Below are 115,343 nucleotides of genomic sequence, written 5' to 3' on the forward strand. Positions count from 1 at the left end.
GACCGGAGTTTTGCCGCCGACTTCCTTCAGATTCGCCCTCACAGGCGACACCCTTGTCTTAGGCTAACGGTTGGCACTATCAACCCCCGTATTGGACTTTCACCAACAAGTAAGCGCCCATGCTGGGCGCACATGAAAAAGTACTCCAGGCATTCACCTGGAGTACTGCAAGACATTTCCTATTTGTCAGTTTTAACAGCTTCATCCTTCTTCTCGTGCAGATTTGCAGACAATGGGCGAAAAGGGGTTACTGTCGAAATAGCATGTTTATAAACCAACTGCTGTTTACCATCATTCTCGATTATTACGGTGAAATTGTCAAAGCCCCTTACGGCTCCTCGTAATTGGAATCCGTTAACCAGATATATAATTACCGGCACGTTTTCTTTTCGTACTTGATTTAAAAAACTGTCTTGCAGATTAATGACTTTGTTAGTCAAATGAAATCCCTCCGTCTTGATGTTCTACTCACATCTATTTTACCTTAGACAAAACTTTCCTGCAACATGATTGTAAATTGTTTCCAATGTTTTATTGTAATTATCGAAATCATCAACAGCAAACCATGTTATATAAGGCATACGCCGGTAAAAAGTCATTTGACGCTTAGCAAAATTGCGGGTAGCCTGTTTTACACTATTTATAGAGCTTAACAAATCCTTTCCCTCGGTAAGATACTCAACTATTTCCTTGTAACCAATCCCCTGCATAGCCTGACAGTTAGGCGTTACACCCTGCTGTAAGAGTCTTACTACTTCGTCTATCAATCCCTGTTCCATCATTATATCAACCCGCTTGTTGATCCGCTCATATAAGGTGGCACGTTCCATTGTTAGACCAATCACAACTGCGTCATACAGGAGTTTATTCGGTGCAGACTTATCCTGCGAGACAGTCTCACCGCTTAAATAATATACTTCAAGTGCCCTAATTACCCGTCGCTGGTCATTTGGATGCAGCCTAGCTGCGGTTTCCGGCTGGACTTGAGCTAACATGGTATGAAGATATTGATTTCCATATTGCTCTGCCATTCCAGTCAGTTTTTGTCGAAGTCCTTCATCACTTGGCGCCTGATTAAACTGGTAACCCTCAAGCAAAGCCCGAACATACAGGCCTGTGCCGCCAGCTAAGATTGGAATAAGTCCGTCATTATTAATCTGAGTAATCAGCTTTTGAGCATAGCGCTGAAAATCGACAACATTAAACTCTTCACAGGGGTCTAAGATGTCAATAAGCTGGTGTACGACGCCGCCACGCTCAGCAATATCAGGTTTAGCGGTACCGACATCCATCCCCCGGTATACTAACATAGAATCGCCTGAGATTATTTGTGTACTCAATCTTTTTGCCAAATCAATACTTATTTTAGTTTTTCCTACGGCGGTAGGTCCAACAATTACAATTAAGCGTTCCATGGTTGGCCTCCGCCCGCCATTTTTGGCCTACAATCAATAACACCGTATTTAATACTGCTGTACTTTCCTCCAACAACTGTAAATAACCCCAGTCGAGCAAACTCACTACTACCTACGGCTTCTTTAACTACAACTTTTTGTTTGGCTACCCGACAAGCTTGTCTAATAGCTTCAGGTGTAAGCGGGCTCATATTAGCAAGCGTCCTAATTGGATTTACGTTAGAACTTTTGTAAATAGGGTTACGAAACATGGGATCAAAGTAAACAATGTCAAAACTATTGTCAGGCAATTCTTCAAGGTATTGGCAGTATTCGGCATTTTCTACCTTAACCCGGCGCAGAGCACTTGTAATATCAGCTTCAGAATCAACCGTAAAATTTTGCAGGCCATATCCGGTTATCAAAGCAATTACCTGAGAACTTTCAAGCCCAGTAACTATACCGGTTTCACCTGCCACAAAACTGGCGACAATAGCATCTGTTGCCAGGCCTAATGTACAGTCAAGAACTGACATACCAGCCTCAAGCCCCATTGCGATCACCATATGGTCATGTTTTCCATTTATTAAGTTTTTTATTCGCAGCTCAGCCATACTTAAATGAAAAAAGTACTCACCGGCAGCTGTATGTATAATTGGTCCATTGCTTGCAACCACAATAAGATCACATACCTCGTATTTTTCCCTAATTGTAGCGAGAGAGTGACTGTTGCGCGGGATAAACTGCACACATAGCCTGGCAGCTATATCATTTGCCAGCCGGATAACATCTGGCGAAGGCTTTTGGGCAGTTGTGACAATTAAGTTCATATGAATCACCTATGTTCGTTTAAACATTTTGGCTAGCTCTTCTGGTCCAAATCTTACGATAGTCGGACGACCGTGTGGGCAGGTATATGGCAAGTCCGTTGTATATAGTTCGCTGATCAACGCCTGAATCTGCCGCATATTAAGCGTATCCCCCGCTTTAATGGCACTACGGCATGCTGCCATCTGAAGATAGGCGTGGCGCAATTCCTGCGCAGTAGGTTGATGCATTTCATGAATTAATTTCAAAATTTGTCGTAATACCGATTCAGCGTCAGCTAGCGGAATATCAATAGGCATTTCTATCAGCCGCATCGTATCTGCCCCAACTTGTTCAAGCGTAAATCCCAATTGGTAAAAGGTATCCTGACTTCCGACAATGATGTCGCAATCATCTGAGGTGAATTCCAGATATTGAGCTACTAACAGCTGCTGTACTGGTACACGCCCCTTGGAGCGGCTCATACGGTCATATAGTATTCGCTCATGAGCGGCATGCTGGTCGACAATATAAAGGCCATCCGGCCCCTGTGCTACAATATAACAGGACTCAATCTGTCCCAGGGGATATAGCTGGCAGGCTGCTGTTGTATCCCCTGAAGCGGGCTCGGTACTTTCAATTAGCTGCTCTTCTTGTCTAATTGCCTGTCTGACATCCGAAAAATTAATACTTTCTTCCCGCCATAAAGTGGGTACCCACTGACGAGAACTCTCGGTTATATTAGCGGCAAACTCATTAGACCTAATTTGCTTATTATTGCTGTTATACTGCTCACTACCAGCAGTATTAGCATCCATCAGTTGATGGCTATGTGTTGGTCCAAGCTGAATAGTTGCAGCAGCTTGAGCATGTGATACGGGCATCGCTAGGCTAGAAGATACTGCTTTGTACACTGCCTTATATATCTTTTGGTCATCACTAAACTTAACTTCTTTTTTTTGCGGGTGAACATTAACGTCAATTGAATCAACAGGGATATGGATATCAAGTACAGCCAGCGGATAGCCATTTTTAGGCAATAAGGAGAAATACGCATTATCCAGTGCCTTTGCCAGCATTCTGCTGTTTACTACCCGCTGATTAACCATAAACGTCTGCCACTGACGACTGCTTTTGAGCAATGCTGGCTTAGCAACATAGCCAGATACAACAATACCTTCGTTGCTGTATTCTACCGGTAAAAGCTCTGGAACGACCTTATGCCCATAGATATCGGCAATTGTGTCAGTTAACTTCCCACTGCCGCTAGTGGACAGTACCAGACGTTGATTACTGAGTAATTTAAAAGCGATCTGAGGATGAGACATGGATAGTTTTGTGACTATATCGCTTATATGGCCGCTTTCAGCAGATGGTGTTTTCAAAAATTTGCGGCGAGCTGGAGTATTGAAGAATAAATCAGCGATGATAACGGTAGTACCACATCCCGCCCCAGCCTCACGCACATCGGCAAGTATGCCACCGTGAATTTCTACATAACTTGCCAGCGGTTCATCTAGCAAACGGGTAGTCAGTGTAAAATTAGATACTGCGGCAATACTAGGCAAGGCTTCACCGCGAAATCCTAGTGAATTTATTGCGGCTAGATCTTCAGCAGTACGGATTTTACTGGTTGCATGTCGTTTTACAGCAAGTTGCGCATCTTCATGACTCATACCTTTTCCATCATCGGTAACGCGAATAAATTTCGTACCACCATCAACGATTTCAATCTCAATATTCTTACTGCCCGCATCTATTGAATTTTCAACAAGCTCTTTAACCACAGCAGCTGGTCGTTCAACAACCTCACCTGCAGCGATCTTATTGGCTGTATTTTCATCTAATATATGAATTACCTGCTCGCTCATAAGCTTCCGCTTTCCTCTCTAGCTTTGTTTTGTAGCTTGTACAATGTATTGAGCGCTTCTAACGGAGTAAGTGTCATCACGTCAATAGCCAATAATTCATCCGCAATGCTTGAGCTAAACAGGGATACTGTAGCGACCGCATTCTGCTTAGAGCCTTGATGTTTAGCAGTTAGAGGAATGTGATCAATATTTGCCTTACACTGTTCCAATTCTTGTAAAACTTGTTGCGCCCGTTCAATAATTCGTTTAGGTAATCCGGCAAGCTGGGCAACATGGATACCATAGCTTTTATCAGCACCGCCTGGTATTATCCGGCGTAAAAATACAATATCATTGCCGCGTTCTTTAACAGCTACAGAATAATTTTTTATTACCTTGCTATATTCAGCTAACTCAGTAAGTTCGTGATAATGAGTAGCAAATAAAGTTTTGGCCTTAACCTTGTCTTTTATATATTCGACGACAGCCCGTGCAATGCTCATTCCATCAAATGTACTGGTACCGCGGCCAATTTCATCTAAGATAATTAAGCTGTTGGCGGTAGCAAATTTGATGATTTGAGCAGCCTCTGTCATTTCAACCATGAAAGTGCTTTGGCCAGTTGCTAAATCATCACTGGCACCTACCCTGGTAAAGATCCGGTCAACAGGACAGATCGACGCTTCTCTCGCAGGAATAAAGCTGCCTGTCTGAGCCATAATTGTAAGGAGCGCCACCTGTCTCATATAAGTCGATTTACCAGCCATGTTGGGGCCCGTAATTATCATTATTTCACTGTCACGGTGGTTTAATTCTGTATCGTTAGGCACAAACATCTCGCCAATTAAGAGCCGCTCAACTACCGGGTGGCGGCCATCTTTAATGACAAGCTCCTTATTATGGTTCAAATTCGGCCGGATATAACTATAGCGTATGGCCGCTTCGCTCAACGACATAATTACATCCAAATGGGCTATTTGTCTTGCAGTCTGTTGAATTTCACTAATGCGTTCCTTTATGTAATCCCTGATGCCTGAAAATAGCTGGTATTCAATGTTTACAATTTTTTCTTGAGCACCGAGTACTTTGGTTTCAAAGTCCTTGAGTTCTGGCATGATATAGCGTTCAGCATTAACCAGTGTCTGCTTGCGGATATAATTGGGCGGTACAGATCCGGTATTGGCATGAGTTACTTCAATATAATAGCCGAAAACCTTATTATACCCTATTTTGAGCGACTTAATGCCTGTCGCTTCCCGTTCACGCAATTCCAATTCCTGAATCCATTGTTTACTATCTCTGGCAATATTCCTGAGCTCGTCTAACTCTAAGTCATAACCAACTCTGATAATACCCCCATCACGGACTCCAAACGGCGGATTATCAGCAATAGCAGTTGCAATCATGTTGGCTACATCTACATGGGTTTTGACCTCCATACTAATACCAGTCAACTGTTCAGACTGACACTCTTGCAGTTTTACTTTTATCTCAGGCAACACTGACAGTGATGTTCTAAGCGCTGCCAAATCTCTGGCATTAGCACTGCCTACCTCAATTCTTGTTAGAATACGTTCAAAATCATATATATTACCGAGAAGCTCCTTTAGTCCATCGAGTACTGCCCGTTTATCCATCAAATCGGCAATTGCATTTTGGCGCTTAGAAATAGTAATAGGATTTATAAGCGGAAACTCCAACCATTTTTTTAGCAGCCTACTACCCATCGCGGTTTTAGTAAAATCCAGTACCGCCAGCAGTGTGCCTTTGCGTCCACCATCGCGCATATTGCGGGTAATCTCTAGATTACGCAATGTAGAAGCATCTAGCAGTAAATAATCCTGGGTATTAACTCTTGAAAGCTTGTTGATATGAGAAAGATCGCTCTTTAAGGTATAGTGCAAATAGTATAGCAGGTAACCGATTGCAGCTTGTGCCGCTGGACTGGCAGGGAGCTCTTCGCGGCCAAAGTGCTTGTCAGGCAATTCTGAAGCTAACGTAAGGTCTGCATTAGTTAGTGTGGTAATAGCGCAAGCAGACACTCTTTGCGATAAGAAGCTACTTATGGTGCTAAAGCCGTCTAGTTTACTTGCCAACACTAATTCTGCCGGGAGTAGGCGATATAATTGGTCACAAACAGTATTTGCCCGGGAACTGCCTGAAAACATCGCCCATACAAACTCACCAGTTGAAATATCGGCCGCTGCCAAACATAATTCATCTGCTTCCTCATATAGGAGCGCTAGGTAATTGTTAGCTTTGTCAGGCAGCGAAGTTTCGGCCAGAATCGTCCCTGGTGTAATAATCTTGACAACTTCCCGCCTGACAATACCCTTGGCCTGCTTTGGATCTTCAACCTGTTCACAAATAGCTACTTTATACCCTTTAGTTATTAGTTTAGCGATATAGTTATCAGCAGCATGATAGGGAACGCCGCACATAGGTACCCGATTACTTTGGCCCCCCTCACGTGAAGTCAAAGTAATCTCCAATTCACGTGATGCTACCTCAGCATCTTCAAAAAACATCTCATAAAAATCGCCTAACCGAAAAAATAGTATTTCGCTACTATGCCTGCTCTTTACTTCCCGATATTGTTCCAACATCGGGGTATAGCTTATTGCCATGCTGTAAATTTCTCCTCTACCATTAGAAGTTAAATCAAACGGCCTTTTAAAACCCAAGTCTGAGCAGTATCAATTTGGATATTGACTAAGCCGCCGATTATCTCTGTCCCGGTTTTCTCCCACAATACAATTTTATTGGTACGGGTTCGTCCCATTAACTTATTTTCATCATTTTTGCTTGGCCCTTCAACCAGCACTTCTACACTACTACCTACAAGTTGTTTATTAATTTGGAGACTAATTTCATTCTGAATAGCCATCAGTTGATTAAGCCGTGCTTTTTTCTCAGGCAATGACACTTGATCAGGATATTTAGCCGCCGGTGTTCCAGAGCGCTGCGAATATAAAAAGGTATAGGCCGCATCATACCTGATCGTTTTTATGAATTCCAAAGTTTCTATAACATGTTCTTCATTCTCTCCAGGAAATCCTACTATTAAGTCAGTTGTAAGACTGGCATTAGGAATAGCTTGACGAATTTTATCTACAAGCTGACGATAGTATTCTGTCGTGTAGCCGCGATTCATCCGTTCCAGGATATCATTATTTCCTGACTGAACAGGTAGGTGGAAATGCTCACAAATCTTTTTACTATTTTTGATAGTATCAATTACTTTATCGTTCATATCCCGCGGATGAGATGTCATATAGCGAATACGGGCAATTGTATCAATCTGATCAATAGCCTGCAGCAGATCAGCAAAGTCAGTCTGTAACTCACTATCCTTACCATAGGAGTTGACGTTTTGACCAAGTAGTGTTATTTCTTTAAAGCCATCTATCCCTAACTGTCGAATTTCAGCCACGATATCATCAAGAGGTCGACTCCGCTCGCGGCCTCTAACATAAGGAACAATACAATATGTACAAAAGTTATTGCAGCCATACATAATAGGCACCCAGGCCGATATTTGCCCTTTACGCACAGTTGGGACATCAGGTGCCAGACGTTCAGCCTGGTCCCATACAGCCAATACAGGTTCGCGGCTCTGTTCTACTTTTGCAATAAGTTCAACAAGCTGGTGGGTGTTGTGTGTCCCCATAACTAAATTGACATGAGGAAATTTTTTCATTATTTTATCTTTGTCCTTTTGTGCCATACAACCAACAACACCAATAATTATATTAGGATTGATAAGCTTACGCCGTTTCATCTCACCAATTCGACCGTGAATTTTCTTCTCAGCGCTTTCCCGGACACAACAGGTGTTTATCAAAATTAAGTCAGCCTTGTCAACATTCTCGGTTTCTTCATACCCAATAGTTCTTAGTTGACCGGCCAAACGCTCAGAGTCATTGAGGTTCATCTGACAACCGTAAGTCTCAGTATAAAAGAGTTTTTTCTGTTCTTGCATGGTCGAGCTCCTTCCTTGTTATCGCCTATATTATAACCAAGTTTTATCTACTATCACAACAATTATTTGGGTTAAACAAAAAACAGGGACCTCCGTAATCCCTGTTTGCTGAAACTATTTTTTACGTGTCCCTAGAAGCATTCTAAACCCAGAGTAAATTACAAACAAGCCAAAAATCCGTTTAAGTTCATTTGCCGGCAAATATTGAACTAAATTAGCACTAATGAGTGCTCCGACAACCGCCCCTGATGCTATATACAGCGCTGTCTGATAATTAATAAGTTTATCCTTATGGAAATGCCAGACACTAACAATGGCTGTAGGGATTATAACGAGCATTGAGATCCCTTGGGCAGTATGCTGTGTTATTCCTAATACAAACACCATCATAGGGATCAGCACTACACCGCCGCCGATACCCAGTATTCCACTTAAAATACCAGCACAAAGTCCCATTATAAAAATAATAAGTACGCTACTCATGCCAGCACCATCCTAAGGCCGACTAACATAAGCAACACACCGAATAATTGCTTTAAGCGAATCGCGGGTATTCTTTTCATTACCCGGGCGCCTAAACTGGCACCGCAAATACTTCCTAAAATCAAATTTAAGGCTAATAGCACATCAATGTTACCATGAAAACCGTATATTGCACTACTAACTAACGCGGTAGGAATAACGATAGCCATTGAAGTAGCCTGAGCTATATGTTGAGTAATATTAAAGTAGGTAACCATGATTGGCACAAGGAAGATCCCCCCACCAACACCTAGCAGGCCACTTAAAATACCAACTACAAATCCCAATCCGGTAAGCTTTGCCCGTTCAGACATACCATCCCCCCTATCAATCAATTGCGCTGGGGACCAAGCCTTCCTTATAGCTACGGAATTTGTCATAAATTATACGAATAGCTGTAATAATGGCTTTTTTAGCGCTTCCTTGATATGTTGCATCTACTATCCTAACTAAATTATCCGGATTTGTAATTAATTTGCCAACCAAAATTGAGGATACATGATTGCGAGCCACAGCTGTCGCCAAAGTACAATCCGCTTCTATGATTTTCCCGGTATCTTCATCAACAAGGAGAACAACGCCAATCACTTTGTAAATTTCGCTGGCAGTAATCCCAGTAGGCAACTTGGCATAACCTGAAAACAAAATGTGTTTACCTTGAGTTTTTTCCACGCTTTTCCCGCCCTTATTTTCTTAATTATTCAATGCTTAGACGTTTAACCGCAATATTTACTTCTCTAACCATCATGCCTGTCATATACTCTACAATTTGCTTTATACGTATTTGAGCCTCATGTACTACATTCCAAATAGATTGTCCGTATTTTATAGTTACGTCTAACGATATGGAAATCCCTTTTTCCCGGTCATGAGAATTTTTTATATTAATTTGACCGGTCTTGGTAATAGTATCATCACTTGTAGCCACGTAATCTACAAGTGATGCAATTGCGGCATCTGAAATAAGCAGTTTCCCATAGTAACTAAATGTTGGCCGAACAATAGATTTTTCGCCGAGCTTACGTCGTTGCTTGGAACGAGGCTTTTTAAAAAAAATATCGAGCGGGTCAATCAAATAACCGGAAAAATGGGGCTTGAGCTCAATAGTGGGTACAGGAATGATATGTTTGCCTTCTTTCAACCGACTCTCCCGGGCCTTGGCAATTTCGTTTTTTGTAGCAATATCCTCAATACGGATTATTTTGCTGATCGGCGGCAAATGGAGAACTTCAACAATTTTCTCTACCATATTTTTCGAAGTACCTAATATTAAAATACGTTTAGGCATTACCTCAGCAATAGCATCTCTAACTTCAGCAGCATGGTCAGGTTCCATAAAGATGGCACGTTTGACAGCTCGGATCTTGCTAGGCTCCTTTTTTGCTGAATGACCGGCAATAATCTTGCTGTCCTTAATTAGTAAGCCGTCGTCAATAATCGTATCAACATCGTGATCATGCGCAACAATTAACGCCCGATGGCTTTTGCCCGTTCCGCTTGAACCTACCAATGCGAAGATATCCATAGGCAGCCTCCTGGTAAAAGTATAATAGAATATAACATAAAAATAAACACCTTTGCAGGTGTTGTCAAGTAAAATTCAATTTACATTGACAAAGTATCAACCAGGGCGGCTGAAATAGTAAATTCACCAAGCTTCTCAGGATACCTGCCAGGTATAGCGTGAAAGTCAGAGCCACCTGTTATTTTTAAATTGTATTTATTAGCAATATCTAAATATCTGCTAGTCATTGCCTGATCATGCTCAGGATGAAAAACCTCCAATCCACGCATACCGGCTTTAACCATATTTAGAACTAAATTATCATCACCGATTAGGCCCGGGTGTGCCAATACTGCGATACCCCCGGCCTGTTCTATCAGTCTAATAGCCTGCTCTGGAGTTAATTTGTAATGGGGAACATACGCCGGGCCATTTTTAGCTAAAAGCACATCAAAAGCCTCTGATACAGTTTTAAAATAGCCATTTTCTACAAGCACTTTAGCTACATGTGGCCGCCCTACTGCCATAGCCTGGCCAGCAAACTCCAATACGCTGTCGTAATCAATGGAATAACCTAGTTGAATAAGTTTTTCAACCATTGTCCGGGAGCGCCGCAACCGATCATTGAGGATAACTTCTAACTGATCTCTAAGCTTCATATTGTCAATATCAATAAAATAGCCTAAAATATGAACTTCATGCCATGGCAAGTCGGTACTAAACTCAATTCCCGGAATAATTGACAGCTTAGACATACTGTTGTCAATTATTCCGGCCTCCCTTAATTCTAGATGCGCCGCAACAGTATCGTGATCAGTAATAGCAATGTGACTTAAGCCAGCATCCTCAGCCTGACGAACAATCTCCAAGGGGGATAGTCGACCGTCTGATGCGGTAGAATGAATATGCAGATCTGCAATCATATGGTACCGAGATTAGTGGCCAATTGAATTAAAGTTCGAACGCCAGCGCCTGTACCGCCTTTAAGGTTATAGCCTTTATCTTTATCCGCATCTGCTGTCCCAGCAATGTCGACATGAACCCATGGAGTGTTATCTGCAAACTGGCCGATAAACAATCCTGCTGTAATAGTGCCCCCAGCCCGTCCACCACTATTTTTAAGGTCGGCGATTGAGCTTTTAATTTGTTCAAGATATTCTTCATCATTAGGAAGTTCCCACATTTTTTCACCAGTCTGCTTAGCTACATCAATAATCTCCTGACACCATTGACGATTATTAGTAATAACACCAGAGTAAAAAGTACCAAGTCCAACCACACATGCTCCTGTTAAGGTTGCCAAATCAATAATCTTAGTGGCACCTAGCTTTATAGCATACGTGACAGCATCAGCCAAAATTAACCGGCCTTCAGCATCAGTATTTATTACTTCAATTGTTTTACCGCTCATAGAAGTAATAATATCCCCTGGCCTAAATGCACTCCCTGATGGCATATTTTCAGTGCAGGGCACAACAGCTAAAATATTTACCTTAGGCTTTAGTTGCCCGATGGCCATCATCGCTCCTAATACGGCACCGCCGCCAGCCATATCCCGCTTCATTTCATCCATGTTCTGACTAGGCTTTATTGATATACCACCACTATCAAAAGTAATTCCTTTACCAACATAGGCAATCGTTTCTGGGTTGGACGGGTCTCCAATGTATTTTAAAATAATAAGTTTCGGAGGTTCAATACTGCCTTGAGCTACCGCCAATAGCGCACCCATACCCTGTTGTTGCATATCTTCCTTTTCTAATAAGCTAATCTCTAAACCATACTGCTTAGCAATCTCCTCAGCATGCCAAGCGATCTTAGTCGGCGTCATATATTGTGCGGGATGGTTTATCAAATCACGGGCATAATTGACGCTTTCCGCAACTATTCTGCCAAGCTCAGCTCCTGTTTTGATTGCATCAAGGGTTTCGGCATCGTTTTCAACAATTAAAAGCTGCTCAATATTAGATATTTCCTTTTTACCTGATTTATAGTATTTAAACTGATACAAGCCCATTATTGCACCTTCGACCACTGCTTGGGCTGCTTGACGACAATTTAACCCACCACTGCCGGCACCGGGAAGACTGATCGCAATTGTTTTAGACCCCAGTCTACGGGCTGCCCGCATTGCTATAGCCATAAGCGCACGGGCTTTGTCCAATGAGAACTCTGCCTTCTTCCCTAACCCAAGAAGAATAATCCGTTTAGCGCTAATAGCGCCTAAGGTATGTATAACGGTGGTTTCTCCATACTTACCACACCCGGGCATATCTCGAATTATTTCATCTATATGACCATTTAAAGCCTCGTCAGCAGTTCCAAGTGCACCACCAGGAATTAAGCCGTCTTCAAACAGGTTAACAATTACGGTATCACTCAAAGATTCGGTTACCGTCCCATTAATCACTTCAATATTCATTTTTTCCCTCCTCGTATTTGATATTTACTAAGCATTATTATATTATGCCATAAAATGCTCTACTAAAACAGTAAAACCTGTTCAGTATGAACAGGTTTTGAGTATAGTTCAATTATTAGCGAGGCTCAACAATCAACTTGATGGCGGTACGTTCTTCTCCATCAATAAGAATATCAGTGAAGGCGGGGATGCAGATTAGGTCAACACCATGCGGCGCTACAAACCCTCTGGCGATTGCAACTGCTTTTACAGCCTGGTTGAGTGCGCCTGCGCCGATTGCCTGAATCTCGGCACCGCCACGTTCTCTCAGCACTCCGGCCAAGGCTCCTGCTACAGAATTAGGATTAGATTTTGCTGATACTTTCAAGACATCCATGTTTTATGTGCCCTCCTTTGATTAAAAAAAACGTTATTAGTCCTATGAATTAGATATATTCGTTGTACGGGAAAAAATTCCTTTTTCCATATCCAAAAAAATCTAATTATTACAACAAATACACCTACATATTCATTTACTTGTTAAACACAAAAACACGCCCGTCTTCGCGAATTCCAATAAGACTGTGGTCGTCATTATCTTTTTTGCGCATATTCTCCAGCATATCTTCGATTACTTCTTCTTGCAAAAGGAGGTCTTCTTCCAACATAGCGTCATTACGATCCGCAACTAACCGATCGGCAAACCTATCTCTGAGGAGTTTAATCGTCAGACCGATTTCCCCGCGTGACATGGTGCGGACGTCCCGCCGAACTGTCAAAATAGCTACTTGATCATATGAACTAAGTTCAACATCGATGCTGCTATCTGTTACGCCTTCAAGTAAATGATATGCAGCAATACTATTAATGAGAAGTCGCTTAGCGGCTTCGAAATCCTTAGTAGTAGGAATACCTGAGATCATAAATGTGAGTTTAAGTGAATTTGCCTCAGGTTCAAAATTAATTGTACCGATTTCCGGATAACGCACTAACATAGATATAAGAAGGTTTGCTCCATCCGAAACTTGTTGGTCATTTTGGGAAAGATCAGACATATGTTTTCACCGTCCAATAAGTTTGTAAAATATATAATAAAAAATAATTTGTAAAGTTTCTGATTTAATATTCTCTAGAAGATATATAAATCCTGCTTTTAAATTATTGGGAAAAAAACTAAAAAACGGCTTTTACCTGGAAAGGCAAAGCCGTTTTAAATAGCGTTCTAATTTCTATTTAGCATAATCAACAGCACGCGTCTCGCGAATAACTGTTACTTTAATTTGACCTGGGTATTCAAGTTCGCCTTCAATCTTCTTTACAATATCCCGTACTAGACGAACAGCCGTTAAGTCGTCAATCTTATCTGGCTTAACCATAATACGAATTTCGCGACCCGCTTGAATCGCAAAAGATTTCTCTACGCCATCAAATGATTCAGCAATTTCTTCCAATCGTGTTAATCGCTTAAGATAGCTTTCTAGAGTCTCTCTGCGAGCCCCTGGCCGAGCGGCTGAAACCGCATCAGCAGCTGCTACAAGCACAGCTTGGATAGTCTTAGGCTCTTCATCGCCATGGTGAGCAGCAATAGCATTAATAACCTCAGCTGATTCACGATATTTCTTGGCCAAGTCAGCGCCAATTGTTACGTGAGGGCCTTCAACTTCATGGTCTACAGCCTTTCCAATATCATGCAGTAAACCAGCTCGCTTGGCTAACATTACATCTACACCAAGTTCAGCTGCCATAACTCCAGCTAAGTGTGCTACTTCGATCGAATGTTTGAGGACATTTTGACCGTAGCTAGTACGGAACTTTAATCGTCCGAGAAGTTTTATCAGTTCTGGATGCAGGCCGTGAACTCCAGTTTCGAATGTAGCCTGTTCACCTGCTTCCTTAATTTTCTGTTCAACTTCTTTTTGTGCTTTTTCGACCATCTCTTCAATACGAGCAGGATGAATCCTACCGTCCACGATAAGTTTTTCCAACGCAATTCTGGCAACCTCTCGCCGGACAGGATCAAATCCAGATAAAATAACTGCCTCAGGTGTATCATCAATAATCAGATCAATACCGGTAAGTGTCTCCAGGGTTCGGATATTGCGGCCTTCCCGTCCAATAATCCGACCTTTCATTTCATCGTTAGGCAAAGCAACCACAGATACAGTTGTTTCTGCAACATGATCAGCGGCACAGCGCTGAATGGCTAACGATATAATCTCTCTGGCTTTCTTATCCGCATCTTCTTTAGCCTGTTGCTCTAGGTCCTTGATAAGCATTGCAGTCTCATGCTTAATTTCTTCTTCAACATTGGCAAGCAGCAAGCTACGAGCATCTTCTGAGGTCAAGCCGGATAGCCTTTCGAGTTCGGTTTGTTGCTTGGCATAAAGTTCGTTAATCTTTTCTTGACTTTTGTCCAGCTCAGCTTCTTTACGACTGAGAATCTCTTCTTTCTTTTCGAGAGAATCGATTTTTCGGTCAAGATTTTCTTCTTTTTGGACCAAGCGCCGCTCTAAGCGCTGAAGTTCTGTGCGGCGTTCTTTAATCTCCCGCTCAAGTTCACTTCTTAATTTGTGGATTTCCTCTTTGGCTTCTACCAATGCTTCTTTCTTCTTGGATTCACCAGATTTCTCAGCATCTTCTACGATTTTTCTTGCTGCATTCTCAGCAGAAGCGATTTTGGCTTCAGCTATATTCTTACGTACCCAATAGCCTGCACCCGCACCCAACAATCCGACTAAAATTGCAGTAATAATAATCTCTACTATAAGTTCCACCTCCTTTATAAAATACTGGTATTAAGGGTAAAGCCGATTTTAACTCGGCTTTTAAAAGTAGCTTTTCAATTGCTTCATCAGCATTCAAGCTCTCCTAAAAGTACCTAATTAGATGTGTTTACACGATTGGATAATTTTATTGTAAATGTTTTTCAAAGGGGTGTCAAGGCGACATATCCCTAAGGTGCTCTAAAACTTTACTAACAGTCGCTGCCTTGAATCCTTTGGCAGACATACGCCGTATAACCTTACTCATATCTTGACACTCATCACCACGTAAATGCTTTGTTACCAGTTTAAGGGCAGCTTGATATTCAAGATTTTCGTCCCAGTCTGCGAGCTTGGCATTAATCAAAGATGCCGGCAAACCTCTGCGTCTTAACCTTAGAAAAGATTCCTTCAAACTATATTTGTTTAATTCAGCATATTTAGCTAGAAGCATATCGCAAAGCGCGGCATCATTAAGATAGCCGCGCTCAGTAACATACTCGATAGCCTTGTTTACTGCCAGTTCGTCATAACCTTGTTTTAAAAGTTTTTGTCTAAGCTCATATTGACTATGAGATCTAAACTTTAAAAGTCTAATGGCAACTTCAGCTATATCCATATTCATCAGGCTTCAAAACCATCATCATCATCGTCGTCAGCATCATTACCAGATAGTATGTCGTCACTTAGCACATTATCAAGTTTTGCATCGCCAGCTAATAGAGTTCCGCGAATTTTACGGTCTATCTCGTCAGCAACTTGACGGTTCTCTTTTAAAAACTCTTTAACGTTTTCCCTACCTTGTCCTAGCCGCTGGTCATTATAGGAAAACCAAGCCCCGCTCTTATTTATAATCTCAAGCTTAACGCCAATATCGACTAAGCTTCCTTCACGAGAAATACCCTCGCCATACATTATGTCAAATTCTGCCTGTTTAAATGGAGGAGCCACTTTATTTTTAACAACCTTTACTTTGGTGCGGTTGCCAACAACATCATTACCTTGTTTTAAACTTTCCGATTTGCGAACATCTAAACGGATCGAGGCATAGAATTTCAAGGCGCGGCCACCAGTGGTCGTTTCTGGATTGCCAAACATGACACCGACTTTTTCACGAATCTGGTTAATAAAAATAACAGTAGTGCGCGATTTACTAATGATACCGGTCAGCTTACGTAATGCTTGTGACATTAAACGGGCATGTAGACCAACATGAGAGTCCCCCATATCACCGTCAATTTCGTTTTTGGGCACTAAGGCAGCTACCGAGTCAATAACAATAACGTCAATAGCTGCACTGCGCACCAGCGCCTCTGCAATCTCAAGGGCCTGTTCACCGTTATCAGGCTGGGAAATGAGAAGGTTCTCAATATCAACACCTAGCTTTTTGGCATAAACCGGATCAAGGGCATGTTCTGCATCGATAAATGCAGCAATTCCGTCCAATTTTTGGGCCTCAGCGATAATGTGTAAAGATACAGTCGTTTTACCTGATGATTCTGGTCCAAATATCTCTACAACCCGGCCACGCGGCACTCCGCCAACCCCAAGAGCAATATCAATTGGTAGTGAACCTGTAGGAATAACCTCAATATTCATTTTTGCGGCAGCTTCGCCAAGTTTCATAATCGCGCCTTTGCCAAAATCTTTTTCTATTTGGCGCATAGCGTTCTCAAGTGCTTTGAATTTATCCATTTCCCGGTTTTTTTCAAAGTCTTTTGTCTTATCCATACTAATTTTAGACCTCCCCCGACAACTATACCATCATTTTACAAACATTTGTTCGTTTTGTCAACGATAACATTACCGGTTGAGGTATATATAATTTGCTTACTTTTTTAACGTCCTTTGGCCGGTTCAATATTAACACGATGACCTTTGATCGTGTTCTTATTCATAACTGACAGCACTCGTTCGGCAACACCTTCGGGAACTTCAACAAAAGTAAACTTATCATAAATATTTATTAGGCCGATAATACTTCCCTGAATATCGGCTTCCTCAGCAATAGTGCGGACAATATCCTGGGGCTGAATTCTCTGAGCCCGTCCAGCATTAATAAATAAGCGCACCATACCCGGCTCGGCTCCAGTATTACCAAATTGCAATTCCGGTTTCTCAATAACGGCCTGTTCTTTGTAACCTTCTTGGAATAGTTTTAGCGCAGCCGCCGCAAGATCAATTGGATCATAATCGGTCGCCAAATCAGCAACTATGCTACCGTAAGCATCAAACCCACCTCTAGTAATGGTCTGGGTAAGCTGATTTTTAATAACCTCAGTCTGCCGCTCCAGGATATCTGCCGGGGATGGCAGCTGCCGCCGCAATATACGAGTCTTAACTTCTTTCTCAATAAGCTTTAGCTGCCTATATTCACGCGGCTGAATAAAAGTCATCGCTACGCCTTTTTTACCAGCACGGCCGGTACGGCCAATGCGGTGGACATATGACTCAGGATCTTGAGGGATATCATAGTTTATAACATGAGTAATGTGTTCAATATCTAGTCCTCTGGCGGCAACATCAGTGGCAATGAGGATATCTAGCTTGCCATCCCTGAATTTTTTCATGACTCTGTCACGCTGAGCCTGGCTTAGGTCACCATGCAATCCGTCCGAAATATAACCTCGCGCTGATAATGATGCAACTAAATCGTCAACACCTTTTTTGGTTCGGCAGAAAATAATAACCCGGCCAACTGTTTCTGAGTCAAGCACCCGGCACAAACCATCAAGTTTATCACGAGTTTCATAATATATTTGATCAATAAGCGGTACCGTTAGCTGTTCTTTACTGATAGTTACCGTTACCCGGTCTTTCATATATTTATTAGCCAGAGCCATTATCTCAGAAGGCATTGTAGCTGAAAACAGTAATGTTTGCCGTTCAGAAGAAATATGCTGAAGGATGTTTTCAATATCGTCAATAAAACCCATATCAAGCATTTCATCCGCTTCATCAATCACTAAGATCTTAACATTATCAAGCCTAATAGTATTTCTGCGAATATGATCCAATAGGCGGCCAGGAGTTCCTACTACTACCTGTACACCTAATTTAAGCGTTCTGATTTGCCGCTCGATTGCCTGCCCACCATAGATTGGCAAGGTCTTTATCCGTTTAAATTTCCCTATTTTAGCCAATTCTTCAGATACCTGAATAGCCAGTTCCCGGGTCGGTGTAAGAACAAGCGCCTGTATTTGTTTTGCTTCCGTTATCCGTTCCATAATAGGTATACCAAATGCCGCTGTTTTACCGGTACCGGTTTGAGCCTGTCCCAAGACATCGTTCCCTGCTAATACCAGCGGAATCGTTTGGCTTTGAATAGGTGATGGCTCCTCAAATCCCATCTCAGTGATGGCCGCTGCCGTTTTCTTACTTAAAGATATGTCACCAAATAAAGTTACCGTGTCTTTCATATAAAAACCTCCTAAATAGTAAGCAAATATTGACGTAAGTGATTAAGGGCGGCAAGAGCCGTCCGGTGCTTTACGTCAGTGCGATTTCCATTAAAATAATGTTGATACCCTACTCTTCCTGCTGGGCCGTCAATAGCAATATAGACAAGCCCTACCGGTTTGCCGGCAGTGGCTCCGTCTGGACCGGCAATTCCGGTAATACCGATACCTATATCGGTAAAATATTTTTCTTTAATTCCTTGGGCCATGCTTTCGGCCGTTTTTGGGCTTACAGCACCTTCTGTCGCAATTATATTCTCAGGAACACCAACATGGGTCACTTTAATTTCATTGCTGTAACAGACCACGGCTCCTGTTAAATAACGTGAGCTGCCAGGTACATCTGTAATACGGCTGGTTACAAGGCCGCCAGTACACGATTCTGCTAACGCTATTGTCAAATCTTTGGCCAAAAGTAAACTTCCCACAGACTTTTCCATGGTTTCATCATCAATACCAAAGATATATTCATTTATCAGCGGACGAATTTGCCCCTCAAGATTTACAATCAATTGCAACGCGTCGGTTTCGCTAGCAGCGCGTGCAGTAATGCGGACATGAATTTCACCATTCCTCGCCAGTAAGGCAAGTGTTGGATTAGATTGAGACAAAATATATTTCTTGATTCTTTCTTCTAGTGCCGATTCTCCTAAGCCATATGTACGCAACACTTTAGATACAATAGCGCCTTGAACACCATACTTTTCTTTAAGATATGGAGCAATTGAGGTTTCAAACATTGCGGATAATTCATGCGGCGGTCCTGGCAAATTGATTATTATTTTTCCTGCTGTTTGGTCTTCAACAATAACTCCCGGTGCTGTACCGCAAGTGTTTTCGACAATCTTCGCGCCTTCGGGCATCATAGCCTGCCGCAAATTATTATCTGACATACATATACGACGTTCGGCAAAATAACGTTTTATCCGCTCAGCACTATCTTCGTGGAAATACATTGATTTGTTTAACAGTGCAGCCGTTACTTCTTTAGTGATATCACCTTGAGTAGGGCCTAAGCCGCCACTTGTTATCACAATATCAGCCCGCTCTAAAGCCGTCCTCAACACATTTTTCATTCGCTCACGATTATCGCCAACACTAGTCTGATATAACACACTAAAACCCAGCTCATTTAGCCGAGCAGCCAAAAAAGGGGCATTAGTATTTATGATCTGACCTAAGAGCAGCTCAGTACCAGTACTCACTAATTCTACAATCATCTCATTCCCTCCTAACATTATGCATTCGCGGCATAATTAATAATTCCCTTTAATTAATGCACTTTGTCACAAAAATTACCTTTTAGCAACAAATATTTAACAAAAAATAGCAGAGCTTGGCAGTCTCTACTATTTTAAGCCTGCTTTATATTATTATGCAGCCAGTATCACTTTCTTTCAGCCAATAAATCATAAGTGAATCCCTGGACAATTTCCGCTTGCACCATCTCTCCCGGCGACAAGCCACCGGCATTCTCTACGTAAATTCGACCGTCGACATCAGGAGCTTCCCTATATGACCTGCCAAACGCTACATCAGGCTGCTCGGGGTTGTAACCTTCAATTAATACAGTAAGCACCTTGCCTTCCATGTCACGATTCAAGTCCTCAGATATCCGGCACTGTAGAGCCATCAGTTCATGATACCGTTCATCTTTAACATTGTCTGGTATCTGCTGTTCTAGGCTTCCTGCAGGAGTATCCTCCTCCTGGGAATAGGTGAATACCCCTACTCGCTCAAACTTTTGCTCAGACACAAACTCTTTGAGTGATTCAAAATGACTATCAGTCTCGCCAGGAAATCCGACAATAAAAGAAGTACGGATAACAACGCCAGGAATAGCAGCGCGAATTTTGCCTAACAATCTTTCAATCTCTATTCGTGTATCACGACGATTCATAGCCGCCAGTATTTCATCATGAGCATGTTGGAGTGGCAAATCAATGTAATTGCAAATTTTTGGCTCGTTGGCAATAAGCTCAATAAGCTCATCATTAAAGTATTTAGGATAACAATATAACAACCTAATCCAGGCAATACCTTCAATTTTTACCAGTTCTTTAAGCAACACTGTTAATTGTGGCTTATCATAACGATCACGACCATAACTTGTAGTGTCTTGAGCAATGAGATTTATTTCCTTTACGCCCTGCTCTGCAAGCTTTTTTACCTCGCTTACAACCGATTCTACCGGACGGCTTCGATAACTGCCTCGTACCAGGGGAATTACACAATACGAACAACAGTTGCTGCAGCCCTCAGCGATCTTTACATAGGCGCTATAAGATGGCGTAGTAGTGATACGCCGCATGGTTTCATCATAGATAGTATCTGTTTCGCCAATGAGTAATACACGTTCACCGGCAAGAACAGCCTGAACTGCTTCCATAATGCGATGCCACGCGCCGGTACCAACAATTGCTGATACTTCAGACAGCTCATCTAGCAATTCTTGTTGATAACGCTGCCCTAAGCAGCCAGCTACGATAACACCACGGCATTTTCCATCTCGCTTAAAATCAGCCATCTGAATAATTGTCGATATTGATTCTTCTTTAGCAGAATCGATAAAACCGCAGGTATTAACAATTAAGATCTCAGCATTATGAGGGTCGTCTGTAATGTGTATATCATTATCAGCCAAAATTCCTAACATTATTTCAGTATCTACAAGATTTTTGGCACATCCTAAACTAACAAATCCTGCTGTAAGCATAATTACGGCCCTCCTTATTGTATCCCCAGGCGCACTGCCTGTACCCATTTATCTAATAGTTTGCGCTGCTGTTCAGGCAAATACATATCATGATGGTCAATCAATTGTACATCTTTAACAACGTACTCCCTGTGCATGCGGGCTTCCGGGTTTGTCGGCACAAAGTAAAATTTATGCTGCGCCATGGCAGAAAGTGCCCCCTCCTGAGTCAACCAATCAATAAACTGTTTTGCTTCGGCACCATGGGTAGTTCCTCTAACCAAGCCTACGCCTGTCAGCAGATAGGCTGTTCCATCTTCAGGATAGATTATTTGTACAGGAAAACCATCCTTCACATACCTCATAGCTTCGCTATGAACAACAATAGCGATATCGACTTCACCCATACTAGCCATTCGCGCCGGGGTTGCTAAAAACTTAGCATATTGTACGATTTGCGGGTGCAGTTTTTTAAGAAAGCTCAATGTCTGCTCTTCGCCATTAGCCGCGACCAACGTATATAACAGATTAGCCGCAGCATCAGCTGCCAGAAAATCAGTCATACCAAATCGCACCTTAGAATCTAAAGGCAAATCAGACCACTTCAACGGTTTTTTAGCTGTTTTTTTCAGATAATCCTGATTAGCGGCAAAGATTATCGGGTCATACCAAACGCCAGTCCAATAACCATCAGTATCCTGGAATCTATCTGGTATTATATCGGTATATTCTGATTGATACGGTATCAGCAGAGCACTACTTCTGGCCTGTTTTAATGTTTTACGGTTAGCAAGGATTAGGTCAGCTTGCGGCTTTGACGATTCTTCAATTAGTTTAATGAACAATTCCTTTTCGGTAAGTGGTGCAACATTTACCCTGACTTTTGCTATCCTTTCGTACTCCTGCGCTAACACAGATACCTGTTCAATAGGCAGCGTAGTATAAACTGTAATTGCTGTCAGGCTATCTTTGTTTTCCTTACCGGCATAGCCTGCAAGGTAGGTCGTTCCGGTTATTGCTAATATGATTAAAAAAAACGATATCAACAATAATGGCAGATAACGTTTCATAAGTTACCTCCGCATTGTGGTTGTATATGGGATAAATAGTTAAGGCAAACATATATACTATACCCTTTATTTCTCCTTTATGCAAGTCCAAATTAGTTCAATACCTCAAAATAGCAAAATCGTTCTATTGGGTATTGCTTACTGTGGTATAACTGCGGAGACTAACATATTCAAAAAAACATGATAGTATGGTAGAATTAGATATCATGAAAGGAGTTGTTATTATGACAGAAAGGCCCTCATGGTGGTCTTTTCTTCATCCTGATTTAACTTTGCGCCTACTTTTTATTATAGGTTTTTTGTTGCTTGTCGCGATTGGATATGCTTTTGGTGTTTATGATGGGTTAGTGCAAAAAAACCTAACGGCGGCTTTTAATTCATTAGGCGCATTACTCTTATATGCCGTCCCTGCCGTTGGTTTGTTAAAGCTCAAACGCTGGGCCCGCTTGTTTGAACTGATTCTGTCTTTGATTTTTGTAGTCATTGGTTTCATTGTCATGTTTGGCTACAACATGACAATGGGTGTCATAACAATAGTCCCTCATGCCTTGATTGGCATGTACCTTTTATCAGACGATTGCCGACGCGCTTTTGGCCTTATAAGTAAAGCAGACTAGGATTTTCTAGTCTGCTTTTTTGCTGTTTTGTTTCTTGTTGCTGTTAGAGGTCGTTGTTTGCCTGGCTTTCCAGCCTGCCCTTTAATAGCGCCATATTGTTTGTTTTTTGGAGGCCTAATTAGACATTTTGGCTCATATCCGATTAAATCCTGGCGCCCTACACTTGTCAGTGCTTCATAAACTAGCTCATAGTTTTTAGGGTCACGATATTGCAATAAAGCCCGCTGGAGCCTCTTATCATGAGGAGTTTTAGCAACATACACTTTTTCCCCGGTAAGTGGATTTATCCCTGTATAATACATGCATGTTGACATACTGCCTGGAGTCGGAATAAAATCTTGCACTTGTTCGGGGTTATAACCGGTATCGCGCAGAAATTCTGCAAGTTCAACCGCTTCTTTCAGCCCTGCGCCTGGATGACTGGACATAAAGTATGGTACCAAGTATTGCTCTTTTCCCAAGTCTTTATTCGCTTGATCATAGGCTTTCTTAAATCTTAGGTATGTTTCTTTACCTGCCTTGCCCATTAATTTAGTAACCTTAGGAGAAATATGTTCAGGTGCTACCTTTAGTTGACCACTGACATGGTGCTCACATAGCTCCCGCAGAAACTCCTTATCATTAGCAGCCAATAGATAGTCATAGCGTAATCCTGACCGGACAAACACTTTTTTAATGCCCGGAATTTGGCGAATTGCCCTAAGTAATTCTAAATATTCATTATGGTTGGTATTTAAGCTTTTGCAAGCGGCAGGAAATAGACATTGCTTGCCCCGGCATGTCCCCCGATCTGCTTGGTGTTCGCAGGCTGGCTGACGGAAATTAGCTGTAGGACCGCCTACATCATGTATATAACCTTTAAAATCAGGTAACTTAGTAATCTGATTGGCTTCCTGTAATATTGATTCTTTACTGCGGCTTTGTATTATTCTTCCTTGATGTGCATACAAAGCACAAAATGAACAACTACCATAACATCCACGATGACTGACAATGCCGAACTTCACTTCCTGAATCGCTGGAATGCCACCGGCTGGTATATAAGAGGGATGAAAGGTACGTTGATACGGTAGATCATATATCTCATCCATTTCCTGCGTGGAAAGCGGCATGGCCGGTGGATTTTGTACTACATACTGTTCGCCATGATTCTGAACTATAGTTTTACCCCGAATAGGATCTTGTTCTAAATATTGGGTTCTAAATGCCTCCGCAAAATCTTGTTTACTATTAGATACATCTTGATAACTTGGTGTTTCAGTATATTCCCAAAGATGATCTAGTGATTCGGTGCGATAGCAGGTTCCTGGGATGTCCCGGATATTATCTACACTAATCCCGGCAGATAACTGAGCAGATAAATCTTTTATCTGCTTTTCACCCATACCGTAAATCAGCAGATCAGCCCGACTATCAACTAGGATGGAGCGGCGGACGCTGTCTGACCAATAATCGTAATGGGCAAACCGCCTTAGGCTGGCTTCAATCCCACCAATAATGAGGGGAATCGTCTTCCATAGCTCTCTTATCCGATTGCAATAAACAATTGTCGCCCGTTCAGGCCTGCGTCCTGCCTGGCCCCCGGGCGAATAATTGTCAGTACTGCGATATTTTTTTGCCGCGGTATATTTATTCAGCATCGAATCAAGGTTGCCGGCTGAAACTAATACCCCTATCCGGGGCTTTCCTAATCTTTTAAAATCACTTGTTGAACGCCAATCTGGCTGGGCGATTATCCCAACCTTATATCCATATTTCTCCAATAACCGTGAGATAATAGCCGGACCAAAACTGGGATGATCAACATACGCATCTCCGCTGATAAACAAAAAATCCAATTGATCCCAGCCACGTTTAGCCATATCCTCTCTGGTCATTGGCAAAAAATCAGTCATATTGATGTATTTACCTCACTTCTATTGTGTAATGCCGCTCAAAGTGAACGTTTTAGTAACTACTTCACCACTACCCCCAATTTTCCCCACAACACTGCCGTTATATACCAAGTCAACAGCACTGGCATTACCAAATTTAGCGGTAAGTTTATTTGTTGCTTCCCATGTAAACGATTCGCCATTTTTAGGAGTACCTTCATATATCTCTTTGCCATCTGCAATTATCTGTGTCCAGCACTGCGCATTATACTTAGCAGTTACAATAACTTTGGTAGCTGGTTTTACCGGTGACACAGACTGAATCGGCGAAGTTGACTGAGCAGCCTGCTGTTGAGTTGCTTGTTCTGGCTGTTGCTGAGCAGCCGGTGGAGGAGAAGCAGGAGCAGGAGCAGTTTTTTCGCTTCCAGATGACCACCAGACTAATCCAGCCACCACACCGGCCGCCACAACCGCTATTGTCAGCCATTTTGTTAATCCTCCTCCGCTTGATGAAGGAGGTACCGGTATCGTTTCTTCCTGATTTACATTTGGAACATTTTCAGTGACTTGGCCTTTATTTTGACGATATACCTCCATTACTTGCTGCGGATCAAGGCCTAAGAAAGTAGCATAATTACGAATAAAACCCTTCAAGTATACTTCACCGGGGATAATGCTATAGTTACCTTCCTCAATAGCGTCAAGATAAAGCGCTCTTATGCTTATAGCGCTTTCAATGTCTTTTATCGTCAGGCCTCTTTTTACACGTTCAGCGCGTAAGATTTCCCCTACTGTTTGCAAAACAACTACCTCCCCAACTCTTGTAAGTATTGGATTATATCATCTGTAGCTTGCTCCACGTCATCAGCCTTCACACACGTATCATAATCAGAAGGGTCTGTCTTTTCATAACCATACATCGGGTCATAGTAATCCATAAGCAATACTTTGACAACATCCCGTATATTACCGGATTTAAACCTTTCCAATAAATGGTCGGCTTTTTTATTACCAATACGTTTACGTAACGATTCAATACTTGCAATTATTGCCTCCTGATTGTTACTATATATATCCAGATATTCCTCAATTAGCCTATCTATTCTTATTTCAACATCAGTAGACAACAGCATTTTTTTACCTTGCCTCATCGCGTTAAACAAAGAGTCTGGTAAATAGACGTTACCAATACGTTTGCTTTCACACTCAACGACTATATAGGGTTGGTCGTTGAAAACTTCAAGTTCCTTTAGCAGCTCAGCATCAAAATTTTGGGCTGTTGCCGGCCTACCCAAACCTATTTGGCCAAAAACTGAACCACGATGATTAGCCAATTTTTCTAGATCAATTACAGGAATATTTCGCTTTGCCAACCGATTTAAGATTATGGTTTTCCCTGTCCCGGTTGAACCACAAAGAACTACTATTAAAGGCTTAATCTCAAAAGTTCTCAACCTGTCTAAAACATATTGACGATAAGCCTTATAGCCGCCCAAAAGCTGCGAAGTTGAAACTCCCATCATCTCAAGCACATTTACGATTGACTTAGAACGCATTCCTCCTCGCCAGCAGTACATCACGACCTTTTGTCCTGATTTATGGAGCTGACGAACTTGTCCAACGATGTCGGGCAACTTTGTCGAAACAATAGCCAAGCCTAGATGTTTGGCCTCTTCAACGCCTATTTGTTTATAAGTTGCTCCAACGTGAGCCCGCTCATCGTTATTAAATAAAGGAATATTCACTGCACCGGGGATGTGTCCCACGGAATATTCCTCAGGTGAGCGCACATCTATAAAAGTTGGTCTATCAAGTGTTACTGCTTCTTCTACTCTAATAACGTTATTCAATATTATCACCACTACTATTCTACCCTGCCACAAAATGCTGTAAGCATTGCAAAAAACTTATTTTTTAAAATATCTTGCATAAACTTGTTCCGAATTCATAATAATCTCCCGGGCTTTACTGCCTATATTGGGTCCAACAATTTTCATTTCTTCCATAGTATCAATCAGCCTAGCTGCCCGCGTATACCCAATGCGAAATTTACGCTGCAACATAGACACAGAAGCTTGTCCTGTTTCAAGCACCATGCGCACAGCTTCTTCCAAAAGATCATCCTCAAAATGTGTTGATTCTTCTTTACCTGCACTCCCAGTTTCTACATTAGTTATACCATCAGTATATTCAGGTTCAGCCTGCTCTTTAATGTAATTTACTAAATCTTCAACTTCAGTATCACCAATAAAAGCCCCTTGTACCCGGAGCGGTTTTGAAGCTCCAACAGGATAAAAAAGCATATCTCCCTTTCCTAAGAGTTTCTCAGCTCCAGCCATATCCAAGATAGTTCGCGAATCCACCTGTGACGAAACGGCAAAAGAAATTCGCGATGGTACATTAGCTTTTATAGTTCCAGTAATAACATCAACAGAAGGACGCTGCGTAGCGAGCACAAGATGCAATCCAGCAGCCCTTGCTTTTTGGGCCAGGCGACAAATGGCATCTTCAACGTCAACAGGAGCTACCATCATTAAGTCAGCAAGCTCGTCGATAATGATGAGGACTAGTGGCAACCGACTTTCAGGATGAAGTTCATTATAGCGCGAAATATCACGCACCCCAGCTGTTGCAAAAACTTCATATCGGCGTTCCATTTCTTGTACTGCCCAGTTTAAAGCAGATGCTGCCTTTTTAGCATCAGTCACGACAGGTGTTAACAAATGCGGTATACCATTATAATTCGACAATTCCACCATTTTAGGATCAATCAGCACCAATTTAACTTCGTCAGGTCGGGCTTTAAACAGCACACTTGTTATTAGAGTATTAATACAAACACTTTTGCCTGAGCCGGTAGCGCCAGCAACCAGCAAATGAGGCATTTTAGCTAAATCAGTAACAATAGGCTGCCCAGCAATATCCTTGCCTAAAGCAACTGTCAGACCAGAGGAAGAACGCTGGAATTCGTCAGCCTCCAACACTTCTCGCAAAGCAACACCAGATAATTCTTTATTAGGAACTTCAATACCAATGGCAGCTTTACCGGGAATAGGCGCTTCAATACGAACTCCCGAGGATGCAAGCTTAAGTGCCAAATCATCTGATAAATTCACTATTTTACTTACTTTTACGCCAGGAGCCGGTTCGAGTTCATAACGGGTAACAGTCGGTCCTTGACATGTATTTATGACTTTAGCACTCACACCAAAACTATCTAAGGTTTGTTCTAAAATACGAGCGTTGTCAGCGACTTCTTTTGGCACCTTGGTCAGCCGCGGACGATTCGGTTTCTTTAATAGAGATACTGGCGGCAAACCATATGCGGGATTAATATCGGTAGTTGCAGGTCTAACCATCGCAAGCGGAGCTGGTTCAGATAGCTCGGCTACTGAAGTAAAATCTGCTTTGGAAGAAACTGTCTCATTTTCTGGGACATGCACGGCAACGAACTCTTGTTTACCATCGCGCTGATGGTCATAAAACATCGGTTGTCGCTTGGTTTCATCAGATTCCTGAAACATTGTTTCTGTTGATGCCGCAATAGCTTCTCTAGCGGAAACCAAACTTTCTACAGCTTTATCTTTGGCACTTACTAATGTCTCAGCCAAAGACCACGTTGTTGCCATTAGCAGCGAGCAAAGCATCAAAGCTGACAGAACAATGATCGAGCCATGCACGCCCAATAGTTTACGCAATGAAAAAAGCATCATACCACCGGCAAAACCTCCGCCTGACACCAAACTTTCAGGCATTATCTCATGGCCGACGGGAATTTTAATATGATGATAAATTGCTAAAGCCATAAAATATAAGAGTAATAACCCCCAAAATTTCACGGAGTATGCAACTGAACTTTTTACCATAATATACTTCAAGCCAACGATTAGAAGTACTAACGGAACAACCACCGCGCCTATTCCAAAAGTGTACTTGAGCATTTTGGCAACAAACAAACCAAGCGGTCCAACGTTTAAACCAAGTAAGCTGATTAACGCTAACAGCCCCCCGGTCACCATTGTTATACCAAATAGTTCGTGTCTCAATTCGGGAGTTAAATGGGTTAACCATTTAGGCAAAACATACCACCTCTAACAGTATTGTATTCTACATAATGGAGAAAAAACCCTTTATTTTACGAAAGAAAAACGCTCCCTTTAAGAGAGCGTTTTTCAACGATATCTAGTGAAAGTAGTCATTTCTAAAAACCGTACCAGGCTGAATATCTTGTCGTAGATAATCCTGTGGGTTAGTTGACAATATTCGAACAACCCGATACTCATCAACGGAGGTTTTCTCAACCAACATTTTAGTACCTGCATATTCGATTTCATCATAGGTTGGGTTGTACGCTTGTGGAAAGACGGCTTCCATTGGCATTACAGTCCACAGTATCATTACTGTTTCAGCCCCTTAGTCTCTTTCTTAGCATGAATCATTTCCTGCAACTTAGCCATGGCTTGGGCAACGCCACCAATTTCGTCAATGAGACCATAGCGAACTGCGTCTTTACCGACCACAGAAGTACCAATATCTCGTGATAACTCTCCAGTTTTAAATAGCAACTCTTTCCACTTCTTCTCAGATATACTGGAATGCGAAGTGACAAAATTATTGACACGATCTTGCATCTTCTCAAGATAGTCAAATGAACTGGGTGCACCAATTACAAGGCCGGTTAGACGAATAGGGTGAATAGTCATGGTAGCACTTTCGACGATGAAAGAATATGTAGCCGATACAGCAACGGGAACGCCGATACTATGTCCACCACCTAAAACGATTGATACAGAAGGCTTTGACATGCTCGCAATCATTTCCGCAATAGCCAAACCGGCTTCCACATCGCCACCAACCGTATTCAATAATAGCATAAGCCCCTCTATCTCAGGACTCTGCTCTATCGCTACCAATTGCGGCATAATATGCTCATATTTGGTAGTTTTAGAATTTGGCGGAAGAACCATATGGCCTTCGATCTGTCCAATTATAGTCATTACGTGAATATTAGTTTTAGCTGTCGGTACTTCGGTTGAGCCTAATTCTTGAATGTTTTCAGTCGTCCCAGATTTTTTTGCTTGCCTGCTTCTCTTCGGTGCCTCTGCCGGGGCCGGGGCTATTTGTGGCTCTTCAGGATTAGTACCCGGAGGAGCAATTACCGGATTATCATTAACTATCATTTGAGTATCCCTCCAGCTAATGAGCTATCTTTATTTATCATATATAGTATTGGCGCTAGCGGGGATTTCATTCAATGATAACTTCTCATTATAATAAAAAGCTTTAATACACCGGCTTTGCAACAGGTATACCCAGGACCTGCCGTTAATTCAGGCATGAAAAAGCACTTGTAAAAATAACCGTCACGCTAGATAAACGTAACGGTATTATTATTGCCTTTCCTTTCACCTGATTTTAATCTAAAAGAATAGCCCGAAGGCTCTAAACTTTAACATCTATTAATCCATCTTTACGATTCAATTGGTCCACATTGTTCTTATTTAATTGCCGATTCTTCAGCCTGGTTTCGTTTTCGCAGCTCGCTTTGGTCTGGAAGCGGTTTAAAGAAACGAATCGGAAGAACAGGCGAGATTCTCCCCAGTCGTTCAACCGGCTGAATTGAAGTCGATTTTCGTTCCAACAAACACACCTCTTTAATAAATCTTTATACTGTTACATCGTAATAATATTTAGAATTGTTAAGCGTCCACAACTAATAAATGATAGATCAGATTTATTCTTAAATAAATCTCCGCCTCAACCGAAAGCGGCCTCTATGTTCAACTCCCACCACCACGCTACTACTGAGCCCATAGTGACTTCACTGTAGTATCTCAAAACTGAGACTTGTAGTTGATAGCATAGTTCCAATGCAACGTAGGCACATTTATCTCTACCAAACATAATATGTAATAAATAATTATGGGAGGGGTTGTTTTGATACTATGGTTAATTATCGGAGCTATCATACTATTTCTTCTATCTCACTTTTGGGTGCTGTTTCTTGCCGCGCTCCTAATCTGGTTTTTTATTTAGACTCTCAGTTTATCTCAATACCATAGTCACGCGACTTCCCGTTCTTGCGCTCGCTTACTTAGATTTATTATGGAGGTAGCCAACTTAGGCTGTTTTTAAGTTGGCTACCCTGTTATGTCGCACCTCCATTTATGTCGCACTTTCAAACCGATCTCTCCGCTGTTCTGAGGCAATTTCCATTTTTGATAAAAATTGCATAAGAGTCGTTAACTTCATTTAATACACTAATTCGGGAAAACTAATTTTAGGGAGGTGATTTAATGCGTAAAAAAACTGAAATGGAATCGTTCATGAGTGAATATGCTATGAGCGCTGGCGACAATGGGTTGTCCCGCGAACATATCAACAAATCCATTGTTACTGAAGCTATGACCAATGAACACAAACACAGAGAAGCATTTGAACAGTTTTTTAAAGATGAGGCGGCAGACTAGCCGCCCTTTCTCTTTTTCTATCTTAAAAACCGATAACTAGTAGACCACAACTAGTTTCATACTTCTTTCTCTTATACTATTGACTTGCTCACGGCTGCCAAAGAATTATTTCTAAAAAAACACTCCCATACCCCTAACGACATCCCACACACCGCAATAGTAACAATGTCCTAAAGTTTGGAATAGTCTATACTAGATAAATAAATAGTGGAGGGATGGCTATGGGGTTCGAATGGTTATCAGATAGGTACCCAATCGACTCCTTTACAAGAGACCCCTTTGTCCCGGACTGTATTTTGTTACCTGAAGGTATCTGTCTTGTAGTATTAATCATTATTACCCTCCTATATTCGATGCTCAGTGGAGAGTAAACAGGCAACAACCGCGCTCGACATTTGCCGGAACTGAGGCAGTGAAAAAAAGACGCCCAATGGGGCGTCTTTTGGCCAAATAGACGAAAAGCCTTGGCATACCTAGCTTGAAAGCTGGTAGGCTCAAGACTTTTGAGTCACACTTCCATGATTATTGGCAATATCATTGGACGCCGGCGTGTACGTTCATATAAATATTTACCCAAAGTATCACGAACATTGGACTTAATTGCGGCCCACTCAGTAACACCATTAAGCTCACACTTTTCCAATGCCTGCTTAACCCGTTCCCTGGCATCTTCCATCAATTGCTCAGACTCACGCACATATACAAAGCCGCGGGATACAATATCCGGACCGGCGGCTACTTGACCACGTTGTTTATCCATGGTTACAACAACAATTAGTATTCCATCTTGAGAAAGTTGGCGACGGTCCCGAAGCACGATATTGCCTACATCTCCGACTCCAAGACCGTCAACCAAAACATTTCCTGATGTCACCTTTCCAGTTACCGCTCCCTTTTCAGAGGTAAATTCCAGTACTTGGCCGTTTTCGGCAACAAAAATGTTTTCCTTAGCCATACCTAACGACTGAGCCAATTTAGAATGCTTAATCAAATGCCTGTATTCCCCATGTACAGGTATAAAAAACTTAGGACGCATAAGATTGTGCATAAGCTTAAGCTCTTCCTGACTAGCATGCCCAGAAACGTGGATTCCTGATGTTGACTCGTAAACAACTTCTGCTCCTTGCCGGAAAAGAAAGTCAATAGTACGCGATACCAGCTTTTCGTTACCGGGTATTGGCGTAGCTGAAATAATTACGGTATCGCCAGGGATAATTTCAACTTTTTTATGATCCGACATAGCCATCCGGGTTAAAGCTGACATGGGCTCACCCTGACTACCAGTTGTTAAGATAACTATTCCTGATGATGGATAGTTATTAATTTCATCAATATCGATGATCACGCCTTCCGGTACGTTCAAGTAGCCAAGCTCTAAGGCAATATTGACGACATTGACCATACTGCGCCCTAGGATAGCTACTCTGCGCCGGTATTTACATGCGGTATCAATAGCCTGCTGAATACGATGAATGTTAGATGAGAATGAAGCGATAATAATTCGCTCCCGCGCATTGCGAAAGGTGTCATCAAAAGTTATGCCGACCGATTTCTCACTCTGAGTGTAGCCAGGTCGCTCAGCGTTAGTACTATCAGCTAAAAGTACAAGCACCCCTTGATCGCCTAACTCAGCAAATCGATGGAAATCTGTGACTTTACCATCAACCGGAGTTTGATCAAGTTTAAAGTCTCCAGTATGGACAATCACACCCACAGGTGTTTTAATTGATAATGCTACTGAGTCAGCAATGCTGTGACTTACCCGAATAAAGCCAATTGTAAAGTTACCGATCTGAATTTGGTCACCTGATTTAACAGCATGTAAATTGCTGGCAGAAACATTGTTTTCTTTCAAACGCCCTTCTAAAATTCCAAGCGTCAAGCGAGTTCCATATACAGGCACGTTAAGTTGTTTTAATACATACGGCAAAGCGCCAATATGGTCTTCATGCCCATGTGTCAGGACAATAGCTTTCACTAAATCACGGTTGTCCAATAGATAGGTGATATCGGGAATGACCAGATCAATGCCCAGCATATCGTCTTCAGGAAACATTAAACCTGAGTCAACTACAATTATCTCATCACCATAACGGATTACCGTCATATTTTTACCGATTTCCCCCATCCCGCCCAGAGGAATAATTTGTACTTTGCTTGGTTGTCGTGCCAAAAAAACATACACCTCCAAAATAATTAATAAATTTAACCAAAATCAAGTTGTAACCGCCCGTTCATTAAAACACATAAATAAAAAACCGGCCGTCCTGTCCACTTGTGAATAATTATAACCTATTTAGTTTCCTCTGACAACAAGTGGTCTACTCGCTCTGCAATATTATATGCAAATCCAGTCTCTACATACAAAAAACCGATAGCTTTCGCTATCGGTTTTTAATAATTTATAACGCCCCTAAAGATTGCATCACCTTTTTAAGTTGCTCGGTTTCAACGGCAGTAGGCGGTACTAACGGCAACCTCACTGGACCGGCTTTTATACCGATAAGGTTAACTGCATCTTTGATAGGTATTGGGTTTGTTGTAATAAAAATAACTTTGAAGAAGGGCAGGAGTTCTAAATGCAGCGCCTGAGCTTTAGCCATATCCCCGGCATAAAAGGCAGCCACCATCTCCTGCATACGGTTCCCTACAATGTGAGCGGCTACACTAATAACCCCGTTTCCGCCCACAGCTAATATCGGCAATGTTAGTCCGTCATCACCGCTATACACCAAAAAGTCATTAGGGGTAATACGGATAATCTCGGAAATTTGATCTAGACTGCCGCTTGCTTCTTTAATAGCTACAATATTTTTAATTTCGGCCAACCGAGCAACTGTGGCCGGCAAGATATTCGAAGCCGTACGCCCTGGAACATTATACACGATGAGCGGTAGAGTTGTGGAATCGGCAATGGCCTTGAAATGCTGGTAAAATCCTTCCTGGGGCGGCTTATTATAATAAGGAGCAACTACCATTGCACCGTGCACTCCGATTTTCTCAGCTTCTTTAGTCAATTCAATAGAGTCTCTGGTATCATTTGAACCTGTACCTGCAATTATAGTAGCTCTATCGCCTACAGCTTCCAACACGGTTGCATAGAGTTTAACCTTCTCATTCTTAGTCAGTGTTGCCGCTTCGCCAGTGCTGCCAGTAACAACAATACCATCTGAGCCGTTGTTTACGAGGTATTGAGCCAATTTAGCAGCTTCACTATAGTTAACACTACAATCATCGTTAAACGGGGTTACCATTGCAGTTAAAATACGCCCGAAATTCCTCATTAAACTCTCCCCTTATTAATTTGATAAACCAAACTTCTCATGGAGTGATTTAACTGCTGCTCCAACATCGCTTTGCGGCACAAGCACCGAGATGGAAGTATGAGAGTCTACCGTCTGAAGGATAGCTATCTTGTTGCGTGACAATGCTTCAATAAAACTTGCCATCACGCCAGGAACTTCGCGCATTCCACCGCCAACAACTGATACTTTAGCACAGTTTTCTAAGATTTCAATTTCATATCCTTGCCGTTTGAGTTTAACTGCTGCCTTTTCAGCGTGGTCCGCACTAATTGTAAACATTATTTGTCCCGGATGAACGTTAATCAGATCAACACTGATATCACTGTCCGCGAGCGTTTTAAATACTTTGAAACTTGCGTCACTTGCCATAGTTTCATCAAGCTGAACTTTTATCTGAACAATATTTGTCAAATAAGTTACACCTGTAGCTACCCTATCTATTACCGCTGCACCGCCAGTATCCTCTCTTGCAATATTAGTAATTAGTGTACCAGGTGCATCAGAGAAAGTTGATTTTACTACAAGCGGAATATTCTTTTGCATAGCAATTTCCACAGCCCGGGGATGAATGACTTTAGCGCCTTGATGAGCCAATTGACATACCTCACCGTAGCTTATACAATCAAGGATCTTAGCATTGTCAACAATTCTGGGGTCAGCCGTCATGATTCCGTCAACATCAGTATATATTTCTACCATCTCAGCATCTAGCGATGCCCCCAAAGCTGAAGCAGTAGTATCACTGCCCCCCCGCCCCAGTGTGGTAAATTCACCGTCACTTGTCATCCCCTGGAAACCGCATATAACAGGTACTTTTCCCTGCTTTAAGAGACTAATTATACGTGTAGGATCACTTTTTAAAATCCGGGCGTTATTAAAGCTCGCATCAGTAATAATACCCGCGTTCCCTCCTGTTAGCATAACAGCATCCATACCAGCGGCCTGCAGTGTTCCTGCCATGACCACTGCGGAAATCATCTCACCGCAGTACATAATCTGATCAAGCTCACGGGCAGCAATATCTTTATAGGCTGCTCGCGCAATGCCAATCAAGGTGTCAGTCGCGTAAGGAGCGCCCTGGCGTCCCATTGCTGATACTACAACCACCGGGCTAAACCCTTGCTCTCGCGCTCGCTCAACCTTGTGCAATACCAGTTCCCTCACTTCAGGCGACGCTACTGACGTACCCCCGAACTTCTGGACAATTATTCGCATTTTTTTACACCTCAAATTAAATTATGCTCAACCATGTACTCGGCAATCTGCACAGCGTTAAGTGCCGCACCTTTCCGAATTTGATCGCCTACTACCCACATATTTAACCCGTGAGGCACAGTTTTGTCTGCGCGAATCCGACCGACATATACTTCGTTACGGTCAGAAGTATATAATGGCATAGGATATACCATTTCTGCCGGATTATCTTGGACGATAACGCCAGGAAATCTAGCCAATAACTGCTTTGCTTCTTCAGGAGACATTGGGCCATTGAGTTCTATATTTATTGATTCGGAATGACTGCGATATACCGGTACCCGTACTGTCGTTGCAGTTATCCCAATATTGTAGTCATTCAAAATCTTATGAGTTTCATGTACCATTTTCATTTCTTCTTTGGTGTAATCATCATCGACGAACACGTCAATCTGGGGTAACAGATTAAAGGCGATCTGGTAGTGCTTAGGTAAGCTCGCACTTGGCAGTATGTTCGCCTCAACCGGACGTTTCTCCATAATTGCTGTAACCTGATTTGATAATTCATCAATTGCTTCTTTGCCAGCGCCCGAAACAGCCTGATAAGTTGAAACAACAATCCGCTTTATTTTAACAGCATTATAGATAGGCTTGAGTGCCATAACCATAATAATTGTCGAGCAGTTCGGGTTAGCAATAATTCCTTTATGCTGCTTGATAGCCTCAGGATTAACCTCAGGTACTACCAGAGGTACTTCCGGATCCATCCGGAATGCACTAGAGTTATCGATAACAACAGCGCCACGCTTGACTGCTTCAGGCGCTAATGTTTTGCTAGTCGAACCACCAGCAAACAAGGCAATTTGCACGTCCTTGAATGAATCGGGTTTTGCTTCTTCAACTATGTAGTCCTTACCCATAAAATTGATAACTTTTCCGGCAGAGCGCTCAGAAGCTAAAAGCTTTAATTCATTAAACGGAAAATTCCGTTCTTCAATAAGTTTTAAAAATTCTTGTCCAACAGCCCCCGTTGCACCTAAAATTGCTACATTATATTTTTTCATTTAGACAACTCCCCCATACGTTTGACGTTATCTTGTGCTACTTTATAAAACTTTAGCCCATTATATCCTCAAGACCATAAATTAATCCGTCAACAGTTAGCACTTTCTTACATGCCAGTACTACTCCTGGCATGAAGGATTCCCGCGATATTGAGTCATGACGAATTGTAAGAGTTTGGCCTAAACCGCCAAAAATGACTTCCTGGTGAGCCACATAACCTGGCAGACGTACACTATGCAGCCTGATTCCCGCTAGATCACCACCACGAGAGCCTGTTAGTTTCTCTACCTCATCGGGGTGGCCTTGGCGCATTTCTCCCCTTACTTTTGTAATGAGTTCAGCAGTTCTAAGTGCTGTACCAGAAGGAGCGTCAAGTTTCTGATCATGGTGCATCTCAATAATTTCAACATGCGGTAGATATTTTGCAGCTTCTTGCGCCAGTTTCATCATTAAAATAGCACCTATTGAAAAATTAGGTGAAATAATTGCATTAACCTTAGTAGCCGCACAAAGCTCGCGAACTTCGTCTAAATCGGTTTCCGCTAGACCGGTAGTGCCAACTACGGGACATACCCCATTTTTTATTGCAATTCTGATATTCTTCATTACCGATTCCGGGTTGGTAAAATCAACCATTACCTGAGGTTTTGTTTCATTGATAACCGTAGTTAAATCATTGCCAACAGTTACCCCCGTCTTTCCTGCTCCGATTATATCCCCTACATCGGCGAAATCGGAGTTTGTGTCTACTGCACCAACTATACTCAAATGCTGATCTTTATGAACTGCCCGTAAGACTTCCCGTCCCATTTTACCATAAGCGCCACAAACCATTACTCTAATCAAGCGCTATCCACCTCCTGTTAATAAAAAAAGCAGCCGGTGAGCGCATTTCTCACCAGCTGCCTATTGGCAACGTTTTTCTGACCATAGAAAAATATAAATATATCTTCCCCTGATCAGATGAGATAGCGCTCCACCAAGTAATGGTGACAGTCTTAAACCTATTTGATGTAAGACCAATAAGAAGACCCGGCAGTCTATCTTACTTCGGCGGTCGCCCCTTTTCTTTCAGGTCATAGATGCCACTCTCTCTGAAAGTACTCTTGACTCCCGCACCTCTACTTCATCCTGTACAGGATGTTGCTTATTCATTTTATACACATTTTATACTAAAGGTTCCAGTATTGTCAATAAATATTGAAAACTGTAATACTCGCAAATAACAACCGGGGGTAAACCCCAGTTATTTTATCGCGTGAGTTTCGACATCTTTAGCACCATGTTGCCGAAGTATCTGAGCGGCTTGGTTAACCTTAGCAGCATCAGAGCGGATAATAGCAAGAATTCCACCTTGTGCAACCTGCTCTTCATAACGCTTGCCAGCTTCGGCCGGAATCCCCCAATCAATTAACCCACCTGCGATGCCGCCAGCTACTGCTCCACTTAAAGCGGCAGCAATCGGGCCTGCTGCGAGTATTGGCCCTACCCCAGGAATGGCCAAAGCGCCCGCACCTAAAAGCAGACCTCCAATACCGCCCAAAGTGCCGCCTGTCAGCGCACCGTCAGCAATATCATCCTCAAAATATTCGCTCCCCTCCTGGGTTCGATGATCTTTGTTCTTGGAAACAATATTGATTTCTTCAGTTGTAAACCCTTGTGATCTAAGTGCATTAACACCTTTCTCTGCATTATCGCGGGAATTAAATACACCAATTACACTCTTAACGCCTTGTCCACCCGCCTGCATTGCTCCAGACTGAGTCTTAGACGCAGAGCTTGGTTGTTGAGTCTGGGCATTGGTATAGCTATTGACCAAGGCGTTTCCGGCCTGACCTTCATTCTGAGCCATTGTCTGATTGACAGCATTTGCTTGATTGCTACTATTTGTTGTCGTCATCGATAAAGCCTCCTAACATTAGTCTGATATTCAGTCTACTGTTAGGTTTAACCAACACCTGATTTTTTATTCCCGACCAAATCTTGAATACATACGGTCATAAGCATTATTCAAATCGACAATAACAACTTCGTCACCAATACGTTTGATAGAGTGCCACGGTATCGTTGTTATCTGGCTGTCACTTAAAAATTGAAATACTGTTTTATGTTTTGGCAATATTAATCCACTAATAGCGCCGGTGTGACTATCGAAAGTCAAATCGCATTCGCCAATTGTACCTAGTCGAGTGCCATCGCCTAGATTGATAACTTCTTTACCAGTCATTTCGCTTATACGCATTAATTCACCTACTTATCCCCAAATAATTTACTAATAACCGGTTGAATAACCGCGACTCCAATAGCTGTCATTGCCAGAGGATCGAAAGAGAGTATGTTTATTGTTATCCGTTCGGGCAGTTCGAGCTTCAAGAATGAAACAATCATTACTAAAGAAAGATAGACGCCGCCAGCAGTAGCTACCAATTCCTGCACTGCAGTGGAAAACGGTGATGGTCGTGGTTCAACTTGCGGTAGGTTGTCTAGCGCGGCACGACAGCGGCAAACACGCAGCCAAATTGACCACATAATAGCCAGACTAATCGCAACTAATGCTGCCCAGGTATACACAGAACCACCCCTTAAGCTACTTCTACCAATGTATATGCAGCTTAAAACAAATTATGAAAAAACTTCAAGGGAAAATCCCTTGAAGTTTTATTGGCCAGTACTGCCCAAACCACCCAGACGCTCTCCGCCGGGGCGGTCATTGTCAACTATTAAATATTTATAGAAAATCCCCTGAGCTAATCGAGTACCTTTAGTTATTACCACCGGTTGATCGCCATGATTAAATACTGCAATTAAAATATGGCCTTCATTATCCGGATTGTTATAATAGTCAGCATCAATAATTCCCTGACCGTTAATTAAACTCAGACTTTGCTTAACTGCCAGCCCAGAGCGGATATGAATACCTAGATATTCATCGCTCCCCATATAGGCTTTAAGACCTGTAGGTACTAATGTAACCTTTCCCGGGGACAAAGTTGCATCTTGTCCTGCAGCAATATCATAACCAGCGCTTGACACTGTCTTACGAACAGGCAAGGTAATTCCACAGCCCACATACTGACTAACTATTTCAAAACCTCTAACCATAATATCTCCTTACTAAAATTTGAAATTAGTATTAATAGTGTTGGAATCAACAGGTCCAAGAGCAGTAAAACATAAGTTTTCAGTAGTAAACATGCGATCAATCATTTGGTTAATATCATTCAGCGTTACTTTATCTATTTTGCTAACAACTTCATCTAATGAAATAAATTTCCCTAAAGTGACTTCCATCTTACCAATTCGCGACATTCGGCTACTTGAACTCTCCAGGCCGAGTAGTAAGCTTCCTTTTATTTGCTCTTTAGACTTAACCAACTCCTGTTGACTTATGCCCTTGTTTTTCAATTCTCTTAAGTTTTCCATAATAAGATCCAACACCTGATTGACATTGCTGGGACGAGTTCCTGCATATACGGTGAGCAGGCCAGCATCCTTATAATTATTCTGATATGAATATACTGAGTAAGCCAATCCGCGTTCTTCACGAATAGACTGGAATAACCTGGAGCTTATCCCTCCGCCCAAAATATTATTCATGATATACACCGGATATATTTCCGGATAATTCTGCGGCACGCTCACCGTACCTAAACATACATGCACCTGCTCGATATCTTTACTTATAATAGTTCTGGCCGGAGTAAGCGTTGGCGCCGTTATTGCCAATTCTCGTCTTTCTCCTGTCATAGCAGTAAAGTAGTGTGAAGCTAACCCCACTAATTCTTCATGTGTTAGATTGCCGGATGCAGCAATAACTACGTTGTCAGCTGTATAGAAATTCTGACAGTACTCTGTTACCAGCTTACGATTGAACCGGCCAATTGACTCAGTTGTGCCTAAAATATTCCGCCCAAGTGGATGTCCAGGCCAGGTAGTGTCAAGATGAATATCATGCACCAATTCATCCGGTGAATCTTCATACATGTGAACTTCTTCAAGCACAACCTCGCGTTCCCGGTCAATATCTTCTTCTGCAAACTTCGACGAGAGCAGCATGTCACTTAAAACATCCATAGCTAAATCCGCGTGAGAATCTAAAACTTTTAAATAATAACAAGTATATTCTTTGGCAGTAAAAGCATTGAGCTGACCGCCGATAGCATCTACCGTTTCGGCTATGTCTTTTGCCGAGCGCTTGGCAGTGCCTTTAAACATTAGGTGCTCGATAAAATGGGAAATCCCATGATTATACTCTTCTTCAAACCTTGATCCTGTTCCAATCCATATACCCATCGTAACTGATTTAACATACGGAATTGTTTCGGAAACAATACGGATTCCGTTAGGCAATACTGACTTTTGATACATAAAATCTCCTTTTCATTAACGCCAAATAAGAAGGCCTTGCTTATTTTTATCACCAGTAAGGTCAGATAAAAATAACATGCCAGCTAATTATATTCCTTATTATACCTAAAATTGCTAAAGAAAAAAACAGAGATTTCGAATTAACGTTTTTCTCTGTTTTGAATAAGATTTAAGTTTTAGTTATTAAAGTATTTTACCATCCCGTTAAAAATACCCTGGGCTATTTTATTCCGGTAGCTATCATCCTGTAGCTTACGGGCTTCGCTTGAGTTGCTTACAAAACCCATCTCAACTAGAATGCTAGGCATTGTAGTATTACGCAGAACGTAGAAAGTAGCCGAGGAAGTTCCTTTGTCTACAGCGCCGGTTTCTCTAATAATATTGTCTTGAACTTCAAGTGCCAATTTAGATGACTTGCCGTCCGGGAAGAATGTCATAGTCCCATAAATTGATGGGTCGGGGTTAGAATTTGAGTGGACGCTAATAAACATATCCGCATTGTTAGCTTCAGCAATATCTACCCGCGCAGCTAATTCCTGACCTAATGAGCTGCCTTCAGGTGCCACTGTGCGGTCAGTTTCTCTAGTCATAACTACTTTGGCTCCGGCGTTAATCAGCTTGTCCCTCAGTTTTAAGCTGACAGCCAAGTTATTATCAGCTTCTCTGGTGTCATTAGCTACAGCACCGGGATTGCTGCCGCCATGACCGGGGTCAACAACAATAATTTTTCCCCGTAGTACACCGCTGTCTGCAATACCCGAATTTCCTCCTTTAGGTGGAAGCGGTGTTACTTTTACTGGATTACCCGGTGAAGTAGTCGTAGCTTTACCGCCACCAAAAATGTTCAATATTGGGCCAAGGATTTTATCGAATAGTAAGCTAAACAGCTTGTCGAATACATTAGACCCGCCATCAGTTGAAGGGACACTCGAAGCCGACAAAGTACCAATTACACTATCTAAAGCCGCAGCATGACTGACTTGTACTGGACCCACTACATTAATTACTAAGATAAAAAGCAACAAAATTGTTAATATTTTTTTGTTATACACAGCAAACCTCCTGTGTCGATATTTTTACTATTTGCGGAACTTGTCCCGCAATACCGGCCAAAAAGCCGGATCTTCTTCGCCAAGTTTCCACATGGCGGCACCAGCAATATCATATTTGGTAATCAGCGCCAGCTTATACTTCAAACTCTCGCTATTTTCAAACCAAACTGTATGGGCTGTACCGTCAGCTGCGGTATAGCTAAAATACGGAGATTTTGAAGTGTCATCCCATTGCACTTCTTTACTATTACGCTGAACCAGATCCATTACTGCCTTAAACTCTAAAGACTGAACACCTTGGGATGACCAGTCATATCCATAAGCCGCGATACCAAGGTAAAGCTTGTTTTTAGGAATAAACTTCAGCGCATATTTAAGGTTATTTTCTACCCATCGGATATCGGCAATTGGTCCTGGACCGCTCCATGTGCCATGATTGTCATAAGTCATAATCATAATTTTATCGGCATATTTGCCCAGTTCCGCATAATCATATGCAGCTGCCACATCATTGCTTTCATCCTGTTTTGGGAAAACATCAAGTGACACAATATATCCCTGGGGTTTTAGCCGGGCATAAAGCTCGCGCATAAATGCGGTCAAGTTGTCACGATCTTCGGCAGGCACCATTTCAAAGTCAATATTGATGCCATCAAGATCATACTTTTTAATATAAGCCTCAAAGTTCTCTATTGCTTTAGCCCGAAGTGCCGGATTCGACAGTACGGTATGAATAGGCGGGATGTCGCCATCCTGTTTAGCGTTATTAACCAAAAGCAATACTGATATATTTTTCTGGCGGGCATTTTTGGCCACTAAGGAGTGATCATTGCCGCCACGGTCAGTAACTGTACCATCAGCCTGCATTGTAGCCCAGAATGGTGCAATTGTTTTAATGGCATCAGCATTTTTCATCATGGAGTCATAAGAAGAAGTATCTGTTCCCCACCATTCGGCATAAAATCCGACCAATTCTTTCTGTGCAGCATTCATTAAGCCACTGGCAGAATTGCCTTTGGCACTCCCATCGGTAGAGGTGTTGAAAGCATTCCCCATGAACTTACCCATGATTAGCCCCAGCAGAATATTGAGCATACCTTGACCTGTACTCATACCGGTCGCACCGCCAGAATCACTGGAACCACTAGTTTGTCCCAATAAATCAGATACTGAAAATGCGTACGCCGGCGTAATCGGCAGCATGATAGTTATCATGAAAACCGCCATTACTAGCCAGGATATTAAATTCTTATACTTGCTCATTATATCAGCCTCCATTCCAGCAGATGAGCACGATAATTACATATTATGTTTTATGTAAACACTATACTATCACACTTACTGGAATTAAGCAATAAAAAAAGCAGGTTTTTACCTGCCTGTTTTTGTTATTTTAGTATATCAGATACTGTACCAATCGTATATCCGCGTTTTTTAATTTCCGCGATAAGGCCTGGTAGAGCCTGAGCCGTAGGCGCTGTTGGGTGCATTAGAATAATAGCGCCGTTATGAAGTTTTTTCAGCACTCGTTCTTTAAGAACTTCGGGTGGCGGCCGCTTCCAATCGACTGTGTCAATGCTCCACATAATAGTAGTATAATTTAGCTCCTGCGCAGCCAGTAGTACTGTATTATTATATTCGCCATAAGGCGGTGCGTATAAGTTAGTTTTTATTCCCGTAATATTAGTTACAAGTTCTTCGGCTTTTATAATCTGTTCTTTGTTTTTTTCTTTGCTCAAGTTATTGGGATGAGGGTGACTATACGTATGGTTGCCCAATTCGTGTCCTCTATTAGCTATGTCTTTAAGTATCTCAGGATATCTATTAGCCCAGCTTCCTCCAATAAAAAAAGTAATACGAACATTATTTTCATCAAGCGTTTTTAGCATATCTGGGAGATATTCCTCACCCCAGAAAACATTGCAAGCCAGAGCCACTTGAGGTTGAGATAGATTGCCCTGGAAAATCGGCGGCGGTACTGCCGGGAGCTCGCTAGTAGCTATCAGTGGCTGGAGATTGCCTGATAACATAGCTACTGTCATAAAAACACCAACAGCAAAATACACGTACCAATAGCGAATTTTTCCTACGACTACCATTTTACATTGCATATAAATCAACTCCTGCCAGCTACTTACATGTAGTACAGTGTATTAGTGTTTAAAGTTATTTATGAGCAAAATAAAAAGACTTGGCTTACGCCAAGTCCCCGCTATTGTTATTATTGTTCTGTGCCTTCAGGATTGTTTTCTCGTGGTTCTGCTTTTAACAGTTCTTTCCTCGATAAGTTAATGCGGCCCTGGCGGTCAATTTCCGTTACTTTAACCATAATTTCATCGCCTACTTTAACCACATCTTCCACTTTGGCGACACGTTCACGCGCCAGTTGAGAAATGTGTACAAGCCCCTCCTTACCAGGAAGGATTTCAACAAATGCGCCAAAATTCATTAACCGTGTGACCTTGCCATTGTAAGTAGTGCCAACTTCCACACTACGTACCAAAGTTTCGATGATACGTACTGCTTTCTGACCAGCCTCTACATCAACGGCGGCAATAAATACTTTACCATCATCCTCAATGTCGATGGTAACACCTGTTTCTTCAATAATCTTTTTAATTGTCTTGCCACCTGGTCCAATAACATCACGAATTTTATCCGGATCAATCTCCATGGTAATAATGCGTGGTGCAAAAGGTGATAGTTCTTTTCTAGGCTCGTTGATAGCCTCAAGCATTTTACCCATGATATGCATTCGACCACGTTTAGCCTGAGCCAACGCATCTACAAAAATTTCTTTGGTAATACCGGATATTTTCATGTCCATCTGCATAGCAGTCACGCCTTGAGCAGTACCCGCCACTTTGAAGTCCATATCGCCAAGCGCATCTTCCATACCCTGAATGTCAGTCAAGATTGTATAATAATCACCATCTTTGACCAAGCCCATAGCAACCCCAGATACCGGTGATTTAATCGGTACACCTGCATCCATTAGCGATAATGTGCTACCACATACACTGCCCATGGATGTTGAACCATTGGACTCAATTACTTCCGACACCAATCGAATAGTATATGGAAACTCAACTTCTGAAGGAATAACAGCCAACAACGCACGCTCAGCCAAAGCGCCATGGCCTATTTCACGGCGACCCGGACCACGTGAAGGTCTGGTTTCGCCTACGCTAAATGACGGGAAGTTGTAATGATGCATGTAACGTTTTGATTCCTCGACGCCAAGACCATCAAGAATCTGTTCGTCCCCGATTGCCCCTAAAGTGGTGATAGTAAAGACTTGAGTTTGACCGCGAGTAAACAAGCCAGAACCATGAGTACGCGCCAAAAGACCTACTTCGCAAGTAATTGGTCTTACTTCGTCAATCTTACGGCCGTCAGGACGGACTTTATCCACAGTAATCATTTTCCGGACAATTTCTTTGAGTATTTTTTGAAACATGTAATTAATATCTTTTTCCTTATCGGGATAAATTGAAAGGAAATGTGTGATAGCGTCACTCTTAACCTGTTTAATATTCTCCTCACGCTCGAGTTTATCTGAATTAGCTACAGCCACTTTTAAGTTACTAGTTACGTATTCACGCATAGCACTATCAATTTCGGTCGGAACTTCGTACAGCGGTTTTTCTTTCTTGGGTTTGCCAACTTTAGCAATAATATCTTCTTGGAAAGCCACTATTTCTTTAATAGCAGCATGCCCGAACATAATAGCTTCAAGCATGGTCTCTTCAGATAACTCATTAGCCCCTGCCTCAACCATCAAAATAGCGTCTTTGGTACCTGCCACTACTAAATTAAGATCACTTTTCTCTTGCTGGTCAATAGTAGGATTCAAAATAAACTGGTTGTTCAGTAATCCAACCCGTACGCCACCAATAGGTCCATTGAATACGATATCAGAAATCCCTAATGCACAAGATGCGCCAATCATGGCCGCAATATCCGGAGGATTATTCTGATCAACTGACATTACTGTGGCTACGACATGAACATCATTACGCAGACCATCAGCAAATAGCGGTCGAAGAGGCCGATCGATTAAACGACCAGCTAAAATAGCAGCCTCACTTGGGCGTCCTTCCCGCTTGATAAAGCCACCAGGAATTTTACCTACCGAATACAAACGTTCTTCATAATCAACTGTTAAGGGAAAAAAGTCAATACCTGGCCGCGGTTCCGCTGATTGGGTTGCAGCCACCAATACAGCCGTATCACCATAGCGTACCAGCACAGCACCGCTGGCTTGCTTGGCCATTTTACCTGATTCTATGACCAAGAGCCGGCCACCTAATTCCATTTGGAATTTTTCCATATTTTGTTTTCCTCCTCTGATAAACCCCTTTTCTTTTAGCAAAGATTAACTGTTCGACATTTTTCTTATTATTCCCTTTTTTATTTTTCTTTAACCTGGAAAATAAATAAAAAAAGCGGATAAACCGCTTTTTTATTATTTTCTCAGGTTAAGTTTTTCCAAGATTGTACGATAGCGCTCAATCTCGCTTTCACGCAGATAGTTCAAGAGACCTCTGCGTTGACCAACCATTTTCAATAGACCACGACGAGAATGATGGTCTTTTTTGTGTTCTCTTAAATGCTCAGTCAGATAATTTATCCGTTCAGTAAGAATAGCAATCTGAACTTCCGGAGATCCGGTGTCATTTAAGTGTACGCGATATTTTTCGATTAGTTTCTGTTTGTTTTCAGGTGTCAACACGATGGTTCACCTCCTTTTGCTTACTTATCCCCATTAGCCAAGACATCGCCGGAGACTCGATTATCCTCGCTACGGTTAATTTAGTGATCAAATCACTAAAATATATTTTACCATAAAATTTATGATGTGTAAACCTTGTTAACTATACAAAATAATATTTTCGAGCGAATTCAATATCAGCCTTCATTTGCTGTTTGAGTTGCTCAACACAAGTAAACGCAATCTCGCCCCGAATTCGGTCAAGAAATTGTACTTTTAACTGCTGCCCGTAAATAATACGGTCAAAATCCAAGATATGTACCTCTATTCGCCGAGTTTGCCTGGTGAAAGTAGGATTATTGCCGATATTAGCAACCCCATTGAATTTTCTACCTGTTTCGTCATTTACATAAACGGCATAAACCCCATCAGCAGGCACTAAGAGGCCTTGTTGAATAGCTAAATTTGCTGTAGGAAAACCTAGATTCCGACCCCGCTGATCACCTTCAATAATCTTTCCAGTAATAGTTGCTGGCCGGCCAAGTAGATCTGCAGCCTGCTTGACAGCACCATCAGCAACCAGTTGTCTAATGGTAGTGCTGCTTACAATAACCCCTTCCACATCCACCATACTTACTACATCGACAGTAAAGCCGTGTCTAGAGCCGAAAGATGTTAACAATGCTGGCGTTCCAGCACCACGGTATCCATAGGTAAAGTTTGCACCTACGATGACATGTCTAAGATTAATGTTATTTACTAATTTCTCTAGAAACTTTTCAGGAGATAACTGTAAAAGTTCCGTATTAAAAGGAACATTAAATAACATGTCCACACCCAAATCTGCAATTAGATTAACTTTCTCCTGATTAGTCACAATGAGCGGCGGACAGCGGTCAGCATCAAGCACATTAAGAGGATGATTGCTGAAGGTAAACACAGCACTAGAACAGTTTTTGCTTTTAGCCTGTTCAACAGTACGCGTGATGATTGCCTGATGACCAATATGAATACCGTCAAAAGTTCCTAATGCTATAAAGACTGGAGGATACTGACGTACGTTTTCTATCCGGGTAAAGACTTTCATACTGTTCTGTTTCTCCTCATTGACGCCTATGTAAGAATCCGGACCGTTACCGATCCGGACTTAAGATTTTTACTGGAGTCAGTGTTGCATGATCTTCACTCTGACATATTTCCCGACCGATTCCTATAAAATTTTTCTGATAATCATATATTTTTAGTAAATCAGCACCGCTTTTCACACAACAGATACTGCGTCCGTTTTTTAACGCCTGAGATTCTTGCTCAGATAAAAATATAGCAGGTATATGAGTAAGAACGTTGTCAGCATTTTGAACGGCCTGTTCCTTATTAGCGGCAATTTCTTCGAGTGTTAAGGACTGTTCTAAGCAGAAGCTCCCTACCCGTGTTCTGACCAGAAAGCTCATTACTGCCAGGCAGTTCAGCCGGTGGCCAATATCAGCACAAAGTGTGCGAATATATGTTCCCTTAGAACAAGTTACGTCAAAAACAATGCCCGTTTCGGATTCTGTCACAAGAGAGAGATCGTCAATTACAATTTTACGTGGTTTTCGTTCAACAACTTGGCCTGCGCGGGCCAGTTCATACAACTTTTTACCGCCAATTTTGATAGCTGAGTACATGGGCGGAATTTGCTCGCTAACACCAATAAAAGAAGCCAATACTTCCTCTATTTGGCGCAAATTTGGCCGGGTATACGGATGACTATTAATAATCTGCCCCGTATCATCACCAGTATCTGTTTCAAAACCAAAAGTAAGCTCCGCCCGGTAACTTTTATCTGCATCGGCCAGATATTCGACTAGTCTAGTGGCATTGCCGATGAATACCGGCAAAACCCCAGCTGCTGCCGGATCCAAAGTACCGGCATGCCCAACACGTTTTATGCCATAAAGCCTCCGCACAAACGCAACCACATCATGGGATGTCATGCCTGGAGGTTTAAGAACATTAATTAGACCACTTTTCATCATTCAATCTTAGACCCTTTAGCTAACTGTTTTTTCGATGCCTCTATAATCAGCCTCTTAGCCCTGTTAAGAGGCTCTGTCACAGTACAGCCAGCCGCCCGTGCATGACCGCCACCGCCAAAAGCGAGTGCGATCTTGCTAACATCGACCGTTTTAGAGCGCAAACTTACTCTTATACCATTATCCGCTTCCTTAAACATGATGGCGATTTCAACACCCTCAATGTTACGTGGATAATTAATAAATCCTTCAGTATCTTCCCTAAGATTGGCCAATATTTCTTGTCTTAACGTCAATGCCGCTATTTGCCCGCCTTGACCACAGTCAACTATCTCCAATGTTTCAAGCACTTTAGGCAATATTTCAATAACAGCCAACGGTTTAGTATCAAGATGTTCAGAAATAATATGGGGTTTGGCCCCCAAGGAAACCAACTCAGAGGCGTATTTAAGCGTTTCTGTAGAGGTATTGGCAAACCGAAAGAAACCGCAATCAGTCGCTATTGCCGTAAACAACGCTGTAGCCATACTAGCTGTAATATTGGCGTCCACTTCTTTAAGAAGCTTAAAGATTATTTCACCAGTAGCCGCTGCTTGACTATCTACATACCAGAAGTCAGCAAACTTAAGATTAGATATATGATGGTCCAGATTTAGTACAGGGGCTTTCACAGCATTGCGGACTTTGCCGATTCGCTCCAAATCGCTGGAATCAAGCACTACCAGCAAATCAGCTTCACTTTCTGAACTGTCTGGTTTCTCTATTTTCTCCCAATCTGAAAGAAATTTAAAGGTTCGGGGAATTTCATCATCAAGCAGCATCCTGACCTGCTTTCCCTTGGCTGATAGGTATGCATTCAGCGCAAGAAGCGATCCTAATGCATCACCATCAGGATGGATATGCGCAGTAAGTACAATATTATTAGCTTCGTTTAGCAGCTTGGCACTGTGTGCAATAGACACTTCCACTGTTACTGATTGCCTTCTTCCTGCTTAATTTTCAAGATTAGTTCCTGAATGCGCGCACTGTATTCTAGTGTTTCATCAAGGTGAAGCGACAATTCGGGAGCAAATCTCATGCGAATGCGTTTACCTATTTCAGCACGCATATAACCTAATGATTTCGTAAGCCCAGCCCAGGTCTCGGCTTTTTGGTCATCGCTGCCCATAAGGCTAATATATACCTTAGCACTGCGTAAATCGCCAGTAGCTTCCACTCTGGTAACAGTTACGAAACCAATACGAGGATCTTTAAGTTCAGTCAAAATCATTTTACTAATTTCCTGCTTGATAAATTCCTGAACCTTTTCTACCCGCAATTGTCCCATAGTAATTCCTCCGCTATATAAACATACGTTTAAGCCCGTGGTGCAACTTCTTCCATTGTGAATGCTTCAATAATGTCGCCTTCTTTAACATCACGGAACTTTTCAATAGTTATGCCGCACTCATAGTTCTGTGCAACTTCTTTAACATCATCTTTAAATCGGCGCAGTGATTCAAGCTTCCCTTCATGTACAACAATCCCATTTCGGATAAGCCGTACTTGGGCGGTGCTGGTTATTTTCCCTTCAAGGACATACGATCCTGCAACAACTGCTTTAGGAACAGAGATTACCTGGCGTACTTCTGCACGTCCTAAAATGACTTCTTTAAACTCGGGCGCCAGCATACCAGTAATCGCAGCTTCTACATCATTAATGGCATCATAGATAACCCGGTATAGTCGAATGTCAATCTTCTCACTGTCCGCGGCCTTGCGTGCATTACCGTCAGGACGAACATTGAAGCCAATGATAAGGGCATTTGAAGCAGCGGCTAACATTACATCAGATTCGTTGATAGCACCTACACCTGCATGAACAATGTTTACCCTAACTTCTCTATTTTTAATGTTAAGTAGTGATTGACGGAGAGCCTCAATAGAGCCCTGCACATCTGCCTTAACTACGATATTGAGATCCTTTAAGCTACCTTCCTGAATCTGCTTAAATAAATCATCTAAAGAGACTTTTTGTGATTGCTTGATTTCCTCTGTACGCTTTTTGGCAATACGTTTTTCAGCTACAGCTCTAGCCGTCCGTTCATCAACAGCTACCAGAGTGTCGCCAGCTTGCGGAACATCTGCCAAACCAAGTACTTCTACAGGTGTAGCCGGTTCGGCTTTTTTCACTTTCTCACCACGGTCATTTACCATTGCCCGAACCTTACCATAGGCTGTTCCGGCAATGATCGTATCACCAATTCTAAGCGTGCCTTTTTGCACCAGAACAGTGGATACAGGACCCCGGCTTTTATCAAGTTTGGCCTCAATAATGGTACCATAAGCAAGGCGATTCGGGTTTGCCTTGAGGTCAAGCATCTCAGCCACTAATAAAATCATTTCTAGTAGTTCGTTAATACCTGTTTTTTGATGGGCAGACACCGGCGCCATAATCGTGTCGCCGCCCCAATCTTCAGGTATTAACTGGTGCTCAGCTAACTGCTGCTTGACCCTGTCCGGATTTGCACCCGGGCGGTCCATTTTGTTAATTGCTACAATAATTGGAACTTTTGCAGATTTAGCGTGATTGATAGCTTCAATAGTCTGAGGCATAACACCGTCATCTGCGGCTACTACCAGAATAGCAATATCAGTCACTTGTGCGCCGCGTGCGCGCATGGCAGTAAATGCTTCGTGACCAGGGGTGTCTAAAAAGACAATTTTTTTGCCTTGACATATTACCTGATAAGCACCAATATGCTGAGTTATTCCGCCTGCTTCCTGAGAAGTAACATGAGTTTGCCTAATAGAATCTAAGAGTGAGGTTTTACCATGGTCAACATGACCCATGACGGTAACAACTGGTGGGCGATAAACCAAGTCTTTTTCATCATCTTCAATTTCAGGAATTTCTGTTGGATCTTCTTCCGGCGGAATTGCTTCTACAGCAACCCCGAATTCGCCGCCTAAGATAGTGGCAGTGTCAAAATCAACTTCCTGGTTAATGCTAACCATCGTACCCAACATCATTAGTTTCTTGATTACTTCGCCGGCTTCCCGGCCCATTTTGCCAGCAAGTTCTTTAACAGTAATCGATTCGCCAATTTTAATGCTCTTAGGTTTAGGCATCTCAGCCTTAACATGTGCGGACTGAGCTCTGCTAGGCTGGTGTCTGTGTTGATTAGAACGCTGTTGTGAGTTCCTGTTTCCCGGGCCTGAGCTGCCGCTATTCCGCGAATTATTAGGTGGTCGACGATTGTTATTCTGGAATTGCGAATTTTGCTGTCCGGCAGGTCTGTTTTCGGGACCTGCAGTGCCGTTTTGCTGCGGGCGCTGAGGTGGCCGCTGTTGCTGATTATTGTAGCTTGGCCGATTTTGCGGCTGTTGTTGCTGATTATTGTAATTTGGCCGATTTTGCGGCTGCTGTTGCTGATTATTGTAGCTTGGCCGATTCTGTGGTTGTTGTTGCTGATTATTGTAGGCCGGCCTATTTTGCGGTTGTTGTTGTTGATTATTGTAGTTTGGCCGATTTTGCGGCTGTTGTTGCTGATTATTGTAGGTCGGTCGATTTTGCGGCTGTTGCTGCTGATTATTGTAGGTCGGCCGATTTTGCGGCTGTTGCTGCTGATTATTGTAATTTGGCCGATTTTGCGGCTGTTGTTGCTGATTGTAATTCGGCCGATTTTGTGACTCCGGACTAGTAGTATGTACCTCTTTTGCAGGCGGCGGTGTTTCACGTTGTTCGTTTCTAGCTACCGGCTGAACAGGGTGTGTCGCGCGAGCAGTATTCGATTGCTCGGGCGCTCCTGTCTTCCGTGCAAAAGTCCTCTCAATTGCCACCTTTGCATCTTCGTCCACACTGCTCATATGATTCTTTGCAGCGATACTATGGCGTCCTAAAATATCTATAATAACTTTACTGGTAGTACTATATTCCTTGGCTAATTCATATACTCTGTATTTGGACATTGATCCACCCCCATTTTCTTTCTCTCCCACGGCAACATTTCGTTTACTCTTCGAGAGCTCGGACAACGAGTTTAACAAAACCTTCATCGGTTATAACTACAGCTGCCCGTAATGCTTTTCCTATAGAACCGCCTAACTGTTCTTTTGACAAAGCGCAGTAAACGGCAATATTCCTGTATTCGGCTTGATATTGATATTCTTTTTTGGTACTGTTAGATGCATCTTTGGCAATAATAAGCAGCCTAGCTTTACCTGATTTGATAGCACCCTGCACAGCAAAATCGCCAGATACTACTTTACCTGCTTTTTGAGCCAAGCCGAGAATTGACGTTAGCTTTTGCTCATTCATTCTATAATTCCAGCCCTGAGTGCATTATAAACATCTTCAGCAATCTGGTGTTTAAGAGCTCTTTCCAGCCGCTTTTCCTTAAAAGCTTTGGTTAAACACTGCTCACTACGACACATGTATGCACCCCTTCCGGCTCTTTTTCCGGTTGGGTCAAGCACAACTTCCCCTTCTGGCGTTCTGACAACTCTCAGCAATTCCTTTTTTGATTTCATTTCTTGACAACCAACGCACATTCTGAGAGGAATTTTTTTCGGCTTCACACCAATTCCTCCAGCACTGGACTTGGAGAAAAGGCTGGCGATTGAGCAGCCTGTGATTCGCTCTTGATATCAATTTTCCAGCCGGTTAACTTAGCAGCAAGACGGGCATTTTGTCCTTCTTTACCTATAGCCAGCGACAGCTGGTAGTCAGGCACAACTACCCGAGACATCTTTTCTGTTTCCTGAACCTCTACTGAAACTACCTTTGCGGGACTTAAAGCATTGGCTATATATTTTGCCGGATCGGCATTCCATTTGACAATATCAATTTTTTCCCCTTTTAACTCGTTAACAATCGTTTGTACCCGCATCCCTTTGTGGCCTACACACGAACCTACCGGATCAACTGTTTCATCACGGGAATAAACAGCAATTTTAGATCTTAGACCAGGCTCACGTGCTACTGATTTTATTTCAACAACACCATCGTGAATTTCAGGGACTTCCAGTTCAAACAAACGCTTCAAAAGTCCTGGATGGGTTCGAGACACCAGGATTTGTGGCCCTTTAGTTGTCTTTTTAACTTCAACAATGTAGCTCTTCAGTCGGTCACCATGTTTGTATATCTCATCCGGAATCTGCTCAGATGGCGCTAAAATAGCTTCAGCTTTACCCAAATCAATAAATACATTTTTCTGCTCAATGCGCTGGACAATACCTGTTACAATATCGCTTTCCCGATTGGAAAACTCTTCATAAATCATTCCCCGTTCAGCTTCCCGGATCCTCTGTACGACAACCTGCTTAGCCGTTTGAGCGGCAATACGTCCGAAATTCTTCGGTGTAACTTCAAGTTCAACCACATCATCAAGCTCATAGCGCGGATCAATTGCCTTAGCTTCACTAAGAGACAATTCAAGACGCGTATCACTAACATCTTGAACGACATTTTTTCGCGCATATACATGTATTTCACCAGTAGTTCTGTCTAACGATACTCGTACATTTTGAGCTGAGCCAAAATTGCGTTTATATGCCGAAATTAAAGCGGCTTCAATGGCATCAAACAGTACTTCAGGTGCAATCCCTTTTTCTTTTCCTAGCTGTTCAAATGCTTGCATAAATTCTGCATTCATTAAAATTCCCCCTATTCAATTTTCACTGCTTAAAATTCAATGTGAAGCCTGATTTGTGCAGCCTTTTCTTGAGGAACGTTCACAGCCTGCCCGTCAACCTCAACACGAACATCGCCATCAGCCAAACCAATTAGTTTTCCTATAAGTAACTTTTGACCATTGATCGGCTCATATGTCTTTATTTCCACTTTATCACCAGCGTGGCGAATAAAGTCGCGTTCTTTTTTTAGCGGGCGATCAAGACCAGGTGAAGAAACTTCGAGATAATAATGGTCTTTAATTAAATCAGTTTCATCCAATTTGGCTTCAAGACGCTCACTTACCCACTGGCAATCATCAATCTCAATCCCTGACTCTTTGTCTAAAAATACTCTAAGATACCAGTCGCGTTCTTTAACGTATTCGACATCGACCAATTCGAGATCACTTTCTGCGATGATATCTGATACAAGCTTTTCAACAACTGCTTCTATTTTTTCTTTCGACATGTTTTATCAACACCTCCGATTAACGGCTTTAAGCGCCGTAACTGTCTCTTAGTTTTTATTGTTACCTGATATCTTACCCCTCATACCTAATTATGGTAAGAACTATTAGCGCCTAAAATAAGATGAAAGAGTGGGTGCTCGGTACCCACTCTTGAAAAAGTCAAATACTTTTATACTGCAATTATTATACCATTAAAATGGTAATCTTACAACCAACTTTAGTCAAATTATTGAAGTCATGCAAAAAGCATAATTTGATCCGTATCATCCAGCCCTGCTAGGCAGCCGTGACTCTTTAAAATATCAATAACTGTTTTAGAAACCCTGCTACGCGAACGCACATCTTCAATGGACGAGAATGGTTTGCTTTGACGGGCTGCTACAATGTTATGAGCAGCCGATACGCCTACTCCCTGAAGAGAACCAAGCGGCGGCAAGAGACCATTATTAACAATTTGAAATTTTGTAGCATCCGATTTATATAAATCTACATGATGTAATACGAACCCGCGCAAGTACATTTCGTGTGCCATTTCCAGGATTGTCTGGATGCTTTTCTCTTTAACCGAAAGCGTATTTCCCTTTTCCTCCAGATTTACGAGTTCAGCCTTAAGTGCCTTCTCTCCTTTAACAATCAAGTCAGCATCAAAATCTGTAGCTCTAACGGTAAAATAAGCGGCGTAAAAGGCTAGTGGATGATGTACTTTACAATAAGCGATGCGAAAAGCCATCATTACATAGGCTACTGCGTGAGCCTTAGGAAACATATATTTAATCTTCTGGCAAGATTCAACATACCACTCAGGTACGTCTTTAGCTCGCAGCTTCTCGACATCATCTGGTTTCACACCTTTACCTTTGCGCACACCTTCCATTACTTTGAACGCTACCTGTGGGTCAACGCCTTTATGTATAAGATAGACCATAATATCATCCCGAGCAGAGATGGCTTCAGACAGTTTAGCAGTACCATTTCTAATAAGATCCTGAGCATTATTTAGCCAGACGTCAGTGCCATGGGAAAAACCACTTATCCGTACCAGTTCACTAAATGTCTTGGGCTTAGTATCTTCAAGCATTTGCCTTACAAACTTGGTGCCAAATTCTGGTATACCGAAGGTGGCAACCGTGCTATTAAGTTCGTCAGGAGTAAGTTCCAAAGCATCAGTCGATGAAAATAAGCTCATAGTTATAGCATCATCAAAGGGAATAGTCTTTGCATCTATACCAGTTAAGTCTTCAAGCATCTTAATTACTGTCGGGTCATCATGACCCAGAATATCAAGCTTAACTAAACGACTGCTAATTGAGTGATAATCAAAATGAGTAGTAATCGTAGAAGAATTTTTGTCGTCTGCCGGATATTGGATAGGCGTAAAATGATGCACATCCATATCGCGCGGTATAACCATGATGCCACCAGGGTGTTGTCCAGTGGTTCGTTTTACACCCGTGCAGCCACCAAGCAACCTGTTTATATGAGCATTACGGGAGGCAGAGCCTTTTTCACTTAAGTAGTTCTTGACAAACCCGTAGGCTGTCTTTTCAGCAATTGTCGCAATTGTCCCTGCTCTAAATACATTATCACGTCCAAACAGTTCCTCAGTATATTTATGAGCTACAGGCTGATAATCGCCGGAAAAGTTAAGATCAATATCAGGAACCTTGTCACCATGGAACCCCATAAACACGGCAAACGGAATATCATGTCCATTTTTCTCCATTTGTGTCCGACATTTAGGGCATTCTCTGTCAGGCAAATCAAAGCCGCCTCCGTAACTACCATCATTTATAAACTCACTATATTTACAATTAGGGCAGCGCCAATGCGGTGGTAGCGGATTAACTTCAGTTATACCTGTCATTGTGGCGACAAAAGAGGAACCTACTGACCCCCTTGAACCAACTAGGTAGCCATCATCCATTGATTTTTTAACAAGCTTATGGGCAATAAGATATAGTACTGCAAACCCGTTGTTAATGATGGAATCAAGCTCATATTTAAGACGGTCGGACACAAGCTCAGGCAATGGCGTTCCGTATAGTAATTCTGCATTTTTATAAGACATATCCTTTACTTCTTCTTCTGCGCCGGGAATTTGGGGCGAATATAATTCTTCAGGGATAGGCTTAATGTTTTCAATAAGGTCATTGATGTGTCGTGGAGTTTCTATTACAACTTCATAGGCTTTGTCAGGCCCAAGATAACTAAACTCAGACAGCATTTCATCAGTTGTCCGGAAAAAGAGCGGCGGCTGCTGATCAGCATCATCATATCCCTGACCAGCCATAAGGATACGACGGTATATTTCATCTTCTGGATTTAAAAAGTGCACATCACAGGTGGCAACAACTGGTTTACCTAATTTTTGTCCAATATCGCAAACCCTTATATTAATATCGCGCAGGCCTTGTTCATCAGCCACTTTTCCTTTGCGCAATAAGAATTCATTGTTGCTGGTGGGTTGAATCTCAAGATAGTCGTAATACTTAGCAATATTTATTAATTCTTCTTCACTGCTCCCATTTATCATCGCATGGATCAACTCGCCGGCTTCGCAGGCCGAACCTAATAGTAAACCTTCACGATGCCCGTCGAGTATTTTCCGAGGTATGCGTGGTTTACGATGCAAGTACCGGAGATGAGATATCGATACCAGACGATATAAATTACGCAAACCAATGTTATTTTGCGCTAAAATTATAATATGTCGGGATTGGTTAATATCCTCATCAAACAGATAGCCTTCCATACCATAAATCACTTTAATGCCAGCACTGCTTGCTTCCTCATATGCTTCTGGAAATGCTTGCACCACCCCGTGGTCGGTGATCGCAACTGCCGGATGCCCCCATCTAGCAGCAGTCTTAATTAAGTTCTTTGCAGAAACAACCGCGTCCAGTGCGCTCATACGAGTATGGGCATGTAGTTCAACCCTGCGGACAGGCGCATTATCCTGACGTTCTGTTTTTTCCACCCTACACATACTGTCAGCAAATAACACCAATTCATTCGCGAATTTATCATACTGGACCATTCCTTTAACAGTAACGTGCATGCCGTTTTTAATGGCTCCAGCCGTCTTGTTATACTGTTCCTGATTATCAAAAAACACTTTGCCGCTAATACCATCAGTCAAATCAACAAGATCAAATGTAAGTAAAAATCGGCCTGACCTTAATTCTTTTAGTTCGTGGTTGATGATTTGACCGGTAAGTATAACATTGCGTGCTTCCTCTTGAATAGCACTGATTGGCTGCACAGAATCGGCAGCACCTCTGATATTGCGGCCAAATATAATCGGACTATCAACAGACTTAGATTTAGCCTGGGGTGCAGTTGCTTCAATAAGCGCTTCCTTATACTCTGGTGTAAGAAATGCGTCATCACACTCAACTACTGGCAATTCTGAAACGGAGTTGGTAAACTTGACTTCACAATTTCGTCCGAACTCCCGCATAATAAACGATTTTATTGACTGTTCCATACCTCGGTCTGTCAGGATGGCGATTGACAGACCGCCTATAGTTTCAATTGTTAATGTTTCTTCATCATAAACCCAAGAAGCATTCAACAATAAATGCTTTATAGCATGATGTCCCTGAACAATTTGACCAACAAACTGAGGCCAGTTTTGCGTTAAATACTGCTGCAGATCCTTAACCTGTTGATTAAAAGCAACCTTGCTTAAACCACATTTCTGGCATAGATGCTCGGCTGCAATTTCTAAAATCTGCGCTGAAACACGCTTGGCAACAGTTATATGTATTGTCCATGCCCCAATGACAGGATTGATCTCGACTTTATTTACCTGCGAGGTCTTTAATAATTCCCGGTTGGCAGAATCAACAGGTAATTGATCAACAAACAGCAAAAAGCTCTGGCAATTTTCCGGTATAACACAGTAACTAGGCATTAAACCTCTCCTATCACTAACAGGTCACCTTCATTTTAACACGGTTTATCAATAGAAAGCACCCCGTCAATTTCGGTCAGTTCAGCGAATATCTGTATCATATCGGCATTTGACGGGATTTTTAGGACAAACTCAAGGTTTATCACTTTTTGCTCTGGAACATGGTGCATGGTTATATTTTTTATGCCGATACCATGTTTTCCAAAAAAGATACCTACCTTTCCAAGCTGACCTGGCTGATCACGTATCACAATCTTAACTCTGTCACAGTATTTATTGCTCCAGTGGCGCCGTTCCAGTTGACCAAATAACACCAAAGTTAAAAATACTAGCGCAGTTCCTGCAATACCAACAAAAAATTGCCCGCAGCCGATGGCTAAGCCGATACCCGCTACTACCCATAAACTAGCTGCAGTAGTAAGCCCTCTAACAGTCAGCCCTTCCCTAAGGATCGTCCCGGCGCCCAAAAAACCGATCCCACTAACAACTTGCGCAGCGATTCGACCAGGATCTTTGTTTACAGATTCATACCCGACAAAACCATAAATAGATACGATCATCATTAACGCTGAACCAATACACACTAAAATGTGAGTACGCAAGCCAGCAGGACGCTCTAGACTTTCACGTTCAAGTCCAATTAAACCGCCAAGAATACACGAGATGCCTAGTCGTAAAACAATGTCCATTTCACTGATAGGAACCATATCGTCACCCTCTCTATACGTATCCGATAGCTACTGCTACGAAAACCCCAGTCTCCGCTAAGGCTTGGCATAAGCAGTATTAAATTCCTGAATGTTTCGCTAATCCCATCTTCTAAGGTATTATAGATGGCGTAGAGACAGTGTTAATAATTTAAAAAGCGTGATAGCCAGGCATCACGCTTTAGAGTGTAAATTAGCTGCATCTAGTTACAGTTTAGCGAGCAGTTCCTTGATACCCTCAAAATAATCCCCCGGGCCAAAATAAAGTGTCTCTCCTGTACGCCGCACTTTAACTTCGATTAGATTTTCACTGATTGCTTTGGGACCAACAGTAATTTTCAAAGGATAGCCGATAAGGTCCGCGTCTTTAAATTTAACCCCAGGCCGCTCGTTACGGTCATCAAGTAAGGCTTCCACGCCTTTAGCATGTAACTCACTATATACTTTTTCCGCTAAAGCCATCTGGGCTTCATCCTTGATACTTACAGGAATAACTACCGCATGATAGGGAGCGATCGGTGCAGGCCAAATTATGCCGTTCTGATCATAGTTTTGTTCAACGGCAGCTGCCATTGTACGGCTGACACCCACCCCGTAACAGCCCATAACCATAGGCCTCTCTTTACCATCTTCACCAATAAAGGTCGCTTGCAGCGAGGTGCTATATTTAGTAAACAGCTTAAATACCTGCCCAACCTCAATCCCACGAGCCGTTTTAACTGGCTCACCGCAACGCGGACAAGGATCGTTCTCCTGGATTAGGCGAATATCTGCAACAATAGAAGGCTTGAAGTCACGGACAGGATTAACGTTAATATAGTGCTTATCGCGTTTGTTAGCACCACACACGGCATTGTGCATATTCATAACAGTAGCATCGGCAACAATAATGATATTTTTCTTGTCTTCCAGACCTACTGGTCCTATATAGCCTGCGCTACTCTCCAATGCACTTGATATAGCATCTTCATTGGCCATATCAAGCTGTAAGCAGCCAACCTTGTTTAACAGTTTTATTTCGTTAACTTCATGATCTCCGCGAACAAGAGCCAGTACAATGGTACCAGTATCGGTGCGATAAGCTAAGGATTTTATGGTTTTTTCGGGGTTGATACCCAGGAACTGGCTAATATCGATAATTGACTTGGTTCCTGGTGTATCTTTTTCAGTCAAAGGCATGTTTTCTTCAGCTTGACTATTTATCGGATGCAGCTCTGCTTTCTCAACATTAGCAGCATAATCACAGCTACCACAGTAAATAATTGCTGCTTCCCCTGATTCGGCAAGAACCATGAATTCATGCGAACCACTGCCGCCAATAGCGCCGGAATCGGCCTCTACTGCTCGGAATGTCAATCCACAGCGAGTAAATATCCGGGAGTAAGCATCATACATCTTATTATAGCTCTGATCAAGTCCAGCCTCATCGCGGTCAAATGAATATAAATCTTTCATTATGAATTCCCGCCCGCGCATAAGACCAAACCTCGGCCTAATCTCATCCCGGTACTTATTCTGAATTTGATATAGCATTAGGGGCAGCTGACGATAAGACCGAACCTCGCCGCGAACAAGCGTGGTAATCATTTCTTCATGAGTTGGGCCTAAACAGAAGTTACGATTATGTCGGTCTTTCAGGCGGAACATTTCATCGCCATATACGCTCCACCGACCAGTTTCCTGCCACATTTCAGCTGGCTGAATAATAGGCATCGCTAGTTCCTGGCCGCCTTTGGCATCCATCTCTTCCCGTACTATCATTTCGATTTTTTTTAGCACTCGCCAAGCCAGCGGTAAGTAAGAGTAGATACCTCCTGCAGCTTTACGAATAAAACCCGCTCGTAACATCAGTTGATGGCTTATTACCTCGGCTTCCGCCGGAGTTTCTCTTAAAGTAGGTGCAAATAGTTGGGAAACACGCATTTATTAATTAGCCTCCTTATTAAGTTTATCGATCTCAGCAAACAACGCACTTACAAGTTCATCTTCTGGTACTTTTCGAATAATCTCACCTTTACTGAACAATAGGCCTTCGCCTTTACCACCAGCAATGCCAACATCAGCTTCTTTTGCTTCGCCTGGCCCGTTTACAACACAGCCCATTACGGCTACAGTAATAGGCTTACTCACAAGTTTAAGCTTGTCTTCCACTGTTTCAGCAATATTCACCAGGTCTATCTGGCAGCGACCACATGTGGGACAAGATACAAGTGTAGGACCATACTGCTTTAGTCCCAAGGATTTGAGAATTTCATTAGCTACCCGGACCTCTTCTACAGGGTCGCCAGTAAGTGATACCCGTATAGTATCACCAATTCCCTGCGCCAAGAGTGCCCCAATACCCACAGCCGACTTAATTACACCAGACCGCACTGTTCCTGCTTCTGTTATCCCTAAATGCAAGGGATAGTCTGTAACTTCTGACATAAGCTGATAAGCTCTGAAAGTAAGTGGCACATCATGAGCTTTCAATGATATTTTAATATCATAAAAGTTATAGTTCTCTAAAATACGTATATGACTAAGAGCACTCTCCACCATTGCCTGTGCAGTGGGGCGCCCTCCATATTTTGCGATCATTTCTTTACTGAGCGACCCGGCATTAACACCAATACGAATTGGGATGCGCCGTTTTTTAGCTTCTCTCACAACTACCGCTACATGGTCGGGATCTCCAATATTACCCGGATTTAAGCGAAGAGCATCGACGCCACGTTCGATAGCTGCAATGGCCAGCCGGTGGTCAAAGTGAATATCGGCAACAAGTGGGACATCAACAGCCATTTTTATTTGCTCTATTGCGAGTGCTGCCGTCATATCAGGCACTGCAACCCGTACTATATCACAGCCGGCAGCAATAAGCCGCTTAATTTGCGCTACGGTATCAGCAACGTTTTCAGTACGGGTATTTGTCATAGACTGTACCGATATAGGAGCAGTGCCACCTATGAGGATTTTACCAATTCGAATTGGACATGTTTTCTTACGTTGCATACTTTCATCACCAGCTTAAAACAATTTTAATCGTGATATATCTTTAAAAGTTGCGACTACAAATAGAAGCATCAGCAAGGCAAAACCAATCATTTGGATAAACTGCATTTGATTCTTGTCAAGGGGCTTGCCTCTAAGACCTTCAACAGCCAGTGTTACAACATGCCCACCATCCAATACAGGAACTGGCAGAAGGTTAATTAAGCCTAAATTAATGCTTAAAAATGCTGCAAATTGCAACAGCGGAATTATGCCGAGTTGAGCTACTTCTCCTGCCATTTGCGCTACACCAATCGGCCCTGCGACATCAGCTGCGGACTTGCCGGTAATCATTTCTCCAATACCAATAAGCATGCTCTGAGCTACGATGTAGGTTTGTTTAGCAGCTAAACCTGCCGATTCTAACATTCCAGGCTGATACTTATCAATTTGTGGAGTCACACCGATAATGCCCCGTTTACCTTTCTCATCATATTCAGGGGTAAGTATGGCAGTTTTTCCACTCTCAGAACCCCGTGTATAAGTTATAGTAAGCTTAGATCCGGCATTGCCCTGAATAACGCTAACAAATTGACGCCAAGAATCTATAGGTGACCCGTTCACCGCAGTTATCCGGTCACCGGGCAGCAGACCAGCTGTCGCAGCCGGCTTCTCGGGGAAAATAGCGCCTATTAATGGCTGATTCGAAGGGGTATCAACACCAGAGCTCATAAATACTATGAACAGCAAAATAATAGGCAACACAAAATTCATGGCTGAACCAGCCACGATGACCAACATCCTAGCCCAAATAGGCTTGGCGCTGAACGATCGTTCATCCTGCTCCTCATCAGGGTCCATACCGGCAATCTTATTAAAGCCCCCCAGAGGTATAATACGAATGGAGTAGATTGTTTCTCCGACTTTCCGGCTAATCAGCTTAGGCCCAAAACCGATAGCAAACTCATCAACCCTCATACCGACACTTTTAGCTGTAATAAAATGACCAAGCTCGTGAAATAAAATCAATAAGCCGAAAACAAAGATAGTCGCTATAACTGTAGACAAATTTTCACCAACCTTTCAAATAATGGTTACCGCTTTCTGAAATCTGCCACTACCTGCAATGCACAGTGCCGAGCCCACGTATCTGCTATATATATCTGCTTCAGATCCATATTATGCACGCTTATATGGCTTTCCATAGTATAGCCTATTACCTTGGGGATATCAAGAAAACTGATTTCATCATTCAAAAAGGCGTGTACTGCCACTTCATTGGCCGCATTGAAAACACAGGGCATTGTACCGCCCCTTTTCCCTGCATCATAAGCTAACTTTAGTGCCGGAAAATTAACGGTGTCAGGCACCTCAAACGTCAGCGCTGACAAGGTAGTAAAATCAAGACGCGGACAACCCGACGGCATCCGCTCAGGATAAGACAAAGCGTAATGGATTGGCAATCGCATATCAGGCATGCCCATTTGGGCTATAACGCTACCATCAACAAATTCAACCATAGAGTGAATTATGCTCTGGGGATGAACGCAAACGTCAATTTGCTCATACTCTACGCCAAATAACCATCTTGCCTCGATGACTTCCAAGCCTTTGTTGGCTAATGTAGCTGAATCAATAGTGATCTTTCGCCCCATAGACCAGTTGGGGTGGCGTAGACAGTCAGCTACAGTCACATTCTCCAGCTCAGCGGCGGTGCGTCCTCGGAATGGCCCACCCGATGCTGTTAAGATAATACGGCCAATTTGCCTTTTGTTTTCACCTTGAAGACATTGGAAAACTGCACTATGTTCACTATCGACAGGGTAAACGCTAACATTGTGCTGTTTAGCCAGAGACATAACAAATTCACCGGCAGCTACCAGGGTTTCCTTATTTGCCAGTGCAATATTTTTCCCAGCTTTTATTGCGGCAATAGTAGGATTTAGCCCGGCAAAGCCTACAAGTGATGTTAGAACTGTATCTGTCTGTGTAAAAGTAGCTGCTTCCAGCAGCCCTTCTTCACCAGTTAGAATTTTTGTTGGCCCATGATATGTGCTAGCCATACGATCAGCCGCTTGTTTATCAATCAAAACCGCAAGTTGAGGTTTAAAATACTCTATTTGCTCTGCCAGTAACTTGTCACTTTTGTAAGCCGCCAAAGCAGTTACTTTGTATTTATCCGGGTTAGCGGCAATAACATCTAATGCTTGTGTACCAATTGATCCGGTACTTCCTAAAACTGCGACATGTTGCATAAAAAGGATCTCCTGTCTAAAATTCTAAGTGATAATAAAAACTCTGATATAATAATATACTACCGGTACGGCAAACATAATGGCGTCAAAACGATCAAGCACTCCTCCATGGCCCGGTAGAACATTTCCCGAATCCTTAACACCTGTAAAGCGTTTCAGGGCAGATTCCGTAAGGTCACCCAAAGGGGCGGCAATACCTACCAGAAATCCTAAAATTAAAGTATGCGTAATTGGCAATCCACATAATGTCCCCATAGCAGTTACGCCGGCAATACTGCCAACTAATCCGCCTGCTGCTCCCTCATAGGTTTTCCCCGGACTGATTGCTGGACATAACTTATGGCGTCCAAGTACTGAACCTACAAAGTAAGCCAGCGTATCACTGGCCCACGTTCCGACAAAGGCCAACCAAAGATAGGCTGCACCAGTAGATAAACTACCTAATGCCGTAGGTATGTATTGATGTTGTTCTGTGAACCGGAGTAATATCAAATGAGCAAATGGCAAGCTTATATATAATGTCCCTAGAAGGGTAACAGCTGCTTCTATAACCCCAAACTTCCTATGAGACAGTACCGTTTTCACCATTGTCAATAGAACAAGCAGAACCATTACCATAATCAATTCCTGGGCGTTACCAAGCCAGGCACAACCTAAAACTAAAATGACGCCGAAAAATCCAATATTATATTGAACCTTTATATCTTTGGCACACATCATTCTAGAAAACTCATGCCATGCACTGAGCGCCAGGAGTGCTACGGCAGCGGCAAATATCCATGTTCCGTAATTAATAATGTATATAGCTACTGGTATTCCAATAACTGCTGTTAAAATACGCATACCAAGCAATGTCGGCACCTACCGTTTTTTCGTATTTTTAATACCGCCAAACCGCCGTTCCCGCTGCTGAAACTCGTATATAGCCCTCACTAAGTCCTCTGATTTAAAATCCGGCCAATTAATATCAGTAAACCAAAATTCAGTGTACGCCATTTGCCATAACAAAAAATTACTAATACGAAAATCTCCGCTTGGCCTGATTAATAAATCTGGCGCTGGCAGGTTAGCAGTATATAAGTGTTCCTCAATAATTGACTCATCAATAGCTTGCAGTTCCAGATCTTTATGTAATACTTTTTCAGCAATTATTTTAACAGCACGCAAGAGCTCAGCCCGTCCACCGTAGTTTACGGCAAGATTTAAAATTAAGCCAGTATTGTGAGCAGTCTGCGCCTGAGCTTTTTCAATTTTCTTCTGTAAGGTTGGGGCAAGTTCATCAATCTTGCCGATAAACCGAATCTGCACGTTATTCTGGTGGAGTTCGGTAATCTCATTATCAAGATAATCGGCCAGCAGGCTCATAAGCAAATCTACTTCATCGGCCGGCCGCCGCCAATTTTCAGTAGAAAACGCATACGCAGTAAGGACCTGTATACCAATCTCTGAAGATGCTTTTACAATCCCCCGTAAGGTTTCAGCGCCAGCCCGGTGGCCAAAAGCACGAGGAAATCCCTTTTTTTGGGCCCATCGACCATTACCATCCATAATTATAGCTACGTGCCGGGGGATTTTTTCAGAATCAATATTATTATAATTATTGTGTTCCTCAGTATCTTTTTTACTAAACCACTTCTTCCACACACTAAGCCCCTCCGCTAAACTTTAACTGTAATCATTACCAAAATTATCCCCGAAATCTAGTAAAGTTAGCCAACGAATATCAAATTTAAACCCCCTCTTGCGAGGGGGATTTAAATTATTCCGGAGCTTTAATTGCACCAGTTGGGCAAACTGCCGCGCAAGCGCCACACTCAACACATTCATCAGTGATGGTGTAAATTGGCTCACCTTCTTTGATGGCTTCAACCGGACAAGTGGCAGCGCAAGAACCGCATGCAACACAGTCGTCTGTAATTTTGTAGGCCATTACTTAAAACACCTCCTTTCCCATTTTAGCAGCAACTATCAAATTATAAATACCATCATCATCTAACTGCTGCCTAATAACAAAAAGGTCGTCTTGCATTTGAAACGTCTTTCGTGAAGGTTGCGTAACTGTAACCGCATATTTAATATTTGCTTGTTCCAATTTACAGATAACCTTAGATAACGGCTGCGCAACTGTATCCAATCTGTTACACTTCCATTATTTCTTTTTCTTTTGCAGCCATAACTTGGTCTACTTCTTTAATATATTTGTCTGTTAGCTTCTGAATGTCATCCTGAGCCTTTTTGGCTTCGTCTTCAGAAACCGTTTTGTCCTTTTCTGTTTTCTTAATAGCGTCATTAGCATCACGCCGAAGATTACGGATAGCTACTCTAGATTCTTCAGCTTTTTTATGTATGACTTTGACAATTTCTGCCCGGCGTTCTTGAGTAAGCTGCGGGATAGACAGCCTGATAACCACGCCATCACTATTAGGCATTAAACCTAAATCTGACTTTTGGATAGCCTTATCTATGGCGTTAAGCATTGCTTTTTCCCATGGTTGGATAATAATCATTCGAGGCTCGGGAACTGAAACATTTGCTACCTGATTAACCGGCGTTGGTGTACCGTAATAGTCAACCATAACCCTTTCTAAAAGAGAAGGAGTTGCCCTTCCAGCACGTAAACTGCCATATTCTTTCCGCAAAGCTTCTAAAGCTTTTTTCATTTTGTCTTCATGGGCAGAATGAATTTCTTTGACTGTCATTTCTTTTCTCCCCCAACGATAGTTCCTATATCTTTGCCTAACGCAGCTGTTAAAATATTGCCAGGCTCATCGATACTAAATACTACAATTGGAATTTTATTATCCATACAAAGTGAGGTAGCAGTCGAGTCCATAACTCCTAAGCCACGCTGCAACACTTCAATATATTCAAGTTCTTTAAACTTCTTGGCATCTGGATTATGACGGGGATCTGAATCATAAACTCCGTCAGCATTCTTTTTTGCCATTAAGATTACATCTGCTTCAATTTCGGCTGCCCTTAGCGCAGCTGTCGTATCAGTAGAAAAATAGGGGTTTCCCGTACCGGCGGCAAAAATAACTACGCGTCCCTTTTCCATATGGCGTATAGCCCGGCGACGGATATATGGTTCAGCAACCTGCTGCATATTAATGGCGCTTTGTACTCTAGAATCAACACCACAATGTTCAAGTGCATCCTGTAAAGCCAGCGCGTTCATAACAGTGGCCAACATACCCATATAATCTGCAGTAGCACGATCCATTCCTTTAGCGCTACCGGCAAGACCGCGCCAAATATTCCCACCGCCAACAACAATAGCTACATCCAAATTATTTGCTTTAACTTCTTTAATTTCTTTGGCGATAGAATCAACAACAACAGGGTCTACACCATAGCCTTTATTTCCAGCCAAGGCTTCACCACTCAATTTTAAGACAACGCGTTTGTATTTACCAGCGACCAATAGAGGGACCTCCTTTAAATTACATTTCTACAAATAGTGAATAAATCCTTTATTTGGCACAATATTTTTTTATCCTGATAGAAAATATAATTTCTCTGGATAAGGGCAACATCGGCTTCCGCTTTCGCCAAAGGCTCGGCGCAAGCCATGTTTTCTTTAGAAAAAAGAGAACACGAAGTGTTCTCTTATTTCTTAACAGCAGCCATTACTTCAGCCGCAAAATCGTTGGCTTTTTTCTCGATACCCTCACCTAGATGATATCTGGTAAAGCGGCGAACCGAGATATTCTCGCCAATTTTAGCCACACTAGCAGTGATTAACTGAGTTATAGTTTTATCCGTATCTTTAATGAAGGGTTGCTCCAACAAGCAGGCTTCTTTATAGAACTTCTCCAAGCGGCCTTCAATCATTTTTTCAACAATATGAGCCGGTTTACCTTCGTTAAGAGCCTGCGCCCGAAGTATTTCTCTTTCATGATTTAGTATTTCTTCAGGTACTTCTTGACGAGCAACATAAGTAGGGTTAGCAGCAGCTATTTGCATAGCTATATCCCGTACTAATTCTTTAAAACCATCAGTTTTTGCTACAAAATCGGTTTCACAGTTAACTTCGAGTAGAACACCAATGCGTCCTGCTCCATGTATGTAAGCTTCAACGAGCCCTTCAGAGGCTACCCTGCTAGCTTTTTTTGCAGCAGCTGCCAATCCTTTTTCCCGCAAATAATCGACAGCCTTTTCCATATCCCCGTTAGTTTCGCTCAGCGCTTTTTTGCAATCCATCATACCAGCGCCAGTACGTTCCCGTAATTCTTTAACCATTCCAGCTGTTATCATTTCAAATCCTCCTAACGATTATTAAAGGTAAGAGGGCACATAGCCCCTTACCTTTAATCTGAAGAAAATAGTTTACTCTGCCATCTGTTCGCCTTGGCGACCTTCTAAGATAGCGTCGGCAACTTTTGCGGTAAGTAGCTTGACAGCGCGGATAGCGTCGTCATTACCAGGAATAACATAATCAATTTCATCAGGATCACAGTTAGTATCAACAATACCAACGATAGGAATACCTAAATTGCGAGCTTCAGCCACAGCAATCCGTTCTTTTCTGGGGTCAATAATAAAGAGAGCCCCGGGAAGTTTGTGCATATTTTTAATGCCACCAAGAAATTTTTGCAGCCGTTCCATCTCATGGCGCAAAGTAATAACTTCTTTCTTAGGCAACACTTCAAACATACCTTTTGCTTCCATATCTTCAAGTTCACGCAATCTGTTAATGCGCTTTTGAATAGTCTGGAAATTAGTCAGCATGCCACCAAGCCATCTTTCATTAACATAAAACATGTCACATCTGATAGCTTCATCTTTTACTGCTTCTTGAGCTTGTTTTTTTGTACCTACAAACAACATAGTTTGTCCTTGGGCAGCTAAGTCGCGTACAAAATTATACGCTTCCTCCACCTTTTTAACTGTTTTCTGTAAGTCAATAATGTAAATACCATTACGCTCCGTAAATATGTACGGGGCCATTTTAGGATTCCACCTTCTGGTTTGATGTCCGAAATGCACACCAGCTTCCAAAAGCTGCTTCATGGAAATAACTGACATAATATACACCTCCTGTTAATTTACCGCCGCAATCCGCATTTTTTGCCTTCACCAATTTGGCACAGTAGCAAAATTAGATTGCGTGAGTGATAACACCAAAAATTAGTATAGCATAACTAGCTCTCGATAACAAGTCACAGTCTTGTACAAATTCTTGTTTTTCGCTTTTTATTATGCCAATAGACCTATTTTTTATGCAACTGTAAAAGAAGCATTATCTCACCTTTCCCCATACCAGTAGCCTTAGCAATCTCAGTAACGTTATAACCTTGCTCAGCCATGGCAATAATGAGGCGGTGTTTTTCGATATTCAGCGACTCATTAGTCACTGACTTCTTATCAGTTATGCCCGCTTTATCCAAAGGTTGGACCGTTTCAAATTGACTTAAAGCTATCGGTCTATCATTAATCTCGATAGCAGGTAAGTTAACTTGATTTCGCTCAGTCATGGCAACCTGCTTATTTTCTAATTCGATTAATTGCTCAATAACTTTAGTGGCATGCTCAACTTGCCGGCTGAGCATGCCAATCTTTGCCTCAGCTTCATCTAATAACACCTCAAGCTGTGCTGCCTCATCCTCCAGCCGCTTAACTACCAAATCGGCAGTTTGTTCAAGTTGCTGAGTAAACTCATTAGCTGGAGCAGATATATTTAAGGCAAACATCTTTATAATCATTTCCTTTTTATATAGCAGAAAAAAAGCTAAAAGGAGTACGGCAAGTATTGAAACAATAACGCCGGTAAGCAAAAACAGCACCTCGCAGTTACGTTTTTATATCAATAATATGGCCAAGTATAGGATCCTGACCTATAACAGTGTTCTCTGCATTCTCTTGTTCAGCAGTCTCTACCTGGTTTGCGGCAGTGTTTTTCCGCGGATAGCTATTAGAAGGAGGGTTATCTTTTGTCTCATCACGTTTCACTTTACCGCCCTGGCTTTTTACTATGTCTTGAACCTGATGCTGCCTTACCTCTGCCGTTTTTTGCATTTGTTCGGCAAACTGCTGCTGTTGCAACGCACCTTGTTGGACAATATTACTCTGGTGTTTTTGAGCTTCTGTCGCTCTTGGAATAAGCACCTGCATATCAATTGATCTGATGCTCACTACAATCACCGCCCAATCATAAATTTAAGCTGATTGGTAGATTCGTCGTTACTTATAAGAACCTGTTTTAATTTCCCCGTCTTCAGCATAAAAAGTAGCAAATTTGATAGGATCACGTACTGGCTTTACTAGTGTTCCCACGACCAGTTTAACTCCTGGATATACAATATCAGAAACTTTAATGTGTCCGTAGCGCATTTCTTCCAATGCAAGTTCGATTTCTGCAATTCGATTGCGCATAGTTTCAATTTGCCCAATTAGGTGAAATTGGGCTTTAGTTAGTTTAAGCAACATTTCATGTTTCTCTGGCGGCAAAGAGTTCTGATTCATAGCTCGTAGTATGGTTAGTGCTTTCTGGGTTTGTTCAAGATTAAATTCGATTTTTCTGACTTCTTTCCGTAACTCTTGGTACTCTTCACGCATTTGAGGATTTACACCGACTTCGATATCAGTGTTAGTTGCTGAGCCAGTACCGACAGTTTTTGCTCTGATTTCCTCACCAGCTGATATTTGTCCGCCCACTATCAGACCGCGGCGTTCTTCGATGATTACCCGTTTAGCGGCACTTACTTTGCTATGTAAAATAACGTCGCTGACAATAACGTCCTTTCCAGCGTAAACTGTGGCATTCTCAATATATTTTGCTACTACATTTTCTGTGGCTTTTATGTACCCCCGGTGCATACCCTGAATCCCCATCCGGACAACAACATTTTTGCCTTCAACAATCCCACCGCTGACATTGCCGGTAATCTCTACATTGCCTTCGGCCTTAACGGTAAAGCCAGTTTGAACCGACCCCTGAACTAGTACACTGCCAACAAACTCAATATTGCCGGTAGATAAATCAACATCCCCCTTTACCTCAATAACGGGTATTACGTTTACCTTATTGTTAACAACAACAAGCTGACCAGCCTGTCCAGCATGTACTTTTAGTCCTTCAACAACATACACGTTTTTTCCTATCGGCAACACTAAATCTCTTCCTGGTTTAGCCGGCACTTCATTCCCTAAGATATCCATACCGACCGTTCCTGGTGTAGGAGGTATCTTTTCTGCCAACAACTCGTCTTTTAGAACAGTGGTAAACATATTAAGATTTTTAAAGTCAACCCGGCCATCTTCTAACTCGACAGGACGTCCTTTGCTTTCTAAATCAATATGATATGTAATAAAGGCATTAACCCCGTCAACAGGCCGTAACCCTTTTGCACACACTACCGTGCTGCCAGGCCGAGCAATCGCTGATTCAATTGCCGCACTGTCGATTCCATACACTATACCAGTTTGCTTAATCTTATTCATAACTTCACCAATGTTTATCGGACGGCATCCCTTGGGTAGATTTGCTTGTAGTGTAGCTTCCATCCTATCACGAGCCACTAGAATTTGAATTTCTGGTTCTACTTCGACCGGCTTATCCGCAACCTTTACAGGAGTTCCTAAAGCTTCTTTTACAACACGTATAAGCAAAGCGTTGTCCATTTTGCTAATCCCGCGTTCTACCAAATTCTCAATAATCTGTGGAACTCTTACCGGCTGGCCTGCACCTTGCGGGGGATAGACAGATAAATGAACACCCTGGTCATCTGCTGAAATATTAAAATATCCGTCAAGTGAACTAATGTTATCGTCTGCCTGTTCTAAAAAGCGTTCATCTGAACTCATACGTAAAACCCCCCTCTCAATACCAGAGATGATTAAACATCAATATAACTCAAATAAGACTGGACTTTAGTCTCGATAGAGCGCCGCGCAACCGGAAGATGGCTTTAGTATGGAGTTGCGAAATACGCGCTTCAGACAATTTTAATATAAGGCTTATCTCTTTTAACGTTAGTCCGTCATAATAATAGAGACTAACTACCAAACGCTCTTTTTCCGGTAATTTGTCTATACTTCTAGCCAGCATGAGCCTTACTTCTTCTTCTTCAAGGTGTTGGGAAGGATTTGGCGTGTGTTGCGAAGCTGTCTCTGTTCTGGCAAACTCCTCTAATGGAATAAGTGTACTTGTATTCAAATGATTGATAAGCGTATGTAGCTCACTAAGCGAAATTTTCATTGCGATAGCAATTTCTTCATCGCTTGCTGAGCGACCGAGCACATGCTCCAGCTTAGCCATAGTCTGTTCATATTGCCTGGCTTTTTGCCGTATTGTAGCCGGAATCCAATCCTGGGCTCTCAGCGAATCCAGGATAGCTCCCCGAACACGTACTACTGCATAAGTCTCGAATTTAACCCCACGATCAGGATCAAAACGTTCAATCGATTCTATAAGTCCAAAAAAGCCGTTACTAATTAAATCATCCTTATCTACATGCTGAGGAAGACTAACTGCAATCCTCCCCGCCACCAGCTTAACTAATGGCAGATAGTTTTCAATAAGCTTTTCCCGAATCTCCGGGTTTCGGTTACTGTGATATTCCCGCCAAAGCTTGAGTGTGTTAGCAGCCTTCTGTTCAGCGTCATTACCTGGCATTAGCGCTTACCTCTCCATCCTACTTTTGCGTTAGTGTTATATTTTCAAAATGTTCAGGATTCAGGGGCTTAAATTCAGAATCCGGTAAGTCATCCCCATTTTCATTAAAACTAACTAGATCAATATGTTTACCTTTAGGCTCTGTTTCGTTAAGTTTCTCCCGGAAGTAACGCTCGGCAAATTGAGCAGATGTATGTCCTAAAACCGCAAAAAGGACTACAGATACTAATGTCCGGTATAAAATAACAGCTGGCGTAACACTACTCATGGCACCTACCAATATGGTTAAAATGCCAGCAACAAGCGCCAAGTATAAGCCAATCCGCAACTTTAGCGTCATAGTCCTTCCTCCAAAATTATAGTTCCTTTTCACCTTTATCGATAGTTTTAACTCGAAAAATGCCGGTATCCAGCTTCAATTCTACAGTACGTCCATAGTTGCCGCCAGTATCTTCGGCAACTACTCTAATTTCCAGCTTTTTAAGTACTGAACGTACCGCCTCAGCATTACGTTCACCTACTCTCATAATGTCAGTAGTATTAGTAAACGTAAACATCTGTGAACCGCCGGCAATTTTAGCTGTAATACGTGATTTGAGCGCGCCCATCTTAATGATTTCACTAAGCATCAAAGGCAAAGCAGTGTCAGCAAACTTCGCTTGGTTATCAGCAGAGCGGGCTTGCGTACTATCAGGCAACATAATATGGGCCAAACCACCAACTTTTGCCACCGGATCAAATAAAGCAATTCCCACGCATGACCCTAACCCATAACTGATTAAGCTGCCGGGATTACGCCCAACCTTATAATCAGCCATTCCAACTTTTATTAGTTCAGCCATTATTCCTTCACCCCAATTGCCGTCAAAATTGTATTGAGGGAACCAGGGTCAGGAATAAGGAAAAAGTGTCCTTTAACGCCGTCGTTATCAGTGGTAAATTCAGTCTCTATGACCAGTGCATGGTCACCCATTTGCCCTAACTGAATCAAAATAACGCTTAAGATAGCTCCAGCCATATCAATCGCCAATGCAGGAATAGATGGCAACAAGGTCAACTTGGTAAAATAGGATAAAGCATTCAAATAAGCGCCTGCCAATATATTTCCAATTTCCATTAAAGCCGATTCATCCATGGAGTTCAGGAGTTGAGTTTCGCCTTGACTGCGACCCATTAACATATCAACCAGGTAGAAGGCGCTGTCACGGGGAAGGAGGAATAAAATACTGCCAGGCGCTGGGCCAAAAACTCTAAGATAGACGCCAGCGACCATTGCATCAGGGCCACCCACCACCTCAGGCACTTCACCTAGAGGCAAAATTGATACCTCAGGTACTGTCATATCAATTTTTTGATTAATGAGTTGGGACAAGGCTGTTGCTGCATTGCCGGCTCCGACATTGCCAATTTCCCTCAGCGCATCTAATTGCAATGGTGAAAGTTTCAATATATCTTCAGACAAATCTCTCCACCCCTTTAACATCAGTAGCTAAATATTAGCCAGCTTTAACTTCCTGGCCTATACCAATTATCGCATCAGCGTTAAGCAAAATTAAAAGCCGATTTTCCATTTTACCTACACCGCTTAAATAGTCAGCAGCAATACCTCCTACTACTGCTTGAGGCGGCTCAATACTCATTTGATCAATTGTAGTTACTTCTGACACAGCATCGACAATCATGCCAATCGTTATATCCTCAACTTTTACAATAATAATGCGGGTATCATCTGTATAGTCCTGCGGAGGCAAATTTAATCTTTTCTTTAAATCAATAACTGGCAGTACACTACCACGCAAATTCATTACACCTTTAATATAGTCAGGTGAGTGTGGCACCCGGGTAATATCAGTCATTCGCTTAATTTCCTGGACTTGCAGGATACTGACACCATACTCTTCGCGCCCCAGTTTAAATACTACTAACTGGATTTCATTGCCGGAATACGTTACTTCAGACATATTTTTCTCCCTCCTGCTTATTGCTTTAATGCGCCAACATCCAGGATAAGCGCTACTTGACCGTTACCTAAAATTGTTGCGCCAGCGATAACCTTAATACCAGCCAACAGTTTGCCCATAGATTTGATTACTATTTCTTGCTGCCCAATAAGTGTGTCAACAATTATCCCGGCACGATGCTCACCCATATGGACAATTACTACAAATAATTCATCCTGATTATGAACGCAGGTATCAGGCACATTAAGCACATTTGCTAACCGCACTATGGGAATAATTTGTCCTCTAAGCAGGATAACTTCTTGGTTTTGGATCGTTTTAATATTTTCAGGTGTGATATTAATCGTGCTGTCGATTGCGCCGAGTGGGATGGCATAAATCTCATCACACACTCTTACTAGTAAGGCCTGAATGATTGCTAGTGTTAACGGCAGCCGAATCTTGAACTTACTGCCTTCATTAATTTTTGTCTCAACATCTACCATACCACCCAAGGATTCAATCTTAGTCTTAACGGCATCCATCCCTACTCCACGTCCTGAGACATCAGTAACAGTGTCAGCAGTGGAAAACCCAGGTAAAAATACTAACCTGATTGCTTCTGACGGTTCAAATTTATCTGCCTCAGCTTGAGTGATAAGGCCCTTTTCCAGCGCTTTTTGTTTGATAATATCCGCATTAATGCCTTTACCATCATCTTCAACCATAATAATAACGTTATTACCTTCATGGCGGGCAATTAGGCGAATTTCTCCGACCGGATTTTTACCTTTAGCCTGCCGCTCAGCGGGCTGCTCAATACCGTGATCAATAGAGTTTCTTAAAAGATGTACCAATGGATCGCCGATTTCATCGATAACCGTACGATCTAGTTCTGTTTCTTCGCCTTGAATTATAAGGTTAACCTCTTTATTTAACTCACGCGACAGATCACGAACCATCCGCGGAAAACGGTTGAATACTTGGCCAACCGGGACCATCCGGACTTTCATAACTACTGCTTGTAAATCAGTAGTTACCCTATCCATTTGTTCAATAGTCTCGACAAGTTCAGCAAGCCGATGCGTTAGACCTATTTGTTCCAGCCTAGTTTTATTAATAACTAACTCACCAACAAGATTGAGTAAGCTATCCAGCTTATCAATATCCACCCTTACCGATTGACCGCTTTTAAGTTTTTTGTCGGCTACATGGACGTTATTCTCATTAACCGACGGCTTTTCCGTTTTATCTCTAGCAGATTTTTTCTCACTGCTTACCGCGCTTTCTGATTGTGAAATAGCGTTTTGCAGTGATTTTTGTACAATATCCGAAATTACCGATGAAACAACCGTAACATTCTCAACCTCTGAAATACTAGTGACAGTACTCTCAATTCTTTCAGAATCAACACCAGTCACAATGACAACTTGAAAACTATAGTCAAAGTTTTCTTTTTCTAAGTCATCAACAGCGGGTATACTTTTAATGACTTCGCCGAGTTCCTCTAAGGCATTCATAATCATATAGGCTCTGGCCGATTTAAGCAGACATCCTGCTCGCAGGTCTATATGAACCTCATAGCATTCCATGCCTTGCTTTTTTGCAGCCCTAACAACATTAATTTCGGTATCATCAAGTTTTATGGGGTCCACTGAGGTAACTTCTGCTTCTGATTGGTCTATTACAGGCAGCGCTGCCTGGCTTTTAGGAGCCGCAGAAAAATCCCCTCTGGCTATAGCTGTAAGTTTGGAAATAAGCGGCTTAATCTCAATAGGATTATCTGAGTTTGAGGCTACATTCTCTACCAATTGCTCTAGTGTATCAACACATTTGAATAAGGTATCCGTAATATCATCGTTGGCCGGCAATGTTCCTTTGCGAAGCAAGTCAAGAACATTCTCCATCTCATGGGTAAGCTCAGCAATCGTAGTGAATCCCATTGTCGCAGACATGCCTTTTATGGTATGAGCGCTTCTAAATATTTCATCAAGCACCGACAAACTTCCCGGATCATTTTCGAGATCAAGCAAACAATTGTTTAGTGTCTGTAAATGCTCGCGCGACTCTTCTAAAAACATCCCCATATATTGACTAATGTCCATCTGTCACACCCCCGTATACATTTTATGTTTACTGCTTGGTTAAAGCTTTAAGTATTTCAGCGGCTACACCTGTAATAGGCGTTATTTTATCGACTACACCCATTTCAATCGCAGATTTTGGCATTCCAAACACAACTGCCGTCGATTGATCTTCAGCTATAGTCTGACCGTTCTGACGCTTGATAGCCTGGATTCCTTTAGCTCCGTCATGACCCATTCCGGTCAAAATAACACCAATTGCCTTACTGCCAAAGATACGGGCTACCGATTCCATCATGGGATCTACTGCCGGCCTGTGCCCGCCAAGCGGAGGATTCTGGTTAAGCTTAGCAACTACCTTACCCCCTTCTCTTTCTACCATCATGTGGTAATCTCCTGGCGCAATCAATACAAGGCCTGGGCGAATAGTATCATTATGCTCGGCTTCTTTAACTGTAACAGAAGACAAGGAGTTTAGGCGTTCAGCCAGTGACTTAGTAAAACCTGGTGGCATATGCTGAACAATTACAATCCCGCAGGGGATATTTCCTGGGAGTTTAGTAATAATTTCTTGTAAAGCACGCGGTCCTCCTGTAGAAGTACCTATAGCGACAATCCGTTCATCTGCCAGCAAGCCTGTAGGCGCGGACATTTTAAACGGTGCATTTAGAACACTAATCGGCTGCGTTTTTATGAGCTGAGCAACATTGGCTTTCACAGCCGCCCGGCATTTACTCAATATTTCAGTTCTTATCCCTGAGATGTTGGAAATTGGTCCAGCAGTTTTAGCTACAAACTCAACAGCACCTAACTCAAGGGCCCGCAGGGTAGCTTCAGCCCCTGCTTGAGTTAAACTACTAATCATAACTACTGGTGTTGGACATTCTTTCATAATGAGCTCCAACGCTGTAATACCATCCATAACCGGCATCTCAACATCCATGGTAATTAAGTCGGGTTTAAGGCGCTTTACTTTGTCAATCGCATCTTTGCCATTACGAGCAGTATCAACAACGGCAAAATCAGTTTCAGCTGCAAACAAATCGCTTAATAGCTTACGCATAAATACTGAGTCATCAACAACCAGTACTTTTATCATAAACTCACCACCAATACCATAAAGTCATTCCAGGCCTTTACGGCGCTGCTCAAGCTGCTTTTTAAAAATAAATTTAATAATATTACCACGGTCTCTTTCGCTAATCTCAAGGAACTTAATACCAACCCAAAATACCGTCCGGTCAGGTTGGGGCTGCTGTATTCTCATAACTTTACTTCTTAGTGTAAGTGGTCCAATATCAGGGTAATTCACTGTCACCATTAATTCAGTATCAATCTGCCAGAGACGGGTAGTAGCTATTTGTAAACCACCGCCGCTAATATCTTTGGTTACTGCATTTACTATCGTATCTTCAACTACTTTACCGTCGACAATTTCAGTAATTTGTACAGGTAAAGCCGCGTCAACCCTGACAAAAGCTCTTTGCTGAATTTTTTTCAGGTTATAAGGAGCAGCAATAATCCACACAGGCAGTGGTTGGAGTTGTTTGGCAATTAAAGAGCTAGTAAACTCAAAAGCCGAGAAATTTGACACTACCCGACCAAAAAACACTTCGCCACGTTGCAGCATAACAGGCAAACCTTTAGTCATCGGCATTGCAATAACCATATTGTCCGCATTAATATCCTCAATCCGGCTACGGTATTGCTCAACAAGCCCACTACGGCTAGGTACAAAAACTTCAATACGCTGATTAATTTTAAAAATTTCTTCAAACTTAATACTAATTAGAACCCCCTCCTCACTTTCGAGGAACTACGACATAAAATCTAAAAACTTATGAAAAAAACCTCTCATGCCTCGAGGCCGTTGAGTATTTTCTCCATAGAGCAAACGCTGGGCAATATTTTCAATACAACGGGATGATATGGCTTCTGGAAACGACATTAAAAGTGGTATTTGATTTTTAACGGCTTTAATCATATTGCGATCTTCATATACATAGCCAAGGTTGTTAATTGATACATCAAGAAACCGCTGGGAAACACGCATTAATTTGTCAACAACCATTTGCCCCTCATCAAGATCCAAGATACGATTAACGACTAACCGAAGAGGCGCAACACCGTTTTGTCCCCCGTAAGCTTTCATCATAGCATACGCATCGGTAATCGCTGTAGGTTCCGGGGTCGTAATAATAATAACCTCGTCGGCAGCCATGACAAAATTCAAGACATTCCGACTAAGACCGGCGCCTGTATCAATTAGGACAATATCAGCCCAATTATCAAATAAGGATATTTGAGCCACTATAAGCTGTAGATGGGCGTCGCTAAGATTAGCCAAATGATAAATTCCCGAGCCCCCGGCCATAAATTTAATGCCGCGTGGACCTTCTGAAACAACATCAGTAATATTGAGACCATCTTCCAATAAATTAAGAATGTTATAAGGGGCTGAACACCCCAGAACAACCTCAACGTTCGCCATCCCGAAGTCGGCGTCAATAACCAATACCCTCTGCCCAAGCGCCGCTAAAGCCAGTGCCAGATTTACGGTAAAATTGGTTTTCCCCACACCGCCTTTGCCACTGGTAACTGTAATTACCCGGCTCTTAGGGCCTTGCTTAATAATAGGACTTTTCGGGATCGAAGAATTTAGTGTCATTTGACGTAGTCTTTCAGCTTGATCACTCATTTTTTAATCCCTCAAAATCATATTTGCCAATTTAGTAGAACTAGCTAATTCAATATCATCAGGGACACTTTGTCCGGTAGTCATATAAGATACAGTTGTGGGAAAGTGGTACAGTAGATTAAGAATGGTTCCGATGTTACTTGCTTCATCAACTTTAGTAAACAAGAACTTTTGTGGAGAACAAACAGAAAACTTATTTACTATTTCTAAGGCATCTTTATATTTAGTAGTGGTACTCAGTACAAGGTGTGTCTCGATATATGGATCAACGGCCAAAAGAGCCTGTAACTCGGCCAGTTGATAGTGATTGCTAGGGCTACGCCCGGCAGTATCAATTAAAACTAGATTTTTGTCATTGTGCCTATATAGGGCTGCTTTAAGCTCATCAGGTGAATACACAATCTCAATAGGAATTCCCATAATATCGCCGTAGATCTTTAGTTGTTCAACAGCTGCAATACGATAAGTATCGGCTGTAACTAACGCCACTTTATACCCTTCTTTTAACGCAAAATTAGCAGCCAGCTTGGCGATTGTAGTAGTCTTTCCAACACCTGTCGGGCCAATCAAAGCGACTGTTTTACAGCCTGACGGCGATATATCAATACCATCTACTTTTTGCAAATAGTTCACAATTCGATCAAGCAGCAGTTTACGGACAATACTTTGATCACTGCCGACAATTGATTTCTCATCTGGCAGACCTTTAACTAGATTAGCGGCAATAAGCGGTTCAATATCATTCTTTATCAATAAATCCAAGAGTGGTGAGGTTTGTTTACCTTTTGTAGGTAGTTGGCATAACATTTGCTCCATTATCTTTCTCATATTGGACATTTCGAGCTGGAGCGCAGTTAATTGAGTATCATCAGTAGCGGGCGGCAAGGCTATCTGCATTTTTTTCTCGGCAATGGTAGCTGCAGCCGAGTCTACCGCAGCCATGACTTCTACCATCTCTTTGCCAAAAAAACCCAGAATCCCGCCTTTCTTAAAGCGGCGGGTATGCAAAATAACAGCATCCCGACCTAGGTCCTGCTTTACTTGAGCCATTGCCTCAGCCATATTTTGTGCTGTAAATAATTTAACTTTCAAACTACAATCTCACCATCCCTAGTGCCTGCACTTCAATTTTCGCATTTAATTCCGCATATGATAAAATCGTTAAATTTGGAGCTACACGTTCTGTTAGTTTGCGAAAATATAATCTAGCTCCCGGGCTTGTAAGCACTACCGGTTGATAGCCCATATTGGTAAGCTTGGGGAGCTCATTTGTAAGAGTAGTGATAATGGATTGGACCATTTGCGGCTCTAGCGCTACGTATGAACCTTGCTCAGTTCGCTGTACAGAGTTAATAATCGTATTTTCAAGCTGTGGATCAACAGTCAGGCACGTTAAAATATTATTGTTCACAAACTGCTTGGATATTTGACGGGCCAAAGCGTGCCGGACATATTCGGTTAAAATCTCTGTGTCTTTCGATAGCTGAGCATAATCCGCTAACGTCTCAAAGATTGTTACCAAATCCCTAATAGAAATTTTCTCACGTAACAAATTAGCAAGCACTTTTTGAATTTCGCCAAGCGACAAGAGATTTGGTGTCAATTCATCAACAACTGTTGAATTATTTTGCTTAACAGACTCAATTAAAGTCTGAACTTCTTGACGTCCTAATATTTCAGCAGCATGTGACTTTATAATTTCAGTAAGATGTGTAGCCAGTACTGATACCGGGTCAACCACTGTATATCCGGCAAGTTCAGCTTGCTCACGGTAAGATTCCTGAATCCAAAGAGCAGGTAACCCAAAAGCAGGTTCAACAGTTTCAATTCCCGGTACCGGCTCAAAAGCTGCCCCTGAATCCATGGCCAAGAAATGATCTAGCATTAATTCACCCCTGGCAATTTCAATACCTTTTAATTTTATTACATAGATATTAGGCTTAAGCTGAATGTTGTCGCGTATCCTGATTGTTGGAACAATAAGTCCTAACTCCAAAGCACACTGGCGTCGAATCATAACCACCCGGTCTAACAAATCGCCACCTTGGCTGACATCCACTAATGGAATCAGGCTATAGCCAATTTCCAGTTCCATAGGGTCAACCTGCAGCAAAGAAATAATGTTTTCCGGCTTTCTTACTTCTTCTTTCTCTTTTTCTTCCTGTTGGGACATTTCCATCTGAACTTCAGACTGTTGCGTCCTGATCAGGGTATAACCAACTCCACCGGTAATAAGACTAAGCATGAAGAACGGGACTCCCGGCAATCCGGGAATTATACCTAGCAGCCCCAAAACACCAGAGGCAATAAAGAATACACGTGGGTTATTGATGATTTGTCTGGTAAGATCCTTACCCAGATTAGCCTCAGAGGCCGCTCGGGTTACTACAATACCGGTAGCAGTCGATATTAACAACGCGGGTATCTGGTTAACCAATCCCTCGCCTACTGTTAATAAAGTATAGGTCTGCAGCGCTTGCAAAACATCCATATTACGCTGTAGCATACCAATGATAAAACCGCCCACAATATTAATCACAATAATAATAATCGCGGCAATAGCGTCACCTTTAACAAATTTACTAGCGCCGTCCATAGCGCCGTAAAAGTCGGCTTCCCGCTGAATATTCTTACGACGGTCACGGGCCTCCTTATCACTAATAAGTCCGGCATTGAGATCGGCGTCTATACTCATTTGTTTACCAGGCATCGCATCAAGCGTAAAACGAGCCGCAACCTCGGCAACACGTTCGGCGCCCTTAGTAATTACAATAAACTGAATGATAATCAGAATTATAAAAACGATAAAACCAACTACAGCATTACCGCCGACTACGAAATTACCAAAAGCGGCGATGACCTCACCAGCATGGCCATCAAGCAAAATAAGGCGCGTTGAAGACACATTGAGCGCCAGCCGAAACAAAGTAGTTATTAAAAGGAGTGATGGAAATACCGAAAACTCCAACGGCTCTATATTATAGATAGCTACCATCACAATAATTAAAGCCAGGGTAATATTCAGTGTCAAAAGCAGATCAAGGAGCAATGTTGGTAGCGGAATGATCATCATGACTACAATAGTAATAATAGCCACAGATACCATAACATCACTGTATTTTTCCAGACCTGCAAACAGCGTGGATTGTTGAGCAGCCATTATTTATTCGCTCCTTATACTAGGACAGGCGTTTTTTTAATCGGTATACATAAGCTAAAACCTCGGCAACTGCCTGATATAACTCAGGCGGTATAATGTTGCCTATTTCAACAACGGGATAGAGCGCTCGGGCTAACGGTTTATTTTCTACTACTACCACTTTGTTTTCCCGCGCCACCTGCTTGATACGTTCAGCCAAAAAATCCTGGCCTTTTGCCAGAACTACCGGAGCTGACATATTTTTATCATACTTTAGGGCAATCGCCAAGTGAGTAGGGTTCGTCACTACAACATCGGCTTTGGGTATTTCCTGCATCATTCGCCGCATAGCGATAGCCCGCTGCTTTTCTTTAATTTTTCCTTTGATTTGTGGATTGCCTTCAGTTTGTTTGAATTCCTCTTTTACTTCCTGCTTAGACATTTTAAGGCTTTGGTTATGTTCCCACCACTGGTAAAAATAATCGAAGGCCGCCAAAACCATCATGACACCGATAATCTGAAAAGCTAAATCAATAGTAAGAGAACCAGCTAGTTTAAGAGAGTCAATTAACTCCATGCTAATCAATTTCGGGATATCTGCTGTCTGTATAACGGCAAACCGGTAAATAAAGTAACCAATAATAGTTACTTTAAAAACAGCCTTTAAAAGCTCAACAAGTGATCTCTTGGAAAACAGCCGCTGAAAACCAGATAAAGGATTAATTTTATTAAAATCCGGCATTAATGCCTCAGTAGAAAAAATAAAACCGACTTGCATATAGTTAACAGCTACTGATATTACTAAAATAACTAAAAGAATCGGTAAAACTGTCTTTAAAAGAAGGAGGCTTAAGTTTAAAAATAATATATGAACAGAATTAATAGTAAAATCTGTTGTTGCCAAACTAGAGAAGATGCCTGTCATATAGCTAGCCAATTCAGTATACACACTAACCCCTAACAACTTAAGCGTATAGAAAGCAGCCATCATTACAAATACTGCACTAAAGTCAGTACTTTTGGCCACTTGGCCCTTTTTCTTGGCTTCTTCCTTACGTTTAGGAGTAGCTTCCTCTGTTTTTTCGCCATTAAACCGCTGTAAATCAAAGGTGTCAAGTTTATACCGGCTATCTTTAATTCGGTACAAAGGTACCCAGGAGGCGGTAAATTTCGTGAAAAGTGCCATTAAAAACTACCTCCAAAAAGCCTATATAAAATGGCAAAGCTAAAGATAGTACAAAAATGCCGACAATAATTTTGCCCGGCACACCAACAACAAAAATATTCATTTGAGGCATAGTTCGGGCTAGAATACCAAGCGCCACATCGGTAAGCAGCAGCGACACTAATACTGGTAAACTAATTTTAAGTGCAATTATAAAAATACCAGTAACCATATCCACCGCGATATTAGCCATATCAGGCCGGAAAACCCCTAAAGTTACCGGAATAAGTTTAAAGCTGTGAAATACAGCCGAAAGAAAAAGATGATGACCATTACTCGCTAAAAATACTAGTAATGCTAAAATATACTTAAAATTGCCAACAAGGGGAACCTGCTGACCAAATTGTGGATCCAAAACATTAACAATACCAAATCCAATCTGAGTATCTAAGAGTGAGCCTGCCATTTGTATTCCATAGAAAATGAAAGAACAGGCAAATCCCAGAATTAAACCAAGTAAAAACTCGCCAATTACCAACACCACATAGGGCAAAAGTGCATCTGGAGAAATAAAGTCCGGCCGAATTAGAAGTGGCAGTAAAATATAGGATATTATTAACGACAGCCCTGCTTTGACAGTTAATGGGACGTTTCGGGCACCAAATATCGGGGCTGAAGAAAAAATCCCACTAATTCGCGCAAAAATCAGTAAGAAAAACCCTAACTGATTTTGCAGTAAAGTAAACAAGTCCAATACTTTCTACCACCTATCTAATATGTAAGATTCGGGCCTCCTTTTTAGCTAACGTATCATATTAGGTAGACTTAAAAATATCTCCCGTGTATAATCGACAATCAGACTAAGCATCCATGGTCCAAAAACCAATATGGCAACAAAGACGGCAATAATCTTGGGGATAAATGCCAGTGACTGTTCCTGGATTTGTGTTGTCGCCTGGAATACACTTACAAGGACACCAACTACTAAGCCAAGACCTAGCATGGGGGCAGAAACCAGCATGACCATAGCTAGCGCATCACGACCAATCTGGATGGCCATATCTCCCGACATAAGCGCCCCCCTCAATTAAAACTAGTAACTAATGACCGGATAATTAAATGCCAGCCATCAACTAGTATAAATAATAAAATTTTGAACGGCAGGGATATCATGACCGGCGGGACCATTATCATGCCCATTGCCATAAGGGTACTAGCTACTACCATATCGATTACGATAAAGGGAATATATATTAAAAAACCAATTTGAAACGCAGTTTTAAGTTCACTAATAACAAAAGCCGGAATTAATACAGATGTTGGAACATCCTCAGGCGAATTAGGCCGCGGCATTTCTGATAGATTAACAAATAGTGCCAGATCATTCTCGCGAGTCTGTTTAAACATAAACTCGCGCATTGGCTTTACAGCCTCGGTCAGAGCGGTCTCCTGGGTAATTGTCCCGGTAAGCATGGGCTGCAATGCGCTCTTGTTTACCTGGTCAAAATATGGTGACATAGTAAAAAAAGTCAAAAACAAAGCAAGTCCAACTAAAATCTGATTTGGCGGCATTTGCTGTGTTCCCAAGGCACTGCGCAAAAATGACAATACTACAATAATTCTGGTAAAGGAAGTCATCATTACCAGAATTGACGGTGCGAGTGAAAGCACCGTTAAGGTCAACAGAATCTGCAGACTAAGGGCCATATCTTGCGGGTTGTTGGCTTGCTCCACCCCAATATTAATATTGGGAATAGGTATCAGTGGAGCTGCCCCGACTATCGCTGGACAAGCCGCTGACAAAACTATAGCCAGCAGCAAAACATGGTATTTCCATGTTGTAAAATAATTAACATGTCGTGACACTCTATTTACCTCTTCCTAATGTCGTTCTCATGCTCCTTCTCATTTATTTCGTGAGTGTCTGAGCCAAAAACAGCGGGAAATTTTTTATTCAACTGCTTAATTGAAAGCAACTGGCGGTGAAAAATGTTATCGAACTGTTCAGGTGGAAAACCAATATTTACCTGAGCTTTGAGCTGCTCAATATCCTCTGGCGAGGTAATTTCCTTGAGCAGTGAAATAGTTTGTTCAGTAACTCCCAACACCATAAACTTACCTGCTATCTCTATTACATAAACCGCACGATTAGGGCCCAAGGGCAAGGTAGTGTGAATTTTCCCGCTGTTAAGCCCTGCAGGAGCATTTATCTTCTGCGCTAAAAACCGGGAAGTAAAATAAGCAAGGCCAAGAACTAAGAGAAAAGTTAGTATTAACGATACAACATAACCACTGGCCGCAAGCCACGAAGACGTTGGCGGCTGCGGTTCTTGATATTTAAGATACTCACCGGTTTCCCCAGCAGCCAACCCATGATTTGTAAGCAATAAAACGATGGAAAAAATTATTAAAATACTACCGCAGCAACGTAGATAATTATACATTGGGAGTATCCAGGCTAACCGACTGCCTTGCGTACAGCCTCAAGGACACGATCAGGCTGGAACGGCTTAACAATAAAGTCACGAGCGCCAGACTGAATTGCTTCAATAACCATAGCCTGCTGCCCCATTGCGCTGCACATAATAACTTTGGCCGCTGGATCAACTTTTTTGATCTCTTTCACAGCAGTAATTCCATCCATTTCCGGCATGGTAATATCCATAGTTGTCAAATCAGGCTTAAGCTCCTGATATTTCTCTACCGCCTTAAGACCGTTTTCTGCCTCCCCAACTACATCATAGCCGTTTTTTGATAAGATATCTTTAATCATCATTCTCATAAATGCAGCGTCGTCCACAACTAAGACTCTAATCGCCATTTTACCCTATCTCCCCTATCTCAAATAAAATTTGGAATTATTATTGAAGATTACTAGCCCTTTCTAAAGGACTAACTATATCGGTAATCCTCACACCAAAGTTTTCGTCGATTACTACAACTTCCCCTTTGGCTATTAGTTTACCATTAACTAGAATATCCACAGGCTCACCAGCAAGCTTATCAAGCTCAACAACTGAACCTGGAGTCAATTCCAGAATATCACGAATTAATTTACGGGTTCGTCCCAATTCAACCGTAATCTGCAGCGGTACATCCATAATAAGGCCGATATTAGCGTCAGTGCCAGGTATACCTGCCGGTTTCAAAGGCGCAAACTGAACCGGCTGTACGGCAACATTTTGAACAGGCTGCTGTTTAGGCTGTGGCGCCGGTTGAGCGTAGGCAGACGCAGGCTGTGGTGCAACTGCTACGGGTTTGGGAGAAGGCGACGCGGGTGGAGGCGGTGGTGACGCAGCTGGTTGAACAGCACTCATTAGATTTTCCACCATTTCCTTAGCAACATTAAGCGGCATGATCTGCATAAGTTCACTGTCAATAAGGTCTTCGACTTCCATACGGAAAGACACACGGACTAATGCATCATCACCGGAAATAATATTAGTAACATCAGGGTTTAGCGCAAAATCCAACAGATTAACCTTCGGTGGAGCAATATCTACTTTCTTTTTAAATATAGTAGATATCGAGGTTGCTGTCGAACCCATCATTTGGTTCATCGATTCGCTGACAGCACTCATATATAGTTCATTCAATTCTGACGGTGGATTTGTGCCATCTCCGCCCATCATTAAATCAGCAATAATAAGTGCATCCTGTTCGCGCATCGCAAGAATATTAGTTCCTAACAGTCCATGAGTGTAGCCAACTTCAATAACTAAGTAAGGAAGCGGATATTGACGCTTTATTTCATTTAAATTTGATATTGAAACCTTAGGGGTAGTAATTGAAACCCGTCTTCCTAAAAGTACTGACAAAGTAGTAGCGGCAGTACCCATCGATATATTTCCAATTTCACCCAATGCATCTTTTTCAATATCTGACAAATCAGACCCAGCCGGAGATGGCGAGGCTGCAACTGGTTCGCCTCGTAGTAAAGCGTCTATTTCTTCCTGGGACAGAAATCCGTCACTCATCATTATCATCTCCTTGGGAAATTACTTGAGTAATCTGTACTGCATTTTTATGACCGACTAACCCGGGTTTGCATTTAAACTTTTCACGGTTGCCGATAATTATGCTTAGTTCATTTTCAGCTTTAGTTTCCAACTGTAGCACATCGCCCACACCTAAATCTAATAGTTCATGAACGGTGACGGTAGCCCGCCCAAGTTCAACAATAGCCGGAATAAGAGTTTTTTCCAGCTTCCGCTGCAGAGCACTCATCGATTCCGGTGATGCTTGTTTGGCAGCAGAGGCAGACACCCAAAAGCTTGTGGTCAATTTGGACATAATTGGTTCTAGCACCAGATAAGGAATACAAATATTCATTAACCCTTCAGCCTGACCAATTTTCGCTTGAAGAGTAATAAGTACCACCATGTCATTAGGAGGGACAATCTGAGTGAACTGCGGATTGGTCTCCAGTGCCTCCATGCGGGGTTCAATGGTCACAACCTGTTTCCAGGCTTCCTGCATGCTCTCCATAGCCTTATTGATTACGCGCCTGATAATAGCTTCCTCGATATCAGTCAATGACCGTGGCTTAGCTGGAGGCAGACCTGGCCCACCAAACAGCCTGTCAATAATAGCCAGTACAATATTAGGATTTATCTCAAATATTGCGTTACCTTTAAGCGGTCGCATCTGAAAGATGCTGATAACGCTGGGGTTTGGCATTGACCGGATAAATTCCTCATACGTCAACTGGTCAACAGAAGCAACATCAATATGAATAAGAGTCCGAAGATGTGCGGAAAGATAGGTATTTAACAGCCGGGCAAAGTTTTCGTGCAACATATAAATAGTACGTATTTGATCTTTAGAGAACTTATCCGGACGCTTAAAATCGTAGGTTTTTATTTTACGCTGTTTTTCTTCAGTTTTTATTTCTTCAGCAGTTACTACACCTGTAGACAAAGCTGACAATAATTCATCAATCTCGGCTTGAGATAAGACATCTGGTCCTGCCAATCTCTTCCCTCCTTTCGCATCAAAAAAAGGAATTATCTATAAAAATAATCTAGTTATCTGATAGATGTTTTTATTATACTAAAATTATTGATATGAATCTACTGTAAAACAAAATTGGTTATATAGATGTCATAAACCCGTTCATCACCAAGTGTCTTATTTATTTCATTTTTTAGCATCTCTTTTAATTGATCTTGTTTGACCGGATCAAAATCTTCAATTTTTTGTGACCTTAAGACGTAGACAGCTGTGTCCAGTATCCTAATTTCTTCAGGAGATGGCAGTTTTCCCTCTTTGGGAGCTGCGTTCTTATCAGGTTTTAGTTCTACAATTAAACCAATCTTAAGATATCGACCACTATTCACACCGCCGATATTGAGAATAAGACCTTCTTTAGCGTCACCAAGCTTGATAAATTGTCCCGGATCACGTTGGGAAACTTTTTTGTCGGCTGTTTTGTCAGCCACAACCCTGGTAGCAATCAAGTACGAAATACCACCGGCTAAAATTAAGCCAACCACAATGAGTATAATAATAACCATCATCGACATTTTCTTGGGTTTTTCCTCTTCAGCCACTGGCACACCTCCATTATTTAGTGTATTTGCCTAATTACACTGCCTGCTTACTACGCGAAACGTCAAGTCAGTTATTATCGCATGTTTCTAAACAAAGACCGGCGATAATCCATTACTTTGCGCACAATTTCATCCATTGGCTCCTCAACAATTAGTTTCTTACCACTAGTTAAGGTAATCATTGTATCAGGAGTTTCTTCAATCGTTTCAATCAGTTCGGCATTAACTACAAAATCACAGCCCTGAGACTTAAGTTTGGTAACCTTTATCACACTCGTCCCCCCTAAATTATTCTCAAAAAATAGGCAGCGGAAGGGAGGCATTCCTCCCGCTACCTTATATTTCTACTAACGTTTGAGGTTGGCCAGTTCCTGCAGTATTTCATCAGACACTGTAATAATCTTAGAGTTCGCCTGGAAACCACGCTGGGTAATAATCATATTACTGAACTCTTGCGCCAAGTCAACATTAGACATCTCTAAGGAACCTGGCGTAAACTTACCGCGTCCACCGGTATCACTTGAACCAATTGAAGGTTCGCCTGAGTTGTTTGATTTAACAAACATACTCTCTCCCACTTTGTTCAAACCCGCAGGATTATTGAACACAGCTAACGCAACTTGAGCTAGATTCTGACTCTGACCATTGGAGAATCGCCCTACAATAACACCAGTTGGGTCAATCGTCACTTTATCCAAGGTTCCTGATGCATAACCATCTTGCACATCAGCCTTAGCTGTTGATTCACCGCCATATTGGGTCATGGTAGAAAAATCGGGATTCACTGTAAAAGAACCGGCACCAGAATACGGTCCTCCTGCTGGATTAATGGTTATTGAGCTAATGGTACTCATTGCTGGATCATAGGAACCGTCATCTTTAAATTTGAGAGTGGACGGTGTAGTAGTAACATTTGCCACAGTTACTCCAGCCGAATCAACTACTGTTCCAACAGGCGTAAATGTCCAAGTATTGGCAGCGGATTTTTCGAAAGTTCCTTTCAAATTATAAGGATTCCCTTGCGAATCATATACAGTGATTGATGTTGGAACAGAAGAAGAATTATCATTTGTGGCGGCAGCAGTAACTGCAGCCGCGGCATCGGCGGTAGCGGTGTTATAGGTTGTGATTAAGGCTGCATCTCCGGCAACTAGAGCTGCTGTAGCGTCAACTGAGGCTTTAGCTGTAGTTGTCAGTGCAGCTAAAGCTGTATCATAGGTTGTGATTAAAGCTGCATCGCCAGCAACTAGAGCAGCTGTGGCTGCAGCATCGGCCGCTATAAACACTGGATCTGTGGGATTAGCTGCTAGTGCAGCTTTGGCGTCCACGGAGGCTTTAGCTGTAGCTGTCAGTGCTCCTTTAGCATTGTTATAGGTTGTGATTAAAGCTGCATCTCCAGTAACTAGAGCTGCGGTGGCATCAACGGCGGCTTTGGCTGTAGGTGTTAGTGCAGCCAAAGCTGCGGCTTTAGCGGCGGCTGTAGTTGTGACCAAGGCATTGGCTGCTGCTAAAGATATTTTCGCACCTGCTGACAAGTTATTTATATAAGGTACCTTACTCGATTTTTGCGCTGCCATTGCAGAGCCTACGGGAATTTTAATGCCGCTTGGGTCTTGTTTACTATCTATTTTCCCGTTAGCATCGGCTTTCCAGCCCATCACCTTGTATCCAGTGCCAGGAACTAGATAGTTGCCCTCTGTATCAAAATCAAAAGCGCCGGCACGGGTAAATACCTGATTTTGACCATCACTTAAAACGAAAAGTCCTTGCCCTGAAATGGATAAATCCGTCTGTTTACCGGTAGGCTGAGGACTACCGTCAGTAAATATAGTATCAATACTGGCTAACCCCATGCCCAGCCCGATCTGCATTGGATTAGTACCACCCTTATTCCCTGTAGCAGCGGCTGACCCCTGGATTGTTTGACTTAACATATCCTGAAAGGTTACACGCCCGGATTTAAAACCTACGGTATTAACGTTGGCAATATTGTTGCCAATTACGTCCATACGGGTTTGATGGTTTTTAAGACCGGACACACCGGCAAATAATGAACGAATCATAATTAAACATGACCTCCTAAATTAAATATTGGGGTTTAAAGGCTGCATCAATCAGTCAGCAGCCAGTAGGGCTTCCTCGAGAGGTCCAGCCCTTAAATAAGCACCGCACTATCAATGTTGGTAAATACGTTATCTTTAATACTTGCTCCGTCAATAGCGGTGATGACAGTTTTATTCTTTACGCTTACAACAAACGCCAGACTGTCATTCATCAGGATGAGTGATTCTTTAGCCCCTTTTTGAGCTGCTTTGTCAACCGCTTGGCTAAGCTGGCTAAGTTGATTGCTGTCAAGCTGGATTTTCCGGCTGTTTAATCGCTGTAAGGCATGCTGAGAAAACTTAACACTTGTAATTTCCTGTTCTAAGAGCTGATTAAAACTATGACCGATAGCTGGCTTAGTGGCTACTGAACTAGATTGAGATCCTGCTGGTTTACCTGACGGAACAACAGGAGCTATTGGCTTGTACAGGTTGTAGATGCGATTGTCAGCCATTATGCTTTCTTGGCCCCTGGAACTGCTACAGCCGTAACTTTGCTAAGTTCAATAGAAGTATCGCCAATAACCAGCTTAGGTTGACCATCAACCAGCCTTACTGATTCAACCACGCCAGTTTGCTCTTTGGCATTACCGTCAAACCACTTAACTTGCAAACCAATCATACTGCTGGCTTGCGTCATAATCAAGGACGAGCTAATATTTTGCATCTGTTCCAAACTGGAAAACTGCGCCATTTGGGCGATAAATTCCTTATCCTCCATGGGGTTCAATGGATTTTGATATCTGAGCTGAGTAGTCAATAATTTTAAGAAATCATTTTTACCAAGATCGTCATTTTTTTTACGGGTAGTCCCACTAGTACTAGATGAGGTTTGACTAGTGCTGCTAGCACCATATACATCAGCCATATAAAACACCTCCTTTTTTAGATACGATAATCAACACCCGATAAGCCGTCAATGCCACTGATTTTTCTGTGTTCAGTTTCAGTATCGATCAACTCGACAAAATCTCCCGCAGTTTTTTTGTTATTAAATTTGATCACCTGTTGGCGTGAACTGCGATCATGGTCGTGATTGGGCGAAAATTGGCTTAATCCGGCATATACGCTCACATTTTCCACTTTTAGACCATTATTAGCCAAATCTTGTTTAAGCTGGGGCAGAGACGCCTCAATGACATTGCGTACTTCGGCGTTATTAGAATGGAAACTAGCATTGATCGTGCCATTCTCTACAACTACCTTAAGGGTAAGTTCGCCAAGATGTTCAGGTTTTAGTTTAATGATCATCTCTGTGTTTTGTGGTTTGCTAATCATTCTTGATTGCTCAACTATCTGGTCGACAATTTGATGAACATCGGTCGATGGTTTCGCTTGCAGTTGAGCATCAATAACAGTTGCTCCCACTAGGGTGTCGCTTTTAGGCATTAACGCTAATTCCAAACCTTGTCCAAATGTGCGAGAGGTTAATTCTTCATTGGGATTAGCACTTAGGTCTTGAGCAGCTTGTACCTGACTAAATAAAGCTGGGTCAGTAAAACTTTCTTTCTGGCCCTCATCGGTAAATTTTTGATTTGAAGGTTTAGCTTGTGAGGTTATTGCAATAATTGGGGCTATACCCTGCTGCTCAGGTTCATTGATTGCCCCTGTAGGGTTTTTATCCGCTACTATCACTGCATCTTTGCTTTGATTCATGAGCGCCATTTTGGGCAACTCTGGTTGAGTGATACCAGTTGCAACCGCTGATGGTACTTCTGAATGCTCAGGTTTGCTGGTTACTGGAACATCTGACGGTTTAACAGGTAATGTGAGCTGTGCTTGGTCAGTCTGAGCAACATCCGGCGCTTTAATCGGTAATGTGAGCTGTGTATGATCAGTCTGAGCAACATCAGGTAACAAGTCTAGGTTCTGATTGATTTGACTAGTCACTACAGCACTACTGTCTGTTGAGGCGGCGAGCGACTCGGGATGATTCACCGGCAGTGCTGGCATTTCTGGCAGAACCGTAGTTTGTGGCTGGCTGACGGTAATAGCAGTTGGTGCGCCAACTGCGGATGCTGTTACGACAGCAACCTCAGTATTGACGGTGGGCACCAGGGGTGCAGCTGGTACAGCAGATAACATCTGGGCAACTAAAGCAGCATTGTTAATACCAACCGCCGAATCCTGTCCAAGTTGTGCAGTGTCAGCAATATCAGTTTCCACCTTTTCAGCACTAAGAATCGCTAAAGGCTCAAGTAACGCTTGTCCCTTAGCAGAATTACCGCTTTTTTTAATTATGTTTGCTATCAAGCCAGGTAGAACAGTAGCATTTGTCTGCTTAGTATCTTCTCCACTTGATGGACGATTAGTCTGTTCTTTTTCTAGTGCAAGTGCTTTATCTGATTTTGAAACTGCGCTGCTTAGAGTATCACTAAAGTTAGTTTTCTGTTCGTTCTTTGATTTGCCATCAACGTTTTTGCTAGGCGGTGCAGAGATTGCCACCTGATTGGTTGAGAACATGGTCTGCGCTGCATTCATTTTTTCACCTCCTTTCAAAAATTATATCTATGCTATAAGTTAGGCGATTGCGCCTGGCCTTTGAGCATATCTTGAGTAAGACGGGCAGCGCGTCTGGAATCAAATAACGCCAAGATTTTAGACACCTGTTCTTCTTCCATTTTACTAAAAATAGCAATCACAGTAGGATCGTCAAGTTCTTTCATAATAGCTATGGCTTCATCAGGTTTCATACCGCCATACAACCGGGACAACTTGGAAATGCGCTTGGCTTCTTCCTGCTGCTTAAGCTTAGCCTGTTTCTCTAAATCTTCTCTGGTTATTATGTTTGGGTTGCTTGGCTGAGGCACTAGCAGAGTAGCCGTCGGCTGCTGAGCCTGGTTTGGTTTAACCGGGACGACGGTCTGAACAGGTGCACCTTCCTCAGCTAGTTCCACAGTTTCAAAGTTTGTTTTTGGAAAGAACCTGCCAATCACTGGATACTTGGCCAGATTCATATCACTAGCCAATTTTTCTACATCAATGAGCTTTAGATAAACCCCTGCGGCAAAACCTATGCCGACTAAAATTAATAATGCTACTATGATAGCCATAATTTTAAGCCCTACGCCTGAATTAGGCTGAGGCGACTGTTTAGAGTTTGCAGCAGGATTTTTTTGTTTTTCAGCCATAATTAGTCATAGGCTCCTCTACTTAGCCAGCGATAATACCCTGGCAACATAGTTGCGTGTTTCACTGTACGGCGGAACACCGTTATAGTTCTTTACTGCTTGTGGTCCGGCATTATAGGCAGCTACGGCTTTGGTAACATCGCCACTAAACATAGTCAGCATTTGCTTCAGATAACGAACACCACCGTCAATATTCTCGCGCGGATCGTTAATATTACGCACCCCGAGCGAACGAGCGGTTTCCGGCATTAGCTGCATCACGCCAATAGCGCCAACAGGTGAAATGTCCTCAGATTGCAGCCCCGATTCGGCTTCAGCTACGGCCATGGCCAGCTTAGGATCAACGCCATGTTTAACAGCAGCCAAATGGACCATTCTAGCAATGTCACCCTGTTTTGCATTCTGGCCGGCTGATGTAGCCTTTATACCGTCTTTAGGCGGCTGGGAGGTAGCCGAAGCAAGCGCTGCGGCAAACTCACCGTTTACTGCCGTTCCTGGCTCTGTTGGTGAAAAACGCCGCTCAATATCTGATATCCGTTGCATAACTTGATTAACACTTTGTATCACTTTAATCCCCTCTCCCTGTCACGCACAAAGGCCTGCGTTCCAAGCTCGTCGAGAATCTTTTGTTCTTCCTGCAATAATTCTTTGCCGTATTGTTCCAAACGCTTTTCCCGCAGGTTATCAACAAGCTTTCGCTGCTTAATAGCACCTTCTAGTTCAGCAAGGCACTCTTGCTGATAATCCGCTGCTTTAGCTACCTGTTCTTGCTGCTCAGTAATGTGTCTCTTAATTTTATCGATATAATAGCTAAATGTCTTAAGGGTTTCGATAGTCGGGCTGCCAGAAGACTGCTCTTGGCTGAGCAATTTAAGGTTAGACGCAAGCTGATTCCGAAGAATCCCTAAATATTCTTGCTCCTTGTTTAAACGGTTAGTAGCTTCAGCAAGCTTGATTTGAGCCTGCTCTTCCTGCATTTTACGAAATTTTAGCAGCGTCTCAAGACGGAACCGGAATTTCTTCATATCCGACCATCCTTATTGAGGTTACGCGATAAGCCTCTTTAGTCTTTCAATCGTTTCTAACACGGGGGTATTTTCATGCACATCCTGTTGGAGGAAACCTTTTATACCATTAATAACATCAATCGCTTTATCGATATTAGCGTTGCTGCCACGGGCATATGCACCAATATTAATTAAGTCTTCAGCCTCATGATAAGTAGCAAGTAGACTACGCAAACGTTGAGCACACTGCACGTGCTCTTTTTCGGTAATTTCCAGCATGACCCGGCTAACACTAGCTAACACGTCAATGGCTGGGTAATGGTTTTGTGCCGCCAGATTCCGGGATAAAACGATATGACCATCCAAGATACTACGAACAGCATCCGCAATCGGTTCGTTCATATCGTCGCCGTCAACAAGTACCGTATAAATGCCAGTTATTGACCCCCTGTCACCCGTCCCTGAACGTTCGAGTAGTTTAGGCAGCATGGCAAATACTGAGGGGGTGTATCCCCTGGTAGCCGGAGGTTCGCCAACGGTTAGACCGACTTCACGCTGGGCCATAGCAAACCGGGTAACTGAATCCATCATAAGCATAACATCCATACTCTGATCCCGAAAATATTCAGCTATTGCAGTAGCTGTCATAGCTCCCTTGAGTCTGACCAAGGCCGGCTGATCAGAGGTTGCAACAACAACAACAGAGCGTCTTAGCCCCTCTTCTCCTAAATCGCGCTCAATAAATTCCCGCACTTCCCTACCACGTTCACCAATAAGAGCAATTACACTAATATCAGCTTCGGTGTTACGGGCGATCATTCCGAGCAAGGTGCTTTTACCAACACCACTGCCAGCCATAATACCTACCCTTTGTCCCCGGCCTAGTGTTAAAACACTGTCAATTGCCCGAACACCCACGGCAAGCTTTTCAGTAATTCGTCGCCGGGTCAATGGCGGCGGCGGCATAGTACTAAGCGGGTATTGAGTATTGCTAATAAGCGGCCCCTTACCGTCAATGGGATTACCAAGTCCATCCAGAATCCGGCCCAAAAGTTGACGCCCTACGCTGACTTTAAGCATTCTGTGAGCAGATACCACTTCGCAACCCGGTCCAATCCCCTGCATTTCACCGACAGGCATTAAAAGAACACGGTTTTCTCTAAAGCCTACAACCTCAGCAGGAATAGGATCATTTTGATTGCGCGGATGAATATAGCATAATTCTCCCAGGTTAACATTAGGTCCCTGCGACTCAATAACCAAGCCAATTATCTGAGTAATTTTACCATTTAGTTTCATGGTATCAGCGCTATGTATGGCTGATATATATTTGGCAGAGTCAAATATATTGCTCATGGCAGTGCTTCCTGAATAGCTTTGTAAACCATTTCCAATTTAGTATCTAATCTGGCATCAACGGTGCCCAAAGCAGTATCAATAACACAGCCTCCTGAAGGAACGATATGGTCAGCACACACATTAACGGCATGTTCCCTTCCCACCATAAGCTGTAAGTCCCGTTTAGCCATCAATACCATTTCATAATCTTCAGGGTTGACTCTTATAACAATGTGATCCTGATCCCGAACTTTCCCTAAAGCCTCTTTAACTATCGGCAGTATCGTAGTCGGGTTTTCTTCAATCTCCCGTGCCAATACTTTACTAGCTACCGCAAGCGCAATTTCAACAACTTGCCGTTCAGCATCAATAATCAGCTGATAAGCTTCTTTCTCTGCCGCTTTTATAATATGATCAGCTTTTTCAAGAGTTAATTGCATTGTTTGCTGCATTTCGGACAGCACCGCCTGATGCCCTTGAGTAAAACCTTCTTGGTAACCTTGGGTATGACCGTCTTCTTGGGCTTCGTGGGCTAATTCCTGAGCCTGAACTTTAGCATCAGCTAGATATTGGGTAGCTGAGACTTGAGCCTGAGCTAGAATACTTTCAGCCTCACTGCGCACAGCATCCAAGCATATTTCTGGTACTATGGGCTCCGGTTCATGGGTCTGTTCACGCACCGGTTCAGGCGCTGGCCGATATTTAATAATCACTGGAGCGTTTTTTTCAAATAATACGCTCTTTAGAATCTTAGACAATGATTTCGTCTCCTTTACCACGCGAAACAACGATCTCGCCTGATTCTTCGAGACGGCGAATATTATTTACAATCTTTTGTTGAGCTTCTTCAACATCTCTTATGCGCACTGGGCCCATATATTCAATTTCTTCACGGAGCATTTCAGCAGCACGTTTGGAAATATTTTTATAGATTTTATTAGCAACTTCACCTGATGTTGCTTTTAGAGCCAATGCCAGGTCTTTGTTATCAATCTCCCTAAGCACAAGTTGGAGCGATCTGTCGTCCAAGAGTACAATGTCTTCGAAGACAAACATACGTTTCTTGATTTCCTCTGCCAGCTCGGGATTTTGCACTTCCATATTTTCAATAATTGTACGCTCTGTAGTCCTGTCAACTCGATTAAGAATCTCGACTATCGAATCAACACCACCAGCGGCAGTAAAGTCTTGCGTCACCAGCGATGACAGCTTTCGCTCTAAGATTCTCTCAACATCGCGTATAACATCAGGCGATGTGCGATCCATTGTTGCAATACGCCGGGCAACATCTACCTGACGTTCAGGCGCTAATGCCGAAACGATGGCTGCTGACTGCTCAGGCTGAAGATAAGCCATGATTAATGCGATTGTTTGCGGATGTTCATTTTGAATGAAGTTAAGTAACTGGCTTGGATCTGTTTTACGTGCAAAGTCAAAGGGGCGTATTTGGAGGCTAGTAGTCAGTCGGTTAATGATTGATACAGCTTTCTCTGCTCCCAATGCCTTTTCCAATACTTCACGAGCATAATCCAAACCACCATTGGAAATATACTCCTTCGCTAAACACATTTGGTGAAATTCAGTTAACACTTTATCTTTTAGTTCTTGTGATAATTTGCGTTGATTAGCAATTTCAAGCGTTAATTTTTCTATTTCATCTTCACGCATGTGTTTTAATACTTGGGCCGAGATGTCGGGACCTAAAGCGATTAGTAAAATTGCTGCTTTTTGTTTGCCTGTCAATTCGTTTGACTGGTACATGGCCTAGACCCCTCCCACTATTCTTCTGCTAACCAAGTCTTCATCAGCTGAGCAACATCTTCAGGTCGCGATTTTGCAAATTTTTCTACAGTAGTTCGTTGTTCGGCCCGTTCTTTTTCCTGAGCAGTTAATTCTTGTCTCGCGGTTTGCGCTTCTGCCTCAGCAATAGGCTGAGGCTGAACAGCGAGAGACTCGACAAACTCTTCTTCTTGTTCGCGGCGTCGAGTATACATCCGAATCAAATAAAGTATAGCAATAATGGCAATAACAATAAGCCCTACTTTAAGTATAAGCGCCTGTTGCTGTTGTTTAGTTTGTTCTTCTTCGTCTTTTCGCTGTTTATCTGCTAGTTCAGTGCTGAATTGTATGCTTTCTACAGCGACATTATCGCCGCGGGAGGGATTGATGCCAATCGCAGTAGCTACCGTTTTACTTAAGCTGTCCTGCTGTGCTTTAGGCACGGCGGCATCTACAAGTACAGCCACAGTTACGCGTTTAATAGACCCCGGCGTACTTACCACTTTTTCTTTTGTCTCATTTATTTCGTAGTTACGTGTTACTTCTTTCTTTTCATAATTAGATTGAGAATTATTGCCAGTTACATACCCAGGTATGTTTGAGGTAATCCCAGGGACACCACCAGGAGCACCAGAGTTGCCTTTATAGTTTTCGTTCAATTCTTGAGAACTGCGGACTATTCCTTTATCATCGACAACAGGTTCGAAAGTTTGCCTGTCTAAAGTACGCTGGTCAAAGTTGAGTTCGACATTGACCCTAGCAGCTGCTTTACCCATTCCAAGTGTCTGGTCAAGTAACGATTGCACATTTTTTTGCAAATCGTCTTGAACTTTCTTTGTCATTTCAAACTGAGTCAAAGTTGTCGTGCCAGCCATCTGTGGCGCTTCTGACTGATCGTTTAAAACCCGGGCGAGATTATCAACAACAGTAATGTTTTCCGGCTTCAGGCCCTGAACACTGTGCCCCACCAAGTTGACAATACCTTTCACCTGCTGTTGTGACAACTGGGTTGATGGTTTAAGCTTGAGCATAATAGAAGCAGTTGCCGGCTTTTCGCTTTTCTTGTAGAGGCTGTCTTCAGACATAACAATATGTACTCTGGCTTTTTCCACTTCTTCCATCTGCTCAATTGTCCGGGTGAGTTCTCCCTGGATAGCCTGCAATAGTTGAACCTTATTTTGGAACTCAGTTGCACCAAATTTATTCTGGTCAAATATTTCAAACCCTTTGTTCCCTCTTGGTAACCCCTGACTGGCTAAATCCAGCCTTAGTCTGTGTACATCTTTGGATGCCACCAAAATGACAGTGCCATTACTGCCAGTTTGAACTTCATAAGGAACTTTCATTTCTTTTAACTTCGCAGTAACTTTACCTGCATCTTCGGCCTCAAGAGTAGTAAATAGAGGCACATTATCAGGACGGCCGCCCCACCAGTAGCTCCAAAATAGAATAGCTAGAAATAAACCTGCGGCTGTTCCAAGAATAATGTACCTGTGTTTATTATTCATATTTTGCCAAAGGCGCAGAGACTGTTCTTTCAAGTCAACCATGTCTCCATCCTTTCAGTTAAGGAAAAGTATATACCTAAATAAATTTATATTATAAAAAGGTATTACGGTAATGTTGAATAATTTCTAGTTCAGCATTAAACCTGCATCCTCATTACTTCCTGATAGGCGTCGACCACCTTATTGCGAACCTGCATTGTGAGTTGTAGGGCAATTGCTGCTTTTTCAGAAGCAATAGTAACTTCAGCTACGTCCTGTATTTTGCCTGCAGCAAGGTTTAGTGAGGCCTGGCGGGCTTCGCCCTGCAGATTGTTAACACTATTTAACGCATCTTTCAAATATTCGCCAAAAGCTTTTTCCGGCTGCGTAGAACTATCAACAGTGCTTATGTCAGTTAGGGTACCTTTCACAGGCATCATTTTTAAAGCTTCAATTCGCATGTATACTCTCCTATCTTCCGATATCTAAAGCCTTCATAGCCATACTTTTAGCAGCGTTAACTGCCGCTACGTTGGCCTCGTAAGCTCTTGAAGCGGTAATCATATCGACCATTTCAGTGACAATATTGACATTAGGCATCTCTACATACCCCTCGCGGTTAGCGTCCGGATGATTCGGATCATACATAAGTTTGAGCGGAGCGTTGTCTTTAATAATTCCAGTTACCCGAACACCATCGCCTGCATCGATTTGACTGGAAAGTATCTGACCGAAAGAAGCCTGACCGGAACGTGGCTCAAATACCACCATCTGGCGGCGATAGGCCCCGCCTTCAGCCGTACGGGTAGTGTTAGCATTGGCTATATTATTAGAAATGACATCCATGCGCAGCCGCTCAGCTGTCATACCTGAAGCAGCGGCATCAATTGCCCGGAACAACTCCATAATTAGCGTCTCCCTTCATTAATTGCAGACTTAATGCCGGAAAAATATTTACTCAATTGTTGAGCAACGGCATCATAGTAAATAGAATTTTTGGACAGACTGGCCATCTCACTGTCTATATCTACATTATTGCCGTCATTGCGTATAGAGGTAGTAGTAATTGTGTTTATCGTAGGTTCAACATTTATTCCCTGCTTTATCGGCATGTGACGTTTGTGAGTTCGGGCAATTGGATTACTTTTAGTATTCAATGCTAATTCCAACTGATCTTCAAAACTTACTTCGCTTTTTTTAAATTCCGGTGTATTTACATTAGCGATATTGTTACTTATTACATCATGGCGAAGTGAGGCTGCACCCAACGCTTTTTCCAATACTGAAACCTGAGTTGACTTTAGAAGTGAGTTAAGCATTGCTAGCCCTCCTGTTAATTTTAAATTACGCCCATGCATTTGTGTTGGACGGTCTTCATAGAGGCTTAATCTTATGCAAGATTCTACATAATACGCAAAAATCCTCTAAAAATCTGGTTAATATTAGCTTAAGTTTCATAAATAGGGCCTAAGTCCTACGTTATGCTCGGGATTTATGCAAATTCAACTTTAGATGACTTTTCAAAGTGACCAGCTTATATTGGAACAAAAAAATAAATCCAGCTGTACAAATACAGCTGGATTTATATACGAGTTATTTTTTTAATTTTTTCAATTCGTCTAATAAGCGTTCATTTAGCACCTTAATATAAGTCCCTTTCATTCCTAGAGACTTAGATTCAATGACACCAGCGCTTTCAAACTTACGCAGTGCATTAACAATAACAGAGCGGGTAATGCCAACACGATCGGCTATTTTGCTGGCGACCAGAAGACCCTCGTTACCTTCAAGTTCACTTAAAATATGCATAACAGCCTCAAGTTCAGAGTAAGACAGCGTACCTAACGCCACTTGCACAGTAGCCTTTTTCCTGGCTTCCTCTTCAATTTTTTCGCTGCGGTCTCTGAGCATTTCCATACCGACAACCGTAGCTCCATATTCAGCCAACACCAAGTCATCGTCTGTAAACTCAACACTGAATTTTGCAACAATCAGTGTACCGATTCGCTCTCCAACACCGTGAATTGGCACAATAGTGGTAAATTTGTCATTAAACATGCAGCTTGTTCCATCGCTAAAAGTGCACAATCCGCCTTCTAGTCTAAGATTAGGCGATGTTAGGTCAATCTTTTGCAGCCATGAGACATAGCGTTCAGGAAATTTACCCAATTGAAGTACTTTATCCCGCATAAGATCGCATTCAAAATCATCAAGCAAAGCATATCCTAAAACGGAACCATCCTTACTGACAATATAAACATTAGCGGCCATAACTGTACTGAGTACCGAGGAAACCTCACTATATTCAACGTTTTCTGATTTCTGAAGCAGTTTGTTGATTGTGCGAGTGCGTTCCAATAATGATGACATAATATTCCCCTACCTTTCATAATTAAGACAAATAAAGCTATAAAATATAGTGACTTAAGTCTTGATTAACCACTATATGGTCTAGTTTAGACTTTACATACTCACGATTAATAATAACAAGCCGCTCGATCGCGTCAGGAGCATCAAACGCCAAGTCTTCCAAGAGTTTCTCCAATATGGTATGTAACCGGCGAGCTCCGATGTTTTCAGTCTGGATATTTACTTTACAAGCGATGTCTGCCAGTTCATCAATAGCGTCCTCGGTAAACTCAATTTTTATACCTTCAGTCTCAAGGAGACTGATATATTGCTTTATTAACGCATTAGCCGGCTCGGTTAATATTTGACGTAAATCTTCTTTTGAAAGATTAGTCAGTTCAACCCGAATCGGAAAACGTCCTTGCAATTCCGGTATTAAGTCAGATGGTTTTGAAACATGGAAAGCGCCCGCGGCAATAAATAAGATATGATCAGTCTTCACAGGTCCATATTTACTAACAACAGTAGAGCCTTCCACAATTGGTAGTATGTCGCGCTGAACTCCTTCCCGGGAAACATCAGGCCCCGAGCTGTGACCCCTGCCGGCTATCTTGTCAATTTCATCGAGAAAGATAATGCCCGAGTTCTCTGCGAGACTGACAGCGCTTGTCGTAACTTCATCCATATCAATTAACTTTTGTGCTTCTTCCTGGATAAAGATTTTTCGAGCATTAGCAATTGTTACTTTACGTTTTTTCTGTTTTTTAGGAATTAAATTACCGAGCATATCTTGTATATTCATGCCCATTTCCTCAATTCCGGTTCCGGCAAACATCCCCATTGCAGGCTGAGTAGCATCCTCAACCGTAATCTCGATGAGTTCGTCTTCGAGTTCGCCGCTACTGAGCCGCTTACGCCACCATTCACGGCCAGTGTTGAATGCTTGGGATTCTTCTGGCTCTGGCGGCTTATCCTGGTTAGTTCCCATACCGCCGGAAAACAGCATTTCAAATGGATTACGGGACGATTCCTTTTTTACCGGCGGGACAAAGTGATCAAGAATACGCTCATCTGCCAACTCCTTAGCCTTATCATTTACTTCAATTATTTTATGTTGTTTAACCATTCGGATTGATGTTTCCACCAAATCACGCACCATTGATTCGACATCACGCCCAACATAACCTATCTCCGTAAACTTAGTTGCTTCAACTTTAACAAAAGGAGCATTCACCAGTTTGGCCAGACGCCTGGCAATTTCTGTTTTGCCAACACCTGTAGGCCCAATCATTAAAATATTTTTAGGGATAATCTCTTCCTTAAGCTCTGCTGGCAGTCTCTTACTGCGCCAACGATTTCTTAGAGCCACGGCCACTGATCTTTTTGCCTGCTGCTGACCGATTATGTACTTGTTCAATTCATTAACTATCTCTTTTGGTGTAAGTTCCAGCAAAATCATCCCCCCTTTAGACTATAACTCTTCAACCGTAATATGGTCGTTTGTGTACACGCAAATGCTTGCGGCAATTTCCAGGGCAGTGCGGGCAATAGCGGCGGCATTCAATGTGGACTGCTGTACCAGAGCTCTAGCAGCTGCAAGGGCATAAGGCCCGCCAGAACCGATAGCGGTAACACCGTCATCTGGTTCAATAACCTCGCCGTTACCGGATATGATAAGAAGATGTTCCGCATCAACGACAATAAGAAGCGCTTCCAACCGCCTTAAAACTCTGTCAGAACGCCATTCCTTAGCAAGTTCCACTGCTGCTCTCATCATGTTGCCGTTAAACTCTTCAAGCTTTCCCTCAAATTTCGCAAATAAAGTAAATGCATCAGCTACCGAACCGGCAAACCCGGCTAAAACTTTTCCATGGTAAAGACGGCGGACTTTTTTCGCGTTATGCTTCATCACAGTATTCTGACCAAAAGTTACCTGCCCGTCGCCAGCTATGGCAGTATTCCCCTGATGGCGAACCGCGACAATCGTTGTAGCATGGAACATGAGTATCACCTCCGAGGAAATTTAGGCACGTGGATGAGACTTTTTATAACTCGCTTTAAGTCTTTCAGTACTTACATGTGTGTAAAGCTGAGTAGTGGATAAATTAACATGCCCCAAAAGCTCTTGCACTGACCTCAGGTCAGCACCATTGTCTAAAAGATGGGTAGCAAAAGTATGACGGATGCTGTGAGGGCTGACATTTTTTTTGAATGCTAACGCCTCAACATACTTTTCAACAATTCGTCGTATACTCCGGTCAGTGAGTGGTCCACCCCGGTTATTTACAAACAGGCGCTGATGAACTTTTCCATTTTGCCGGCCGTATCCGCCTGGCTGAGCACATAATTTGCGGCGTGAACTAAACAGATATCTTTCCAAAATTTGAGTCGCACTCCGGCCAATAAGAACGATCCTCTCTTTGGCCCCTTTACCAGATACAATAATTGTTCTTCCAGCAAAATCAATATCCGGCAAGTTAATCCCTGCAATTTCACTAACCCGAGCTCCTGTTGCATACAGCATTTCCAGCACCGCTCTATCCCTTAGGCCCAACGGGCTGTTATCCGGCAACGCAATTAACTCATTAATTTCGTTAGTATCAAGAAAAACAGGCAGTTTTTTTTCTAATTTAGGTGTTCTAACAGCATCAAACGCGTTTTCACTTAAAATGTTTTCCCGGCATAAAAACCGGAAAAACGACCTAAGCGCCGCAATTCGTCGCATAATGGTCGCTTTGGCGTACTGCTCTGATTTTAGAAAAGCCAGATAACTACGGATTAAAATCGGAGTAGTCTTAATAAGCAGCGCCTCATCAGCCCCTTGCCTAGACACAAACTCTGCAAACTGTAGGATATCACGTTGGTAGTTGTGAATAGTATGCTGGGAAGCGTTTTTTTCAATTTTAAGATATAGGATGAACTTTTCTAAGAGCTGGTCAATCTGATCCAAGTCTTTGTTTTTAGACATCGCACTCATTCTTTCGCATGTTACATAGCCCTGGAGGAAATTACTATTATACTACCACACCTGATAAAATTCCGCAACATTATTGTCAAATTATTCAAATAAATTCTCCCAATACCCCTAATGCTCTTTCAGCAATAATTTTGTTTTTGACCTTCTTATCTTTAATCTTATGCCCCAACGGAGGCAACAGACCAAAATTTATATTCATAGGCTGAAAATTAGTCGGATCTGCTTGAGTGATATAACGGCAAAGGGCACCATGAGCAGTTTCTTCCGGGAAAACCCGTGGTTCAAGACCGCGCACCAACCTGCCAGCGTTTATACCAGCTATCAGGCCGCTTGCCGCTGATTCAACATAGCCCTCAACACCGGTAATCTGCCCGGCAAACAATATCTGCGCCTGATCCTTCATCTGTAAGGTAGGGTGTAATGTCATCGGTGAGTTAATGAATGTATTCCGGTGCATTACCCCATAGCGAACAAATTCGGCGTTCTCTAACCCGGGAATAAGTTTGAATACCCGATTTTGCTCAGGCCATTTGAGGTGGGTTTGAAAGCCAACAATATTATAAAGTGTTGCTGCAAAGTTGTCTTGTCGGAGCTGTACTACAGCATAAGGCATTTCTCCGGTCTCCGGATGTCTCAACCCAACAGGTTTCATTGGGCCAAACCGCATAGTGTCAATTCCCCTGGCAGCCATGGCTTCTATCGGCATACAGCCTTCGAACACGACTATCTTTTCGAAATCTTTAACCGGCGCCGCCTCGGCATGGGTTAGCTCATGCCAAAAAAGCTCATATTGGTCTTTGGTCATTGGGCAGTTCAGATAATCGTCATCACCCTTACCATAACGGGAAGCCCGGTAAATAATATTCATGTTAAGCGAGTCAGCTGTTACAATCGGTGCAGCTGCGTCGTAAAAGTAAAAATAGTCGCTGCTGGTCAGGCGGCTAATGGCACTGGATAAAGCCGGTGATGTCAGCGGCCCGGTGGCAATAACTAATGGGCGGGCGTCAGGTATTTCCATCAGTTCAGTATGTATAATTGTAATACGTGGATGATTACCAAGAGTCTCAGTAATCATCTGACTAAAACCACTTCGATCAACAGCCAATGCCCCGCCGGCCGGCACACTGTTAGCGTCAGCTGCTCGCATAACAAGTGAATTAAGCCTTCTCATTTCTTCTTTTAAAAGACCTACGGCGTTTTCTATAGCTGCTGCTCTAAGTGAGTTGCTGCACACCAATTCAGCAAACAGGCCAGTATGGTGAGCTGGTGTCATAACTTCAGGGCGCATTTCGTATAAATCTACGTCTATACCGGCTTCAGCCAGTTGCCAAGCAGTTTCACTGCCGGCCAGACCGGCTCCTATTACAGTAACTTTAGCCACTCTTTTTCCTCCGGCTAGCAGCAGGCTTTTTTAATTTTGCCTGTTCTTCGTTAGTATCCGTTTTAGTAGGTGTTTCTTTACTCTCGGGTGTTGGCCGGGTTGAGCAGGCCTCATTGCTGCACACTGCAGCAACACCGCCGTTTTTATATTTATGCCGAACCATGAATGCGCCGCACACTTGGCAATTATCTTTTAACGGCATATCCCAGGTATTAAAATCGCATTCTGGGTAGTTTTCACAGCCGTAAAAGACTTTCCGCCGTTTGGTCTGACGCTCGACAATAGCCCCACTGCATTTAGGGCATTTTACTCCAATATCTTTTAAGATAGGCTTGGTGTTGCGGCAGGCTGGAAAACCTGGGCATGCAAGGAAATTACCATACCGCCCCTGCTTAACGACCATCATCCGGCCACAGTTTTCACAGGGAATGTCAGATACCGCAACAGGCAGTTCAACATGCCCAATCGATTCTTCGGCAAAGCTTAGATCTTTAGCAAAAGGATCATAAAATTGTTCTAAGACACTTAACCAAGATGCGTCGCCTTCAGCGATGTCGTCTAGTTTATCTTCCATCCCGGCGGTAAACTCAGCGTCAACAATTTTATCAAAATATTGCTTTAGAAGGTCAAGTACAACAAATCCAAGCTCGGTAGGCAAAAACTTTTTGTCAACTCGCTCTACATACCCCCGATCAACGATAGTCTCTATTGTCGGAGCATAAGTGCTAGGACGGCCAATCCCTTTTTCTTCAAGTATTTTAACCAGTGACGCCTCTGTATAACGAGGCGGCGGTTCAGTAAAATGCTGTTTAGGGTCAAGTTTGTTTAGTTTTAAGACTTGCCCGGTGGTGAGAGCAGGCAAGGTAGTCTCATTATCCAAATCACTATCAGCGGTTTGTTCTATTTCTTTGCCTTTGCCAATCGCTCCGCTAAACGCCGCTAAAAAGCCCGGAAACTTCAGCTGCGAACCAGTAGCCTTTAGTTTATACTGACCTGCCATGATTTCTATGGTAAGAGTATCATAGACAGCGGCTGTCATCTGGCTGGCAATGAATCTTTCCCAGATAAGAGTATAGAGCTTTAGCTGGTCTTTGCTTAGATTTTTATCAATTGTTTCAGGTGCCAACTCAAGCGTAGTAGGCCGAATTGCTTCATGAGCATCCTGAGATTTTTTGTTGGCGTAAACAGGCGCTTTGGCCGGCAGATAATCTAAGCCGAATTTCTTTTCAATATAGGTTCTTGCCTCTTGCTGAGCGGTTTCAGATACCCGTGTTGAGTCGGTTCGCATGTAGGTAATAAGACCGACCTGACCGGCACGGCCAATATCTAGCCCCTCATACAATTGCTGCGCAACCATCATGGTTTTACGGGACGTAAATCCCAATTTACGGGACGCTTCCTGCTGCAAGGTGCTGGTAGTAAACGGTGGATAGGGGTTACGCTTTCTTTCCCGTTTTTTAACATCGCTAACTACATATTCAGCCTTATTTAGATCACCAACAATAGCCTCAGCCTGAATCTCGTTATTAACTGCCAACTTCTTACCATCAATTGCAATTAATTCAGCATCAAATACTTTAGAATTGGGTTTTTCTTTGAGTTTAGCAGTTATTGTCCAATACTCTTCTGGAATAAATGCCTGAATCTCTTTTTCTCGGTCGCAAATTAACCGGACAGCAACTGACTGCACGCGGCCGGCACTAAGACCTTTGCGAACTTTTCGCCATAAAAGCGGGCTAAGCTTGTATCCCACTATCCGGTCTAGTATTCGCCTTGCCTGCTGAGCATAAACCCGTGGCAGGTTGATTGGGCGCGGTTTTTTAACAGCCTGTTGAATCGCCGGTTTAGTAATCTCGTTAAATTCAATTCGACATGTAGTATGCTCAGGAATATTGAGGATGTGCGCTAAGTGCCAGGCAATGGCTTCGCCTTCACGATCAGGGTCTGTTGCCAGATAAACTGTATCGGCATTCTTTGCAGCTTCTTTCAAGCTTTTAATAAGTTCACCCTTACCCCTGATGTTAATATATTTAGGCTCAAAGCCGTGCTCAATATTAACGCCAAACTGACTTTTAGGCAAATCACGCAAATGTCCCATAGATGCTTTAACTGTATAATTTTTTCCTAAAAACTTTTCTATAGTTTTGGCTTTGGCCGGGGATTCTACCACAACTAGAGCTTTGCTCACTCAATTCCCTCCCTGGCGGCGCAAGTATAGCATTGACCGCTATGTTCGACCGTCAAACCCCGTAATGAAAGTTGCAATAATATATATGCAGCCGTTGCCGGCAGTACATTCAATCTTGTTACAATTTCTTCAATTCCTATAGGCTCTTCATAATTCAACAAACTATACACAGCCTGCTCATCGTGAGACAGTTCCGGACCTGCCTGGTTAACCTGCCCGGTTTCCCAGCTATATTCTTCCAGGATGTCGGTGGCACTGTCTACTAGCTTGGCCCCTTGTTTTATAAGCCTGTTTGCACCTTTGCTGCCGCCGGCAAAAATACTGCCAGGTACGGCAAACACGTCCCGCCCCTCTTCTAAGGCGAAGTCAGCAGTGATAAGTGCTCCGCTCTTTTCAGCTGCTTCTACTACAATAACTCCGCGTGCTAAACCGTTAATAATACGGTTGCGGGCAGGAAAGTGACCTGGGTTCGCCATAACACCTGGGGCGTATTCGGAGATTACTGCTCCAGACTCGGCAATACGGGCAAGCAGCTTAGCGTTTTCGGGAGGATAAGAAATGTCCACGCCCGAGCCAACCACCGCAATTGTGTACCCATGCTCCAGTGCCCCTTGGTGAGCAGCTGTATCAATCCCTCTGGCGGCCCCACTGACAATACCTACATGGGCAGTTGCTAAAGCGGATGCCAGCATATTTGCGGCATTTTTACCGTATACCGACGCTTTGCGAGAACCGACAATAGCCACCAGTTTATCATTTTTAGGCAAAACACCTCGGTAATATAGAACATAAGGTGGATTAAAGGTATTACGCAGTAACATAGGGTAGCCGCCGTCTGATAAGCTACAGAGAAATATTCCTTTTTTGAATAACACCTCGGCCAGGTTATGTATATCTATCTTGTCCCGCTGACCAAGTAAATTATTACAAACTGTACTATCAAGACACTTGGATAAAAATAAATCGCCCTGGTCAGCTAACCAAGCCTGCCGGGCGCTACCAAAATAATCAACCAAGGCCTTAATGCGTGAACTGCCAATACCTGGCACCTTCTGTAAGGCAGCCAAGTAAAATTGCTCCATATTCAGTTCCTCCACATTTAGCTAATCATTGAAACGCCAATAGCATCTAGTAAGTACTTGGTAAATCATAATACTAGCAATTATACCTGGGATAAAATCCAAAGGTCAAGAGCCCAAGGTCCTATTTGAGCATTTTTTAACAATATTTTAGTTTTTTTATGCTTTAAAGTAGTTTTTAGCAATAAAATCCGCTATATCTGTAGCTGCATGAGGACGTCCAAGTAAAGCTGCCCGTTGGCGCAAGGTGGTAAAATCACTATTGTCTTCAAATAGCCTAACTAATATATTCTGTAATTCTGACAGAGAATCGGCCCTAAGTGCGGCACCGTTATTTAATAAATAGCAAGTGTTTGCTTCTTCCTGACCAGGTATCGGGCGATAAATAACAAGCGGGACACCCATCGACAAAGCCTCCGACGTACTCATACCACCAGGCTTAGATATTAACAAATCGGCAATACTCATAAGCTCGTGGACATTGTCTACATAGCTGAAGACTCTGACAGGATGCCTAATAACTGAGCCTAGTTGAATAAGGCGCCGGTACAGCGACTGATTTTTTCCGGCTACAGCTACAATCTGCAAGGGCCTGTCAATTTGTGCGCATAATTTCAGGATCTCATCCATTGGCAATACTCCGGCCCCGCCTCCCATGATTAGGATTGTCTTTCGGTCCGGCCTAAGATTAAGTTTGCCGAGTACTTGATATTTATCAATTGGCTGGATAAAACTATCACTGACCGGGATTCCCGTAACCACAATAGACTGGGGCAATATACCATTCTGGCTTAAGTACTCAGCCATAGCGGGGTGAGCTACAAAATAGTGCTCAAATTCAGGATATACCCATAGGCGGTGAACGACAAAGTCAGTAATAATAGCCGCCGCTGGTACTCTAATCAAACCTTTTTTCTTGAGCCAAGCCACCAATCCGGCCGGCGTGGCATGAGTGCACACAATGACCGATGGTTGAAATTTATTAATATAATCTAACATCCGCCCGGCAAGAACTTGACTAACCCACTCTCGACCAATCAATGCCAGACGGCTTTGATTTCCCCATCCATACATTGTGCCATAGGCTTGAGGAAAAATATTAAGAATCTTTAAATAAGCTTTAAGTATTGTCTGACCAATAGCTGGATGAAATAAATCAAATATATTGCACAGTTCAGTGTGGCAGGAATGGTTTACCTTAAGCATTTGACTAACAGATTGCGCTGCTCTAATATGCCCAGCACCTATCGGAGCACTAATTAATAAAACCCGATGATCAGCCAATAGCGTTCGCCTGCCAAGAAGTTTTTATATTGCCATACAGGTTAACTTGGCTGTTATCGCCGGTTACTGCCAGTAACTCTTGTACCGTCTTGCCTTTATACACTGAAAGGTTACCTGCAATCTCAGCCAATGGAATTAAAACAAATCTTCTGTCCGGCATACGGGGATGGGGCAATTCGAGCGTGATAGTAGCCATTTCTACATTATGATAGAGCAAAAGGTCAATATCAATGTTGCGCGGACCCCATCTCACTTCCCGTACCCGTCCCATTTGTCGTTCAATCCCGAGACAAACATCAAGCAGTTCTAGCGGCGGTAACTCAGTAGTAATCGCAATGACTGCATTGAGAAAACTAGGCTGATCCTTTAATCCTACCGGTTCAGTCTCGTATAATGAAGATACCTGCTCAACAGCAATGCGAGAATGCTCACTTAACAGCCTAATGGCCGTGGCAATGTTTTCTTCTCTGGTATTATTACCAATACTAATATTAGAACCCAATCCTAAAACAATCATTCTCCGCGTCTCCGTACGGCTTCAACTTCAACATAATCCAGCGCTGCAGCAATGGGCACGGAGGGTTTGCGTACCCGTACCGTGACTTCCCCTACCAGAGGGTGTAGCCGTAAAACTTCCTCAGCGATACGGTAGGATAAAGCTTCAAGAAGTTGAAATCTCTGATTTTCCACTATATCTTTGGTTTGATTATAAATAGAAACATAGTCTACTGTTTCTTCAAGGCGGTCACTTTTACCAGCTTGGCTTAAATCGGCTTTCATATCAAGATCAACATAGAATCGCTGTCCTAATTCCCGTTCAAATTCATATACCCCGTGAAAGCCGTAAAACACCATGTTTTTTAAAGAAACTCTATGACTCACTTATAGCTACCCCCTACTGATATTTAGCATTTATTATAGCATCGGTTATGCGTGTAATGCGGGCTATGGCTTGTACATCATGTACCCGGACAATATTAGCACCTTTCGTAATTCCTAAAGCTACGGTAGCTCCTGTACCTTCCACCCGTTCACTGGGTAGAGCATTTAAAATATCGCCTATGAACCGTTTGCGCGAAGTGCCTAACAATACCGGACAGCCAAGCGACGTAAGTTCGTCGAGCCGCGCCAGCACAACCAAATTGTCTGACGGACTTTTGCCAAACCCAATGCCGGGATCGACAATAAAGTTGTCAGCGCTTATGCCGGCCGCCTCACCTATTTCAATACTGTACCGCAAGAATTCAAGAATATGGGACATAATGTCTCTTTGATAAGCTGTACCTTCTTGATTATGCATAATTACAACCGGAACGTTATATTCGGCGACTACCTTAGCCATTTCCGGATCAAATTGCAAACCCCAGATATCATTAATCATATGTGCGCCAGCTTTGAGCGCCTCACGGGCAACACTGCCTTTATAAGTATCAATAGAAACAGGTACACTAGAAATAGTCAATACCTTTTCCAACACCGGCATTAGTCTGTCCAGCTCTTCTTCAGCCGAAATTTTCTCCGAGCCGTATGGCCTGGTAGACTCAGCACCAATATCAATAATATCAGCACCCTCTTTAATCATTTGCTCAGCATGTTTTAAGGCTGCATCAATATTATTAAACTTTCCGCCGTCAGAAAAAGAATCTGGTGTAAAATTTAAAATTCCCATAACCAGTGTTTTTTCCGGAGTGATGGATAGCCTATGTTGACCAAGCTTATAGGTACGCTGCGGAAAGTTTTCGCTAGCGGCTATTACAGCTTCCAGTTCCTCGGCGAGTTTTTTTAGACCCCATGGCTGAACCTTAAGTTGGGGAATACATTGTTTAAAATGCTTTAAGCTACCACTTAAAAGTACATCTGTATATTGATCGCTAAAATCGGCCGCTCCCCTGGAAACTGATGCCTCGCCGCCTTTAGAAAGAAATGTCTGCTTTAAAATAAGCGAGGCTTTACTTAAAACATTTTCCACTTTTATTGTCTTATATACGGCCTTATTAGACATAATAGCAGCTCCGCCCGGGTCACATTTAATTTTTGGCAGTTCTTTCCTAGCTTGCTCCTGATTTTTTATCTCAATTACTCGCATATTATATTGCATTAGCGTCCTCCCCTATTGCGACAAAATATAATTTTATTGTATCATAAAATTATGTAGAATAAAGATTATTATGCAAATTTTAGAAATTTATCATTAGATTTGCAATATCTAGGAGGCCTATTAATGAAACAACGCTTATCACCGGATTTTTTCACCATCCCTGTTGAGCAAATAAAGAATGGGTTTTTCAGCGACAGTTATTTCATGCGCACCCAGGAGATCTTAGTCAAGGATAATCACCGGCCAAGAGTTATTATGCAAGTATTCCAGCGTCAGCATGCTGTTATCTGCGGTGTTGATGAAGCGATTGCCATTATCAAAAAATGCGCCCACGATCCTAATAATCTAGTTATTCACGCATTGCATGACGGCGATCATATTGAGCCATGGGAAACTGTGATGACCATCGAAGGTGATTTGGCAAACTTCTCGCACTTAGAAACAGTTTATCTAGGAGTGCTCTCCCGTCAGACTAAAATTGCTACTAATGTACATAGAGTAGTTAAAGCCGCCAATGGCAAACCAGTACTATTTTTCCCTTCACGTTTCGACCATTACGCAGTCCAAGCGTCTGACGGTTATGCCGCTCATATTGGCGGTGTGTACGGCGTCTCTACTCCGGCCAACGGGTCTCTCTGGGGAGCTGAAGCGCTTGGCACTATCCCCCATGCCTTAATTGCAGTTTATGACGGCGACACTGTCCAGGCATCGAAAGCCTTCGATGCTTATATTGATCCACAGGTAAACCGAGTAGCGCTTGTCGATTTCGCAAATGACTGTGTTGGGACATCTTTGGCTGTGGCCAAAGAAATGGGTGATAAGCTATGGGCTGTTCGCCTTGATACTGCCGATA

General features: G+C 42.5%; 118 protein-coding genes and 1 riboswitch (1 of these 119 running past the window's edge). Of the genes, 3 read left to right on the forward strand and 115 right to left on the reverse strand.

What is annotated here, in order from left to right; translation table 11 throughout:
• Positions 1-179 precede the first annotated feature (179 nt).
• The 21 genes from hfq to VN447_RS08195 all read right to left on the reverse strand — a co-directional run bounded on the left by hfq (position 180) and on the right by VN447_RS08195 (position 22,445).
• Positions 180-440 carry an RNA chaperone Hfq gene (gene hfq, locus VN447_RS08095; protein ID WP_325524563.1) on the reverse strand — a complete coding sequence of 87 codons (261 nt, stop codon included), beginning with the start codon at positions 438-440 and terminating at the stop codon, positions 180-182.
• Positions 441-479: 39 nt separating this feature from the next.
• Positions 480-1,415: a tRNA (adenosine(37)-N6)-dimethylallyltransferase MiaA gene (gene miaA, locus VN447_RS08100; RefSeq protein ID WP_325524565.1), complete on the reverse strand. Its 936-nt coding sequence runs from the start codon at positions 1,413-1,415 to the stop codon at positions 480-482.
• A complete protein-coding gene (locus tag VN447_RS08105) occupies positions 1,403-2,224 on the reverse strand; it encodes a class I SAM-dependent methyltransferase (RefSeq protein WP_325524566.1) in 822 nt (273 codons plus the stop codon). The genes miaA and VN447_RS08105 overlap by 13 nt, the downstream gene beginning before the upstream one ends.
• Before the next feature lie 9 nt (positions 2,225-2,233).
• Positions 2,234-4,072, reverse strand: a complete 1,839-nt coding sequence (gene mutL / locus VN447_RS08110; RefSeq protein WP_325524568.1) for a DNA mismatch repair endonuclease MutL — start codon at positions 4,070-4,072, stop codon at positions 2,234-2,236.
• Positions 4,069-6,678, reverse strand: coding sequence for a DNA mismatch repair protein MutS (gene mutS, locus VN447_RS08115; RefSeq protein WP_325524570.1), 2,610 nt, complete (start codon positions 6,676-6,678; stop codon positions 4,069-4,071). Before mutS ends, mutL begins: the two co-directional genes overlap by 4 nt.
• A 29-nt stretch (positions 6,679-6,707) precedes the next feature.
• Positions 6,708-8,033: a tRNA (N6-isopentenyl adenosine(37)-C2)-methylthiotransferase MiaB gene (gene miaB, locus VN447_RS08120; protein WP_325524572.1), complete on the reverse strand. Its 1,326-nt coding sequence runs from the start codon at positions 8,031-8,033 to the stop codon at positions 6,708-6,710.
• A 114-nt stretch (positions 8,034-8,147) separates the two neighbouring features.
• Complete coding sequence (locus VN447_RS08125; protein ID WP_325524574.1) at positions 8,148-8,516, reverse strand: sulfite exporter TauE/SafE family protein; 369 nt, start codon at positions 8,514-8,516, stop codon at positions 8,148-8,150.
• Positions 8,513-8,869, reverse strand: coding sequence for a sulfite exporter TauE/SafE family protein (locus VN447_RS08130; protein ID WP_325524575.1), 357 nt, complete (start codon positions 8,867-8,869; stop codon positions 8,513-8,515). Before VN447_RS08130 ends, VN447_RS08125 begins: the two co-directional genes overlap by 4 nt.
• Before the next feature lie 13 nt (positions 8,870-8,882).
• Positions 8,883-9,227: a DUF3870 domain-containing protein gene (locus tag VN447_RS08135; protein WP_325524577.1), complete on the reverse strand. Its 345-nt coding sequence runs from the start codon at positions 9,225-9,227 to the stop codon at positions 8,883-8,885.
• Between the two features lie 25 nt (positions 9,228-9,252).
• On the reverse strand, positions 9,253-10,080 hold the full coding sequence (locus VN447_RS08140) for an Asp23/Gls24 family envelope stress response protein (RefSeq protein WP_325524578.1): 828 nt from the start codon (positions 10,078-10,080) through the stop codon (positions 9,253-9,255).
• Positions 10,081-10,160: 80 nt separating this feature from the next.
• Positions 10,161-10,982: a PHP domain-containing protein gene (locus VN447_RS08145; protein WP_325524579.1), complete on the reverse strand. Its 822-nt coding sequence runs from the start codon at positions 10,980-10,982 to the stop codon at positions 10,161-10,163.
• The gene (locus VN447_RS08150) at positions 10,979-12,481 is read right to left on the reverse strand and encodes a leucyl aminopeptidase (RefSeq protein WP_325524581.1); all 1,503 of its coding nucleotides are present in this window, start codon (positions 12,479-12,481) and stop codon (positions 10,979-10,981) included. The genes VN447_RS08145 and VN447_RS08150 overlap by 4 nt, the downstream gene beginning before the upstream one ends.
• Before the next feature lie 115 nt (positions 12,482-12,596).
• Positions 12,597-12,857: a stage V sporulation protein S gene (locus tag VN447_RS08155; RefSeq protein ID WP_075755210.1), complete on the reverse strand. Its 261-nt coding sequence runs from the start codon at positions 12,855-12,857 to the stop codon at positions 12,597-12,599.
• A 136-nt stretch (positions 12,858-12,993) separates the two neighbouring features.
• Positions 12,994-13,515 carry a hypothetical protein gene (locus VN447_RS08160; RefSeq protein WP_325524584.1) on the reverse strand — a complete coding sequence of 174 codons (522 nt, stop codon included), beginning with the start codon at positions 13,513-13,515 and terminating at the stop codon, positions 12,994-12,996.
• 174 nt (positions 13,516-13,689) lie between these two features.
• Positions 13,690-15,234: a ribonuclease Y gene (rny, locus tag VN447_RS08165; protein WP_325524585.1), complete on the reverse strand. Its 1,545-nt coding sequence runs from the start codon at positions 15,232-15,234 to the stop codon at positions 13,690-13,692.
• Between the two features lie 163 nt (positions 15,235-15,397).
• The gene (locus VN447_RS08170) at positions 15,398-15,841 is read right to left on the reverse strand and encodes a regulatory protein RecX (RefSeq protein ID WP_325524586.1); all 444 of its coding nucleotides are present in this window, start codon (positions 15,839-15,841) and stop codon (positions 15,398-15,400) included.
• Positions 15,842-15,846: 5 nt separating this feature from the next.
• Positions 15,847-16,917, reverse strand: coding sequence for a recombinase RecA (gene recA / locus VN447_RS08175; RefSeq protein WP_325524917.1), 1,071 nt, complete (start codon positions 16,915-16,917; stop codon positions 15,847-15,849).
• A 143-nt stretch (positions 16,918-17,060) separates the two neighbouring features.
• Positions 17,061-18,641, reverse strand: coding sequence for a DEAD/DEAH box helicase (locus VN447_RS08180; RefSeq protein WP_325524588.1), 1,581 nt, complete (start codon positions 18,639-18,641; stop codon positions 17,061-17,063).
• An 11-nt stretch (positions 18,642-18,652) separates the two neighbouring features.
• The gene (locus tag VN447_RS08185) at positions 18,653-19,900 is read right to left on the reverse strand and encodes a competence/damage-inducible protein A (protein WP_325524589.1); all 1,248 of its coding nucleotides are present in this window, start codon (positions 19,898-19,900) and stop codon (positions 18,653-18,655) included.
• A 167-nt stretch (positions 19,901-20,067) separates the two neighbouring features.
• On the reverse strand, positions 20,068-21,396 hold the full coding sequence (rimO, locus tag VN447_RS08190) for a 30S ribosomal protein S12 methylthiotransferase RimO (protein WP_325524590.1): 1,329 nt from the start codon (positions 21,394-21,396) through the stop codon (positions 20,068-20,070).
• Between the two features lie 14 nt (positions 21,397-21,410).
• Entirely contained in the window at positions 21,411-22,445 is a 1,035-nt protein-coding gene (locus VN447_RS08195) for an ABC transporter substrate-binding protein (protein WP_325524592.1), read from the reverse strand.
• Between the two features lie 224 nt (positions 22,446-22,669).
• On the opposite strand from VN447_RS08195, the gene VN447_RS08200 reads away from it, so the two are divergent.
• Positions 22,670-23,062 (forward strand): hypothetical protein, encoded by a 393-nt coding sequence (locus tag VN447_RS08200; protein WP_325524593.1) that lies wholly within the window; start codon positions 22,670-22,672, stop codon positions 23,060-23,062.
• Here the strand turns inward: VN447_RS08200 and VN447_RS08205 are convergent.
• From VN447_RS08205 to VN447_RS08235, 7 genes are all read right to left on the reverse strand, one after another.
• Entirely contained in the window at positions 23,059-24,957 is a 1,899-nt protein-coding gene (locus tag VN447_RS08205) for a YgiQ family radical SAM protein (protein WP_325524594.1), read from the reverse strand. The genes VN447_RS08200 and VN447_RS08205 overlap by 4 nt on opposite strands.
• A 21-nt stretch (positions 24,958-24,978) precedes the next feature.
• Positions 24,979-25,737, reverse strand: a complete 759-nt coding sequence (locus VN447_RS08210; protein ID WP_325524596.1) for a helix-turn-helix domain-containing protein — start codon at positions 25,735-25,737, stop codon at positions 24,979-24,981.
• Between the two features lie 5 nt (positions 25,738-25,742).
• Positions 25,743-26,795 carry a tRNA 2-selenouridine(34) synthase MnmH gene (mnmH, locus tag VN447_RS08215; RefSeq protein ID WP_325524919.1) on the reverse strand — a complete coding sequence of 351 codons (1,053 nt, stop codon included), beginning with the start codon at positions 26,793-26,795 and terminating at the stop codon, positions 25,743-25,745.
• Positions 26,796-26,843: 48 nt separating this feature from the next.
• The gene (locus tag VN447_RS08220; RefSeq protein WP_325524920.1) at positions 26,844-28,955 is read right to left on the reverse strand and encodes an FtsK/SpoIIIE family DNA translocase; all 2,112 of its coding nucleotides are present in this window, start codon (positions 28,953-28,955) and stop codon (positions 26,844-26,846) included.
• A 163-nt stretch (positions 28,956-29,118) separates the two neighbouring features.
• Positions 29,119-29,334, reverse strand: a complete 216-nt coding sequence (locus VN447_RS08225; protein ID WP_325524597.1) for a YlzJ-like family protein — start codon at positions 29,332-29,334, stop codon at positions 29,119-29,121.
• The gene (locus VN447_RS08230; protein WP_325524599.1) at positions 29,334-30,116 is read right to left on the reverse strand and encodes a ClpP family protease; all 783 of its coding nucleotides are present in this window, start codon (positions 30,114-30,116) and stop codon (positions 29,334-29,336) included. The genes VN447_RS08225 and VN447_RS08230 overlap by 1 nt, the downstream gene beginning before the upstream one ends.
• 317 nt (positions 30,117-30,433) lie before the next feature.
• The gene (locus VN447_RS08235; RefSeq protein WP_325524600.1) at positions 30,434-30,577 is read right to left on the reverse strand and encodes a hypothetical protein; all 144 of its coding nucleotides are present in this window, start codon (positions 30,575-30,577) and stop codon (positions 30,434-30,436) included.
• Positions 30,578-31,232: 655 nt separating this feature from the next.
• On the opposite strand from VN447_RS08235, the gene VN447_RS08240 reads away from it, so the two are divergent.
• On the forward strand, positions 31,233-31,406 hold the full coding sequence (locus VN447_RS08240) for a hypothetical protein (protein ID WP_325524601.1): 174 nt from the start codon (positions 31,233-31,235) through the stop codon (positions 31,404-31,406).
• A gap of 508 nt (positions 31,407-31,914) precedes the next feature.
• Here VN447_RS08240 and VN447_RS08245 read toward each other — a convergent pair.
• The 87 genes from VN447_RS08245 to folP all read right to left on the reverse strand — a co-directional run bounded on the left by VN447_RS08245 (position 31,915) and on the right by folP (position 114,490).
• Positions 31,915-33,534 carry a ribonuclease J gene (locus VN447_RS08245; protein WP_414714897.1) on the reverse strand — a complete coding sequence of 540 codons (1,620 nt, stop codon included), beginning with the start codon at positions 33,532-33,534 and terminating at the stop codon, positions 31,915-31,917.
• Positions 33,535-33,808: 274 nt separating this feature from the next.
• On the reverse strand, positions 33,809-34,690 hold the full coding sequence (dapA, locus tag VN447_RS08250) for a 4-hydroxy-tetrahydrodipicolinate synthase (RefSeq protein WP_325524605.1): 882 nt from the start codon (positions 34,688-34,690) through the stop codon (positions 33,809-33,811).
• Positions 34,691-34,705: 15 nt separating this feature from the next.
• Positions 34,706-35,926 (reverse strand): aspartate kinase, encoded by a 1,221-nt coding sequence (dapG, locus tag VN447_RS08255; protein ID WP_325524606.1) that lies wholly within the window; start codon positions 35,924-35,926, stop codon positions 34,706-34,708.
• 11 nt (positions 35,927-35,937) lie between these two features.
• Positions 35,938-36,969 (reverse strand): aspartate-semialdehyde dehydrogenase, encoded by a 1,032-nt coding sequence (locus tag VN447_RS08260; RefSeq protein ID WP_325524607.1) that lies wholly within the window; start codon positions 36,967-36,969, stop codon positions 35,938-35,940.
• A gap of 52 nt (positions 36,970-37,021) precedes the next feature.
• Positions 37,022-37,816, reverse strand: a complete 795-nt coding sequence (gene dapB / locus VN447_RS08265; protein WP_325524609.1) for a 4-hydroxy-tetrahydrodipicolinate reductase — start codon at positions 37,814-37,816, stop codon at positions 37,022-37,024.
• A gap of 115 nt (positions 37,817-37,931) precedes the next feature.
• A riboswitch (Lysine riboswitch) is annotated at positions 37,932-38,102 on the reverse strand.
• 114 nt (positions 38,103-38,216) lie between these two features.
• The gene (locus VN447_RS08270; protein ID WP_325524610.1) at positions 38,217-38,870 is read right to left on the reverse strand and encodes a general stress protein; all 654 of its coding nucleotides are present in this window, start codon (positions 38,868-38,870) and stop codon (positions 38,217-38,219) included.
• Between the two features lie 66 nt (positions 38,871-38,936).
• Complete coding sequence (locus VN447_RS08275) at positions 38,937-39,212, reverse strand: YlmC/YmxH family sporulation protein (protein ID WP_325524612.1); 276 nt, start codon at positions 39,210-39,212, stop codon at positions 38,937-38,939.
• Positions 39,213-39,220: 8 nt separating this feature from the next.
• Positions 39,221-39,541, reverse strand: coding sequence for a hypothetical protein (locus VN447_RS08280; RefSeq protein WP_325524613.1), 321 nt, complete (start codon positions 39,539-39,541; stop codon positions 39,221-39,223).
• An 87-nt stretch (positions 39,542-39,628) separates the two neighbouring features.
• Positions 39,629-40,075 carry a dUTP diphosphatase gene (locus tag VN447_RS08285; RefSeq protein ID WP_325524922.1) on the reverse strand — a complete coding sequence of 149 codons (447 nt, stop codon included), beginning with the start codon at positions 40,073-40,075 and terminating at the stop codon, positions 39,629-39,631.
• Between the two features lie 9 nt (positions 40,076-40,084).
• The gene (locus VN447_RS08290; RefSeq protein WP_325524614.1) at positions 40,085-41,338 is read right to left on the reverse strand and encodes a pitrilysin family protein; all 1,254 of its coding nucleotides are present in this window, start codon (positions 41,336-41,338) and stop codon (positions 40,085-40,087) included.
• 176 nt (positions 41,339-41,514) lie between these two features.
• Complete coding sequence (locus VN447_RS08295) at positions 41,515-42,390, reverse strand: N-acetylmuramoyl-L-alanine amidase (protein ID WP_325524616.1); 876 nt, start codon at positions 42,388-42,390, stop codon at positions 41,515-41,517.
• Positions 42,391-42,417: 27 nt separating this feature from the next.
• On the reverse strand, positions 42,418-43,653 hold the full coding sequence (locus tag VN447_RS08300; RefSeq protein WP_325524617.1) for a glycosyl hydrolase family 18 protein: 1,236 nt from the start codon (positions 43,651-43,653) through the stop codon (positions 42,418-42,420).
• A 125-nt stretch (positions 43,654-43,778) separates the two neighbouring features.
• Entirely contained in the window at positions 43,779-44,501 is a 723-nt protein-coding gene (locus VN447_RS08305; protein WP_325524619.1) for a polysaccharide deacetylase family protein, read from the reverse strand.
• 110 nt (positions 44,502-44,611) lie between these two features.
• Entirely contained in the window at positions 44,612-46,723 is a 2,112-nt protein-coding gene (locus VN447_RS08310) for a polyribonucleotide nucleotidyltransferase (protein ID WP_325524620.1), read from the reverse strand.
• Positions 46,724-46,858: 135 nt separating this feature from the next.
• Complete coding sequence (gene rpsO, locus VN447_RS08315; RefSeq protein WP_325524924.1) at positions 46,859-47,128, reverse strand: 30S ribosomal protein S15; 270 nt, start codon at positions 47,126-47,128, stop codon at positions 46,859-46,861.
• A 139-nt stretch (positions 47,129-47,267) separates the two neighbouring features.
• Positions 47,268-48,191, reverse strand: a complete 924-nt coding sequence (locus VN447_RS08320) for a bifunctional riboflavin kinase/FAD synthetase (RefSeq protein WP_325524622.1) — start codon at positions 48,189-48,191, stop codon at positions 47,268-47,270.
• 46 nt (positions 48,192-48,237) lie between these two features.
• Positions 48,238-49,119, reverse strand: coding sequence for a tRNA pseudouridine(55) synthase TruB (gene truB / locus VN447_RS08325; RefSeq protein WP_414714898.1), 882 nt, complete (start codon positions 49,117-49,119; stop codon positions 48,238-48,240).
• Entirely contained in the window at positions 49,119-50,087 is a 969-nt protein-coding gene (locus VN447_RS08330) for a bifunctional oligoribonuclease/PAP phosphatase NrnA (protein ID WP_325524624.1), read from the reverse strand. The genes truB and VN447_RS08330 overlap by 1 nt, the downstream gene beginning before the upstream one ends.
• A gap of 2 nt (positions 50,088-50,089) precedes the next feature.
• Positions 50,090-50,446 carry a 30S ribosome-binding factor RbfA gene (gene rbfA / locus VN447_RS08335; RefSeq protein ID WP_325524626.1) on the reverse strand — a complete coding sequence of 119 codons (357 nt, stop codon included), beginning with the start codon at positions 50,444-50,446 and terminating at the stop codon, positions 50,090-50,092.
• Positions 50,447-50,475: 29 nt separating this feature from the next.
• On the reverse strand, positions 50,476-53,070 hold the full coding sequence (gene infB / locus VN447_RS08340; protein ID WP_325524627.1) for a translation initiation factor IF-2: 2,595 nt from the start codon (positions 53,068-53,070) through the stop codon (positions 50,476-50,478).
• Between the two features lie 43 nt (positions 53,071-53,113).
• Positions 53,114-53,419 (reverse strand): L7Ae/L30e/S12e/Gadd45 family ribosomal protein, encoded by a 306-nt coding sequence (locus VN447_RS08345; RefSeq protein WP_325524628.1) that lies wholly within the window; start codon positions 53,417-53,419, stop codon positions 53,114-53,116.
• Entirely contained in the window at positions 53,416-53,679 is a 264-nt protein-coding gene (gene rnpM / locus VN447_RS08350; RefSeq protein ID WP_325524630.1) for an RNase P modulator RnpM, read from the reverse strand. Before rnpM ends, VN447_RS08345 begins: the two co-directional genes overlap by 4 nt.
• Positions 53,676-54,755, reverse strand: coding sequence for a transcription termination factor NusA (gene nusA, locus VN447_RS08355; RefSeq protein WP_325524631.1), 1,080 nt, complete (start codon positions 54,753-54,755; stop codon positions 53,676-53,678). Before nusA ends, rnpM begins: the two co-directional genes overlap by 4 nt.
• 29 nt (positions 54,756-54,784) lie before the next feature.
• Positions 54,785-55,243 (reverse strand): ribosome maturation factor RimP, encoded by a 459-nt coding sequence (gene rimP / locus VN447_RS08360; RefSeq protein WP_325524632.1) that lies wholly within the window; start codon positions 55,241-55,243, stop codon positions 54,785-54,787.
• A 236-nt stretch (positions 55,244-55,479) separates the two neighbouring features.
• Positions 55,480-59,160, reverse strand: coding sequence for a PolC-type DNA polymerase III (locus VN447_RS08365; RefSeq protein WP_325524634.1), 3,681 nt, complete (start codon positions 59,158-59,160; stop codon positions 55,480-55,482).
• 35 nt (positions 59,161-59,195) lie between these two features.
• The gene (locus VN447_RS08370; protein ID WP_325524635.1) at positions 59,196-59,867 is read right to left on the reverse strand and encodes an MgtC/SapB family protein; all 672 of its coding nucleotides are present in this window, start codon (positions 59,865-59,867) and stop codon (positions 59,196-59,198) included.
• A 207-nt stretch (positions 59,868-60,074) separates the two neighbouring features.
• On the reverse strand, positions 60,075-61,790 hold the full coding sequence (locus VN447_RS08375; protein WP_325524637.1) for a proline--tRNA ligase: 1,716 nt from the start codon (positions 61,788-61,790) through the stop codon (positions 60,075-60,077).
• 3 nt (positions 61,791-61,793) lie between these two features.
• Entirely contained in the window at positions 61,794-62,861 is a 1,068-nt protein-coding gene (ispG, locus tag VN447_RS08380) for a flavodoxin-dependent (E)-4-hydroxy-3-methylbut-2-enyl-diphosphate synthase (RefSeq protein WP_325524638.1), read from the reverse strand.
• Between the two features lie 15 nt (positions 62,862-62,876).
• Complete coding sequence (gene rseP / locus VN447_RS08385; RefSeq protein WP_325524640.1) at positions 62,877-63,908, reverse strand: RIP metalloprotease RseP; 1,032 nt, start codon at positions 63,906-63,908, stop codon at positions 62,877-62,879.
• 26 nt (positions 63,909-63,934) lie between these two features.
• Complete coding sequence (locus VN447_RS08390; protein WP_325524641.1) at positions 63,935-65,095, reverse strand: 1-deoxy-D-xylulose-5-phosphate reductoisomerase; 1,161 nt, start codon at positions 65,093-65,095, stop codon at positions 63,935-63,937.
• Positions 65,096-65,119: 24 nt separating this feature from the next.
• On the reverse strand, positions 65,120-65,938 hold the full coding sequence (locus VN447_RS08395) for a phosphatidate cytidylyltransferase (RefSeq protein WP_325524643.1): 819 nt from the start codon (positions 65,936-65,938) through the stop codon (positions 65,120-65,122).
• An 18-nt stretch (positions 65,939-65,956) separates the two neighbouring features.
• Positions 65,957-66,739, reverse strand: coding sequence for an isoprenyl transferase (locus tag VN447_RS08400; protein WP_325524644.1), 783 nt, complete (start codon positions 66,737-66,739; stop codon positions 65,957-65,959).
• A 115-nt stretch (positions 66,740-66,854) separates the two neighbouring features.
• Positions 66,855-67,025 carry a DUF362 domain-containing protein gene (locus VN447_RS08405; RefSeq protein WP_084575394.1) on the reverse strand — a complete coding sequence of 57 codons (171 nt, stop codon included), beginning with the start codon at positions 67,023-67,025 and terminating at the stop codon, positions 66,855-66,857.
• Between the two features lie 3 nt (positions 67,026-67,028).
• The gene (locus tag VN447_RS08410; RefSeq protein ID WP_325524646.1) at positions 67,029-67,229 is read right to left on the reverse strand and encodes a hypothetical protein; all 201 of its coding nucleotides are present in this window, start codon (positions 67,227-67,229) and stop codon (positions 67,029-67,031) included.
• Positions 67,230-67,233: 4 nt separating this feature from the next.
• Positions 67,234-67,794, reverse strand: coding sequence for a ribosome recycling factor (frr, locus tag VN447_RS08415; RefSeq protein ID WP_325524648.1), 561 nt, complete (start codon positions 67,792-67,794; stop codon positions 67,234-67,236).
• Entirely contained in the window at positions 67,791-68,519 is a 729-nt protein-coding gene (gene pyrH / locus VN447_RS08420) for a UMP kinase (protein ID WP_325524649.1), read from the reverse strand. Before pyrH ends, frr begins: the two co-directional genes overlap by 4 nt.
• Positions 68,520-68,704: 185 nt before the next feature.
• Positions 68,705-69,352, reverse strand: coding sequence for a translation elongation factor Ts (gene tsf, locus VN447_RS08425; protein WP_325524651.1), 648 nt, complete (start codon positions 69,350-69,352; stop codon positions 68,705-68,707).
• Between the two features lie 72 nt (positions 69,353-69,424).
• Entirely contained in the window at positions 69,425-70,123 is a 699-nt protein-coding gene (gene rpsB / locus VN447_RS08430; RefSeq protein WP_325524652.1) for a 30S ribosomal protein S2, read from the reverse strand.
• A 185-nt stretch (positions 70,124-70,308) separates the two neighbouring features.
• Positions 70,309-70,872 (reverse strand): DUF6115 domain-containing protein, encoded by a 564-nt coding sequence (locus VN447_RS08435; RefSeq protein WP_325524653.1) that lies wholly within the window; start codon positions 70,870-70,872, stop codon positions 70,309-70,311.
• A gap of 16 nt (positions 70,873-70,888) precedes the next feature.
• On the reverse strand, positions 70,889-71,230 hold the full coding sequence (locus VN447_RS08440) for a hypothetical protein (RefSeq protein ID WP_325524655.1): 342 nt from the start codon (positions 71,228-71,230) through the stop codon (positions 70,889-70,891).
• A gap of 48 nt (positions 71,231-71,278) precedes the next feature.
• Entirely contained in the window at positions 71,279-72,901 is a 1,623-nt protein-coding gene (locus tag VN447_RS08445) for a FapA family protein (RefSeq protein WP_325524656.1), read from the reverse strand.
• Between the two features lie 49 nt (positions 72,902-72,950).
• Positions 72,951-73,712, reverse strand: coding sequence for a FliA/WhiG family RNA polymerase sigma factor (locus VN447_RS08450; RefSeq protein ID WP_325524657.1), 762 nt, complete (start codon positions 73,710-73,712; stop codon positions 72,951-72,953).
• A gap of 19 nt (positions 73,713-73,731) precedes the next feature.
• Positions 73,732-74,052: a hypothetical protein gene (locus tag VN447_RS08455; RefSeq protein ID WP_325524659.1), complete on the reverse strand. Its 321-nt coding sequence runs from the start codon at positions 74,050-74,052 to the stop codon at positions 73,732-73,734.
• 16 nt (positions 74,053-74,068) lie between these two features.
• Positions 74,069-74,554 carry a chemotaxis protein CheD gene (locus VN447_RS08460; RefSeq protein WP_325524660.1) on the reverse strand — a complete coding sequence of 162 codons (486 nt, stop codon included), beginning with the start codon at positions 74,552-74,554 and terminating at the stop codon, positions 74,069-74,071.
• Positions 74,554-75,174 (reverse strand): chemotaxis protein CheC, encoded by a 621-nt coding sequence (locus tag VN447_RS08465; RefSeq protein ID WP_325524662.1) that lies wholly within the window; start codon positions 75,172-75,174, stop codon positions 74,554-74,556. The genes VN447_RS08460 and VN447_RS08465 overlap by 1 nt, the downstream gene beginning before the upstream one ends.
• Positions 75,175-75,208: 34 nt before the next feature.
• The gene (locus VN447_RS08470) at positions 75,209-75,673 is read right to left on the reverse strand and encodes a chemotaxis protein CheW (protein ID WP_325524663.1); all 465 of its coding nucleotides are present in this window, start codon (positions 75,671-75,673) and stop codon (positions 75,209-75,211) included.
• Positions 75,674-75,690: 17 nt separating this feature from the next.
• The gene (locus VN447_RS08475; protein ID WP_325524664.1) at positions 75,691-77,757 is read right to left on the reverse strand and encodes a chemotaxis protein CheA; all 2,067 of its coding nucleotides are present in this window, start codon (positions 77,755-77,757) and stop codon (positions 75,691-75,693) included.
• A 28-nt stretch (positions 77,758-77,785) separates the two neighbouring features.
• Complete coding sequence (locus tag VN447_RS08480; RefSeq protein WP_325524666.1) at positions 77,786-78,835, reverse strand: chemotaxis response regulator protein-glutamate methylesterase; 1,050 nt, start codon at positions 78,833-78,835, stop codon at positions 77,786-77,788.
• 24 nt (positions 78,836-78,859) lie between these two features.
• Positions 78,860-79,525, reverse strand: coding sequence for a flagellar brake protein (locus tag VN447_RS08485; RefSeq protein WP_325524925.1), 666 nt, complete (start codon positions 79,523-79,525; stop codon positions 78,860-78,862).
• A gap of 27 nt (positions 79,526-79,552) precedes the next feature.
• Positions 79,553-80,434, reverse strand: coding sequence for a MinD/ParA family protein (locus VN447_RS08490; protein WP_325524668.1), 882 nt, complete (start codon positions 80,432-80,434; stop codon positions 79,553-79,555).
• A gap of 3 nt (positions 80,435-80,437) precedes the next feature.
• On the reverse strand, positions 80,438-81,526 hold the full coding sequence (gene flhF, locus VN447_RS08495; protein WP_325524669.1) for a flagellar biosynthesis protein FlhF: 1,089 nt from the start codon (positions 81,524-81,526) through the stop codon (positions 80,438-80,440).
• A gap of 1 nt (position 81,527) precedes the next feature.
• On the reverse strand, positions 81,528-83,594 hold the full coding sequence (gene flhA / locus VN447_RS08500; protein WP_325524671.1) for a flagellar biosynthesis protein FlhA: 2,067 nt from the start codon (positions 83,592-83,594) through the stop codon (positions 81,528-81,530).
• A gap of 19 nt (positions 83,595-83,613) precedes the next feature.
• Positions 83,614-84,759: a flagellar biosynthesis protein FlhB gene (flhB, locus tag VN447_RS08505; protein ID WP_325524672.1), complete on the reverse strand. Its 1,146-nt coding sequence runs from the start codon at positions 84,757-84,759 to the stop codon at positions 83,614-83,616.
• Positions 84,707-85,492 (reverse strand): flagellar biosynthetic protein FliR, encoded by a 786-nt coding sequence (fliR, locus tag VN447_RS08510; RefSeq protein WP_325524674.1) that lies wholly within the window; start codon positions 85,490-85,492, stop codon positions 84,707-84,709. The genes flhB and fliR overlap by 53 nt, the downstream gene beginning before the upstream one ends.
• Before the next feature lie 48 nt (positions 85,493-85,540).
• Positions 85,541-85,810 (reverse strand): flagellar biosynthesis protein FliQ, encoded by a 270-nt coding sequence (gene fliQ / locus VN447_RS08515; protein WP_325524676.1) that lies wholly within the window; start codon positions 85,808-85,810, stop codon positions 85,541-85,543.
• A gap of 11 nt (positions 85,811-85,821) precedes the next feature.
• Positions 85,822-86,559 carry a flagellar type III secretion system pore protein FliP gene (gene fliP / locus VN447_RS08520; protein WP_325524927.1) on the reverse strand — a complete coding sequence of 246 codons (738 nt, stop codon included), beginning with the start codon at positions 86,557-86,559 and terminating at the stop codon, positions 85,822-85,824.
• A 50-nt stretch (positions 86,560-86,609) separates the two neighbouring features.
• Positions 86,610-87,182: a flagellar biosynthetic protein FliO gene (gene fliO, locus VN447_RS08525; protein WP_325524677.1), complete on the reverse strand. Its 573-nt coding sequence runs from the start codon at positions 87,180-87,182 to the stop codon at positions 86,610-86,612.
• 14 nt (positions 87,183-87,196) lie between these two features.
• The gene (locus VN447_RS08530; protein WP_325524679.1) at positions 87,197-87,559 is read right to left on the reverse strand and encodes a response regulator; all 363 of its coding nucleotides are present in this window, start codon (positions 87,557-87,559) and stop codon (positions 87,197-87,199) included.
• 40 nt (positions 87,560-87,599) lie between these two features.
• Positions 87,600-88,715: a flagellar motor switch phosphatase FliY gene (fliY, locus tag VN447_RS08535; protein ID WP_325524928.1), complete on the reverse strand. Its 1,116-nt coding sequence runs from the start codon at positions 88,713-88,715 to the stop codon at positions 87,600-87,602.
• Positions 88,708-89,712, reverse strand: coding sequence for a flagellar motor switch protein FliM (fliM, locus tag VN447_RS08540; protein ID WP_325524680.1), 1,005 nt, complete (start codon positions 89,710-89,712; stop codon positions 88,708-88,710). The genes fliY and fliM overlap by 8 nt, the downstream gene beginning before the upstream one ends.
• Before the next feature lie 98 nt (positions 89,713-89,810).
• On the reverse strand, positions 89,811-90,290 hold the full coding sequence (locus tag VN447_RS08545; RefSeq protein WP_422663595.1) for a flagellar basal body-associated FliL family protein: 480 nt from the start codon (positions 90,288-90,290) through the stop codon (positions 89,811-89,813).
• 74 nt (positions 90,291-90,364) lie between these two features.
• Entirely contained in the window at positions 90,365-90,562 is a 198-nt protein-coding gene (locus tag VN447_RS08550; protein WP_325524682.1) for a flagellar FlbD family protein, read from the reverse strand.
• A 75-nt stretch (positions 90,563-90,637) separates the two neighbouring features.
• Positions 90,638-92,353: a flagellar hook protein FlgE gene (locus VN447_RS08555; protein WP_325524683.1), complete on the reverse strand. Its 1,716-nt coding sequence runs from the start codon at positions 92,351-92,353 to the stop codon at positions 90,638-90,640.
• A gap of 92 nt (positions 92,354-92,445) precedes the next feature.
• Positions 92,446-92,847 (reverse strand): TIGR02530 family flagellar biosynthesis protein, encoded by a 402-nt coding sequence (locus VN447_RS08560; RefSeq protein ID WP_325524684.1) that lies wholly within the window; start codon positions 92,845-92,847, stop codon positions 92,446-92,448.
• Positions 92,847-93,260, reverse strand: coding sequence for a flagellar hook capping FlgD N-terminal domain-containing protein (locus VN447_RS08565; protein ID WP_325524686.1), 414 nt, complete (start codon positions 93,258-93,260; stop codon positions 92,847-92,849). Before VN447_RS08565 ends, VN447_RS08560 begins: the two co-directional genes overlap by 1 nt.
• A 17-nt stretch (positions 93,261-93,277) precedes the next feature.
• Positions 93,278-94,873, reverse strand: a complete 1,596-nt coding sequence (locus VN447_RS08570; RefSeq protein ID WP_325524687.1) for a flagellar hook-length control protein FliK — start codon at positions 94,871-94,873, stop codon at positions 93,278-93,280.
• A 32-nt stretch (positions 94,874-94,905) separates the two neighbouring features.
• The gene (locus VN447_RS08575; RefSeq protein ID WP_325524689.1) at positions 94,906-95,523 is read right to left on the reverse strand and encodes a magnesium transporter MgtE; all 618 of its coding nucleotides are present in this window, start codon (positions 95,521-95,523) and stop codon (positions 94,906-94,908) included.
• 18 nt (positions 95,524-95,541) lie between these two features.
• On the reverse strand, positions 95,542-96,087 hold the full coding sequence (locus VN447_RS08580; RefSeq protein ID WP_325524932.1) for a lytic transglycosylase domain-containing protein: 546 nt from the start codon (positions 96,085-96,087) through the stop codon (positions 95,542-95,544).
• Complete coding sequence (fliJ, locus tag VN447_RS08585; protein ID WP_325524690.1) at positions 96,087-96,548, reverse strand: flagellar export protein FliJ; 462 nt, start codon at positions 96,546-96,548, stop codon at positions 96,087-96,089. Before fliJ ends, VN447_RS08580 begins: the two co-directional genes overlap by 1 nt.
• Positions 96,549-96,569: 21 nt before the next feature.
• The gene (gene fliI / locus VN447_RS08590) at positions 96,570-97,886 is read right to left on the reverse strand and encodes a flagellar protein export ATPase FliI (protein ID WP_325524692.1); all 1,317 of its coding nucleotides are present in this window, start codon (positions 97,884-97,886) and stop codon (positions 96,570-96,572) included.
• The gene (locus tag VN447_RS08595) at positions 97,883-98,626 is read right to left on the reverse strand and encodes a FliH/SctL family protein (protein WP_325524693.1); all 744 of its coding nucleotides are present in this window, start codon (positions 98,624-98,626) and stop codon (positions 97,883-97,885) included. Before VN447_RS08595 ends, fliI begins: the two co-directional genes overlap by 4 nt.
• Positions 98,619-99,629, reverse strand: coding sequence for a flagellar motor switch protein FliG (gene fliG / locus VN447_RS08600; RefSeq protein WP_325524694.1), 1,011 nt, complete (start codon positions 99,627-99,629; stop codon positions 98,619-98,621). The genes VN447_RS08595 and fliG overlap by 8 nt, the downstream gene beginning before the upstream one ends.
• Before the next feature lie 17 nt (positions 99,630-99,646).
• Positions 99,647-101,197: a flagellar basal-body MS-ring/collar protein FliF gene (gene fliF, locus VN447_RS08605; RefSeq protein ID WP_325524696.1), complete on the reverse strand. Its 1,551-nt coding sequence runs from the start codon at positions 101,195-101,197 to the stop codon at positions 99,647-99,649.
• A gap of 95 nt (positions 101,198-101,292) precedes the next feature.
• Positions 101,293-101,595: a flagellar hook-basal body complex protein FliE gene (gene fliE / locus VN447_RS08610; protein WP_325524698.1), complete on the reverse strand. Its 303-nt coding sequence runs from the start codon at positions 101,593-101,595 to the stop codon at positions 101,293-101,295.
• A gap of 10 nt (positions 101,596-101,605) precedes the next feature.
• Positions 101,606-102,040 carry a flagellar basal body rod protein FlgC gene (gene flgC / locus VN447_RS08615; RefSeq protein ID WP_325524700.1) on the reverse strand — a complete coding sequence of 145 codons (435 nt, stop codon included), beginning with the start codon at positions 102,038-102,040 and terminating at the stop codon, positions 101,606-101,608.
• A 2-nt stretch (positions 102,041-102,042) separates the two neighbouring features.
• Positions 102,043-102,453: a flagellar basal body rod protein FlgB gene (gene flgB / locus VN447_RS08620; RefSeq protein WP_325524701.1), complete on the reverse strand. Its 411-nt coding sequence runs from the start codon at positions 102,451-102,453 to the stop codon at positions 102,043-102,045.
• Positions 102,454-102,727: 274 nt separating this feature from the next.
• Positions 102,728-103,504, reverse strand: coding sequence for a GTP-sensing pleiotropic transcriptional regulator CodY (gene codY / locus VN447_RS08625; protein ID WP_325524703.1), 777 nt, complete (start codon positions 103,502-103,504; stop codon positions 102,728-102,730).
• Positions 103,505-103,541: 37 nt separating this feature from the next.
• Complete coding sequence (gene hslU, locus VN447_RS08630) at positions 103,542-104,942, reverse strand: ATP-dependent protease ATPase subunit HslU (RefSeq protein WP_414714896.1); 1,401 nt, start codon at positions 104,940-104,942, stop codon at positions 103,542-103,544.
• A gap of 12 nt (positions 104,943-104,954) precedes the next feature.
• The gene (gene hslV / locus VN447_RS08635; protein WP_325524707.1) at positions 104,955-105,485 is read right to left on the reverse strand and encodes an ATP-dependent protease subunit HslV; all 531 of its coding nucleotides are present in this window, start codon (positions 105,483-105,485) and stop codon (positions 104,955-104,957) included.
• Between the two features lie 21 nt (positions 105,486-105,506).
• Positions 105,507-106,451: a tyrosine recombinase XerC gene (gene xerC, locus VN447_RS08640; protein WP_325524708.1), complete on the reverse strand. Its 945-nt coding sequence runs from the start codon at positions 106,449-106,451 to the stop codon at positions 105,507-105,509.
• Between the two features lie 94 nt (positions 106,452-106,545).
• Positions 106,546-107,841 carry a methylenetetrahydrofolate--tRNA-(uracil(54)-C(5))-methyltransferase (FADH(2)-oxidizing) TrmFO gene (trmFO, locus tag VN447_RS08645; RefSeq protein WP_325524710.1) on the reverse strand — a complete coding sequence of 432 codons (1,296 nt, stop codon included), beginning with the start codon at positions 107,839-107,841 and terminating at the stop codon, positions 106,546-106,548.
• The gene (gene topA / locus VN447_RS08650) at positions 107,834-110,029 is read right to left on the reverse strand and encodes a type I DNA topoisomerase (RefSeq protein WP_325524712.1); all 2,196 of its coding nucleotides are present in this window, start codon (positions 110,027-110,029) and stop codon (positions 107,834-107,836) included. The genes trmFO and topA overlap by 8 nt, the downstream gene beginning before the upstream one ends.
• Positions 110,026-111,111, reverse strand: coding sequence for a DNA-processing protein DprA (gene dprA, locus VN447_RS08655; protein WP_325524714.1), 1,086 nt, complete (start codon positions 111,109-111,111; stop codon positions 110,026-110,028). Before dprA ends, topA begins: the two co-directional genes overlap by 4 nt.
• A gap of 156 nt (positions 111,112-111,267) precedes the next feature.
• A complete protein-coding gene (locus tag VN447_RS08660; protein ID WP_325524716.1) occupies positions 111,268-112,392 on the reverse strand; it encodes an MGDG synthase family glycosyltransferase in 1,125 nt (374 codons plus the stop codon).
• Positions 112,385-112,909, reverse strand: coding sequence for a 2-amino-4-hydroxy-6-hydroxymethyldihydropteridine diphosphokinase (folK, locus tag VN447_RS08665; protein WP_325524717.1), 525 nt, complete (start codon positions 112,907-112,909; stop codon positions 112,385-112,387). Before folK ends, VN447_RS08660 begins: the two co-directional genes overlap by 8 nt.
• A complete protein-coding gene (gene folB, locus VN447_RS08670) occupies positions 112,906-113,274 on the reverse strand; it encodes a dihydroneopterin aldolase (protein ID WP_325524718.1) in 369 nt (122 codons plus the stop codon). The genes folK and folB overlap by 4 nt, the downstream gene beginning before the upstream one ends.
• 13 nt (positions 113,275-113,287) lie before the next feature.
• Positions 113,288-114,490, reverse strand: coding sequence for a dihydropteroate synthase (folP, locus tag VN447_RS08675; RefSeq protein ID WP_325524720.1), 1,203 nt, complete (start codon positions 114,488-114,490; stop codon positions 113,288-113,290).
• A 123-nt stretch (positions 114,491-114,613) separates the two neighbouring features.
• Between folP and VN447_RS08680 the strand changes: the two genes are divergently transcribed.
• Positions 114,614-115,343, forward strand: the 5' portion of a protein-coding gene (locus VN447_RS08680) for a nicotinate phosphoribosyltransferase (RefSeq protein ID WP_325524722.1). The gene runs 323 nt beyond the window's last position; 730 of the gene's 1,053 nt are visible here — the first part of the coding sequence; it begins with the start codon at positions 114,614-114,616; its stop codon lies beyond the right edge, outside the window.

Source organism: Sporomusa sp. (assembly GCF_035561155.1).
In the GTDB taxonomy this organism is placed as follows: Bacteria; Bacillota; Negativicutes; order Sporomusales; family Sporomusaceae; genus Sporomusa.

What these genes read in the sequence shown, in the direction of transcription:
- miaA (WP_325524565.1), bottom strand. Translation starts at nt 1,415, where the DNA reads ATGGAACGCTTAATTGTAATTGTTGGACCTACCGCCGTAGGAAAAACT.
- VN447_RS08105 (WP_325524566.1), bottom strand. Translation starts at nt 2,224, where the DNA reads ATGAACTTAATTGTCACAACTGCCCAAAAGCCTTCGCCAGATGTTATC.
- mutL (WP_325524568.1), bottom strand. Translation starts at nt 4,072, where the DNA reads ATGAGCGAGCAGGTAATTCATATATTAGATGAAAATACAGCCAATAAG.
- mutS (WP_325524570.1), bottom strand. Translation starts at nt 6,678, where the DNA reads ATGGCAATAAGCTATACCCCGATGTTGGAACAATATCGGGAAGTAAAG.
- miaB (WP_325524572.1), bottom strand. Translation starts at nt 8,033, where the DNA reads ATGCAAGAACAGAAAAAACTCTTTTATACTGAGACTTACGGTTGTCAG.
- VN447_RS08125 (WP_325524574.1), bottom strand. Translation starts at nt 8,516, where the DNA reads ATGAGTAGCGTACTTATTATTTTTATAATGGGACTTTGTGCTGGTATT.
- VN447_RS08130 (WP_325524575.1), bottom strand. Translation starts at nt 8,869, where the DNA reads ATGTCTGAACGGGCAAAGCTTACCGGATTGGGATTTGTAGTTGGTATT.
- VN447_RS08140 (WP_325524578.1), bottom strand. Translation starts at nt 10,080, where the DNA reads ATGGATATCTTCGCATTGGTAGGTTCAAGCGGAACGGGCAAAAGCCAT.
- VN447_RS08145 (WP_325524579.1), bottom strand. Translation starts at nt 10,982, where the DNA reads ATGATTGCAGATCTGCATATTCATTCTACCGCATCAGACGGTCGACTA.
- VN447_RS08150 (WP_325524581.1), bottom strand. Translation starts at nt 12,481, where the DNA reads ATGAATATTGAAGTGATTAATGGGACGGTAACCGAATCTTTGAGTGAT.
- VN447_RS08155 (WP_075755210.1), bottom strand. Translation starts at nt 12,857, where the DNA reads ATGGATGTCTTGAAAGTATCAGCAAAATCTAATCCTAATTCTGTAGCA.
- VN447_RS08160 (WP_325524584.1), bottom strand. Translation starts at nt 13,515, where the DNA reads ATGTCTGATCTTTCCCAAAATGACCAACAAGTTTCGGATGGAGCAAAC.
- VN447_RS08170 (WP_325524586.1), bottom strand. Translation starts at nt 15,841, where the DNA reads ATGGATATAGCTGAAGTTGCCATTAGACTTTTAAAGTTTAGATCTCAT.
- recA (WP_325524917.1), bottom strand. Translation starts at nt 16,917, where the DNA reads ATGGATAAATTCAAAGCACTTGAGAACGCTATGCGCCAAATAGAAAAA.
- VN447_RS08180 (WP_325524588.1), bottom strand. Translation starts at nt 18,641, where the DNA reads ATGAAAGACACGGTAACTTTATTTGGTGACATATCTTTAAGTAAGAAA.
- VN447_RS08185 (WP_325524589.1), bottom strand. Translation starts at nt 19,900, where the DNA reads ATGATTGTAGAATTAGTGAGTACTGGTACTGAGCTGCTCTTAGGTCAG.
- rimO (WP_325524590.1), bottom strand. Translation starts at nt 21,396, where the DNA reads ATGCTTACAGCAGGATTTGTTAGTTTAGGATGTGCCAAAAATCTTGTA.
- VN447_RS08195 (WP_325524592.1), bottom strand. Translation starts at nt 22,445, where the DNA reads ATGAAACGTTATCTGCCATTATTGTTGATATCGTTTTTTTTAATCATA.
- VN447_RS08200 (WP_325524593.1), top strand. Translation starts at nt 22,670, where the DNA reads ATGACAGAAAGGCCCTCATGGTGGTCTTTTCTTCATCCTGATTTAACT.
- VN447_RS08205 (WP_325524594.1), bottom strand. Translation starts at nt 24,957, where the DNA reads ATGACTGATTTTTTGCCAATGACCAGAGAGGATATGGCTAAACGTGGC.
- VN447_RS08220 (WP_325524920.1), bottom strand. Translation starts at nt 28,955, where the DNA reads ATGGTGACCGGGGGGCTGTTAGCGTTAATCAGCTTACTTGGTTTAAAC.
- VN447_RS08225 (WP_325524597.1), bottom strand. Translation starts at nt 29,334, where the DNA reads ATGATACTGTGGACTGTAATGCCAATGGAAGCCGTCTTTCCACAAGCG.
- VN447_RS08230 (WP_325524599.1), bottom strand. Translation starts at nt 30,116, where the DNA reads ATGATAGTTAATGATAATCCGGTAATTGCTCCTCCGGGTACTAATCCT.
- VN447_RS08240 (WP_325524601.1), top strand. Translation starts at nt 31,233, where the DNA reads ATGCGTAAAAAAACTGAAATGGAATCGTTCATGAGTGAATATGCTATG.
- VN447_RS08245 (WP_414714897.1), bottom strand. Translation starts at nt 33,534, where the DNA reads ATGGGGGAAATCGGTAAAAATATGACGGTAATCCGTTATGGTGATGAG.
- dapA (WP_325524605.1), bottom strand. Translation starts at nt 34,690, where the DNA reads ATGAGGAATTTCGGGCGTATTTTAACTGCAATGGTAACCCCGTTTAAC.
- dapG (WP_325524606.1), bottom strand. Translation starts at nt 35,926, where the DNA reads ATGCGAATAATTGTCCAGAAGTTCGGGGGTACGTCAGTAGCGTCGCCT.
- VN447_RS08260 (WP_325524607.1), bottom strand. Translation starts at nt 36,969, where the DNA reads ATGAAAAAATATAATGTAGCAATTTTAGGTGCAACGGGGGCTGTTGGA.
- VN447_RS08270 (WP_325524610.1), bottom strand. Translation starts at nt 38,870, where the DNA reads ATGACGACAACAAATAGTAGCAATCAAGCAAATGCTGTCAATCAGACA.
- VN447_RS08275 (WP_325524612.1), bottom strand. Translation starts at nt 39,212, where the DNA reads ATGCGTATAAGCGAAATGACTGGTAAAGAAGTTATCAATCTAGGCGAT.
- VN447_RS08290 (WP_325524614.1), bottom strand. Translation starts at nt 41,338, where the DNA reads ATGTATCAAAAGTCAGTATTGCCTAACGGAATCCGTATTGTTTCCGAA.
- VN447_RS08300 (WP_325524617.1), bottom strand. Translation starts at nt 43,653, where the DNA reads ATGAGCAAGTATAAGAATTTAATATCCTGGCTAGTAATGGCGGTTTTC.
- VN447_RS08305 (WP_325524619.1), bottom strand. Translation starts at nt 44,501, where the DNA reads ATGCAATGTAAAATGGTAGTCGTAGGAAAAATTCGCTATTGGTACGTG.
- VN447_RS08310 (WP_325524620.1), bottom strand. Translation starts at nt 46,723, where the DNA reads ATGGAAAAATTCCAAATGGAATTAGGTGGCCGGCTCTTGGTCATAGAA.
- VN447_RS08320 (WP_325524622.1), bottom strand. Translation starts at nt 48,191, where the DNA reads ATGAAAGTCTTTACCCGGATAGAAAACGTACGTCAGTATCCTCCAGTC.
- truB (WP_414714898.1), bottom strand. Translation starts at nt 49,119, where the DNA reads ATGAAAAGTGGTCTAATTAATGTTCTTAAACCTCCAGGCATGACATCC.
- rbfA (WP_325524626.1), bottom strand. Translation starts at nt 50,446, where the DNA reads ATGGGACAATTGCGGGTAGAAAAGGTTCAGGAATTTATCAAGCAGGAA.
- infB (WP_325524627.1), bottom strand. Translation starts at nt 53,070, where the DNA reads ATGTCCAAATACAGAGTATATGAATTAGCCAAGGAATATAGTACTACC.
- VN447_RS08345 (WP_325524628.1), bottom strand. Translation starts at nt 53,419, where the DNA reads ATGAATGAGCAAAAGCTAACGTCAATTCTCGGCTTGGCTCAAAAAGCA.
- nusA (WP_325524631.1), bottom strand. Translation starts at nt 54,755, where the DNA reads ATGAATGCAGAATTTATGCAAGCATTTGAACAGCTAGGAAAAGAAAAA.
- rimP (WP_325524632.1), bottom strand. Translation starts at nt 55,243, where the DNA reads ATGTCGAAAGAAAAAATAGAAGCAGTTGTTGAAAAGCTTGTATCAGAT.
- VN447_RS08365 (WP_325524634.1), bottom strand. Translation starts at nt 59,160, where the DNA reads ATGCCTAGTTACTGTGTTATACCGGAAAATTGCCAGAGCTTTTTGCTG.
- VN447_RS08370 (WP_325524635.1), bottom strand. Translation starts at nt 59,867, where the DNA reads ATGGTTCCTATCAGTGAAATGGACATTGTTTTACGACTAGGCATCTCG.
- VN447_RS08375 (WP_325524637.1), bottom strand. Translation starts at nt 61,790, where the DNA reads ATGCGTGTTTCCCAACTATTTGCACCTACTTTAAGAGAAACTCCGGCG.
- ispG (WP_325524638.1), bottom strand. Translation starts at nt 62,861, where the DNA reads ATGCAACGTAAGAAAACATGTCCAATTCGAATTGGTAAAATCCTCATA.
- VN447_RS08390 (WP_325524641.1), bottom strand. Translation starts at nt 65,095, where the DNA reads ATGCAACATGTCGCAGTTTTAGGAAGTACCGGATCAATTGGTACACAA.
- VN447_RS08395 (WP_325524643.1), bottom strand. Translation starts at nt 65,938, where the DNA reads ATGCGTATTTTAACAGCAGTTATTGGAATACCAGTAGCTATATACATT.
- VN447_RS08405 (WP_084575394.1), bottom strand. Translation starts at nt 67,025, where the DNA reads ATGGCCTACAAAATTACAGACGACTGTGTTGCATGCGGTTCTTGCGCT.
- frr (WP_325524648.1), bottom strand. Translation starts at nt 67,794, where the DNA reads ATGACAGTCAAAGAAATTCATTCTGCCCATGAAGACAAAATGAAAAAA.
- tsf (WP_325524651.1), bottom strand. Translation starts at nt 69,352, where the DNA reads ATGATAACAGCTGGAATGGTTAAAGAATTACGGGAACGTACTGGCGCT.
- rpsB (WP_325524652.1), bottom strand. Translation starts at nt 70,123, where the DNA reads ATGTCAGTTATTTCCATGAAGCAGCTTTTGGAAGCTGGTGTGCATTTC.
- VN447_RS08445 (WP_325524656.1), bottom strand. Translation starts at nt 72,901, where the DNA reads ATGAGTTCAGATGAACGCTTTTTAGAACAGGCAGACGATAACATTAGT.
- VN447_RS08450 (WP_325524657.1), bottom strand. Translation starts at nt 73,712, where the DNA reads ATGCCAGGTAATGACGCTGAACAGAAGGCTGCTAACACACTCAAGCTT.
- VN447_RS08455 (WP_325524659.1), bottom strand. Translation starts at nt 74,052, where the DNA reads ATGACGCTAAAGTTGCGGATTGGCTTATACTTGGCGCTTGTTGCTGGC.
- VN447_RS08460 (WP_325524660.1), bottom strand. Translation starts at nt 74,554, where the DNA reads ATGGCTGAACTAATAAAAGTTGGAATGGCTGATTATAAGGTTGGGCGT.
- VN447_RS08470 (WP_325524663.1), bottom strand. Translation starts at nt 75,673, where the DNA reads ATGTCTGAAGTAACGTATTCCGGCAATGAAATCCAGTTAGTAGTATTT.
- VN447_RS08475 (WP_325524664.1), bottom strand. Translation starts at nt 77,757, where the DNA reads ATGGACATTAGTCAATATATGGGGATGTTTTTAGAAGAGTCGCGCGAG.
- VN447_RS08480 (WP_325524666.1), bottom strand. Translation starts at nt 78,835, where the DNA reads ATGATAAAAGTACTGGTTGTTGATGACTCAGTATTTATGCGTAAGCTA.
- VN447_RS08490 (WP_325524668.1), bottom strand. Translation starts at nt 80,434, where the DNA reads ATGAGTGATCAAGCTGAAAGACTACGTCAAATGACACTAAATTCTTCG.
- flhA (WP_325524671.1), bottom strand. Translation starts at nt 83,594, where the DNA reads ATGGCTGCTCAACAATCCACGCTGTTTGCAGGTCTGGAAAAATACAGT.
- flhB (WP_325524672.1), bottom strand. Translation starts at nt 84,759, where the DNA reads ATGGCACTTTTCACGAAATTTACCGCCTCCTGGGTACCTTTGTACCGA.
- fliQ (WP_325524676.1), bottom strand. Translation starts at nt 85,810, where the DNA reads ATGTCGGGAGATATGGCCATCCAGATTGGTCGTGATGCGCTAGCTATG.
- fliO (WP_325524677.1), bottom strand. Translation starts at nt 87,182, where the DNA reads ATGTATAATTATCTACGTTGCTGCGGTAGTATTTTAATAATTTTTTCC.
- VN447_RS08530 (WP_325524679.1), bottom strand. Translation starts at nt 87,559, where the DNA reads ATGGCGATTAGAGTCTTAGTTGTGGACGACGCTGCATTTATGAGAATG.
- fliY (WP_325524928.1), bottom strand. Translation starts at nt 88,715, where the DNA reads ATGAGTGACGGATTTCTGTCCCAGGAAGAAATAGACGCTTTACTACGA.
- VN447_RS08555 (WP_325524683.1), bottom strand. Translation starts at nt 92,353, where the DNA reads ATGATTCGTTCATTATTTGCCGGTGTGTCCGGTCTTAAAAACCATCAA.
- VN447_RS08560 (WP_325524684.1), bottom strand. Translation starts at nt 92,847, where the DNA reads ATGGCTGACAATCGCATCTACAACCTGTACAAGCCAATAGCTCCTGTT.
- VN447_RS08565 (WP_325524686.1), bottom strand. Translation starts at nt 93,260, where the DNA reads ATGGCTGATGTATATGGTGCTAGCAGCACTAGTCAAACCTCATCTAGT.
- VN447_RS08570 (WP_325524687.1), bottom strand. Translation starts at nt 94,873, where the DNA reads ATGAATGCAGCGCAGACCATGTTCTCAACCAATCAGGTGGCAATCTCT.
- VN447_RS08575 (WP_325524689.1), bottom strand. Translation starts at nt 95,523, where the DNA reads ATGGCTGAAAAACAAAAAAATCCTGCTGCAAACTCTAAACAGTCGCCT.
- fliJ (WP_325524690.1), bottom strand. Translation starts at nt 96,548, where the DNA reads ATGAAGAAATTCCGGTTCCGTCTTGAGACGCTGCTAAAATTTCGTAAA.
- fliI (WP_325524692.1), bottom strand. Translation starts at nt 97,886, where the DNA reads ATGAGCAATATATTTGACTCTGCCAAATATATATCAGCCATACATAGC.
- fliG (WP_325524694.1), bottom strand. Translation starts at nt 99,629, where the DNA reads ATGTACCAGTCAAACGAATTGACAGGCAAACAAAAAGCAGCAATTTTA.
- fliF (WP_325524696.1), bottom strand. Translation starts at nt 101,197, where the DNA reads ATGGTTGACTTGAAAGAACAGTCTCTGCGCCTTTGGCAAAATATGAAT.
- fliE (WP_325524698.1), bottom strand. Translation starts at nt 101,595, where the DNA reads ATGCGAATTGAAGCTTTAAAAATGATGCCTGTGAAAGGTACCCTAACT.
- flgC (WP_325524700.1), bottom strand. Translation starts at nt 102,040, where the DNA reads ATGGAGTTGTTCCGGGCAATTGATGCCGCTGCTTCAGGTATGACAGCT.
- flgB (WP_325524701.1), bottom strand. Translation starts at nt 102,453, where the DNA reads ATGCTTAACTCACTTCTAAAGTCAACTCAGGTTTCAGTATTGGAAAAA.
- codY (WP_325524703.1), bottom strand. Translation starts at nt 103,504, where the DNA reads ATGTCATCATTATTGGAACGCACTCGCACAATCAACAAACTGCTTCAG.
- hslU (WP_414714896.1), bottom strand. Translation starts at nt 104,942, where the DNA reads ATGATTTTGCTGGAACTTACACCAAAAGAGATAGTTAATGAATTGAAC.
- hslV (WP_325524707.1), bottom strand. Translation starts at nt 105,485, where the DNA reads ATGTTCCATGCTACAACGATTGTCGCGGTTCGCCATCAGGGGAATACT.
- xerC (WP_325524708.1), bottom strand. Translation starts at nt 106,451, where the DNA reads ATGTCTAAAAACAAAGACTTGGATCAGATTGACCAGCTCTTAGAAAAG.
- dprA (WP_325524714.1), bottom strand. Translation starts at nt 111,111, where the DNA reads ATGGAGCAATTTTACTTGGCTGCCTTACAGAAGGTGCCAGGTATTGGC.
- folK (WP_325524717.1), bottom strand. Translation starts at nt 112,909, where the DNA reads ATGATTGTTTTAGGATTGGGTTCTAATATTAGTATTGGTAATAATACC.
- folP (WP_325524720.1), bottom strand. Translation starts at nt 114,490, where the DNA reads ATGCAATATAATATGCGAGTAATTGAGATAAAAAATCAGGAGCAAGCT.